Origin of the sequence: Kitasatospora sp. NPDC001603, assembly GCF_040298365.1 — a bacterium.
Classification (GTDB): Bacteria; Actinomycetota; Actinomycetes; order Streptomycetales; family Streptomycetaceae; genus Kitasatospora.
Genome location: NZ_JBEPAA010000010.1, coordinates 57672 through 167894, shown reverse-complemented (window position 1 = coordinate 167894; position 110223 = coordinate 57672). Strand labels below are relative to the sequence as shown.

General features: G+C 72.4%; 92 protein-coding genes and 1 riboswitch (1 of these 93 cut by a window edge). Of the genes, 42 read left to right on the top strand and 50 right to left on the bottom strand.

All coding sequences use genetic code 11. The annotated features are described in order from the left end of the window. Positions 1-138: 138 nt before the first annotated feature. The 4 genes from ABT263_RS10030 to ABT263_RS10015 form a co-directional block, all read right to left on the bottom strand. A complete protein-coding gene (locus ABT263_RS10030; protein ID WP_329489695.1) occupies positions 139-1908 on the bottom strand; it encodes an ABC transporter substrate-binding protein in 1770 nt (589 codons plus the stop codon). 55 nt (positions 1909-1963) lie between these two features. Then, entirely contained in the window at positions 1964-2953 is a 990-nt protein-coding gene (locus ABT263_RS10025) for an ABC transporter permease (protein ID WP_352289530.1), read from the bottom strand. Positions 2954-3691: 738 nt separating this feature from the next. Further along, positions 3692-4633, bottom strand: coding sequence for an enhanced serine sensitivity protein SseB C-terminal domain-containing protein (locus ABT263_RS10020; RefSeq protein WP_352289527.1), 942 nt, complete (start codon positions 4631-4633; stop codon positions 3692-3694). 146 nt (positions 4634-4779) lie between these two features. Beyond that, positions 4780-5574, bottom strand: a complete 795-nt coding sequence (locus ABT263_RS10015; RefSeq protein ID WP_352289524.1) for an enhanced serine sensitivity protein SseB C-terminal domain-containing protein — start codon at positions 5572-5574, stop codon at positions 4780-4782. A gap of 251 nt (positions 5575-5825) precedes the next feature. Next, positions 5826-5932, top strand: a riboswitch (glycine riboswitch). 229 nt (positions 5933-6161) lie between these two features. Between ABT263_RS10015 and gcvT the strand changes: the two genes are divergently transcribed. From gcvT to ABT263_RS09995, 4 genes are all read left to right on the top strand, one after another. Beyond that, positions 6162-7283 carry a glycine cleavage system aminomethyltransferase GcvT gene (gene gcvT, locus ABT263_RS10010; protein ID WP_329489691.1) on the top strand — a complete coding sequence of 374 codons (1122 nt, stop codon included), beginning with the start codon at positions 6162-6164 and terminating at the stop codon, positions 7281-7283. Between the two features lie 134 nt (positions 7284-7417). Beyond that, positions 7418-7795 carry a glycine cleavage system protein GcvH gene (gene gcvH / locus ABT263_RS10005; protein WP_329489690.1) on the top strand — a complete coding sequence of 126 codons (378 nt, stop codon included), beginning with the start codon at positions 7418-7420 and terminating at the stop codon, positions 7793-7795. Between the two features lie 140 nt (positions 7796-7935). Then, positions 7936-9204: a serine hydroxymethyltransferase gene (glyA, locus tag ABT263_RS10000; RefSeq protein ID WP_329489689.1), complete on the top strand. Its 1269-nt coding sequence runs from the start codon at positions 7936-7938 to the stop codon at positions 9202-9204. Positions 9205-9349: 145 nt separating this feature from the next. Next, the gene (locus tag ABT263_RS09995; RefSeq protein ID WP_352289521.1) at positions 9350-10717 is read left to right on the top strand and encodes an L-serine ammonia-lyase; all 1368 of its coding nucleotides are present in this window, start codon (positions 9350-9352) and stop codon (positions 10715-10717) included. 250 nt (positions 10718-10967) lie between these two features. Here ABT263_RS09995 and ABT263_RS09990 read toward each other — a convergent pair whose 3' ends face one another. The 3 genes from ABT263_RS09990 to ABT263_RS09980 form a co-directional block, all read right to left on the bottom strand. Beyond that, on the bottom strand, positions 10968-12299 hold the full coding sequence (locus tag ABT263_RS09990; RefSeq protein WP_352289518.1) for a cytochrome P450 family protein: 1332 nt from the start codon (positions 12297-12299) through the stop codon (positions 10968-10970). Between the two features lie 95 nt (positions 12300-12394). Beyond that, on the bottom strand, positions 12395-12565 hold the full coding sequence (locus ABT263_RS09985; RefSeq protein ID WP_329489686.1) for a hypothetical protein: 171 nt from the start codon (positions 12563-12565) through the stop codon (positions 12395-12397). Beyond that, positions 12562-14496, bottom strand: a complete 1935-nt coding sequence (locus tag ABT263_RS09980) for an alpha/beta hydrolase family protein (RefSeq protein ID WP_352289516.1) — start codon at positions 14494-14496, stop codon at positions 12562-12564. The genes ABT263_RS09985 and ABT263_RS09980 overlap by 4 nt, the downstream gene beginning before the upstream one ends. A gap of 231 nt (positions 14497-14727) precedes the next feature. Here ABT263_RS09980 and ABT263_RS09975 point away from each other — a divergent pair, with 231 nt between their 5' ends. Further along, complete coding sequence (locus ABT263_RS09975) at positions 14728-16005, top strand: MFS transporter (RefSeq protein ID WP_352289514.1); 1278 nt, start codon at positions 14728-14730, stop codon at positions 16003-16005. Positions 16006-16213: 208 nt separating this feature from the next. Here ABT263_RS09975 and ABT263_RS09970 read toward each other — a convergent pair whose 3' ends face one another. Further along, entirely contained in the window at positions 16214-16834 is a 621-nt protein-coding gene (locus tag ABT263_RS09970; RefSeq protein WP_352289512.1) for a MerR family transcriptional regulator, read from the bottom strand. Positions 16835-16919: 85 nt separating this feature from the next. Between ABT263_RS09970 and ABT263_RS09965 the strand changes: the two genes are divergently transcribed. Next, positions 16920-17327 carry a DUF3291 domain-containing protein gene (locus tag ABT263_RS09965; protein WP_352289511.1) on the top strand — a complete coding sequence of 136 codons (408 nt, stop codon included), beginning with the start codon at positions 16920-16922 and terminating at the stop codon, positions 17325-17327. 33 nt (positions 17328-17360) lie between these two features. Here the strand turns inward: ABT263_RS09965 and ABT263_RS09960 are convergent, their stop codons facing one another. Both ABT263_RS09960 and ABT263_RS09955 read right to left on the bottom strand, forming a co-directional pair. After that, on the bottom strand, positions 17361-18092 hold the full coding sequence (locus ABT263_RS09960) for a S1 family peptidase (protein WP_352289509.1): 732 nt from the start codon (positions 18090-18092) through the stop codon (positions 17361-17363). A gap of 318 nt (positions 18093-18410) precedes the next feature. After that, the gene (locus ABT263_RS09955) at positions 18411-18674 is read right to left on the bottom strand and encodes a hypothetical protein (protein WP_352289506.1); all 264 of its coding nucleotides are present in this window, start codon (positions 18672-18674) and stop codon (positions 18411-18413) included. Between the two features lie 209 nt (positions 18675-18883). Between ABT263_RS09955 and ABT263_RS09950 the strand changes: the two genes are divergently transcribed. After that, the gene (locus tag ABT263_RS09950; RefSeq protein WP_352289503.1) at positions 18884-20218 is read left to right on the top strand and encodes a helix-turn-helix domain-containing protein; all 1335 of its coding nucleotides are present in this window, start codon (positions 18884-18886) and stop codon (positions 20216-20218) included. 77 nt (positions 20219-20295) lie between these two features. Here the strand turns inward: ABT263_RS09950 and ABT263_RS09945 are convergent, their stop codons facing one another. Beyond that, the gene (locus tag ABT263_RS09945) at positions 20296-21795 is read right to left on the bottom strand and encodes an MFS transporter (RefSeq protein ID WP_352289500.1); all 1500 of its coding nucleotides are present in this window, start codon (positions 21793-21795) and stop codon (positions 20296-20298) included. A gap of 136 nt (positions 21796-21931) precedes the next feature. Here ABT263_RS09945 and ABT263_RS09940 point away from each other — a divergent pair, with 136 nt between their 5' ends. From ABT263_RS09940 to ABT263_RS09930, 3 genes are all read left to right on the top strand, one after another. Next, positions 21932-22657: a TetR/AcrR family transcriptional regulator C-terminal domain-containing protein gene (locus tag ABT263_RS09940; protein ID WP_352289497.1), complete on the top strand. Its 726-nt coding sequence runs from the start codon at positions 21932-21934 to the stop codon at positions 22655-22657. A gap of 93 nt (positions 22658-22750) precedes the next feature. Then, positions 22751-23020, top strand: a complete 270-nt coding sequence (locus ABT263_RS09935) for a type II toxin-antitoxin system Phd/YefM family antitoxin (protein WP_352289494.1) — start codon at positions 22751-22753, stop codon at positions 23018-23020. Beyond that, complete coding sequence (locus tag ABT263_RS09930; protein WP_352289491.1) at positions 23010-23468, top strand: type II toxin-antitoxin system VapC family toxin; 459 nt, start codon at positions 23010-23012, stop codon at positions 23466-23468. The genes ABT263_RS09935 and ABT263_RS09930 overlap by 11 nt, the downstream gene beginning before the upstream one ends. Before the next feature lie 94 nt (positions 23469-23562). Here the strand turns inward: ABT263_RS09930 and ABT263_RS09925 are convergent, their stop codons facing one another. Both ABT263_RS09925 and ABT263_RS09920 read right to left on the bottom strand, forming a co-directional pair. Continuing rightward, positions 23563-24861, bottom strand: a complete 1299-nt coding sequence (locus ABT263_RS09925) for a glycosyltransferase 87 family protein (RefSeq protein ID WP_352289488.1) — start codon at positions 24859-24861, stop codon at positions 23563-23565. Positions 24862-25056: 195 nt separating this feature from the next. Further along, positions 25057-25467: an ATP-binding protein gene (locus ABT263_RS09920; protein WP_352289485.1), complete on the bottom strand. Its 411-nt coding sequence runs from the start codon at positions 25465-25467 to the stop codon at positions 25057-25059. Positions 25468-25626: 159 nt separating this feature from the next. On the opposite strand from ABT263_RS09920, the gene ABT263_RS09915 reads away from it, so the two are divergent. From ABT263_RS09915 to ABT263_RS09890, 6 genes are all read left to right on the top strand, one after another. Then, a complete protein-coding gene (locus ABT263_RS09915; protein ID WP_352289482.1) occupies positions 25627-26439 on the top strand; it encodes a helix-turn-helix domain-containing protein in 813 nt (270 codons plus the stop codon). Continuing rightward, positions 26436-26636, top strand: coding sequence for a DUF397 domain-containing protein (locus tag ABT263_RS09910; RefSeq protein ID WP_352289479.1), 201 nt, complete (start codon positions 26436-26438; stop codon positions 26634-26636). The genes ABT263_RS09915 and ABT263_RS09910 overlap by 4 nt, the downstream gene beginning before the upstream one ends. Before the next feature lie 232 nt (positions 26637-26868). Further along, entirely contained in the window at positions 26869-27747 is an 879-nt protein-coding gene (locus ABT263_RS09905) for a hypothetical protein (RefSeq protein WP_352289476.1), read from the top strand. A 61-nt stretch (positions 27748-27808) separates the two neighbouring features. Next, entirely contained in the window at positions 27809-28168 is a 360-nt protein-coding gene (locus ABT263_RS09900; RefSeq protein ID WP_352289473.1) for a type II toxin-antitoxin system RelE/ParE family toxin, read from the top strand. A 62-nt stretch (positions 28169-28230) separates the two neighbouring features. Beyond that, positions 28231-28641, top strand: coding sequence for a helix-turn-helix domain-containing protein (locus tag ABT263_RS09895; protein WP_352289470.1), 411 nt, complete (start codon positions 28231-28233; stop codon positions 28639-28641). Next, positions 28641-29084: a hypothetical protein gene (locus ABT263_RS09890; RefSeq protein ID WP_352289468.1), complete on the top strand. Its 444-nt coding sequence runs from the start codon at positions 28641-28643 to the stop codon at positions 29082-29084. The genes ABT263_RS09895 and ABT263_RS09890 overlap by 1 nt, the downstream gene beginning before the upstream one ends. A gap of 451 nt (positions 29085-29535) precedes the next feature. On the opposite strand, the gene ABT263_RS09885 is transcribed toward ABT263_RS09890, so the two are convergent. The 4 genes from ABT263_RS09885 to ABT263_RS09870 all read right to left on the bottom strand — a co-directional run bounded on the left by ABT263_RS09885 (position 29536) and on the right by ABT263_RS09870 (position 34418). Next, positions 29536-30012 (bottom strand): ATP-binding protein, encoded by a 477-nt coding sequence (locus ABT263_RS09885; RefSeq protein ID WP_329489668.1) that lies wholly within the window; start codon positions 30010-30012, stop codon positions 29536-29538. 198 nt (positions 30013-30210) lie between these two features. Beyond that, positions 30211-31488 (bottom strand): L,D-transpeptidase, encoded by a 1278-nt coding sequence (locus ABT263_RS09880; protein ID WP_352289465.1) that lies wholly within the window; start codon positions 31486-31488, stop codon positions 30211-30213. A gap of 202 nt (positions 31489-31690) precedes the next feature. Then, positions 31691-32965 (bottom strand): L,D-transpeptidase, encoded by a 1275-nt coding sequence (locus ABT263_RS09875; RefSeq protein WP_352289462.1) that lies wholly within the window; start codon positions 32963-32965, stop codon positions 31691-31693. Positions 32966-33182: 217 nt separating this feature from the next. Further along, positions 33183-34418, bottom strand: a complete 1236-nt coding sequence (locus ABT263_RS09870) for a L,D-transpeptidase (RefSeq protein ID WP_352289459.1) — start codon at positions 34416-34418, stop codon at positions 33183-33185. 289 nt (positions 34419-34707) lie between these two features. Between ABT263_RS09870 and glgX the strand changes: the two genes are divergently transcribed. The 4 genes from glgX to ABT263_RS09850 all read left to right on the top strand — a co-directional run bounded on the left by glgX (position 34708) and on the right by ABT263_RS09850 (position 41604). Next, complete coding sequence (glgX, locus tag ABT263_RS09865) at positions 34708-36912, top strand: glycogen debranching protein GlgX (RefSeq protein ID WP_352289456.1); 2205 nt, start codon at positions 34708-34710, stop codon at positions 36910-36912. Between the two features lie 101 nt (positions 36913-37013). After that, entirely contained in the window at positions 37014-38849 is a 1836-nt protein-coding gene (locus ABT263_RS09860) for an ABC transporter ATP-binding protein (RefSeq protein WP_352289453.1), read from the top strand. Continuing rightward, entirely contained in the window at positions 38846-40723 is a 1878-nt protein-coding gene (locus ABT263_RS09855) for an ABC transporter ATP-binding protein (protein WP_352289450.1), read from the top strand. Before ABT263_RS09860 ends, ABT263_RS09855 begins: the two co-directional genes overlap by 4 nt. 128 nt (positions 40724-40851) lie before the next feature. Beyond that, a complete protein-coding gene (locus tag ABT263_RS09850; RefSeq protein WP_352289447.1) occupies positions 40852-41604 on the top strand; it encodes a class I SAM-dependent methyltransferase in 753 nt (250 codons plus the stop codon). Positions 41605-41661: 57 nt separating this feature from the next. On the opposite strand, the gene glgP is transcribed toward ABT263_RS09850, so the two are convergent. Continuing rightward, a complete protein-coding gene (gene glgP / locus ABT263_RS09845; protein ID WP_352289444.1) occupies positions 41662-44373 on the bottom strand; it encodes an alpha-glucan family phosphorylase in 2712 nt (903 codons plus the stop codon). A gap of 1098 nt (positions 44374-45471) precedes the next feature. On the opposite strand from glgP, the gene ABT263_RS09840 reads away from it, so the two are divergent. The 7 genes from ABT263_RS09840 to pyk all read left to right on the top strand — a co-directional run bounded on the left by ABT263_RS09840 (position 45472) and on the right by pyk (position 58642). Further along, positions 45472-47427 carry an alpha-1,4-glucan--maltose-1-phosphate maltosyltransferase gene (locus ABT263_RS09840; RefSeq protein WP_352289542.1) on the top strand — a complete coding sequence of 652 codons (1956 nt, stop codon included), beginning with the start codon at positions 45472-45474 and terminating at the stop codon, positions 47425-47427. After that, a complete protein-coding gene (treS, locus tag ABT263_RS09835) occupies positions 47424-49148 on the top strand; it encodes a maltose alpha-D-glucosyltransferase (protein WP_329489659.1) in 1725 nt (574 codons plus the stop codon). Before ABT263_RS09840 ends, treS begins: the two co-directional genes overlap by 4 nt. Before the next feature lie 239 nt (positions 49149-49387). Next, positions 49388-50875, top strand: a complete 1488-nt coding sequence (locus tag ABT263_RS09830; protein WP_329489658.1) for a maltokinase N-terminal cap-like domain-containing protein — start codon at positions 49388-49390, stop codon at positions 50873-50875. A 107-nt stretch (positions 50876-50982) separates the two neighbouring features. After that, positions 50983-53502 carry a 1,4-alpha-glucan branching protein GlgB gene (gene glgB, locus ABT263_RS09825; protein WP_352289441.1) on the top strand — a complete coding sequence of 840 codons (2520 nt, stop codon included), beginning with the start codon at positions 50983-50985 and terminating at the stop codon, positions 53500-53502. A gap of 235 nt (positions 53503-53737) precedes the next feature. Continuing rightward, positions 53738-55909: a phosphate acetyltransferase gene (pta, locus tag ABT263_RS09820; protein WP_352289438.1), complete on the top strand. Its 2172-nt coding sequence runs from the start codon at positions 53738-53740 to the stop codon at positions 55907-55909. Further along, positions 55906-57120 carry an acetate kinase gene (locus tag ABT263_RS09815; protein ID WP_352289435.1) on the top strand — a complete coding sequence of 405 codons (1215 nt, stop codon included), beginning with the start codon at positions 55906-55908 and terminating at the stop codon, positions 57118-57120. The genes pta and ABT263_RS09815 overlap by 4 nt, the downstream gene beginning before the upstream one ends. A gap of 94 nt (positions 57121-57214) precedes the next feature. Beyond that, on the top strand, positions 57215-58642 hold the full coding sequence (gene pyk, locus ABT263_RS09810) for a pyruvate kinase (protein WP_352289432.1): 1428 nt from the start codon (positions 57215-57217) through the stop codon (positions 58640-58642). A gap of 75 nt (positions 58643-58717) precedes the next feature. On the opposite strand, the gene ABT263_RS09805 is transcribed toward pyk, so the two are convergent. The 4 genes from ABT263_RS09805 to ABT263_RS09790 all read right to left on the bottom strand — a co-directional run bounded on the left by ABT263_RS09805 (position 58718) and on the right by ABT263_RS09790 (position 63226). Next, positions 58718-60112 (bottom strand): hypothetical protein, encoded by a 1395-nt coding sequence (locus ABT263_RS09805; protein ID WP_352289429.1) that lies wholly within the window; start codon positions 60110-60112, stop codon positions 58718-58720. Next, positions 60109-60735, bottom strand: coding sequence for a DUF6114 domain-containing protein (locus ABT263_RS09800; RefSeq protein ID WP_352289426.1), 627 nt, complete (start codon positions 60733-60735; stop codon positions 60109-60111). The genes ABT263_RS09805 and ABT263_RS09800 overlap by 4 nt, the downstream gene beginning before the upstream one ends. A gap of 131 nt (positions 60736-60866) precedes the next feature. Then, positions 60867-61532 (bottom strand): DUF6230 family protein, encoded by a 666-nt coding sequence (locus tag ABT263_RS09795; RefSeq protein ID WP_329489651.1) that lies wholly within the window; start codon positions 61530-61532, stop codon positions 60867-60869. Positions 61533-62230: 698 nt separating this feature from the next. Next, positions 62231-63226 (bottom strand): tetratricopeptide repeat protein, encoded by a 996-nt coding sequence (locus ABT263_RS09790; RefSeq protein WP_352289423.1) that lies wholly within the window; start codon positions 63224-63226, stop codon positions 62231-62233. 367 nt (positions 63227-63593) lie between these two features. Here ABT263_RS09790 and ABT263_RS09785 point away from each other — a divergent pair, with 367 nt between their 5' ends. Then, a complete protein-coding gene (locus tag ABT263_RS09785; RefSeq protein ID WP_502885777.1) occupies positions 63594-64289 on the top strand; it encodes a TetR/AcrR family transcriptional regulator in 696 nt (231 codons plus the stop codon). A 70-nt stretch (positions 64290-64359) separates the two neighbouring features. On the opposite strand, the gene icmA is transcribed toward ABT263_RS09785, so the two are convergent. The 3 genes from icmA to ABT263_RS09770 all read right to left on the bottom strand — a co-directional run bounded on the left by icmA (position 64360) and on the right by ABT263_RS09770 (position 67270). Next, positions 64360-66045 (bottom strand): coenzyme B12-dependent isobutyryl-CoA mutase large subunit, encoded by a 1686-nt coding sequence (icmA, locus tag ABT263_RS09780; protein ID WP_329489648.1) that lies wholly within the window; start codon positions 66043-66045, stop codon positions 64360-64362. Positions 66046-66299: 254 nt separating this feature from the next. Continuing rightward, entirely contained in the window at positions 66300-66641 is a 342-nt protein-coding gene (locus ABT263_RS09775; protein ID WP_329489647.1) for a DUF3817 domain-containing protein, read from the bottom strand. Positions 66642-66742: 101 nt separating this feature from the next. After that, entirely contained in the window at positions 66743-67270 is a 528-nt protein-coding gene (locus ABT263_RS09770) for a MarR family winged helix-turn-helix transcriptional regulator (protein ID WP_329489646.1), read from the bottom strand. A gap of 499 nt (positions 67271-67769) precedes the next feature. On the opposite strand from ABT263_RS09770, the gene ABT263_RS09765 reads away from it, so the two are divergent. Then, positions 67770-69410: a M4 family metallopeptidase gene (locus ABT263_RS09765; protein ID WP_352289420.1), complete on the top strand. Its 1641-nt coding sequence runs from the start codon at positions 67770-67772 to the stop codon at positions 69408-69410. Between the two features lie 442 nt (positions 69411-69852). Further along, on the top strand, positions 69853-71466 hold the full coding sequence (locus tag ABT263_RS09760) for a M4 family metallopeptidase (protein ID WP_352289417.1): 1614 nt from the start codon (positions 69853-69855) through the stop codon (positions 71464-71466). A 104-nt stretch (positions 71467-71570) separates the two neighbouring features. Here ABT263_RS09760 and ABT263_RS09755 read toward each other — a convergent pair whose 3' ends face one another. Next, positions 71571-71903, bottom strand: a complete 333-nt coding sequence (locus ABT263_RS09755; protein ID WP_352289415.1) for a DUF3817 domain-containing protein — start codon at positions 71901-71903, stop codon at positions 71571-71573. A 242-nt stretch (positions 71904-72145) separates the two neighbouring features. Here ABT263_RS09755 and ABT263_RS09750 point away from each other — a divergent pair, with 242 nt between their 5' ends. From ABT263_RS09750 to ABT263_RS09735, 4 genes are all read left to right on the top strand, one after another. Next, entirely contained in the window at positions 72146-72784 is a 639-nt protein-coding gene (locus ABT263_RS09750) for an AIM24 family protein (protein WP_329489642.1), read from the top strand. Then, complete coding sequence (locus ABT263_RS09745) at positions 72784-73434, top strand: AIM24 family protein (RefSeq protein WP_329489641.1); 651 nt, start codon at positions 72784-72786, stop codon at positions 73432-73434. The genes ABT263_RS09750 and ABT263_RS09745 overlap by 1 nt, the downstream gene beginning before the upstream one ends. Before the next feature lie 227 nt (positions 73435-73661). Then, the gene (locus ABT263_RS09740) at positions 73662-74471 is read left to right on the top strand and encodes an AIM24 family protein (protein WP_329492249.1); all 810 of its coding nucleotides are present in this window, start codon (positions 73662-73664) and stop codon (positions 74469-74471) included. A 39-nt stretch (positions 74472-74510) separates the two neighbouring features. Further along, positions 74511-75026 carry a MarR family winged helix-turn-helix transcriptional regulator gene (locus tag ABT263_RS09735; protein WP_329489640.1) on the top strand — a complete coding sequence of 172 codons (516 nt, stop codon included), beginning with the start codon at positions 74511-74513 and terminating at the stop codon, positions 75024-75026. Positions 75027-75325: 299 nt separating this feature from the next. On the opposite strand, the gene meaB is transcribed toward ABT263_RS09735, so the two are convergent. Beyond that, positions 75326-76282: a methylmalonyl Co-A mutase-associated GTPase MeaB gene (meaB, locus tag ABT263_RS09730; RefSeq protein WP_352289412.1), complete on the bottom strand. Its 957-nt coding sequence runs from the start codon at positions 76280-76282 to the stop codon at positions 75326-75328. A gap of 71 nt (positions 76283-76353) precedes the next feature. Beyond that, positions 76354-77562, bottom strand: coding sequence for an acetyl-CoA C-acetyltransferase (locus ABT263_RS09725; protein ID WP_352289409.1), 1209 nt, complete (start codon positions 77560-77562; stop codon positions 76354-76356). A 245-nt stretch (positions 77563-77807) separates the two neighbouring features. Between ABT263_RS09725 and mce the strand changes: the two genes are divergently transcribed. The 3 genes from mce to ABT263_RS09710 all read left to right on the top strand — a co-directional run bounded on the left by mce (position 77808) and on the right by ABT263_RS09710 (position 84266). Further along, entirely contained in the window at positions 77808-78251 is a 444-nt protein-coding gene (gene mce / locus ABT263_RS09720) for a methylmalonyl-CoA epimerase (protein WP_329489637.1), read from the top strand. Between the two features lie 526 nt (positions 78252-78777). Continuing rightward, entirely contained in the window at positions 78778-83229 is a 4452-nt protein-coding gene (locus ABT263_RS09715) for a polarized growth protein Scy-related protein (RefSeq protein ID WP_352289406.1), read from the top strand. A 107-nt stretch (positions 83230-83336) separates the two neighbouring features. Continuing rightward, positions 83337-84266, top strand: coding sequence for a coiled-coil domain-containing protein (locus tag ABT263_RS09710; RefSeq protein WP_218201876.1), 930 nt, complete (start codon positions 83337-83339; stop codon positions 84264-84266). A gap of 129 nt (positions 84267-84395) precedes the next feature. Here ABT263_RS09710 and ABT263_RS09705 read toward each other — a convergent pair whose 3' ends face one another. Further along, entirely contained in the window at positions 84396-84716 is a 321-nt protein-coding gene (locus ABT263_RS09705; RefSeq protein ID WP_329489635.1) for a hypothetical protein, read from the bottom strand. Beyond that, on the bottom strand, positions 84713-85507 hold the full coding sequence (locus ABT263_RS09700; protein ID WP_352289403.1) for an alpha/beta fold hydrolase: 795 nt from the start codon (positions 85505-85507) through the stop codon (positions 84713-84715). The genes ABT263_RS09705 and ABT263_RS09700 overlap by 4 nt, the downstream gene beginning before the upstream one ends. 92 nt (positions 85508-85599) lie before the next feature. On the opposite strand from ABT263_RS09700, the gene ABT263_RS09695 reads away from it, so the two are divergent. Both ABT263_RS09695 and ABT263_RS09690 read left to right on the top strand, forming a co-directional pair. After that, positions 85600-86607 (top strand): ABC transporter ATP-binding protein, encoded by a 1008-nt coding sequence (locus tag ABT263_RS09695; RefSeq protein WP_352289400.1) that lies wholly within the window; start codon positions 85600-85602, stop codon positions 86605-86607. Between the two features lies 1 nt (position 86608). Next, positions 86609-87376: an ABC transporter permease gene (locus ABT263_RS09690; protein ID WP_352289397.1), complete on the top strand. Its 768-nt coding sequence runs from the start codon at positions 86609-86611 to the stop codon at positions 87374-87376. Between the two features lie 28 nt (positions 87377-87404). Here the strand turns inward: ABT263_RS09690 and ABT263_RS09685 are convergent, their stop codons facing one another. After that, positions 87405-87728 (bottom strand): Rv1322 family protein, encoded by a 324-nt coding sequence (locus ABT263_RS09685; protein ID WP_329489631.1) that lies wholly within the window; start codon positions 87726-87728, stop codon positions 87405-87407. Positions 87729-87955: 227 nt separating this feature from the next. On the opposite strand from ABT263_RS09685, the gene ABT263_RS09680 reads away from it, so the two are divergent. Then, complete coding sequence (locus ABT263_RS09680) at positions 87956-89263, top strand: LLM class flavin-dependent oxidoreductase (RefSeq protein WP_352289394.1); 1308 nt, start codon at positions 87956-87958, stop codon at positions 89261-89263. Positions 89264-89380: 117 nt separating this feature from the next. Here ABT263_RS09680 and ABT263_RS09675 read toward each other — a convergent pair whose 3' ends face one another. Beyond that, positions 89381-89773, bottom strand: coding sequence for an SCO5389 family protein (locus ABT263_RS09675; protein WP_329489629.1), 393 nt, complete (start codon positions 89771-89773; stop codon positions 89381-89383). A 486-nt stretch (positions 89774-90259) separates the two neighbouring features. Here ABT263_RS09675 and nucS point away from each other — a divergent pair, with 486 nt between their 5' ends. After that, positions 90260-90919 (top strand): endonuclease NucS, encoded by a 660-nt coding sequence (nucS, locus tag ABT263_RS09670; protein WP_329489628.1) that lies wholly within the window; start codon positions 90260-90262, stop codon positions 90917-90919. 5 nt (positions 90920-90924) lie between these two features. On the opposite strand, the gene ABT263_RS09665 is transcribed toward nucS, so the two are convergent. The 5 genes from ABT263_RS09665 to ABT263_RS09645 all read right to left on the bottom strand — a co-directional run bounded on the left by ABT263_RS09665 (position 90925) and on the right by ABT263_RS09645 (position 97062). Further along, positions 90925-93234: an ATP-binding protein gene (locus tag ABT263_RS09665; protein WP_352289391.1), complete on the bottom strand. Its 2310-nt coding sequence runs from the start codon at positions 93232-93234 to the stop codon at positions 90925-90927. A 207-nt stretch (positions 93235-93441) separates the two neighbouring features. Continuing rightward, positions 93442-93786 (bottom strand): STAS domain-containing protein, encoded by a 345-nt coding sequence (locus tag ABT263_RS09660; protein WP_329489626.1) that lies wholly within the window; start codon positions 93784-93786, stop codon positions 93442-93444. Positions 93787-94150: 364 nt separating this feature from the next. After that, positions 94151-95020 carry a 3-hydroxyacyl-CoA dehydrogenase family protein gene (locus ABT263_RS09655; protein ID WP_352289388.1) on the bottom strand — a complete coding sequence of 290 codons (870 nt, stop codon included), beginning with the start codon at positions 95018-95020 and terminating at the stop codon, positions 94151-94153. A gap of 183 nt (positions 95021-95203) precedes the next feature. Continuing rightward, positions 95204-95854 carry a response regulator gene (locus tag ABT263_RS09650; protein ID WP_329489624.1) on the bottom strand — a complete coding sequence of 217 codons (651 nt, stop codon included), beginning with the start codon at positions 95852-95854 and terminating at the stop codon, positions 95204-95206. After that, positions 95851-97062: a sensor histidine kinase gene (locus ABT263_RS09645; protein WP_352289385.1), complete on the bottom strand. Its 1212-nt coding sequence runs from the start codon at positions 97060-97062 to the stop codon at positions 95851-95853. Before ABT263_RS09645 ends, ABT263_RS09650 begins: the two co-directional genes overlap by 4 nt. A 157-nt stretch (positions 97063-97219) precedes the next feature. Between ABT263_RS09645 and ABT263_RS09640 the strand changes: the two genes are divergently transcribed. After that, positions 97220-97810 (top strand): hypothetical protein, encoded by a 591-nt coding sequence (locus ABT263_RS09640; protein ID WP_352289382.1) that lies wholly within the window; start codon positions 97220-97222, stop codon positions 97808-97810. Positions 97811-97861: 51 nt separating this feature from the next. Here the strand turns inward: ABT263_RS09640 and ABT263_RS09635 are convergent, their stop codons facing one another. The 13 genes from ABT263_RS09635 to glyA (ABT263_RS09575) form a co-directional block, all read right to left on the bottom strand. Further along, on the bottom strand, positions 97862-98434 hold the full coding sequence (locus ABT263_RS09635) for a cob(I)yrinic acid a,c-diamide adenosyltransferase (RefSeq protein WP_352289379.1): 573 nt from the start codon (positions 98432-98434) through the stop codon (positions 97862-97864). 212 nt (positions 98435-98646) lie between these two features. Next, positions 98647-99147: a DUF2550 domain-containing protein gene (locus tag ABT263_RS09630; protein WP_329489620.1), complete on the bottom strand. Its 501-nt coding sequence runs from the start codon at positions 99145-99147 to the stop codon at positions 98647-98649. Positions 99148-99295: 148 nt separating this feature from the next. Further along, positions 99296-99679, bottom strand: a complete 384-nt coding sequence (locus tag ABT263_RS09625; protein WP_148642910.1) for a F0F1 ATP synthase subunit epsilon — start codon at positions 99677-99679, stop codon at positions 99296-99298. 186 nt (positions 99680-99865) lie between these two features. Beyond that, positions 99866-101311, bottom strand: a complete 1446-nt coding sequence (gene atpD / locus ABT263_RS09620; protein WP_329489619.1) for a F0F1 ATP synthase subunit beta — start codon at positions 101309-101311, stop codon at positions 99866-99868. A gap of 2 nt (positions 101312-101313) precedes the next feature. Further along, positions 101314-102228, bottom strand: a complete 915-nt coding sequence (locus ABT263_RS09615) for a F0F1 ATP synthase subunit gamma (protein ID WP_352289376.1) — start codon at positions 102226-102228, stop codon at positions 101314-101316. 32 nt (positions 102229-102260) lie between these two features. Beyond that, positions 102261-103835 (bottom strand): F0F1 ATP synthase subunit alpha, encoded by a 1575-nt coding sequence (gene atpA, locus ABT263_RS09610; protein WP_329489617.1) that lies wholly within the window; start codon positions 103833-103835, stop codon positions 102261-102263. A 151-nt stretch (positions 103836-103986) separates the two neighbouring features. Then, complete coding sequence (locus ABT263_RS09605) at positions 103987-104802, bottom strand: F0F1 ATP synthase subunit delta (protein WP_329489616.1); 816 nt, start codon at positions 104800-104802, stop codon at positions 103987-103989. After that, entirely contained in the window at positions 104799-105356 is a 558-nt protein-coding gene (locus ABT263_RS09600) for a F0F1 ATP synthase subunit B (RefSeq protein ID WP_329489615.1), read from the bottom strand. The genes ABT263_RS09605 and ABT263_RS09600 overlap by 4 nt, the downstream gene beginning before the upstream one ends. A 34-nt stretch (positions 105357-105390) precedes the next feature. Further along, positions 105391-105627, bottom strand: coding sequence for an ATP synthase F0 subunit C (gene atpE / locus ABT263_RS09595; protein WP_030235786.1), 237 nt, complete (start codon positions 105625-105627; stop codon positions 105391-105393). Between the two features lie 91 nt (positions 105628-105718). Continuing rightward, complete coding sequence (gene atpB / locus ABT263_RS09590) at positions 105719-106534, bottom strand: F0F1 ATP synthase subunit A (protein WP_329489614.1); 816 nt, start codon at positions 106532-106534, stop codon at positions 105719-105721. Between the two features lie 285 nt (positions 106535-106819). Then, positions 106820-107263 carry a Cg1360 family ATP-synthase-associated protein gene (locus ABT263_RS09585; protein ID WP_329489613.1) on the bottom strand — a complete coding sequence of 148 codons (444 nt, stop codon included), beginning with the start codon at positions 107261-107263 and terminating at the stop codon, positions 106820-106822. A gap of 309 nt (positions 107264-107572) precedes the next feature. Next, on the bottom strand, positions 107573-108916 hold the full coding sequence (locus ABT263_RS09580) for an MraY family glycosyltransferase (RefSeq protein ID WP_352289373.1): 1344 nt from the start codon (positions 108914-108916) through the stop codon (positions 107573-107575). 132 nt (positions 108917-109048) lie between these two features. Beyond that, positions 109049-110223, bottom strand: the 3' portion of a protein-coding gene (gene glyA, locus ABT263_RS09575; protein WP_352289370.1) for a serine hydroxymethyltransferase. It continues 130 nt past the right edge of the window; only the last 1175 of its 1305 coding nucleotides appear in the window; its start codon lies beyond the right edge, outside the window; its stop codon occupies positions 109049-109051.

Here is a 110223-nt window from a genome sequence, read left to right as displayed (position 1 = left end):
CCCCGGCCGCCCGCGCCCGGCGGTGGTTGTCCCAAAACCAAGTGGGTCGCCGCCGGCGGCCCGCCGCCGTCCGGGATCTTCCGGACGGCGGCGGGCGCCGCTGCCTTCACCTGCCTTCAGGGATACGGAGCCAGGCTCTTACTTGGTCGTACCGATGTTCAGGTAGTCGTACTCACCCGAGAAGGCCGAGGTGGAGACGACGTTGGTGGCGGTGTCCGAGCGGTACAGGAACACCTTGAAGTAGGTCAGCGGGACGTAGACCGCCTGCTCCATGACCTTCTTGTCGATCTCCGCGTAGATCTTCTCGCGGGCCGCCTTGTCGGTGTTGACGGCGGCGTCGTCGAGCAGCTTGTTGATCGCCGGGTCGTTCAGCGAGGCCAGGTTGCTGTTACCGGCCTCCTTGATGGCGCGGCCGTCGACGATCTGCTGCAGGAAGCCGTAGCCGGTCGGCCAGTCGGCGCCCCACTGCATCATCATCAGGCCGATGTTCTTCTCCTTGTTCTTCGCCGGCACGCCGACGTTGTCGGAGAGGTACTTGCCCTGCGGGTACTGCTGGATCTCGGCGTTGATGCCGACCTTCTTCAGCGCGGCCTGGATCGAGGTCGCGGCGGCGATCTCGGTGGCGCGCTCGGTCCGGGCGCTCAGGACGGTGTTGAAGCCGCCCTCCTTGCCGCAGGCCTTGAGGGCTTCCTTGGCCTTGGCCTCGTCGCCCTTGTTGTCCTTGGTCTCGTACAGGTTGATGTCCTGGTGACCGGGGATGTCCGCCGGCAGGACGGAGTTGGCGATCTGGCCGCGGATCGGGCCGCCGACCGCGGTCTGCACCGAGACCTTGTCGATCGCGTACTGCACGGCCTTGCGGCACTCGACGTTGTCGAACGGCGCGACCTGGCTGTCGATCGCGGTGTAGACCAGGCGGCCGCCGTAGGCGTTGTCCGTCTTGGCCTTCAGCTTCGGGTTCTGCAGGATCTGCGCCTGGGTCTGCGGGTCGACGCCGCCGCCGACGAGGTCCACCTGGGCGTTGCCGGCCAGCAGGTCCTTGTCGATGGTGGACTGCTCGATGTTCATCTTGAGCACGATCTTGTCCGCGAGCTGCTTGCGGATCGTGTCGGTGCTCGCGTCCCAGCTGGTGTTCGGCACCAGGGTGAGCTGCTTGCCGTCCTCGTAGGACTCGAACTTGTAGGAGCCCGAGGCCATCGGGTGCTTGACGTAGTCGGCGCCCTTGTCCTTGTCCTTGGGGACCGGGACGGTCTGCGGGGCCGAGACCAGGTAGTCGAAGTCCGCGAAGGCGTGCTTCAGGTGGAAGACGACGGTCAGGTCGTCCGGCGTCTCGATGGACTTGAGGTCGCCGGCCGCGTCCTTGTACGGGCCCGCGTACGGGGTCGGGTTGTCGACCAGGAGGTCCTTGAAGTACGTCGGACCGTTGGAGAACACGTCCGGCGCGAAGTTGGAGCGCTCCACCGCGTACTTCACGTCCTTGGACGTGATCGCGCTGCCGTCCTCGTACTTCAGGCCGGCGCGCAGCTTGTACGTCCAGGTCAGGCCGTCCGCGCTGGGCTGGCCCATGGACTCGGCGAGGTCCGGGACGAGCTTGTTGCCCTCGTCGCCGGGGCCCGGCGCGAAGGTGGTCAGCGGACGCCCGTACAGGCGCGAGAAGTTGTAGATGTAGGCGTAGTACGTGTTGCCGGGGTCGAGCGAGTCCGGCGTGCCCTTCATCTCGTAGGTGACCGTCCCGCCCTTCTTGTCCGAGGCGTTGACGATGCCCTTGGTGGCCGCGTCGGCGCCGCCGCCGGACGCGGCGGAGGACGACGAGTCGCCCCCGCTCTTGGATGAACCGGAGGTACACCCGGTGACGACCAGGACAGCGGCGGCGGCCACTGCGGTCAGTCCGACGGTACGGGACCTACGCATGGTGAGATCAACCCCTTGAGGAAGTGGTGGCGGATCGGAGGGTCCTGACGGAATGTCAGTTGCTCTTGGGATCGAGGGCGTCGCGCAGCCCGTCGCCGAGCAGGTTGAAGGCGAGCACCGTGAGGAAGATCGCCATACCGGGGACCACCATGTACTGGGGGTCCACCTGGTAGTACTTGATCGCGTCGTTGAGCATCCCGCCCCAGGAGGCCTGCGGGGCCTGGATGCCGACGCCGAGGAAGCTGAGGCCCGCCTCGAAGAGGATGTTGGTCGGGATCAGCAGGGTCGAGTAGACCAGGATCGGACCGACCAGGTTGGGCAGCAGCTCCTTGAACAGGATGAACGGCCCCCGGGCGCCCAGGCTGCGGGCCGCGTAGACGAACTCGCGCTCACGCAGTGAGAGGGTCTGGCCGCGCACGATCCGGCCCATGTAGGGCCAGTTGAAGAAGCCGATCACGAAGATCAGCACGCCGATGTGCAGCGGGAGGCCGTGCAGGCCGAACGCGCCGCCCTGGAGCGAGGCGGAGATCGCGATGGCGAAGAGCAGCAGCGGGAACGCCAGGAAGACGTCCATCACCCGGCTGATCAGGGCGTCCACCCAGCCGCCGTAGTAGCCGGCCATCACGCCGAGCACGGTGCCGAGGGTGTTGGAGAGCAGGGTCGCCCCGAAGGCGACGAGCAGCGAGACCCAGGAGCCCTCGATGACCCGGGAGAGCAGGTCACGGCCCTGCAGCGGGTCCACGCCGAGCGGGTGGTCGAGGCTCATGCCGCCCCAGTCGCCGAACGGCAGACCACCGAGGTTGGCGTCCAGGAGGTCCTGGTTGAGGGCGTCGGGGTCCAGGCCGAACATCGACTCGATCGGCTTGGCCAGCACGGCCAGCAGGACGAGCAGGATCACCACGACGGCGCCGGCGACGGCGGCCTTGTCCCGTTTGAAACGGGTCCAGGCGATCCGGCCGAGCGAGCGGCCCTCGATCTTCGTGGCCGGGCTCGCGGCGGCGGCTGCCTCCGGCGTGTTCCCGGCGGTCTTGATGGGTGCGGTCATGGTCAGTTCGGTCCCCTCGCCGACGGTGGCCGGCCCACGGGTGCCGGTCGCCGGTTCGGCGGTACGGCTGGTGCGGACGTGCGGAGGTTCAGGTGCGGGTGTTCAGCGGTGCGACGTGCTCGGGTACTGCGGCCGCGCGGGATGGGCGTCGCGAGGCTCAAGCGGTCCGCCAGCGCGTTCACCCTCGTGGGGCACCCAGTACGCGCGGTGCGTTGCGCAGAACTCTCTGCCATCCGAACTGGCTTGCGCCAGCCCTGACAACCGAGAGATGCCCAACTGTGATCTGTGGGCATGCACCTCTGGATCTTCGGCATATCCCTCTTCACACAGCTGTTACATGCATGTCAAGGGGCTGCACCGAACCAGCCGGAAATCCGACCGGAAATGCCAGGATCGACATGACGGATCGTCATGTCGGTCCTGGTGGAGGGCTTTGGGCGCATACACCCGGACTACCCGTTACCGCGCCGAGAACACCCGAACATCCGCGCTTGCGACAGGTGTCCGAAGTGCCCGTAGTTGGGACACGAACACCGGGTCTGCCCGGAGTTGCGGTCCGGGCGCCCGAATGCCCGGAGTTGCGGTCCGGGCGCCCGAATGCCCGGAGTTGCGGTCCGGGCGCCCGAATGCCCGGCGTGCGCTGCCGGCACCGCAATGCCCGGAGCCCCGGCACGGGCGGCGGAACGCCCGGCGTGCGGCGCGGGCACCGCGGCGCCCGCCGCGTCGACCGTGCGGGCGTCAGCGCCCCGGGTAGCCGGGCCAGGGCTGCTGCGGCGGCGGCTGCTGCCCCGGCCACACCGGGCCGGGCGCCTGGGTGCCGTAGCCGTACGCCGGGCCCGCCTGCGAGGCGTAGGGCGGCGGCGGCACCGGCGGGTACGGCGCGGCCTGCGAGCGGCCGTGGCCGCCCGCCTCGCGGTCGTAGAACGGCCGCGCGTTGGCCCGCATCCAGAGCGCCACCGGGTCGTACTCGTCCCCCATGGCGACGGTGGAGACCGCGAGCCCCTCCGGCGCGACCGCGATCGCGCGCTGCATCAGCGCCCGGACGGCCTCCACCGTGGGCGGTGAACTCTCGTACAGCTCAAGTCCGATGGCCAGGTACGGTTCGCCCACGGAGGGCTGCACCCAGGCCCGGCGCAACGCCTTGACCGCCCGCACCTCGACCGCCTGCCGCTCCAGCAGCGCGAAGAACTGCTGGGCCTGCACCTGCGGTTCGCTCAGCTTCAGCGGCCCGGCCGGCAGCCGGTCCAGGCCGGCCGCGATCCGGCGCAGGTCCGCCCAGGGCACCCCGACGCCGCCGCCGGGGGCGTGCGGGTTCAGCCAGAGGCCCCAGCGGGTGCGATAGAGCGAGGCGGCGATCTCACGCCCCGAGATCACTTCGTGCGCCCGCGCCCAGCCGGACGCCGCCAGCTGCTCGGGCGAGGTGACGGCCGGCGCGTAGCCGTGGCCGCTGATCTCCATGTTCCCGTACTGGGCGTCCGGACTGCCCGGCGTACCGTGCCAGAGCAGCATCCAGACCTGCCCCGCGGCGAGCGCGTGCAGCAGTGCCTCGTACGCCTCCCAGCGTTCCGGCGCGACCTCGCGCAGGGCGTGCTCCAGCGCTCTCGGATCCGCGCCGGGGCGCCCGGCGGGTGCCTGGCCCCAGGGCCCCGGTGCACCGCCCGCTACCGCTCCCGCACTCATGCGCCCACCTCGCTGCGCCTCTTCTTCTCTCACCTGCCGCCGGCCCGGCGGTCATCTGCAGGCACCCTATGGGGCGCCACCCGCCACCGCCACGCCGACGTGCCCGGCGGTGGCCTCCGGCCCGGTGCCGGGCGAGGAGGAACGCGTCACATCCGTGCGTAGAACGGCTGGACCCGGTTGAGCAGCCACTCGACCACGGGATCCTCCGCGAGGTCGAGCAGTACGAGGTGGACGCCGCCGGGCAGCGGCGCGGTTCCCAGCGCACGGCCCAGGGCCTCGTTCACCGCGGCAGGCTCGGCCGGGGCCGCCGGATCGAGCTGGACGCCGACGAACATCACCGTCGGCTCGCCCTCCACGCTGGCCAGCGCCCGCCTGGCGGTCAGGACGCCGGGCAGGCCCGAGAGCTCGTACCGGCAGGCGGCCAGGAAGGCCTCCGGGTCCTCGCCCGGCACCGGTTCGCGCAGTGCCACCCGGCCGCCGGTCGGCGCCTCCGGGGCGTCCCAGCGGTCCTCGCGCGGCCCGCGCCGCAGCTCGGCGACGCCCTGCGGCGGCACCGGGATGCCCACCGGCGCCTCCGGGTTCACCGCGATGCCCACGCCCAGCGGCAGCCCGCGGGCGAACTCCCAGACCGGCGCGATCGCGAAGGCCATCCCGGGCGCCTGCTGGAGGAGCACCTCCTGCGAGGAGAAGACCGGGACGTAGGGGTCGCCGGCCAGCTCGATGGTCGGCAGGTCCAGGGCCTGGCCCTGCGGGTCGCCGCCGGCCGGCAGCGGGATCCACACCTGGCTGCGGGCGAGCACCTCGAACACCCGGGGGGTCGCGCCGGGATCGCCGAGCGCGGCCGTGAGCACCTGCTCCAGCTCGTTCGCGGGCCATCCACCGCCGGGCGGCGCCGCCTTCGGGCCGCCCCACCCCTGCTGCTGCTCCACCGGGTACCCCATCCGCCGCTTTACCGTCCTCTGTCCGCCGACGCCGAGCAGCCTAGCGGGCCCGCGGCCGGGGCCGCGGGCCCGCCGGTGCCGGTCGGTACGGGGCCGGGGCGGTACCGGTGGGCTGGCGGTGGCGGGTGCGGGCCGGGCCCGCCGGGCGGGGCCGGGCCCGGGGCCCCTCTCCCGTCTTCCGCCGGGACGTGCCATGATGTCCGCGTCTGCGGGTGTTCCCCGCCGAGAACCTCAACTCCATACCGGCCGCTCGAACCCGCGCGGGAGAGTCCGGAGTACCCCCGAGAGGCGGTACAGCCGGCGCCGAAGGAGCAAGTCCTCCCCGGAATCTCTCAGGCCCCCCTACCGCACGGGTTAGGCACATCTGGAAAGCGGCGCACGGCCCTGTCGCGCGCCCACCCACGGTGCAAGCCGCCATGCTGTCCTGTTAGCTGTGAAGCGCTGCGGGCCCGCGTGCGGTGAAGCTCTCAGGTTCGACGACAGATGGGGAGACCCAGCCGCCGCATGCCCGCGCGCAGGCTCGGTCCCCGAGCGGGTCCGGTCCGGCGTGCGCACACCTGAGTGCCCAGACCGAGGAGTTCCAGGCCATGTCGTCCCTCCGCCTCACCGCGCTCGACGCGCTGCACCGCGCCCTCGGCGCGACCATGACCGACTTCGCCGGCTGGGACATGCCGCTGCGTTACGGCAGCGAGCGCGAGGAGCACCTCGCCGTCCGCACCAAGGCCGGTCTGTTCGACCTCTCCCACATGGGCGAGATCACCGTGACCGGCCCGCAGGCCGGCGCGATGCTGGACCACGCGCTGGTCGGCTTCGTCTCCGCGCTCGGCGAGCTGCGGGCCCGCTACACCATGATCTGCGCCGAGGACGGCGGCATCCTGGACGACCTGATCGTCTACCGCCTGCGCGAGGACGCCTTCCTGGTCGTCGCCAACGCCTCCAACGCCCAGCTGGTGCTGGACGAGCTGATCGCCCGCGCCAAGGGCTACGACGCCGTCGTCACCGACGACCGCGACACCTACTCGCTGATCGCCGTCCAGGGCCCGGAGTCCACCGCGATCCTGGCCGACACCACCGAGGCCGACCTGCCCGGCCTGAAGTACTACGCGATCCTCCCGGCCCAGGTGGCCGGCCGCGACGTGCTGCTCGCCCGCACCGGCTACACCGGCGAGGACGGCTTCGAGATCTTCTGCAACCCGGGCGACGCCGCGCACATCTGGACGGCGCTGACCGAGGCCGGCACCGGCCGCGGCCTCGTCCCCTGCGGCCTCTCCTGCCGCGACACGCTGCGCCTGGAGGCCGGCATGCCGCTCTACGGGCACGAGCTCTCCACCGACCTGACCCCCTTCGACGCCGGCCTCGGCCGGGTGGTCCGCTTCGACAAGACCACCAACGAGGGCGCGTTCGTCGGCCGCAAGGCCCTGGAGCAGGCCGCCGCCGCAGCCGAGGCCAACCCGCCGCGGGTGCTGGTCGGCCTGGTCTCCGAGGGCAAGCGCGTGCCGCGCGCCGAGTACACCGTGGTGACCGCCGACGGCGAGCCGATCGGCCGGATCACCTCGGGCGCGCCCTCCCCCACGCTGGGCAAGCCGATCGCGATCGCCTACGTGGACGCGGCGCACGCCGCCCCGGGCACCACCGTCGCGGTGGACGTGCGCGGCAAGCACGAGCCGGTGCAGGTCGTGGCGCTGCCGTTCTACAAGCGCGCCCGCTGACGCCCGTCGGGCGTGCCCGCCGAGGCCTCGCGAGCGCGCCCGCCCGGGCCTGACCACCCCGAAGATCCACGTCGAAGCCGTCCGTCCGGCGGCCCGCTTCGTCGTACCCGCTTCCCATCCTGGAGAATGACGCCATGAGCAACCCCCAGCACCTGCAGTACACCAAGGAGCACGAGTGGCTGACCGCCGTCGAGGACGGTGTCTCCACGGTCGGCATCACCGCCCACGCCGCCGACGCGCTCGGTGACATCGTCTACGTGCAGCTGCCCGAGGTCGGCGAGACCGTGACCGCCGGCGAGACCTGCGGCGAGCTGGAGTCCACCAAGTCGGTCAGCGACCTGTACTCGCCGGTCACCGGCGAGATCACCGAGGTCAACCAGGACGTCCTGGACGACAACTCCCTGGTCAACAGCGCCCCGTTCGAGGGCGGCTGGCTGTTCAAGGTGCGCGTCGAGTCGACCGACGAGCTGCTCAGCGCCGACGAGTACAACGCCCTGACCAACCCGGCCTGAGCCGGCCGTTCGGGGTGGCCGCAGTGCGGCGGCCGCCCCGGCCACCGGGCCTCCTCCGCCCTCCGGTCGCCCGCCGCCACCCTTCCGTGGGGCGTGCCAGGCGCGGCACCTCCTTCTCTCCTCCCTGGGAAGACCACACCATGACGGTTCTCAACCAGTCCCTGCACTCGCTCGACCCGGAGATCGCCGCCGCGGTCGACGCCGAGCTGCACCGCCAGCAGACCACCCTGGAAATGATCGCCTCCGAGAACTTCGCCCCGGTGGCGGTCATGGAGGCCCAGGGCTCGGTGCTGACCAACAAGTACGCCGAGGGCTACCCGGGCCGCCGCTACTACGGTGGCTGCGAGCACGTCGACGTGGTCGAGCAGATCGCGATCGACCGGATCAAGGCCCTGTTCGGCGCCGAGCACGCCAACGTCCAGCCGCACTCCGGCGCGCAGGCCAACGCCGCCGCGATGTTCGCGCTGATCCAGCCGGGCGACACCATCCTGGGTCTGAGCCTGGCCCACGGCGGTCACCTGACTCACGGCATGAAGATCAACTTCTCCGGCAAGCTCTACAACGTCGCCGCGTACCACGTGGACGACAAGACCGGCCAGGTCGACATGGCCGAGGTCGAGCGCCTCGCCAAGGAGCACCAGCCGAAGCTGATCATCGCCGGCTGGTCCGCCTACCCCCGTCAGCTGGACTTCGCCGCGTTCCGCCGGATCGCCGACGAGGTCGGCGCCCTGCTGATGGTCGACATGGCGCACTTCGCCGGTCTGGTCGCCGCGGGCCTGCACCCCAACCCGGTGCCGTACGCGGACGTGGTCACCACCACCACGCACAAGACCCTGGGCGGCCCGCGCGGCGGCGTCATCCTCTCCAAGGCCGAGTGGGCCAAGAAGATCAACTCCGCGGTCTTCCCCGGCCAGCAGGGCGGCCCGCTGGAGCACGTGATCGCCGGCAAGGCCGTCGCCTTCAAGGTCGCCGCCTCCGAGGAGTTCAAGGAGCGCCAGCAGCGCACCCTGGACGGTGCCCGGATCCTGGCCGAGCGCCTGCTGCAGGCCGACGTCGCCGAGGCCGGCGCCTCGGTGCTGTCCGGCGGCACCGACGTCCACCTGGTCCTGGTCGACCTGCGCAACAGCCAGCTCGACGGCCAGCAGGCCGAGGACCGGCTGCACGAGGTCGGCATCACGGTCAACCGCAACGCCATCCCGAACGACCCGCGCCCGCCGATGGTCACCTCCGGCCTGCGGATCGGCACCCCGGCCCTGGCCACCCGCGGCTTCCAGGCCGAGGACTTCCGCGAGGTCGCCGACATCATCGCCGAGGCGCTGAAGCCCGCCTTCGACGAGACCGTCGCCACCGCGCTGAAGGCCCGGGTCACCGCCCTCGCCGAGAAGTACCCGCTCTACCCGAACCTGTAGTTCGGACACGGGTGACCGGGCTCACCTCGCCTGGTCACCTGGGATTCCGGGGCACCGCGCACACTGGACAGTGCGCGCGGTGCCCCGTTCCGTGTCAGCACCCCGCCTGCAAGTCCTTCCACGAGACCAGACAAGGACGTCCTCCGTGGCCATCAGCGTCTTCGACCTCTTCTCCATCGGCATCGGCCCGTCGAGTTCCCACACCGTCGGCCCGATGCGCGCCGCCCGGATGTTCGCCCGCCGCCTGAAGTCCGAGGACCTGCTGACCGGGGTGGCGAGCGTCCGCGCCGAGCTCTTCGGCTCGCTGGGCGCCACCGGCCACGGCCACGGCACCCCGAAGGCCGTCCTGCTGGGCCTGGAGGGCAACTCCCCCCGCACGGTCGACGTCGACCAGGCCGACCGGGACGTCGAGCGGATCACCGCCGAGAAGCGGCTCGACCTGCTCGGCGCCCACCCGATCGACTTCGACCCCGGCACCCAGCTGATCCTGCACCGGCGCCGCTCGCTGCCGTACCACGCCAACGGGATGACCCTCTGGGCCTTCGACGCCGACGGCGGCCTGCTGCTGGAGAAGACCTACTACTCGGTCGGCGGCGGCTTCGTCGTCGACGAGGACGCGCTGGGCGCGGACCGCGTGAAGCCGGACGACACCGTGCTGAGGTACCCCTTCCGCACCGGCGACGAGCTGCTCCGCCTCAGCCGCGAGACCGGCCTGTCCATCTCCGGCCTGATGCTGGAGAACGAGAAGGCCTGGCGCAGCGAGGAGGAGATCCGGGCCGGGCTGCTGGAGATCTGGCGCGTCATGCAGGAGTGCGTGCGGGCCGGGATGTCCCGCGAGGGCATCCTCCCCGGCGGCCTCAAGGTGCGCCGCCGCGCCGCCTCGGGCGCCCGCGCCCTGCGCGCCGAGGGCATCGGCCCGGCCAACGCCATGGAGTGGGTGACCCTCTACGCGATGGCCGTCAACGAGGAGAACGCCTCCGGCCGCCGGGTCGTCACCGCGCCCACCAACGGCGCGGCCGGGATCATCCCCGCCGTGCTGCACTACTACCTGAACTTCATCCCGGGCGCGGACGAGGACGGCATCGTCCGCTTCCTGCTCGCGGCCGGTGCGATCGGCATGCTCTTCAAGGAGAACGCCTCGATCTCCGGCGCCGAGGTCGGCTGCCAGGGCGAGGTCGGCTCCGCCTGCTCGATGGCGGCCGGCGGCCTCGCCGAGGTCCTCGGCGGCTCCCCCGAGCAGGTCGAGAACGCCGCCGAGATCGGCATCGAGCACAACCTGGGCCTCACCTGCGACCCGGTCGGCGGCCTGGTCCAGATCCCCTGCATCGAGCGCAACGGCATGGCCTCGGTCAAGGCCGTCACCGCCGCCCGGATGGCCCTGCGCGGCGACGGCCGCCACCACGTCTCCCTCGACAAGGCGATCAAGACCATGAAGGAGACCGGCGCCGACATGAAGATCAAGTACAAGGAGACCTCGCGCGGCGGCCTCGCCGTCAACGTCATCGAGTGCTAGGCAAGCGTGCTGACCTGCATGATTTCTCCGTCAGAGCTGCCAGGCCCTTCTCCGCGCACACGGCCCGACGTGCCTGAAAGGCCCCTCGGACAGCTCTGAACCTCCCTGAGGACTCCCTGGCAGATCCCTGGTCCGCACCATGCCGACCAGGGATTTCCGGTCTCGCGGCGGACGGAGCCGGCGCCCGGCGTACCGCGGCCTCCCGCTTTCCCCGGTGGGCCTCCTTCCGCGCACCGGGTCGGGGCGGGGGTCAGCGGCGCAGGGTGAGGGGCAGCGCCTCCAAGCCGCGCAGCATCATCGTGTTGCGCCAGCGCAGGTCGCGCTCCTGGCAGGCCAGGGTCGTTCCGGGGAAGCGCGCGAGGAGCGCGGTGAGCGCGATCTCGGTCTCCAGCTTGCCGAGCAGGGCCCCTAGGCAGCGGTGGATGCCACCGCCGAAGGCGAGATGGCCGGCGTCCCGGCGGTCGAGGATGAGGCGGTCGGGGTCCTGGAAGCGCGCCGGGTCGCGGTTGGCCGCGCCGAGGGACAGCAGCACGAACTCGTCCTGCGGGATCTCCACCCCGCCGACGTCCACCGGCTCGGTGGTGAAGCGGGTGGTGGCCATGCAGATGGGGGAGTCGTAGCGCAGGAACTCCTCGACGGCCCCGGGCATCCGGGTGAGATCGGCGCGCAGCCAGGCGGCCTGGCCGGGATCGCGCAGCAGCGCGAGGCAGGAGGTGCCCAGCAGGTTCACGGTGGTCTCATGCCCGCCGATCAGCAGCAGGGCGACCATGCCCACGATCTCGTCGTCCGTCAGCTCCCCGCGCTCGCGGGCTTCCAGCAGCTCGGTGAGCAGATCGGCGGGACGGTCATTGCGGCGGATCCGCCGGTCGGCGATGGCCAGGACGTACGAGCCCATCTCCTGGACGGCTTGTTGGAACGCCGCGTGGTCGCCCTCCTGGGTGACGATGGCGGTCGACCATTTCCGGTAGAGGTCGCGGTCCTCGGGCGGGAAGCCGAGCAGTTCGCAGACGACGAGGATCGGCAGCGGGAAGGCGAAGTCCCGTACCAGGTCCACCGTGGCGGTGGTGGTGGTGCGGGTCGAGTGGCGCGCGGCTGCCGCGTCCAGCCCGTCGAGGAGTTCGAGGGTGACGCGCTCGACCATCGGCCGCATCGCCTCGACGCGCTTGCGGCTGAACGCCGCCTGGACCACGCGGCGGAGGCGGGTGTGGTCGGGCGGATCGCTGCTGAGCATATGGGTGATCTCGGTGCCCAGGTTGACGCCCTCGACCCGGCTGTCGGCCAGGGCCTGGGCGCGCCGCACATCCTGCGCGAAGCGGGGGTCGAAGAGCGCGGCGCGGACATCGTCGTAGCGCGGGATGATCCACAGTCGCAGGCCGCCGTCGCTGTGCAGCACGGAGACCGGGGCCGATTGCCGCATCCTGGCCAGGGTCGGGTACGGGTCGCTGAGGAACGTCGGCGGGTTCTGGCGCGGTGCTGTCGTCTCGGGCTTGTCCGGCTGGTGCTTGTCCGGCCGGTGCTTCTCCGGCCGGTGCTTCTCCGGCCGGGGACCGTTCGTCCGGGGCGCTGCCGTAGCTGTGGTCATGATGCTCTCCTGTCCTCACCGGCACGGCCGGCGCCGCGGCGGGGTGCCGGGCATGGCACCCCGCTACGGCGCTGCCCGGGCTCCTGCGGAGGCGACTACTTCTCCGCGTTCTTCTCCGTGCGGGTGGTGGTGCAGGTCCGCGCCTGGCCGTTCGGCCGGACCGGGACCGCCTTGTCCAGGGTGAGCTGGTGGTCCGGCGGAATGATGATCCCGCGCTCCCGCTCGGTGGCGCTGATGGGGTCGACGCGCAGTCCGTGACGCTTCATGGGGTTGACCTTTCTTCGGTGTGGTGGTGGACGGGGTGGTGCGAGCCGGTCCGCCCGATGGTGCGGCGGTCGGCGGTTCTGGGGGAGGCGCGCAGCGTGTCGTCGGCGTAGCGCACCATGGCGGCCCAGGCGGCGGCGTGTCCGGCTGGGTCACGGCCCACGTCGTGTCCGCCGCCGAGCCATCGGACGCGGTGCGGGACGTCGCGGCGCCGCAGCGCGGCGAGATAGCGCTCGATCTGTTCCGGAGGGCACTTCTCGTCGTCCGCCGAGGCGGCGAGGAAGAGCGGGCCGCGTACGCGGCCCGCATAGGTCATCGGGCAGGCCGCGCGATAGCGGTGCGGCACCTGCTCGGGGGTGCCGCCGAAGAGGCGGTCGTCGACCTCCCGCAGCGCCGGCGTCGTCGCCCGGTACGCCGCCGTGTAGTCGGCCACCGGGGCGACGGCCAGCCCGACGTCCCACAGCCGGGGCTGGACGCCCATCGCCAGCAGCGTCAGATAGCCGCCCCAGGAGTAGCCGCACAGGCCGGTACGGCCCGGCTCCGAGACTCCCGCGTCGATGAGGTGGCCGCGCACCGCGGCGAGGTCTTCGAGCTGGGCGAGGCCGACCCGGTGGCCGAAGTCGTCCCGCCAGCGGGGGCCGTAGCCCGTCGAGCCGCGGTAGTTGGTGCGCACCACGGCGAATCCGGCCCGGACCAGGGCCTCGGTCCGGGCGTCATAGGCGTCCCGGTCGTGGGTGTGGGGTCCGCCGTGGACGAGGAAGACCGTCGGCCAGGGGCGGCGGCCCGCCCTGCGGCCGGGCGGGGTGGCCACGAAGCTGTGGATCTGCCCGTACGGCCGGCGCGTCCAGAGCTCGCGGCGCCTGGATCCGGTCGTTCCGCCGGGCGCCGTGCCGCGTGACGCCGTCGTGGAGCGGCCGGCGTGGCCGGAGCGGTCGGGACGTTCCGGAGGTTCCGGGTGCTCCGCGCTCTCCGGGCTCTCCGGGTGGCAGATCAGTGGCCGGGGCGGTTCGCCGTCGCGGCTCCACAGGCAGTGGACCGTGCGGTCGGGTGCGCAGGAGAAGTCGATGATCGTGCCCTCGGGCGTGGGAAGCACCGTCGTCGTACCGCGGTCGAGGTCGGCGCGGAGCAGGCGGCTGCGTCCCGCCCGGTCCTGCTGGACCAGCGCCGTGCGGCCGGGCCCGTACCAGCAGGCGGTGATCTCCGTATCGAAGTCGAGGGCGGAGCCGGGACCGTGCGTACGGATCCCCTCGCCCTGACGCCAGAAGGCCAGGGTGTAGCGACCCGCGCGTTCGAGGACGAGCAGCAGTTCCGGCCGTGCGGTGGTGAGGTCCGGGCGGAAGCCCAGCGCCCACACCGCGCCGCCGTCGCCGTCCCCCGCTGGGCCGGGGATGGCGTCCACGAGAACGCCGGAGGCCGGTGACCACAGCCGGACCGCGGCCGGTCCGGCCGGGCACCCCGCGGTGGCCAGCAGTCCGCCGCCGGGGGCCAGGCCCACCACTGCCGCATAGCCGGGCTCCTCGGCCACCAGGCGGGCGCGCTCGCCCGGTCGGCCGAGGTAGTGCCGCGAGCGGTCCGCGACCCCGACGCCGACGGCGGCCAGGCCGCCGCGGGGGTCGAAGGCCAGGCCGTGCATCCGCCCGGCGGGTACGCCGTCGAGCGCCGGGCGCGGGTGCCCGCCCTCGAACGGCCCGCGCAGCCAGCGGCCTTGACCGCCGGGAGCGGCGTCGAACCACCACAGGCCGTGGCCGTCCGGCTCGATGGCGGCGGTCTCCACACCCAGCGGTGCGGTGGTCGCCTGCCGGCGCTGATCCGTCGTCAGGTCCCAGGCCACGATCTGCGGGAGACCGTCCACATACCGGGTCTCGACCGCTCGCCGTCCGTCGCGGGCGGCGAAGGTCGGGACGTGCACCGCCGTTCCGGTACCGCCGCTCATCGCCGTCCCTCCCTTCGTCGGTGTCCGCTTCCGCCGCCGGTGGCCTTGGCTGTGGTGGGCTCCGACGGCCATCACACTGCCGGTCGGGCGGGCTGCGTGGCAGGGAAGAAGGCGCAGCGGCACCGACAGCGAGTTGCTGCCGGTCCTTCCCTGGCACCGGACGGCGGGCGGGCGACAGGGTGCGGGGGCGACCAGATGGCCCGGACCCACCGAGGAGAGAGGGGCGACCCGATGACGATCGCGGCGACCCGGCCCGACGCAGCCCCCGTCCCACCCGGCGGAGCGCCGAACGGCACAGCGGGTGGCAGGCCGAGCCGTGCGCTGACGGCGGTCTACGTCGCGGGCGCGGTGACGGCGTTGGGCACCCAGATGACCATGCTCGCGCTGCCCTGGCTGGTGCTGGAGACCACCGGCTCGGCCACCCGGGCGGGCCTGGTCTTCGCGGCCCAGGTGCTGCCCATGGCGCTGCTCGGCTTCGCGGGCGGAGAGGTCATCCAGCGCCTGGGCGCCCGCCGGACCATGGTCGTCTCCGATCTCGCCCGCGCTCCGGTGGTGGCGCTGATCCCGCTGCTGCAGACCCTGGGCGCGCTCAATCTGGCCGTCATCGTGGCGATCGTCACGGCGCTCGGGGCGCTGGCCGTTCCGTACCACGCGGCCCAGCGGGTGCTGGCCCTGGAACTGCTGAGCCCGCACGCCCGCTCTCTGGCCCGCGCGAACAGCGCGCTGGCAGGTGTGCAGAACGGCTCGGCGTTCGCCGGACCGGCGCTCGCGGGCGCGCTGATCCCGCTGGTGGGGACCACATCGGTGGTGTGGCTGGACGCGGCCTCGTTCGCCTTCTCCGGGTTGCTGCTGCTGCGCCGCGTCCCGGCAGGGGGTGGCGGGGCCGGAGGGTCCGCAGCCGGGCCCCAAGGCCTGTGGGCGGGGGTGCGGCACCTGTGCGGCGACTGGTTCCTGAGCCGGGCGATGCTGTCCACCGTGGTGTTCGGGCTGATGCTGCGAACCCTGATGATCACCATGCCGGTGCTGGCGTTCGCCCGGTTCGAGGGGGACGCCAGGGTCGGCGGCCTGCTGGTCGCCGCTCATGGCGCCGGTGGCCTGGTCGGCTCGGTGGCCGCCTATGTGCTGGCGGCACGGGTGGCCCCCGTGCGACTCGCCTGTACGGCCCTGGTCTGCGTCGCGCTGCCCCTGTGGACGCTCCTGGTGCCCGTGCCGGCCGGCGTGCTCGTCGTCGCCGTCGGCCTGTCAGCGGCCGCCGCGCCCCTGGCGAACGCGCCGCTGATGGGACTGCTCTCCGCCCGGCTGCCGGACGGCTTCGGGCCCAAGGTGTTGCAGGCCGTGGTCACGATCAGCGCCCTGGCCGGGCCGCTGGGCTTCCTGGCCGCGGGCGCCGTGCTGGACCGGGCCGGTGTCGCGGCGACCCTGTGGGGCGTCGCCGCGCTCGCGACGTTCGGCAGCGGCAATCTGATCCTGGCCCTGCGCCGCCTCCGGGCCACCGGGGCCCCGGACTGACCTGGCCTTCCGAGAAGACCGCGGTGGACGAGGGTCACGCGGTGGCGGGGTTCACCGGAAGTCCTCCTCGCGGTACTCCGCGTCCGAGCCCGCCGCCTCGCGCAGCTCGATGCGGCGGATCCGGCGGCCGCTGGCGATGACCGGCGACAAGCTCGCCTCCGCCTGGGCTCGAACGCCCGCCCCCCTGCCTCGTCCGCGCCTGATCGGCTCAGGCGTTTCGGCGGGCGGACTCGTTCTCCTGGGCCAGCCGGCGCAGGGCGAGCAGGGCGGGCTCCAGCAGGACGGTCAGGAGCAGGGCGCGTTCGGCCTGTTCGAGGGGGTCGTCGCTGGTCCGGAGCTGGTCGAGGTCGAGGACGGCGGTGCGCGCGGCGAGTTCCGCGTAGGGGAGCAGGGTGTGCCGGTCGACGGGTTCGCCGAGCGAGCGGAGGGTTTCCAGGGTCTCCCCCAGCACTGCCCGGGCCGGCGCGTACGGCGAGACCTCCCAGCCCAGCTCCGCGATCAGCGCGTCGACCTCCGCCGCGCCCGGGGCGGTGGCCGGCCGGGCCGCGTCCTCGTCGGCCGGCCGGGCGCCGACCGCCAGGCCGAGCACCTGGTGCTGCTCGCCGCCGTGCGCGGCGATCGCGCCCAGCACCTCCTTGGTGGCGCTCACACTGAGCCCCCGCACCCCGATCAGCGCCCGGACCAGCCGCAGCCTGCGCAGATGGGCCTCGTCGTACTCGGCCTGGGTCGCGGAGGTGGAGCGGCCGGGCGGCAGCAGGCCCTCCCGCAGGTAGTACTTGATCGTCGCGATCGGGACCTCGCTACGACGGCTCAACTCCGAGATGCGCACGGTGCTCCGCTTTCCCCTAGCTATTGGATACCTCTACTGTCTAACATAGATAGTGCCACTACCCAATAACGGAGGCGCGTCAGCCATGCCCACGATTCCCTGGATCACCCCGCACCCGGCCACTCCCGGCACGCAGGCCGTCGTGATGGCCTCCCGGTTCGAGGTCCGCTCGCTCGCCGACGTCCCGCGCTTCCTCCTGAAGTCCTACGCCGTCTGGCGCCAGATCCAGTCCGCGCCCGGCGCCCTCGGCGCCTCGCTGATCGCCCGGCCGACCAAACGGACCTTCTACACGCTGTCGGCCTGGGAGAGCCAGCAGGCGCTCCAGGACTTCGCCCGCGCCGAGCCGCACCGCTCGATCATGACCGGCCTGCGCCCGACCATGCGGGAGTCCGTGTTCACCTACTGGCAGGCCCCGGTCGAGCAGCTCCCCGTCGGCTGGCCCGAGGCCCACCGCCGGCTGACCGAGCAGCAGGCCACCCGACCGGCCGGCTGACCTGCGGGGCAGCCGAAGGGGGCGCGGCCGGAGCTAGCGGAGGATCTGCGCCGGTACGTCGGTGGCGCGGGTGAAGACCGAGACGGGGTACTGGGTGTCGCAGTACTTGTTGCCCGTCGAGACGATGCCGATCACCACGCCGTCGACCACGAGCGGCCCGCCGGAGTCGCCCTTGCAGATGCTGTCGGCCGTCCCGGGCCGGGGGCTGCCGCAGACCTTCAGCCGCGGGGAGTCGCCGGGGCCGGTGTAGGGCTCGCAGCCGGACAGCGGCGAGAGCGTGAGCGCGGCCTTCTTCAGGTGGGTGCCCGGGCCGCCGTCGCCCGTCCGGCCGAAGCCGTAGACGGTCGCCGTGCGGCCGTACCGGTACAGCGCCTCGTCCCGGTTCGTCGCGACCCGGACGGTCCGCGCGTTCAGCGGCCGGTCCAGGGTGAGGACGGCCGAGTCGTGGTCCAGGGCGGAGGTGTACCGGGGGTCGACCGCGGCGCTCCGCACCCGCCGCACCTGCCCGCCGTGGCCGGTCAGGTCGGTCCGGCCGGCGATCACCCGCAGCGTGGTCGGGTCGTCGGCCTCGGCCACGCAGTGGCCGGCGGTGAGCACCTTGGTGGGGGCGATCAGGGCACCCGTGCACCACTGCTCGCCGCCGGCCGTCTCCAGGGCCACGACGAACGGGTTGGCGGCGGTGGTGGTGTCGGTGCCCCCGTGGACGGCGGCGGCCGGGGTGGCGGCGACGGCCACCAGGGCGGCGGAGGCCAGCAGGACGGTCAACGGGCGTCGGTACGGCTTGCGCATCGGGCGGGCTCGCATCTCTCTCGGGCGGATCGCTCAGGGCGGAGGTCGTCGGGACGACGGTGGTCAGGCCGACGGGGCGAAGGGGCGAAGGGGCAGAGGGTCGAAAGGGGCACCGGTGCTCGCGGTTCCGGTACCCACGATCGGGTCCCACCGCGGATCCCGGGCCGGCGGACCGGGCACCGGCGGCGGGTGGGCGGGCAGAAGCCCTGACGGGGGCGGCCGGCACGGCGCCCGGACCCGAAAGTGGCGCAGGGAGCCACCACGTTGACGCCCCGGCCGACGGGCGGTTGCCCGTCAGTGCCGCACGGCCCCCGGCCCGGTGAGCCGGCAGCGGCGGGGCACCGGACGGACCGGGCCGCCGCAGTTGCCCCCGGTGCGCGCCACCCGACCGGAGCAGCGCCGGGCGCCACCGCCCGGCTCCGGCCGATCGGCCACCGGGCGGCCCCCGTCCGCACCGGCCCGGCGCGGGCCCGGCCGCCGGAGCAGCACCCGGAGGGCGCCCGCCCCGAGCAGGAGCAGCGCGCAGGTGATCAGGATTCGGTGGAGGTGGACGGACACGTGGCTGCTCTTCTCCGCTGAGGACTCGGTCGGTACGGGCGGGCCCCCTCGGCCGAAGGGCGGACCGCCGCTGCACCGCACAGTGACCCGGAAGGCGTCCCGGCCGCCAGACCCCCCGGGGAGTTCGGGACGCTGGAACGGCGACAGGTACCGTGATCTGCGGATTCGGTGCCACCTGGAACGCCGGACCGGAACGAGGGGGGCGCCGGATGAGCGTGGAGACCGACGAGTTCGCGTCGATGCTGAGGGAGCTGAAGGACCGTTCGGGCCGCAGCTACGGCACGCTCGCCACCCGGCTGCACGTCAGCACGTCCACGCTGCACCGCTACTGCAACGGCGCCGCCGTCCCCAACGAGTACGCGCCGGTGGAGCGGTTCGCCCGGGTCTGCGGGGCGGGCGCGGACGAGCTCGTCGAACTGCACCGCCGCTGGATCCTGGCGGACGCGGCCCGGCGCCGGGAGCCCGCCCGCGAACCGGTCCGGCCGGAGCCCGCCGAGCCGCAGCCGACCCCTGTGGTCGCCGTGGCCCCTGAAGCCCCCGCCGCCCCGGCCCCGGCCCCGCTTCCGGCGACCGCCCCGGAGGCGACGCTGCCCCCCGTCGACGCGCTGCACTCCGCGCGCAGCCCCCAGGGCGACCCCGTCGACGGCGAGCCCCGGCGCCGCAGGCTCCCGTACCCGCGGATCCTGCTGAGCGCGGCGGCCGTGGCCCTCGTCGCCGCCGCGATCCCGCTCCTCGTCCCGAGCGGGCACGGCGGCACCCCGGCGGCGGCTCCCCCGTCCGCGACCGCCGCCGGCGCCCCCTCCACCCCGGCGGCCCCGGCCCCGGTCGCCGGGCAGCCGTCCGCTCCGGCGTCCGACACGACCCCTGCCGCGACCCCCGCCGCGACCACCGCCGCGACGAGCGCGGCCACCCCGGCCCCGTTCCAGGTCACCGTCCTGACCGACAACTGGGGCAGCCCCTGCGGCCAGTGGTTCCTGAGCGCCAAGGCGCCGCGCTCGGTGCCCGCGCCCCCGAGCCCCAAGCGGACGGACAGCTGGGCGGCCGCCCAGGAGGCCGTCCCCGCCGGGCACCTGCGGCTGCAGGTGACGGCGCAGGGCGACTCCGCCGTCCCGGTCGTCCTGCACGCCCTCTACGTGCACGTGGTCAGCACCCGCCCGGCCCCGAAGTGGAACGCGTACATGATGGGCTCCGGCTGCGGCGGCAGCATCACCCCGGCGGCCTTCTCGGTCGACCTCGACGCGGCGGCTCCCCGGCCGGTGGCCGTCCCGGCCCAGGAGGGCGAGGTGAAGGCCAAGACCGTCTCGGACTTCCCCTACCGGATCTCGGCCACCGACCCCCAGGTGCTGAACGTCGAGGCCGGGACCGCCGGGCAGGACGTCAGCTGGTACCTGGAGCTGGAGTGGAGCAGCGGCAGCAGCCACGGCACCCAGACCGTCAAGGACGCCAACGACAAGCCCTTCCGCACCATGGGCCTGAAGGGCGCGCCGGGCTACTTCTACCAGGACGACCGCACGGGCTGGACCCCCACCTCGACCGAGGACTGACCCCGGGGCGCGCCCCCACGCCGGGAAGGCCGGCCACCCGGAGCGGGTGGCCGGCCTTCCCGGCGGACGGGCCGGCGTCAGGCGGCCAGCGTGGCCTCCTCCGCCTGGGCGTCGGCCGGCGCGGCCTTCTTGTCCCGCATGACCAGGGTGGCGAGCAGGGCCGCGGCGAGGACGCCGACCGCGCTGATCGTGAAGGTGGTCGACATCGAGGAGGTGAAGGCCTCCCGGGCGGAGTGGACCAGTCCGGCGTCCCCGCCGGCGGCGGCCAGGGCGTCGCCGATCGAGCGCTTGGCCTGCTCGGAGCTGTCGGCGGGCATCTCCCGGGCGAACCGGCTGGAGAGCAGGGAGCCGAGGATGGCGATGCCGAGCGCGCTGCCGGCCTGCTGGATGGTGTCGTTCAGGGCGGAGCCGACGCCCGCCTTCTCGGCGGGGATGGTGCCCATCAGGGCGCCGATGGCGGCCGGCATCGCCAGCCCGGCACCGAGGCCGAGCAGGCCGAGGGCGACGGCCGGGAGGGTGAACCCGGCGTCGGCGGAGACCTTGCTCAGGAGGCCGAAGGCGGCGGCCATGAGCAGCATGCCGACCAGGACGAGCAGGCGGTTGCCGATCTTCGCGGCGAGCCCGGCGCCGGCGCCGTTGCCGATCAGCGCGGCCACGGCCAGCGGCACGAAGGCGAGGCCCGCCTTGACCGGGGAGTACCCGAGCACGAACTGCAGGTACTGGGTGAGGACGAGCAGCAGACCGCCGTTGCCGATCTGGACGAGGGTCAGCGAGAGCGAGCCGCCGCTGAAGTTGCGGTGCTTGAACAGGGCGAGCGGGACCATCGGCTCGGAGGTGACGTTCTCCCAGATCCCGAACCCGCCGAGGGCGACGACGGCGACGATCAGGGTGACGGCGGAGCGGCCGTCGAAGGCGCCGTGCTGCGGGATCTCGATGATCCACCAGATCATGGCGGTCATGCCGACGGCGGAGAGCACCGCGCCCAGCGGGTCGGCCTTCTGCCAGGGGCCCTTCGACTCCGGCATGAGGGTCAGGGCGGCGACGACGGCGAGGACGACGACCGGGACGTTGACGAAGAAGATCGAGTGCCAGGAGAAGTGGTCGATCAGGACGCCGCCGAGCACCGGGCTGCCGACCAGGCCGAGCATCGACACCGAGCCCCAGGCCGCCATCGCCTTGCCGCGCTCGTCCTCGTCGAAGACGGTGATCAGGATGGAGAGGGTGGACGGCATGATCAGCGCACCGCCGACACCCATCGCGACGCGGGCCGCGATGACCTCACCGGGGCTGGTGCAGTAGGTCGCGGCCAGTGAGGCGGCGCCGAACAGCAGCAGGCCGATGATCATCACCTTGCGGCGGCCGAACCGGTCGCCGAGGCTGCCCGAGGTGAGCAGCAGCCCGGCGAAGACCAGGATGTAGGAGTCGAGGATCCACTGGGTGTCCTGGGCGCTCGCCCCGATGGACTCCGTCATCGACGGCACCGCCACCGTGAGCGCCATGCCGTCGATCACCAGGACCAGCGTGCTGAGGCAGAGCACGACGAGGATCCACCAACGACGTGGGTTGCGGGTTTCCATGGTTGTCCCTCCGAGTTGCGCACGCTGTTCCTTCGCTGCGCACACTGTACGCAGCGCGGAACAGTGTGCGCAACCCACTGCACCTGTACGCTGGATGCGCACGGCGTACGCAGGAAGATGTGAAGAGGAGAACCTCATGGCCACCAAGGCGAACCCGGCCCCGTCGGTCTGGGCACGGCAGCAGCGGGAGGCGGAGCAGCCGGCGCTCAACCGGGCCGCCATCGTCCGTGAGGCGATCGCCGTGCTGGACGCCGACGGCATCGACGCGCTCAGCATGCGCAAGCTCGGCGCCCGGCTGAACGCGGGCGCGACGTCCCTCTACCGGCACGTGGCCACCAAGGACGAGCTGATGGAGCTCGCGGTGGACGAGGTCTTCGGCGAGAGCACCGTCCCGCCCGCCGACAGCCCCGACTGGCGGGAGGCCGTCGCCGAGGCCGCCGAGTCCTTCCGAGCGACCGCGCTGCGGCACCCGTGGCTCGCCTCGGTCCTCGGCCAGGCGGGGCTCGCCTACCTCGGCCCCAACCTGAAGGCCTACTCCGAGCGCGTGGCCGCCCTGTTCGTCACCGCCGGGTTCCCCGAGCCGGAGCGCGCGATCGAGACCGTGATCACCTACGTGATCGGGATGAGCACGACGGAGACGGCCTGGCTGACCACCGTGGCCCGCTCCGGCCGGACCGAGGCCGACTTCATCGCCGACCTGATCCCCGCCGCCCAGCAGGCGGCGGCCGACACCGAGCACCTCTCGGCCGCGTACGCGGCGGCGATGGGCGCCGACCCGGTGGCCCTGCGCAACGAGAAGTTCACCTACGGCCTGAACGTCATCCTCGACGGCCTGGCCCTGCGCCTCCCCGGCCCCCGGTAACCGCCGGTGCGGCTGGGCCGCCTGCGCCAAGGGCGTTCCGAGTCCCGTGCCACGCGGTAGCACAGGGTGGCACAGCGGGATTATGCTGAACTCATGCCAGTGCAGCCCGAGATCACTCAAAGAGATCTACGAAGTCGGTCGAAGGAGATCATGGACGCCGTTCAGGCAGGCCACTCCTTCACGGTCACACGTGACGGGCACCGGATCGGCGAGCTGATCCCGCTACGAAGGCGGCGACGATTCGTCCCACGGAGCGAGTTCACAGCCATGTCACGTAGCGCCCCGGACATCTCCCTGGATTCCTTCCGCGCCGACCAGGACGCCTTGGCCGACCAGCAGACGGATGACCCCTATGGCCGGTGACATCCAACAAGGCATCCTGGACACCAACATCATGATCCTGCGCAAGTGGGTGGACCCGGACGAGCTACCCGCAGAGATGGCCATCACGGCGATCACGCTGGCCGAGCTCTCTTCGGGACCGCATGAGGTCCGCAGGAACGAGGAGCAGAACGACTACGACGAGCACGCCGAACGTGCCCGACGACTCGACGTGCTCCAACGTGCGGAGAACGAGTTCGACCCCATTCCGTTCGACACGGAGGCGGCCCGCATCTACGGCCGCGTCTGCGCTGCCGTCATCAGCAGCGGCCGCAAGCCTCGCCGACGCGTGGCGGATCTGATGATCGCCGCCATCGCCATTGCCGAGGGCCTTCCTCTGTTCACGACGAATCCCGACGACTTCAAGGGCCTCGACGGGCTACTGACCGTCGTCCCGGTCACCCGACCGCAGGTGCTGCACGACCGCTAGGCGGACCGTCACCTGAGCCACTGGCCGAGGGCCTTCAGCCGCCAGGAATGCCCTAGTGGCGTTCGAGAAGCTCGACCGACTACGGGGCGGGTGGTCAAGTGGCCGGGGTGGCTCGGGGGATCGGCGCCGGGGTCGGCGGGGTCTCGCCACCATCGGCCTGGTGCGGCAGCGTGACGGTGGGCCGGTGGCAGAGGTCGGCGACCGTGGCCCGGAGGACGGCGATCAGGGCGAACAGCATCAGGACGCCGTGGGCCGGCATCGACAGGTACGGGTCCACGTCGCGGTTGATGAACTTGAGGTAGCTGCCGAACGAGGACAGCTGCACCAGCACCGGCAGGTACCAGAGCTGCCGGGGCAGTTGGAAGGCCACGATCACGCTGAGCACGTCGGCTATGTAGAAGTAGCGCTCGTGCATCGACGGCAGCAGGAAGGGCACCGCGATCGCGGAGGCGGTGGCCAGCAGCAGGATCCGGGTGTCCGTGAGCACCCGCCGCCCCGCCTGGCCGGCCGCGGCGGCGCCGGCCTGCCGCAGGGCCCACACCGCGAGCCCCACCAGCGCCAGGACCACCACGCCGGCGACCACGACGCCGATGCCCCGCGCGGTGTCCCGGGCGTCCTGCGGGACGGAGACGAACTGGTACACCGACGGCGCGTAGAGCGTGAGGTCCTTGTACGTGTCCGGCTGCCGGGTGTAGACGGTCAGCAGCTGCCACGGGTCCGCGCCGAGCAGGAAGGCGGGGATGTCGAGGGCCACGTACGCGGCCACGGCGGCGAACAGGCTCCGCCAGGGGATCCGGTTCGCCAGGACGAGCACCAGCAGGGCGGGGAACAGGAAGACGGCCTGGAGCTTGAACGCGAGCGCGATCCCGAAGAACGCGCACGCCCAGGTGGGCCGGTCCCGGAGCAGGTGGTAGACGCCGCCCACCAGGAAGGTCGTGAAGATCGCGTCGGCCTGGCCCCACCAGCCGCTGTTGGTGACGACCGTGGGCAGGAAGAGCACGACCACCGCGGCACCGAGGGCGCGCCACGGCCGCTGCGGCCACCGCAGCTCCACGATGCGGAACACGTAGGACGCCAGGGCGAGGTCGAAGAGGATCGAGACCCACTTGATCCCGGCGAGCGCCGTCACCGGGAGGTAGGTGAGCGCGGCCATGAGGTAGAGGTACGGGACGTTGTAGTCCGAGAAGTCGGCGTGGCTGAGAGCGTTGAAGCCGCCGTTCTCGGCGATGTACCGGTACCACGGACCGAGGAAGTAGTAGTAGTCCGACGACTCGCTGTCCAGCAGGAGGATCCTGACAGTCAGCGCGGCCAGCACCGCCGCTGCCGCGGCCAGCGCCAGGACGATCGGATCGACGCCGTCACGGCGCGACTCCTCGGTGGTGATGTCGGACATCGCACTCCGTTCGGTTGTCCACGGCGCCCCCGAAGCCGTGCACCGAAAATCATATATACAGACACAAGTGCGCTGAGCGAAGGGCTATCAGGGCACGAACCAGGGCAGGTCGCAGCGCTGAAGTGGCCGAAGTGAGGGTAGTGACGGGAGTCGCGGAAGGGGCCGGAGCAGGAAGTCGGACCGGTCGACCTCCCACTACTCCGGCTTGAGCTCGAACCAGACGATCTTGCCCACCCGGCCCGGACCCCGGGGCCGGGCGCCCCAGGAGGCGGCGAGGGCCCCGACGAGTTCGAGCCCGCGACCGCCCTCGTCCTCGGGCCCGGCCTGACGGGGCTCGGGCAGGTCCGGGTTGGCGTCGGCGACCTCGACCCGGAGCGCACCGCATTCCGTGACGGCGAACCGGACGCCGATGAGGCGGTCACGCGGGCCACGGGCGTGGCGGCAGGCGTTGGTGACCAGTTCACTGAGGAGGAGCAGGGCGGTCTCGGTCGTCTCGTCGGGCACCCGCCAGGCGTAGGCCTGCCGGAGGAGCTGCACGCGGGCATGGCCGACACTGCGGGGGTGGCGAGGGAACATCCACTCGATGTCGACGGGCTGAGTGATCATCAGTGTCCTTGGTGAGACGAGTCCTTGGCGTCACCCATGGGGGCGGAATCGGCCATTTCACGCCCCAGGATTCGGTCTCTCCGCATAGCCTCAGAAGTGACGCCAGGGGTACATCGAACCGTGACTCGCTGGTTGACCATGAAGAATGGGGGTCCGGCGATGAGCGCACCCACGCAGCCGCCGATGGCGTGGAAGTACTGCGGGGATCAGATCAAGCGATGGCGCGCTCAAGCGGGCGTGACGAGAGAGCGGTTGAGCACCGCGGCCAGCTACGACATCGAGAGCGTTCGGTCGATGGAGGCGGGACGACGGAAACCCTCGTTCAAACTGCTCGCAACAGCCGATGAGCTGTGCAACGCACGAGGGATCCTCCTCGGGGCCTACGAGTTCTTGATTCCGGAACGACCTCCCACGCGAACGGAGGCCTACCGAACCGTCGAGAACGAGGCCATCGCCCTGTACTCGTACGAACCCCTCTACATCCCGGGCCTCCTGCAGACCGAGGAGTATGCGCGAGCCACTCTGAGCTACACGATCCCGCCGGTGGACGATCAGACCATCGAGGACCGTGTCGCCGCCCGACTGGAACGACAGGGCAAGCTCGCCCTCCGGCCGACTGTGCTGTTCAGCTTCGTGATCTACGAGGCGGCTCTCAACACCCTCATGGGCGGCAACGGCACCATGAAGCGGCAGTTCCACCACCTGCTGGACGTAGGACAGCTGCGCAACGTCCGCATCCAGATCCTGACCGTCGAACACGGGCCACCGTCATGCCTGTCCGGATCACTGATCCTCATGGAGACGGTCAATCATGAGCACTTCGCATATGTGGAGACGCACGAGACGAACGCGCTTCACTCCGATCCGAAAATCGTCAGCATGCTCACTCAGCGGCAGGCGATGATCCGCGCGCAAGCCCTCAGTGTCGAGGATTCTGCAGAGTTCATCAGAAAGGCAGCGGAGCAGCTATGAGCGACACCAGCACCTGGTACCGGTCGAGTTACAGCGACTACGAGGGCGGCAACTGCGTCGAGGTCGCCTCCTCCAGTCTCACCGTCCACGTCCGGGACTCCAAGGACAAGGCCGGGCCCCAGCTCTCCTTCTCGCCGGCCGCCTGGGGGGACTTCCTCGTCTTCGCGGCCGAAGCTCAGGTGTCGGGGGTCGAGTGACTTCCTAGTGGAACGGGTGGGTGAACACCCCCCACCCACCCTCCCAACCACCGCCGTAGCCAGCCCGTATGACTAATCGTCACCGGTCGCCACGGGCTGCGCACGCCGTGTAGCGTGCGCACCAACGAATCAACCCCCGCCGGTGCACCAACACCGAACGGGGGTCTGACCGACACGATCGAAAGCAGTCGATCCTGTGGCTACCCACGACTTTAGCGCTGCCCTGCCCCCGATGGCGTCCCCCGGCTACGGAAAGCGTTCCGCGCCGGGCCAAAATCCCCCTCGCGCCGACGACTTCGCGCACCTGCCCGCCCGTGAGGCCTACCTGGCGCGGCTGGTCGACCGGCTGCCCGAGGGCGCCGCGATGGACACCAAGACCCTCGCCCGCGAGCAGCCGCACTACGGCCAGCAGGCCGTCCGCAGCGCGCTCAACCGGCTCTCCGTCGCCGGTCACCTGCGTCGTGTCCGCGAGCGGGTCGACGGCGACCGTACGCAGTGGGTGTTCCGCACCTACTTCTCCCGGACGCCCCGGGACGACGCCTGGTGGTCCCGCTTCCTGACCGTCGGCGACACGGACGGCAGTGCCGACACCGGCCCCGACGGCACCACCGGCCCCGCGCAGGTTCACCCGGACGAGCGGCCCCACCCCCGCGTGAACCGGTCACCCGCTTACCGGGCCCTCGCCGCCCTCGGGCTCGCCGACCCCCGGCTCGCGCTCTCGGCGCGCGACTGCGACTCCCTCGAACCGCTCGCCGCCCAGTGGCTCGCGCGCGGGGCCGGTACGGCGTACCTCACCACCGCGCTGACCGCCGGGCTCCCGCCGGCCGTCCACAGCCCGGCCGCCTTCGTCCACCGCCGCCTGGCCGACAAGATGCCGCCCGAACGCACCGGGGAGCCGACGGCGCCGGTCACCCGCATCGTGGAGTGCACCGACTGCCGCACCCCGAGCCGGCCGCAGGCCCTCCTCGGCGGCCTCTGCCGGGCCTGCCGGGCGGGCGCCTCCGACGCCCCGCCACCGCGGGCCCGGCTCTCGCCCCAGGCCGTGCACCGGCACGCCGCCCGGGTGCGCGCCTCGGTCCGCCCCAACCCGTCCGCACGGCAGCCGCATTGATCTCCCCTTCACCCCCTCCCCCCTAGACTGCCGACCGGCGCACGGGCCGAGGGGGTGGGCGTTGAACACACGGGAGTGGTCCTTCTACGAGGGCGCGGACGGTTCGACGCCCCTGGTCAAGGACCTGCAGAAGGCCCGGCTGGCCACCCACGAGCGGGCCCGGCTGTTCGTCCTGATGAACCGGGTCAGGGAGCGGCAGACCCTGCCGGGGGACGTCAAGGACCTCGGCAACGACCTCCTGGAGGTGCGGCTCACCGGCGATCACCGCACCTTCCGGCTGCTTTTCGCGGAGGAGGGCGAGGGCCTGGTCCTGCTCGCCCTGTCGTTCTTCCAGAAGAAGTCCCAGAAGACCCCGCCGAACGAGCGCGGCGCCGCGGAGCGGCGGCTCAGGGAGTGGCGGAACCGGCCGTCGGCGGGCTGAGTTCCCGGTTCTCGATATCGGCTTCGGGCGATAATGTTGAAGCACTCTGAGGGGAGGCGGCCATGGCACCCACGCTGCACGATCTACTCGACCTCGACCCGGACGATCCCCGCGTCGCCGCGAGCCTGGCCGACGCGCAGGCCTACGCCGAACTCGTGGAGACCCTGGTGGTGGCCCGCAAGAAGCGCGGTCTGACCCAGCGCGACGTGGCGGACCTGATGGGGACGTCGCAGTCGACGATCTCCGAGTTCGAGCGGGTGGGCGGCGACGCCCGCTACTCCACGCTCCAGCGGTACGCCCGCGCGGTCGACGCCCGGCTGTACAGCCTGGTCGACCACACCGCCGCGGATCTGGCCCCCGCCTGGAAGCCCGCGCCCGTCGAGGTGCAGGTCCGGGTGGCCGTCCGCGAGCGCGGGGCGCGGTCCCGGCCGACCGCCTGGGGCGACGACGCGCAGCGGTCGGTGACCGTCTGATGGCCGGTTCGCCCGCCCGCCGGGGGGTCCGGCGCTTCGCCACCCTCGACGAGCTCTCCGCCGCCACCGAGCTGGAGGACGTCACCTTCCTGGAGGTCTCCGGCCGGCGCCTCTTCGACCAGCAGGAGCCGCGCAGCGAGGCGGAGAACCGGACCACGCTCGCGGTCTGGCTCCGCGAGGGCGACGACGGGACCACCCTGGAGGTCCGCTGCCGGCTGGAACTGGGGAGCGCCCAGGCCGACTTCGTGGTGGACGCGGCGGCGGCCTTCTCGCTGGGGGCGCCGTTCGAGCTTCCCGCCGAACTGCAGCAGCTGTTCGTCGACCGGATCGGCGTGACGGTGCTCTACCCGTACCTGCGGGAGGCCCTCCAGGGCAGCGCCACCAAGCTCGGCGTCGACACCCCGCTGCTCTCGCTGCGCGGCCCGGGGCAGGGCGTCCGCTAGCGCTCGGACCGCCGGCCCCGACAAGACCGCCGGCCCCGACAAGGCCTCGTCACAGAGCCTCGTCACAGCGCCTCGTCACAGGGTCTACACGGCTCGCTCATGAATAATCTCAGGCGACAGCGTTAACCTATGCAAAATCCAAAGGTGAACTAGGTTACAAACCTTGAAATCAAAGCCAGCCGGTTTGCCCACATGCTGAGATCCGTGCGATAGTCGAGATGTCCGGCGGCGGACGACGACGACCCGCCGAGGACACCGAGACTACGGCCCGCCCGACCTGGCACGGCCGTCGCCCATCGTGTCGGCACGCACCCCCTTGGCCGCGCGATGACTTGCAGGGGCCCCCACGCACCGGAACACGGTGGATCGGGGGCCCTGCGCGTTTTCCGGGCACGGCTGCGGCGCGACCATGGCTGCGGCGCGGCCACGGCGGTGAGTCGCCGCGACGGCCTCAGTGCCGCTCGCGCACCTTGAGCTCGAACCAGACGCCCTTGCCGCGCGGCAGCAGATCGGCGCCCCAGCGGTCGGCGAGGTCGTCGACGACCTTGAGCCCGCGCCCGTACTCGTTGATCGGCAGCGGCTCGGCCATGATCAGACAGGGCAGCGCCCGCGAGGAGTCCCGCACCTCGACCCGCAGCCAGCCGGGCTTGCGCGACACCTGGACGCCGATGGTCCGCCCGGCCGCGTGCCGCACCGCGTTGGCCACCAGCTCGCTGGTGAGCAGCTCACCGACCTCCAACTGCTGGTGCAGCTCCCAGGACTCCAGCACCGAGAGCACCAGCCGGCGGGCCAGCGGCCCGGACTCCGGCCTCGACGGCAACCGCATCTCGCCCGGTGCCGACTGGTCGCACAGCCTGCCGAAGTACATCCGCTCCAGCTCCTCGGAGCTGAGCCGCTCCAGGGCCGCCAGCGCGTCCTGGAAGCACATCCACGATGCCTCAGCGACCAAGCTCGACCCAGGAAGTGATGACTGATCTGTTTCGCCCCAACCCGCCATGCGGTCCATCATTGCGGAACGCAAGCGGCCGCGTACGGACAATGAGCAAACGATCACTACCCGCTCGGCATATGCCGGGTGCAACCCGGGCCGGGTGCGCGTCAAGCCCGGGTTGCCGCAAACCGCCTCCTACCAGGCACTCCAGGCCAGGTTCCAGCCGCTGAGACCGTTGTCCGGAGCCACCGTGCCGCGCGAGGAATTCTGCACCGTCACGATGTCGCCGATCAGCGAGCCGTCGTAGAAGGTGCCCGCCGAGGTGCCGTCGCCGCCGCCCTTGACGTCCTTGAGGCCGACGCAGCCGTGGCTGACGTTGTCCTTGCCGAAGGCGCTGCTCCAGTAGTTGCCGTGTACGTACGTGCCGGACGTGGTCAGCCGCATCGAGTGCGGCACCTGGAGGTCGTACGGGTCCCCGGTCATCCCGGGCATGCTGCTGGACTGCATCCGCACCACGCCTTCCTTGGACATCACCACCATGGTGCCGTTCCAGGTGGGGTGTTCCGAGGAGCCGGAGGTGATGTCGACGACAGAGCTCTTGCCGTCGTTGACCACCGTCATCTTGTGCGTCTTCGCGTCAACCGTCGAGACCTGCGATCGCCCGATCGTGAAGGGCTCGTCCCGGTCCACGCCGCCGTAGACGCCGGGGGCGAGCTCCACGTTCTTCAGCCGGTAGTGGACGGTGACCTTGGTCCCCGGCTTCCAGTACGCCTCGGGGCGGAAGTCCAGCCGGCGGTTGCCGAACCAGTGGCCCTTCACCACGGTGCCGTTGTCGGACTCGAAGGTGATGCCCCTGGCGACCGCCTCCTTGTTCTTCACGTCCTTGTCGAAGTCGACCGAGACGATCATGCCGACCCCGTAGGTGGCGTTGTCCTCGACGTTGTCGCTCGCCTTCGCCTCGCGCTCGGGCGTCAGCGTGGTGAAGCCGCTGTCCGCCGAGGCGACCACGCCGTTGGCGTCCGCCGCCATCGCGCTCACCTGGTAGGCGGTGCCGACCGCCAGGCCGGCCGTCGGCGTCCAGCTGCCGCCGTCGGCGGCGATCGTCCCGGCGACCTCCTTGCCGGTCCGGTCGCTCACCTTGACCGTGGTGAGCTTGCCGCCCGCCACCGCGACCTTGAGCGCGCCGCTCGGGGCCACGTCCACCGCGCCGTTCTTCGGCTGGATGTCCAGCACCGCCGCCGACACCTTCGGCGCCGCCGGGGTCGACGCGGGGGCCTCGGCCGGCGCCGCCCCGGAGGCCGGTGCCGCTCCGGACGCCGGCCCGGAGGCGGTCGCCGCGACGCCCGCCGCGCCCCCCAGGTCCGCCTTGGCCGCGCTCCCGCCGGCCGCGCCGTCGCCCCCGCCGCACGCGCTGGTCAGCACCAGCGCGCCGCCCATCAGACCGGCGGCCACCACTGTCCGTATCGACCTCATGCCGACTCCTCCCGTTCATCCCGCTCGACCACGAGGGGACTCGACAGATACACGCGCCATCCACCGGAAAGGTTGCGCCATCCGGGCGACGATCACGCCACGAACGACGACCGGCCCGACCCCAACGAGTGAGGATCGGGCCGGTCGTCGTCGAACCGGGACTACCGGGGCTGCCGCCGGGGTAGAGCGTGTGTCGCCGGACCTACCAGTTGGCCCAGCCGATGTTCCAGCCGCCGAGGCCGTTGTCGGGCGCGACGGTCTTCTCCTTGGTGTTCACGATCTTCACCACGTCGCCGACCAGCGAGTCGTTGAAGAACTTGCCCGCCACCGAGGTGTCGCTGCCGCCCTTCTCGTCGGCCATCGAGACGCAGCCGTGGCTCGCGTTGGACTTGCCGAAGGGGTTCGCCCAGTAGTTGCCGTGCACGAAGGTGCCGGAGGTGGTGAGCCGCATCGCGTGCGGGACGTCCTGGATGTCGTACTCGCCGCCGAGACCGACGGTCTGCGAGTTCATCCGGGTGACCTTCTCCTTGGACATGATCACCATGGTGCCGCCCCACGAGGGGGTCGCGTCGGCGCCGAGGGTGACCGGCACCGTGGTGCTCTTGCCGTCCCGGACGGTCGTCATCGTGTGGGCGGCCGCGTCGGCCGTCGAGACCTGGGAGCGGCCGATGGTGAACGGCTCGTCCTTGTCCACGTCGCCGTAGATGCCGGGGGCGACCTCGACGTTCTTCAGCCGGTAGTGGATGGTGACCTTCGTCCCCGGCTTCCAGTACTCGGCCGGGCGGAAGTCCAGCCGCTTGGTGCCGAACCAGTGGCCCTTCACCTCGGTGGCGGCGCCGTCGCTGGTCTCGAAGGTGATCCCCTTCGCCACGGCCTCCTTGTTCTTCACGTCCTTGTTGAAGACCACCGAGACGATCATGCCGACGCCGTAGGTGGCGTTGTCGGCGATGTTGTCGTTCGTGGAGATCGTCTTCGCCGGGGTCAGCGTGGTGAACGAGGTCGTCGACGCCGTCACCAGGCCCTCGGCGTCCTGGGCCTGCGCGCTCACCTTGTAGACCATGCCGACGGCCAGGGGCGCGCTGGGCTTCCAGCCGGAGCCGTCCGGCGTGATCGCCCCGGCGACCGGCTTGCCCTCCTTGTCGGTCACCTCGACGGTGGTGAGCTTGCCGCTCGCGACCGAGACGGCCAGCGCGTTGGTCGGCGAGACGTCCTGGGCACCGTCCTTCGGCTCGACGGTCAGCACCGCGGCCGAGGTCTTCGGCGCCGCCGAGCTCTGGCCGGGCGCCGGAGCGCCCCCACCGTTGGCACCCGCCGTGGCGGCCGCGTCACCCCCGCCGCTGCCCCCGTCACTGCCCTTGTCGTCCCCACATGCCGCGGTGAGCAGCAGTACCCCGCCCATCGCGAGCGCCACTGCGCCACGACGCATCCGACGGCTGGTGGTCCCTATCGCGGCGTCGTCCGCCAAAACCGGCTTCACGGTTTCTCCCCTCCCGGTGTCCATCCAGATGGACGCGTGTTCGCCCGGACGGGTTGCACCGGACCGGCGATCTTCCGCGCCGGTCTTCGGCGCGGCAAGCAGGATAGCTGGGCCGAATGAGTGAACCCCGGGGGGAGTGCGGTGAATCACAGGTGGAACAGCGGTGAAGACCGGCGGGAGGGTCACCGCCCCGCAGCCGGGACCAGGGGCCGGTGGCTCAGCGCTCGATCGCGCTGCCCGCGACCCACTGGGCCCAGGGCAGGTTCCAGCCGTTGAGCCCGTTGCTCGGCGGGACGGCGTCCCCGGTGGCCGCCCTCACCTCGATCACGTCCCCGGGGATGGTGTGCTCGAACAGCCAGCCCGCCGGGGTGTCCGTGCTCGTCCCGCCCTTGGCGTCGGCCAGGCCGATGCAGCCGTGGCTGGTGTTGGCCGTGCCGAACACCGCCGGGTCGGCCCAGTAGTTGCCGTGGATGAAGGTGCCGGAGGTGGTCAGCCGCATCGCGTGCGGGACGTCCTTGATGTCGTACTCGTCGCCCATCCCGACGGTCTGCGAGTTCATCCTGGTCGTGCGGTACTTCTCGGAGACCACCAGCACGCCCCGGTAGGTGGTGTGCTTCGGGTCCCCGCCGGACACCTTGAGCGTGCGCACCACCTTGCCGCCCGCCCCGGCCCGCACGGTCAGGGTGTGGGCGTCCAGGTCCACCGTGGAGACCTGGGCCCGGCCGACGGTGAACCGGACGTCCTTGGTCTGGGTGCCGAACGCGCCCGGCGCCCCCTGCACGTCCTTGAGCCGCAGCGCCACCGCGACCTTGGTGCCGGCCGCCCAGTAGGCCTTCGGCCGGACGTCCAGCCGCTGGGTGCCGAACCAGTGCGCGGCCAGCTCCACCGGCGGGTCGGCCGTCACCGTCACCGCCCGCTCGACGGCCGCCCGGTCGGTGATCGGGCGGCTGAAGCGCAGCGAGACGGGCATGCCGACGCCGACCGTGGAGCCGTCCTCCGGGGTGAAGAAGGCGACGAAGGTGTGCGCCCGGGCCACCGTCGAGAAGTCCGTGTGCTGGTTCGCCTTCTGGCCCTGGTCGTCCTCGGCCACCGAGTCCAGGGTGTACGCGGTGCCGAGCGGCAGCGGGCCGTTCGGCGCCCAGCTCGCACCGTCCGGGGAGAGCGTCCCGGCCACCTCGGTGCCCTTCGCGTCGGCCAGCCGGACGGAGACCAGCCGGCCCTGGGCCACCGAGACCCGGACCGCGCCGTCCGGCGGGACGTCCTCGGCGCCGTCGGCGGGCAGCGCGGTGATCGCCGCCCGGGAGGGGGCCGGCGGGGCCGCGTGCCCCGGGGCCGCCGCGTCCTGGGCCGGGCCAGCCGCCGGACCGCCCCCGCCGGCGCACCCCGTCAGCACCGCCAGGCTCCACCCCAGCGCCGCCGCACGGCGCGCCCACACCAGTACTCGGGGCCGCATTCCGGGGCCTCCCGCCGTTTCCGTCCGATACCCCGGACAACGAGGGCAATCCCGGCAGGACACGCGGACGGCCGGGTGAACCTCACTCCGGCGGCCCACCACCGGGCGGACGGCGACCCGGTGGTGGCCGCGGCGCGGGCCCGGGCGGCGTGCCCGAACCGCCCCCGCGGCGCGCGGCCCCCGGCCGCCATCCGCCGGTAAGCCACCGTTCAGCGGCTTCCGATCAGCAGGATCAGGGAAAGAGAAGGTGAACGGGGTCCGGGACACCCCGCCCAGGGAGGGTAGGGCCATGGCGTCAGGGCAGGAGCTGGAAGCCGGAGTGCGGCCGCGCGGCGGTACCGGCACCGAGCCACCGTGGCCCGGCAGCTGGCAGCCGCTCGGCGCCCGCTTCCGCACCGATGCCCAGGGTCGCCAGGGCACCAACTTCGCGCTCTGGGCGGCCGGCGCCGAGGCGGTCGACCTCTGCCTCTTCGACGAGGACGGCCAGGAGAGCAGACACCGCCTCACCGAGCAGAACTTCCAGACCTGGCACGGCTTCCTGCCCGGCGTCCGCCCGGGCACCCGGTACGGCTTCCGGGTCCACGGCCGCTGGGACCCGTGGACCGGCGCCCGGTGGAACCCGGCCAAGCTGCTGCTCGACCCGTACGCCCGGGCCGTCGACGGCTGTTACACCTCCCACGACGCGGTCTGCTCCGCCGTCCGCAACTGGCCCGAGGCCGACGTCGCCGACACCGTCCGGGACAACCGCGACTCGGCCCGCTACGTGCCCAGGTCCGTCGTGGTCCACGACGACGACGACTGGTACGACGACCACCGCCCGAAGACCCCCTGGGCCGAGACCGTGCTGTACGAGCTGCACGTGCGCGGCTTCACCATGCGCCACCCCGAGGTGCCGCCGGAGCTGCGCGGCACCTACGCGGGCCTCGCCCACCCCGCCGCGATCGCCCACCTCACCGGGCTCGGCGTCACCGCCGTCGAGCTGCTGCCGGTGCACCAGTACGCCAGCGAGGACCACCTCCAGGCCCGCGGCCTGGGCAACTACTGGGGGTACAACACCGTCGGCTTCTTCGCCCCGCACGCCGGCTACTCCTCCTCCGGCAGCCGCGGCGGCCAAGTGGGCGAGTTCAAGCGGATGGTGCGCGCGCTGCACGCCGCCGGCATCGAGGTCGTCCTCGACGTGGTCTACAACCACACCGCCGAGGGCGCCGAGCTGGGCCCCGCCCTCTCGCTGCGGGGCATCGACAACGCCGGGTACTACCGGCTGCCGCTGAACCGCCCGCGCGGCTACGCCGACTACACCGGCTGCGGCAACACCCTGGACACCCGGCGGCCGCAGGTGATCCGGCTGATCACCGACTCGCTGCGGTACTGGGTGACCGAGATGGGCGTGGACGGCTTCCGCTTCGACCTCGCCGCCGCGCTCGCCCGCGGCAGCGACGGCGTCGAGATGGACCACCCCTTCCTCGCCGCCGTCTCCCAGGACCCGGTGCTGAGCCGGGTCAAGCTGATCGCCGAGCCGTGGGACGTCGGCGCGGGCGGCTACCAGGTCGGCGGCTTCCCCCCGCTGTGGGCCGAGTGGAACGACAAGTACCGGGACACCGTGCGGGACTTCTGGCGCGGCGCCCGCCCGGACGTCCGCGAGCTCGGCTACCGGCTCTCCGGCTCCTCCGACCTCTACCAGCGCGGCGGCCGACGCCCCTACGCCTCGGTCAACTTCGTCACCGCGCACGACGGCTTCACCCTGCGCGACCTGGTCTCCTACGACCGCAAGCACAACGAGGCCAACGGCGAGGCCAACCGGGACGGCACCGACGACAACCGGTCCTGGAACCACGGCGCCGAGGGGGAGACCGCCGATCCGGCCGTCCACGCCCTGCGCCTGCGCCAGTTGCGCAACCTGATGGCCACCCTGCTGCTCTCCACCGGCGTCCCGATGATCACCGCCGGGGACGAGTTCGGCCGCACCCAGCGCGGCAACAACAACGCCTACTGCCAGGACAACGAGATCAGCTGGCTGGACTGGTCCCTGCTGGCGGACCGCGACTGGGCCGGGCTGCGCGACCTCACCGCCCGCCTCGTCCGCCTGCGCCGCGCCCACCCGGTGCTGCGGCAGCGGGCGTTCTTCTCCGGCCGGGCCGCCACCCCCGGCGGCCAGCCGGACCTGGCCTGGTTCACCCCGCGCGGCAAGGAGATGACCGAGGCCGACTGGTTCGCCCCCACGGCCTGCCTCGGGATGCTGCTCTCCGGCACCGCGATGTCCGAACGCGACCAGCACGGACGCCCGTTGCGCGACGACAGCTTCCTGCTGCTGCTCAACACCGGCCCCGACCCGGTGGCCTTCACGCTGCCCGGCGAACCCTGGGCCGCGCCGGACGCGCGGTACGAGACGGTGCTGGACACCGCGAGCGAGGAGAACGGCCCGCTCCCCTCCCCGGACACCGCCCTGCTCGGCGGGCACTCGCTGCGCCTGCTGCGCGCACCCGCCCCTCGCTGACCCCCGCACCCCACGCGTCCCGGCCACCGGTGGCCGGTTCTCGACGACAGGTGCGAAAAACCTGATGAGAAATGACGCGGGCCCGACCTACGCTCACGGCGATGGCCGAGAACCAAGCCCCCGCCCCCACGTCCGCCCGCCGGTCGACGGTCCGCTCGCTGCTGCGCCTGTGGCCCTACGCCCGCGTGATCCGCTGGCGGCTGACCGCCTCGGTCGCCGCCGCGCTGTTCGCCGCGCTCAGCGTGCTGCTCGTCCCGATCGTTCTCGGCCGAATCGTCGACGGACCGATCACCGACCACGACGTCGGCGCGCTCTGGCCGCTGATCGGCCTGCTCCTGGCGCTCGGGCTCTTCGAGGCGGCCCTGTTCTACGCCCGCCGCGTCATCCTCGCCAAACCCCTGGCCGGGGTGGAGACGGCGATGCGCGGCGACCTCTTCGCCCGGCTGCAGCGGCTGCCGATCTCCTTCCACGACCGCTGGGGCTCCGGCCAGCTGCTCTCCCGGGCGACCTCCGACATGTACACCATGCGGCTGTTCCTGGCCTTCCCGCTGGTCTTCCTGATCGTCAACACCGCGACCTTCCTCGCGGGCACCGCCCTGATGTTCACCCAGGACTGGCGGCTGGCCCTGATCGTCCTGGCGCCCGCCGTCCCGCTGATGGTGCTGACCCGGCGGTTCGAGGCCGGCTACTCCGGCGCCGCCCGGCTCGCCCAGGACCAGAACGGCGACCTCGCCACCGTGATCGAGGAGTCCATCCTCGGCATCCGCATCCTCAAGGCCTTCGGCCGCCACCGGTCGATGGCCGACCGCTTCCGGGCCCGGACGCGCGACCTGCGCCGGACCGAGCTGCGCAAGGCCGGCCTGCTCGCCAACCTCTGGGCGGTCATCGTCGGCCTGCCCGAGGTGGCGCTCGGCTGCGCCCTCGCGGTCGGCTGCTACCTGGTCGCGCACGACGAGCTGAGCACCGGCACCCTGGTCGCCTTCCTCTCCACCGCGCTCGCGCTGCGCTGGCCGGTCGAGTCGCTGGGCTGGCTGCTCGCCTACGCCAACGAGGCCGCCACCGCCGCCGACCGCTTCTTCGAGGTGCTGGACGAGCCGCTGCCGGACGACGACACCGAGCCGGCCCCGGCCGACGCCGCCGACACCACGGCCACCGCCACGACGCCGGGCGCCGCCCCCGACGGCATCCGGCTCACCGGCGTCCGCTTCCGCTACCCGGACGCCCCGCCCGACACCCCCGACCTGCTCCGGGGCATCGACCTGCACATCCGCAGCGGCGAGACGATGGCCCTGGTCGGTGCCACCGGCAGCGGCAAGACCACACTCACCGCGCTGCTCCCCCGGCTGTACGACGCCACCGCCGGCACCATCACGCTGGACGGCCGCCCGATCCGCGAGCTGTCCCGCGAGCGGCTGCGCGAGCTGGTCTCGGTCGCCTTCGAGGAGCCGACCCTGTTCTCCGCCACCGTCCGGGAGAACGTGCTGATGGGCGCGCCCGGCGCCGGCCCCGAGCAGCTCGCCGCAGCGCTGGCCACCGCCCAGGCCGGCTTCGTCGAGAAGCTGCCCGACGGCGCCGGGACGGAGGTCGGCGAGCAGGGCCTCAGCCTCTCCGGCGGCCAGCGCCAGCGGCTGGCGCTGGCCCGCGCGGTGGTCGGCGCCCCGGCCTTCCTCGTCCTGGACGACCCGCTCTCCGCGCTGGACGTGCACACCGAGGCGCTCGTCGAGCGGGCCCTGCGGCAGGTGCTCGGCTCCACCACCGCGCTGGTGGTGGCCCACCGGCCGAGCACCGTGCTGCTCGCCGACCGGGTCGCGGTGCTCTCGGACGGCCGGATCGAGGCCGTCGGCACCCACCAGGAGCTGCTGCGCAGCTCGGCTCGCTACCGCGAACTGATGTCGGGCGACGCCGCCCTGGTACCGGAGAGGGGCGCCGCCCGATGACCACCACGCTCGAACCCGCCGAGAAGTCGGCGAAGTCCACGGAGGCGGCGAAGGCCGCGCCGGAGGAGGAGCTGCCCGCGCCCCCGGCCGACGAGGAGGACATCCCCGTCCCGCCCGGCGCGCCCCGGGCGCTGCTGCGCGCGCTGCTCGGCCCGCACCGGGCCCGGATCACCGTCGCGATGGTGGTGATCCTGCTCCAGCAGGCGGCGCTGCAGTCCGGTCCGCTGCTCGTGGCGATCGCCATGGACCGGGGCATCCCGGCACTGCGCGACCACGACGCCGGCCCGCTGGTCGCGGTGATCACCGCCTACCTCTCCTGCGCGCTGATCAGCACCGTGCTGCAGTGGGCGTTCATCAAGATCAGCGCCCGGATCAACCAGGACATCCTGCTGGAGCTGCGCGGCCGGATCTTCCGGCACGCCCAGCGACTCAGCCTGGACTTCCACGAGCGGTACACCTCGGGCCGGATCATCTCCCGCGCCACCTCCGACGTGGACGCGCTGCGCGAGCTGCTCTCCGAGGGCCTCCAGGAGCTGCTGACCGTCTTCCTCTCGGTCCTCTACATCTCGGTGCTGCTGCTGGTGATGGACTGGCGGCTCGGCCTGGTCTCGCTGGCCTCGTTCGTCCCGCTGTTCCTGATCGCCCGCTCGTTCCGGAGCCGCTCGCGCCGGGTCTACCGCCGCTCGCGCACCTCGGCCGCCTCGCTGATCGTGCGCTTCACCGAGACCATGAACGGCATCCGCCCCGTCCAGGCCTTCCGCCGCGAGCGGGCCAACGACGCCGCGTTCTCCGTGGTCAACCGGCAGTCGGCCGCCGCCACGGCGGACGGCCTGCTGGAGATCGCCCGCTACGTCGGCCTCTCCCGCGCCACCGCGAACGTCTGGAGCGCCGGTGTGGTGCTGCTCGGCGCCTTCCTGGTCACCGACGGCGCGGTGGAGCTCGGTGTGCTCACCGGTTTCGTGCTCTACCTGCGCCGCCTGTTCGACCCGATCGACCAGCTCGCGATGTTCCTGAACAGCTACCAGTCGGCCGCCGCCGCACTGGAGAAGATCGCCGGCCTGCTCGCCCACGAGCCGACCGTCGCGGAGCCCGCCGAGCCGAAGGAGCTCCCGGCCCAGCGGTCCACCGCCGCGGCCAAGGGGCGCGAGGTGCACTTCGAGAAGACCGCCTTCGGCTACCGCTCCGGCAAGGAGGTGCTGCCCGCCTTCGACCTGGTGCTGCCGGCCGGCCAGACCGTGGCCGTGGTCGGGGCGACCGGCGCGGGCAAGTCGACGGTCGCCAAGCTGCTGGCCCGCTTCTACGACCCGACCGACGGCCGGATCAGCCTCGACGGGGTGGACCTGCGCGACCTCGCCACGCCGGAACTGCGGCGCGGGGTGGTCATGGTGACGCAGGAGTCGTTCCTGTTCTCCGGCACCGTCGCCGAGAACATCGCGATCGGCCGTCCCGGTGCCTCCCGCGCGGAGGTCGAGCAGGCCGCCCGGGACATCGGCGCGTACGAGTTCGTCGCCGCGCTGCCGGAGGGCTTCGACACCGACGTGCGCAAGCGCGGCGGCCGGATCTCGGCCGGCCAGCGCCAGCTGGTCGCCTTCGCCCGGGCCCTGCTGGCCGACCCGGCGGTGCTGATCCTGGACGAGGCGACCAGCTCGCTGGACGTGCCCGGCGAGCAGGCCGTCCAGCGCGCGATGCGCACCGTGCTGGCCGGGCGGACGGCCGTGATCATCGCCCACCGGCTCTCCACCGTCGAGATCGCCGACCGCGTCCTGGTGATGGACCAGGGCCGGATCGTCGAGGACGGCACCCCGCAGGAGCTGATCGACGGCTCCGGCCGCTTCGCCGAGCTGCATCAGGCCTGGCGGGACAGCCTGGTCTGACCGCGCGGCGTGGGTAATAGCCTCTAGGCCCTTTCATCCATTACCGAAAGGGCCTAGAGTCGTTCCCGGGACCGACCGGGCCACACCGGCCCGCACCGGTCCGCAGGCCGACGACCTAGGGAGCGGACGTGACCGACCGGACGCACTGGCAGGACTGGCAGCGCAGCTGGGACCGCCAGCAGGAGTGGTACCTGCCCGACCGCGAGGAGCGGTTCCGGGCCATGCTGGACGTCGTCGAGGCGGTCGCCGGCCCCGAGCCGCGCGTCCTCGACCTGGCCTGCGGCACCGGCAGCATCAGCGAACGACTGCTCGCCCGGCTGCCCGGCGCGGTCAGTGTCGGCGTCGACCAGGACCCGGCGCTGATGGCCATCGCCCGCGGCGTCTTCGCCGGCGAGCCCCGGTTCACCCTGGTGACCGCCGACCTCAAGGACCCGGACTGGGCCACCCGGCTCCCGCCCGGGCCGTTCGACGCCGTGGTGACCGCCACCGCCCTGCACTGGCTGCCCACCGACGACCTCGTCCGGCTGTACGGGGACCTCGCCGGGCTGGTCCGCCCCGGGGGCGTCTTCCTCAACGCCGACCACACCCCCGAGTCGACGATCCCGCTGCTCACCGCGGCCGACGAGGCCTTCCAGCAGCGGCGCCAGGAACGCGAGCGGGCCGACGGCGTGCTCGACTGGGCCGGCTGGTGGGCGGCGGCCGCGGCCGACCCGCTGCTCGCCGAGGAGGTCGCCGCCCGCGACGCGCTCTACGGCTCGCACGCCCAGGGCGCCGTGCACCCCGCCGACTGGCACACCGCCCGGCTCGTCGAGACCGGGTTCCGCGAGGCCGGGGTGGCCTGGCGCTCCGTCACCGACTCCCTGGTCGCCGCGGTCCGCTAGGCCCCGCCCGGCCGGGCGGGGTGGGGAGAGCCGGACCGACCGGCTCTCCCCACCCGTTCAGCGCAGCAGCCCCGCGTCCATTCCGGTGGATTCCGGCGGCAGCGCCACCAGGCCCAGCTCGGCCGGCGAGGCCAGCCGCGGATGGGCCGGCAGCACCCGGACGGTGTAGCCGAACGGGCCCGTCCGGCAGAGCTCCAGCGAGCCCTCGTAGCGGGTGCGCCCGTCGAGGTCCGGCCCGCCGACCGGCTTGAGGGCGAGCAGGCAGGCGTCCGAGATGCCGTCCGACTCGTCCACCCGGCCGGAGACCACCTGCACCTCCACGTCACCGGGCTCCAGCGCGCCGAGCGCGACCTGCACCCGCAGGGCCAGCGAGCTGCCCAGCTCCTGCGCCTCGTCCGGGCACTCCGCCTCGACGTGCTCGACCCGGACGGCCGGCCAGGCCTCCCGGACCTTGGCCTTCCAGCCGGCCAGCTCGCGGGCCCCCGCGTACGGGCCGGTCACCGGCCCGCCGGGCACCGCCGCCGCCAGCTCCCGCTGGGCCAGCGCCGCCGGGGTGTACAGCCGCTCGACGTACTCACGGACCATCCGCCCCGCCAGCACCTTGGGCCCGAGGGTGACCAGGGTGTGCCGGACCATGGCGATCCAGCGGTGCGGCAGCCCGTCCGCGCCCCGGTCGTAGAACCGGGCGGCCACCTGGTGCTCGATCAGGTCGTACAGGGCGGCGGCCTCGATGTCGTCCCGCCGCTCGGCCTCGCCGCTCTCCGGGTCGAGGACGCCGGCGCTCTCGTCGGCGGTGGGGATCGCCCAGCCGTTCTGGCCGTCGTACCACTCGTCCCACCAGCCGTCCAGGACGGACAGGTTGAGGCAGCCGTTCAGCGCGGCCTTCATCCCCGAGGTGCCGCAGGCCTCCAGCGGGCGCAGCGGGTTGTTCAGCCAGACGTCGCACCCCGGGTAGAGGTGGCGGGCCATCGCCATGTCGTAGTCCGGCAGGAAGACGATCCGGTGCCGGACGGCCGGGTCGTCGGCGAAGGCGACCATCTGCTGGATCAGCCGCTTGCCGCCGTCGTCGGCCGGGTGGGCCTTGCCGGCGACCACGATCTGCACCGGCCTGGTCGGGCTCAGCAGCAGGGCGCGCAGCCGCTCCTGGTCGCGCAGCATCAGGGTGAGCCGCTTGTAGGAGGGCACCCGGCGGGCGAACCCGATGGTGAGCACGTCCGGGTCGAGCACCGAGGAGACCCAGCCGAGCTCGGCCTCGCCGGCGCCGCGCTGGCGCCAGGAGGCGCGCAGCCGGTGGCGGGCCTCGTCGACGAGCTGGGCGCGCAGGCCGCGGCGCAGCTCCCAGATCTCGCTGTTGCCGATCCGCTCCAGGCCCGTCCAGCGCTTGGCGTCCCCGGTGGTCATGGCGTCCTCGGCGCGGTCGGCGCCGATCTCGGCGGCGCCGAGCCGGACGACCGCCGGGTCGATCCAGGTCGCCGCGTGGACGCCGTTGGTGACCGAGGTGATCGGGACGTCCGCGGCGTCGAATCCCGGCCAGAGTCCGTTGAACATGGACCGGCTGACCTCGCCGTGCAGGGTCGAGACGCCGTTGGCGCGCTGGGCGAGCCGCAGGCCCATCGCCGCCATGTTGAACAGCTTCGGGTCCCCGCCGCGCCAGGTCTCGGCGCCGAGCGCGAGCACCTGGTCGGCCGGGACGCCGGGCAGTGCCGCGTCGCCGCCGAAGTGGCGGGCGACCAGGTCCCGGTCGAAGCGGTCGATGCCGGCCGGGACGGGCGTGTGGGTGGTGAACAGGGTGCCGGCCCGGACGGCCTCCAGGGCGGCGGCGAAGTCCAGACCGGGCTCGGCCGGACCGTCGGTGATCAGCTCGCGGATCCGCTCGATCCCGAGGAAGCCGGCGTGGCCCTCGTTGGTGTGGAAGACCTCGGGCGCGGGGTGGCCGGTGAGCCGGCAGTAGGCGCGCACCGCACGGACGCCGCCGATGCCGAGCAGCATCTCCTGGAGCAGCCGGTGCTCGCTGCCGCCGCCGTACAGGCGGTCGGTGACGTCGCGCTCGGCGGCCGAGTTGGCCTCGATGTCGGAGTCGAGCAGCAGCAGCGGCACCCGCCCGACCTGGGCCCGCCAGACGTGCGCGGCGAGGGTGCGGCCGCCGGGCAGCGCGAGGTCGATCCGGCAGGGGGTGCCGTCACTCTCCCGGAGCAGCGTGACGGCGAGTTCGTCCGGGTCGAGGAGCGGGTAGCGCTCCTGCTGCCAGCCGTCCCGGTTGAGGGACTGCCGGAAGTAGCCGTGCCGGTAGAACAGCCCGACGCCGATGATCGGCACGCCGAGGTCGCTGGCCGCCTTGAGGTGGTCGCCGGCCAGGATGCCGAGGCCGCCGGAGTACTGGGGCAGCGCCGCGGCGATGCCGTACTCGGGCGAGAAGTAGGCGATGGCGGTGGGCTGCGCGGCATCGGCGACCGGTTGGTCGAGGCCGTGCTGGGCGGCCTGGTACCAGCGCGGTCCGGCCAGGTACTCCCGCAGGTCGTCGGCGAGGTCGCCGAGTCTGCGCAGGAACCGGCGGTCGGTGGCCAGCGCGGCGAGCCGCGCGGCCGGGACCTCGCCCAGCAGGCGCACCGGGTCCTCCCCCGTGGCCGCCCAGACCTCCGGGTCCACGGACCGGAAGAGGTCCCTGGTCTCGGGGTGCCAGGACCAGCGCAGGTTGAGGGCCAGCTCGTGCAACGGCTGGAGTTGTTCGGGCAGGACAGTGCGGACGGTGAATCTGCGGATTGCCTTCACGGCGTGAAGCGTAGCCCCGGCGGCTGTCATGAGGGTGCGTCAAGTGGGCTATTGAGCCTCCGTTCGGGCTATTGATGAGATCGCATTCGGCGCATTGGGCTGCACAGGGGGCGCGCGCGGCGCACGTTCCGTCGGATCGCGCTACCAATGCGTGAACATTGCGGAACAGATCCATTTCCACCGGCGGAGCCGCCCCGGACAAAGCCCGAAACTACTGTCGTACCGCTGCAAAAGTCCGGTCGCCGGTGCGACTATGAACCAAGGTCGTGGATGCTGCGGGGAGTGCGGCGACGGGTGGCGCCCTCCTTGAAGCAGCACGTCCGAATCCTTTTCGCGTTGATCGATTCCCAACCTCCTTAGCCCATTCGGCGCTCACCGCGCGCCGCCGCGTGTCCTGGGACTCGGCCTGCTCGTTCACGGGTGGGTTGGGTCGCCCAGGGGCGTGCCCCGAGAGGCGTGCGCCGGGACGCGCGCGGGCTCTCGGGCGCCCCGCCAGGGGCTCGGCGGGAGCGGGGCAGGTTGCCGGGGACGGCGGCGCGGGCAGGCTTCCGGTCGCACGTCCTCCCCACCCAGCAGTCCTCCCGGTACTCCCCCCGGCCGGCCCGGCCCGCGGGAGCTGCCGCCGATCTCGGGCAGGAGTTTGGCATGCACGGCGACACGCGGGACCAGTCCACACCGGTGGCCGAAAGCCACGACGCAGCGGTCGCGGAATCCGCCGGACGGATGGATTCTGACACTCGGACAGACGCGGCGATGCCGGGACCCCGGGGCGCCGCGGCCGACCGTCCGGAGCAGCCGTCCGAACCGGCCCGACAACCCGGGACCGAGGAGAGCCGGCCGGCGGCACCCCGCAGGCGCACCACCACGCGCCGCACCGCCGCCACCGGCGCCGAGGTCACCACCGCCGGCACCGGGACGATCGCCGGCTCCGGAACGGGCGCCGCCGCGAAGGCTGGCCCGGCGCCCCGGCGGGCACCCGCCCGCACCACGGCCGCCGGCGGGTCCGCGACCGGACCCGCCGCCAAGCCGGCCGCCAAGACCGCCGCCAAGACCCCAGCCCGCAAGCCAGCCGCCCGCAAGACGACAGAGAGCGACACCGTGATCGGCCGCATCCCCGTCCTGGACGTCAGCCCCCTCGTCGACGCCGGCCGTCGCCCGGCCAAGGCGGTGGTCGGCGAGACCTTCGCGGTCACCGCCACCGTGTTCCGCGAGGGCCACGACGCGGTGAACGCCAACGTCGTCCTGCGCGACCCGCGCGGCCGCAGCGGCCCGTGGACGCCGATGCGCGAACTCGCCGAGGGCACCGACCGCTGGGGCGCGCAGGTCACCCCGACCGCGCCCGGCCGCTGGTCCTACCTGGTGGAGGCGTGGAGCGACCCGCTGGCCACCTGGCGCAAGGTGGCCGCGGTGAAGCTGCCCGCCGGGATCGACACCGCGCTGGTGCTGGAGGAGGGCGCGCTGCTGCTGGAGCGGGCCGCAGGCGGCGTGCCGAAGAAGGAGGGCCGGGCGCACATCCTGGCCGCGGTGGACGCCCTGCGCGACGCCGGTCTGCCGCCGCTGTCCCGGCTGGCCGCGGCGCTCGCCCCCGAGGTGCTCGACCTGCTGGCCCGCTACCCGCTGCGCGAACTGGTGAGCGCCTCCCGCCCGCTGCCGCTCCAGGTGGACCGCGAGCGCGCGCTGTACGGCTCCTGGTACGAGTTCTTCCCCCGCTCGGAGGGCGCGGTGGTCGACCCCTCCGGCGTCGAGCCGCCGCGCTCGGGCACCCTGCGCACCGCCGCCGAGCGGCTGCCCGCCGTCGCCGCGATGGGCTTCGACGTGGTCTACCTGCCGCCGGTCCACCCGATCGGGCGAGCCTTCCGCAAGGGGCCGGACAACAGCCTGACGGCCGGTCCGCACGACGTCGGCTCACCCTGGGCGATCGGCTCGCCGGAGGGCGGCCACGACGCCGTCCACCCGGACCTCGGCACCATCGAGGACTTCGACCACTTCGTCGCCGAGGCGGCGGCGCTGCACCTGGAGGTGGCCCTGGACTTCGCACTGCAGTGCTCGCCGGACCACCCCTGGGTCAACAAGCACCCGGAGTGGTTCAGCCACCGCGCCGACGGCACCATCGCCTATGCCGAAAACCCCCCGAAGAAGTACCAGGACATTTATCCGATCAACTTCGATCAGGACATGGACGGAATCGTCAAGGAAACCCTCCGGGTCCTGCGGTTCTGGATGAGCCACGGCGTGCGGATCTTCCGGGTCGACAACCCGCACACCAAGCCGGTGCTGTTCTGGGAGAAGGTGCTCGCCGACATCGCCCGCACCGATCCGGACGTGATCTTCCTGGCCGAGGCCTTCACCCGGCCGGCGATGATGCACACCCTCGGGAAGATCGGCTTCCACCAGTCGTACACGTACTTCACCTGGCGCACCACCAAACAGGAGCTCACCGAATACCTCACCGAGCTCGCCGGCGACGCCGCCTCCTACATGCGGCCCAACTTCTTCGCCAACACCCCGGACATCCTGCACGAGTACCTGCAGACCGGCGGCCGGGCGGCGTTCGCGATCCGTGCCGTACTGGCCGCCACCCTCTCCCCCAGCTACGGCGTCTACGCCGGCTTCGAGCTGTACGAGAACGAGCCGGCCCACCCGGGCTCGGAGGAGTACCTGCACTCCGAGAAGTACGAACTGCGACCCCGTGACTGGACCCGCGCCGACTCCCTGGCCCCGCTGCTCACCGTGCTGAACCGGCTGCGCCGCCGGCACCCCTCGCTCCAGCAGCTGCGCGGCCTGCGCTTCCACCCGACCGACAACGACCAGGTACTCGCCTTCTCCAAGACCGCCACCACGACCGAGGGCCTGACCGACCACGTCATCACGGTCGTCAACCTCGACCCGCACCACGCCCAGGAGGCCACCGTCACCCTCGACGGGGACGGCCCGTTCGCGGTGCACGACGAGCTCACCGGCGCCGCCTACACCTGGGGCCGGCACAACTACGTCCGGCTCGATCCCTCAGCCGAGCCGGCTCACCTCCTCACGGTTCGGAGGAACCCAGCGTGACAGTGAACGAGCCCGTCCCCGACACCTTCCCCGAGACCTCGAAGAAGAACCTGGACCCCGAGTGGTTCAAACGTGCGGTCTTCTACGAGGTGCTGGTGCGGTCCTTCCAGGACAGCAACGGCGACGGGATCGGGGACCTCAGGGGGCTCACGTCCAAGCTCGACTACCTCCAGTGGCTCGGGGTCGACTGCCTCTGGCTGCCGCCGTTCTTCGCCTCGCCGCTGCGCGACGGCGGGTACGACGTCGCGGACTACAAGTCGGTCCTGCCGGAGTTCGGCGACCTCGCCGACTTCATGGAGTTCGTCGACGCCGCGCACCTGCGCGGCATGCGCGTGGTCATCGACTTCGTGATGAACCACACCAGCGACCAGCACCCCTGGTTCCAGGCCTCCCGGGAGGACCCGGACGGCCCGTACGGCGACTTCTACATGTGGGCCGACGACGACAAGCAGTACCCGGACGCCCGGATCATCTTCGTCGACACCGAGACCTCCAACTGGACCTACGACCCGGTTCGCAAGCAGTACTTCTGGCACCGGTTCTTCTCCCACCAGCCGGACCTCAACTACGACAACCCCCGCGTCCAGGACGAGATGATCGCCGGGCTGCGGTTCTGGCTCGACCTCGGCATCGACGGCTTCCGGCTGGACGCCGTGCCGTACCTGTTCGCCCGCGAGGGCACCAACTGCGAGAACCTGCCGGAGACGCACGAGTTCCTCCAGCGGGTCCGCAAGGAGATCGACGCCGACTACCCCGACACCGTGCTGCTCGCCGAGGCCAACCAGTGGCCGGAGGACGTCGTCGACTACTTCGGCGACTTCGCCTCCGGCGGCGACGAGTGCCACATGGCGTTCCACTTCCCGGTGATGCCGCGCATCTTCATGGCGGTCCGCCGGGAGTCCCGCTACCCGGTGTCGGAGATCCTCGCCAAGACCCCGCGCATCCCGCACGGCTGCCAGTGGGGCATCTTCCTGCGCAACCACGACGAGCTGACCCTGGAGATGGTCACCGACGAGGAGCGCGACTACATGTACGCGGAGTACGCCAAGGACCCCCGGATGCGCGCCAACGTGGGCATCCGCCGCCGGCTCGCCCCGCTGCTGGAGAACGACCGCAACCAGATCGAACTGTTCACCGCCCTGCTGCTCTCCCTGCCGGGCTCCCCGGTGCTCTACTACGGGGACGAGATCGGCATGGGCGACAACATCTGGCTGGGCGACCGGGACGGCGTGCGCACGCCGATGCAGTGGACCCCGGACCGCAACGCGGGTTTCTCGTCCGCCGACCCGGGCAGGCTCAGTCTGCCGCCCATCATGGATCCGGTGTACGGCTACCAGGTGACCAACGTCGAGGCGCAGCAGAGCAGTTCGAGTTCACTGCTGCACTGGACGCGTCGCATGATCGAGATCCGCAAGCTCAACTCGGCGTTCGGCCTCGGCACCTACACCGAGCTGCCCTCCAGCAATCCCGCGGTCCTGGCCTTCGTGCGGGAACACGAGGGCGACCTGGTCATGTGCGTGAACAACTTCTCGCGGTTCGCGCAGCCGACCGAACTCGACCTGCGGCAGTTCGGAGGGCGGTACCCGGTCGAGCTGATCGGCGGGGTGCGCTTCCCCTCGATCGGCGAGTGGCCGTACCTGCTCACCCTCGCCGGGCACGGCTTCTACTGGTTCCAGCTCCGGCAGCCCCCGCGCCTCAGCAGCGCCAGGCGATCGAAGTAACGATCCGTCAGGAGCACCCGTTCCACCAAACCCTCCGGGGGCGCGAGAGTTGAACACCCCGCGCCCCCGGAGGTCTCTGCACCACCGCGTACGGAGAACAGCCCAACGGCCACTTACACGAAGGCGTGACACCTGAGCACCGCTCGCGTGCCGTCGCCGCCGCGCCGCCGAAATCCGGAAGACTGACGGACCCGGCCAGACCCGTCGGGCAGTCCGCCCGCTTCCGGGGAAAGGGAGTCATGTCCGAAACCTCCCGTTCTCAAGCCGATCTGCACCGCGACACCCCCACCGGCCCCGCGCCGGTGGGCTCCCGCGGCGCCGCGGCCCGGAGAACCGCTCTGGGGGTCAGCGAACTCGTCCAGGCGGCCCTGCCCCTGATCGCCGAGTGGCTCCCCACCCAGCGCTGGTACGCCGGCAAGGGACGGCCCATCACCGGCCTCACCCCCGTGGTCGGCACCCCGCTCCAGGTCGGCGATCCGGCCCTGCTGCACCTGCTGCTGCGGGTCGAGCACGCCACCACCGCGGGCGCACCGCACGGGGACATCTACCAGCTGCTGCTCGGCATCCGCTCCGCGGGGACGGCCGACATCGAGCCGAGCGCCGTCCTCGGCCGGCTCAACCAGGGCCCGTACGACGGCGCGGCGCTCTACGACGCGGTGCACGATCCCGAGCTGACCGGGCGGCTGCTGGAGCACCTGGCCACCGGCGACCGGTTCGGCTCGCTGTCGTTCCGCCGCACCCCCGGCTCCGGGCTGCCCACCAACCTGCCCGGTCGCGCCTCCACCGCGGAGCAGTCCAACAGCTCGGTCATCTACGGCACCGCGTACATCCTCAAGCTCTTCCGCCGCATCCACCCCGGCACCAACCCCGACCTGGAGCTGTCGCTGGCGCTCTCGCGGGCCGGCTCCACCCGGATCCCCCGGGTCGCGGCCTGGTTCGAGAGCCGGCTGGAGCGCGCGGAACCGGCCACTCTCGGCCTGCTCCAGCGCTACCTGCCGGAGGCCGAGGACGGCTGGGAGCTGGCCCTGGACCAGGTCGGGCGGCTCAAGGGCGACCCGTCCCCCGGCAACTTCGCGATCGAGGCGCACCGGCTCGGCCGGGCCACCGCCGAGGTCCACCGGGTCCTGGCGCGCTCGATGCCGGTCGCCCGGCTGGACCGCACCCAGACCCGGCAGCTGGCGACCGCGATGGCCGACCGGCTGGACAGCGCGGTGGCCGCCGTGCCCGGGCTGCTCCGCTACCGGTCCGCCCTGCGCGCCGCCTTCCAGCAGCTCGCCGACGCCCACCCGGACGGCATGCCGGTCCAGCGGATCCACGGCGACCTCCACCTCGGACAGGCCATGCGGACCCCGCACGGCTGGGTGCTGCTGGACTTCGAGGGCGAGCCGGCCAAGTCCGTCGCCGAGCGGCGCGAACCGCAGACCGCGCTGCGCGACGTCGCCGCGATGCTCCGCTCCTTCGACTACGCGGCCGCCCACCTGCTGGCCGGCGCGCCGCCCGACCCGGAGCTGGCCCACCTCGCCGCCGCCTGGGCCCAGCGCAACCGCACCGCCTTCTGCGCCGGCTACACCGCCGGCGGCGGCACCGACCCGGCCGCCTCGCCCGAGCTGATGCGCGCCCTGGAGATCGACAAGGCGGTGTACGAGGTGGTCTACGAGGCCCGCCACCGGCCCGGCTGGCTGCCGATCCCGCTGGCCGCGATCAACCGGCTGGCCCTGACCGTCTGAGGGCCCCGCCAGACCGGCTCCGCACCCGCACCCGCCACCGCCCCCGCCACCGAGAACGCCCGCCACCGACGCCCCCGGCCACCCCGATTCCGCAGGAGGACCACGCCGTGACGCCGCTCGACCCGCCCGGCCGCACCCCCCGTACCGTGCCTGCCACCTTCCTGGCGGGCCCGGACTCCGCCCAGCGCGAGCCCTCGGCGGCCCGGCGGGCCGAACCGCGCCGCCCGGCGCCCGACGGCGGCCCGGACGGTGCCGCCGCCCGCGCGGCCACGAACGCGGCCACGGACCCGGCCCGCAACACCGCCGGCCACGCGGCCGGAGACGCCGCGGGGAGCGCCCCTGACGGAACCCCCGCCGCCCCTGCCGCCCCCATCGCCCCCGTCGCCACCCCGGAGGGCCTCCCCGACGGACCGGCCGGCCCGCCCGGGGCGCTGCGGCTGCCCGAGGCACCGCTGCCGCCGAGCGAGGTGGACCGGCTGGTCGGCGGCATGCACCACGACCCGCACGGCCTGCTCGGCGCCCACCCGGTGCACGGCGGCACCGCGATCCGGGTGCTGCGCCCGTTCGCCGAGCGGGTGGTGGTGGAGACCGCGCACGGCCCCGCCGAACTCACCCACCAGCAGAACGGCCTCTTCACCGGCCTGCTGGCCGGCACCGAGGTGCCCGACTACCGGCTGCTGGTCAGCTACCCCGGCAGCGAGCCGCTCAGCCAGCACGACGGCTACCGCATCGCGCCCACCCTCGGCGAGCTGGACCTGCACCTGATCTCCGAGGGCCGGCACGAGCAGCTCTGGCGGGCCCTCGGCTCGCACGTGCGCACCGTCGGCGGGGTGCCCGGCACCGCCTTCGCGGTCTGGGCGCCGAACGCGGCGGGCGTCCGGCTGATCGGGGACTTCAACCACTGGGACGGCACCGCGCACCCGATGCGCTCGCTCGGCTCCTCCGGCGTCTGGGAGCTGTTCGTCCCGGGCCTGGCCGAGGGCACCCAGTACAAGTACGAGATCCACACCCGGCAGGGCTGGGTGCTCGACAAGGCCGACCCGCTGGCCCGGGCCGCGCAGTGCCCGCCGGGCACCGCCTCGGTCGTCACCTCCTCCTCCTACCGCTGGCAGGACGACGAGTGGATGGAGCGCCGGGCCCGCGCCGCGCACCACCGGGCGCCGATGTCGGTCTACGAGCTGCACCTGCCGTCCTGGCGGCCCGACCTCACCAGCTACCGGGCGATCGCCGAGGAACTGCCCGGCTACCTCAAGGAGTTGAACTTCACCCACGTGGAGTTCATGCCGGTGATGGAACACCCCTTCGGCGGCTCCTGGGGCTACCAGGTCTCCGGCTACTACGCCCCCACCGCCCGGCTCGGCAGCCCCGACGACTTCCGCCACCTGGTCGACACCCTGCACCGGCACGGCATCGGCGTGATCGTCGACTGGGTTCCCGCGCACTTCCCCAAGGACGACTTCGCCCTCGCCCGCTTCGACGGCGAGCCGCTGTACGAGCCGGCCGACCCGCTGCGCGCGGAGCACCCCGACTGGGGCACCCTGGAGTTCGACTACGGCCGCACCGAGGTGCGCAACTTCCTGGTCGCCAACGCGGTGTACTGGTGCGAGGAGTTCCACATCGACGGCCTGCGGGTGGACGCCGTCGCCTCGATGCTCTACCTCGACTACTCCCGCGAGGGCGGCGCCTGGACGCCCAACCAGTACGGCGGCCGGGAGAACCTGGACGCGGCCGCCTTCCTCCAGGAGATGAACGCCACCGTCTACCGGCGCTGCCCCGGCGTGCTCACCATCGCCGAGGAGTCGACCGCCTGGGAGGGCGTCACCCGGCCCACCGACAGCGGCGGCCTGGGCTTCGGCCTGAAGTGGAACATGGGCTGGATGCACGACTCGCTGGTCTACATGTCCAAGGAGCCGGTGCACCGCAAGTACCACCACAACGAGATCACCTTCTCGATGGTGTACGCCTACTCCGAGAACTACGTGCTGCCGATCTCGCACGACGAGGTGGTGCACGGCAAGCAGGCGCTGGTCTCCAAGATGCCCGGCGACTGGTGGCAGCAGCGCGCCAACCAGCGCGCCTACCTGGGCTTCATGTGGGCCCACCCGGGCAAGCAACTCCTCTTCATGGGGCAGGAGTTCGCCCAGGGGTCGGAGTGGGACCACGAGCAGGGCCCGCAGTGGTGGGTGCTCGACGAGCAGTCCTGGCCGGCCGCCGGGGAGCACCTCGGGATGCGCCGGCTGGTCCGCGACCTCAACCGCCGCTACCTCGACGCCCCGGCGCTCTGGGAGCAGGACACCACGCCGGACGGCTTCCGCTGGCTGGACGGCGGCGCGGCCGAGGACAACCTGCTCTCCTTCGTCCGGTACGCCGCCGACGGCTCCCCGCTCGTCGCGGTCTGCAACTTCTCCCCCGTCGTGCGGCACGGCCACCGGGTCGGCCTGCCCGCCCTCGACGGCCGCGAGCAGCTCTGGGAGGAGGTGCTGAACACCGACGCCGAGACGTACGGCGGCGCCGGCGTCGGCAACTCCCACCCGGTGAAGACCGAGTCCGTCCCCTGGAACGACCAGCCCCGCAGCGCCGAACTCGTCCTGCCGCCCCTCGCCACCGTCTGGCTCCGCCCGGCCTGAGCACGCCCGGTCGGTGCCGGGCCGTCGTGCCCGGCACCGACCGGCCCCCGGGCTCCCCGCCGGAGGCCGGGGGCCACCGCGGCTCCAACCCGTCGGCGGGCTGGCCCCCGGCCCGCCCCGACGTGACCTTCGCCCCTTGCCCCGGCCGGGGCCCTCTGCTCGCGGACGTCCGTTCCCGGTGCGAAGGTATGGTCGATATGACCATCCTCTGAGACGACGGGACGGAGAGACCCACGTGGCGCGCAGCGTGTACGTGACCGGGATCGACCGAGGGGACGGCCGGCAGGCCGTCGAACTCGGGGTCATGGAACTGCTCACCCGCCAGGTGGACCGGGTCGGGGTGTTCCGGCCGCTGGTGCACGCGCACGCGCCCGGCGAGCGGGGCTCCGACCACGTCGTCGAGCTGCTGCGCACCCGCTACCGGGTCGACCTGCCCACCGCCGAGCTGTACGGGCTCACCTACGAGGAGGCGGCCGCCCTGCAGGCCGCCCAGGGCCAGGACGAGCTGGTCTCCACCCTCGTCGACCGGTTCCGGGCGCTGGAGCGGCGCTGCCAGGCGGTGCTGGTGCTGGGCACCGACTTCGCGGACACCAACATCCCCGACGAGCTGGCCTTCAACGCCCGCCTCGCCAACGAGTTCGGCGCCGCCGTGCTGCCGGTGGTCGGCGGCCACTCCGAGGACCCGGCGGCGGTGATCGCCGAGGTCCGCAACGCCCACCGCGCCTACACCGACCTCGGCTGCGAGACCCTCGCGATGGTCGCCAACCGGGTCGCGCCCGGCGCCAAGCAGCGGATCCAGCGCACCCTCGGCGAGAAGCTGCCGATCCCCGCGTACGTCATCCCCGAGGAGCCGGCGCTGGCCGCGCCGACCGTCGCCCAGCTGGTCGAGGCCACCGGCGCCGAGGTCCTGACCGGGGACGCGGCCGGGCTGGCCCGGGACGTCCGCGGCTTCGTCTTCGGCGGCGCCATGCTGCCGACCTTCCTGGACGCGCTGACCGAGGGCGCCCTGGTGGTCACCCCCGGGGACCGCGCCGACCTGCTGATCGGCTCGCTGGCCGCGCACGCCGCCGGCGCCCCGCCGATCGCCGGCGTGCTGCTGACGCTCGGCCAGCACCCCGGCCCGAACGTGATGGCGCTGGCCGCCCGGCTGGCCCCCGGCACTCCGGTCGCGGTCGTCCCCGAGGGCAGCTGGATCACCGCCGCCGCCCTGACCCATCTGGAGGGCAAGCTCACCTCGGCCAGCCCGCGGAAGGCCGAGATCGCCCTGGGCCTCTTCGAACTCCACGTGGACACGGCCGAGTTGACCAACCGGATCGAGGTCGGCCGGTCCGAGCGGGTCACCCCGATGATGTTCGAGCACGCGCTGCTGGAGCGGGCCCGGGGCGCCCGCCGGCACGTGGTCCTCCCGGAGGGCGCCGAGGAACGGGTGCTGCGCGCCGCCGAGGTGCTGCTCCGCCGCAACATCTGCGACCTCACCCTCCTCGGCGACCCCGACACCGTCCGCCGCAAGGCCGCCGCCCTCGGCATCGACCTCCCCCCGGAGGACCCGGCGGCCGACCGCGCCCAGGTCCGGATCGTCGACCCGGCGACCAGCCCGCTGCGCCGCCAGTTCGCCGAGCTGTACGCCCGGCTGCGCGCCCACAAGGGCATGACCGTGGAGCTGGCGCTGGACGTCGTCACGGACGTCAGCTACTTCGGCACCCTGATGGTCCAGGAGGGCATCGCCGACGGCATGGTCTCCGGCGCGGTGCACTCCACCGCCGCCACCATCCGGCCCGCCTTCGAGGTGATCAAGACCGCGCCGGGCGCCGCGATCGTCTCCTCGGTCTTCTTCATGTGCCTCGCCGACAAGGTGCTGGTCTACGGCGACTGCGCGGTCAATCCCGACCCGGACGCCCAGCAGCTGGCCGACATCGCCATCCAGTCCGCCGCCACCGCCGCCCAGTTCGGCGTGGAGCCCCGGGTCGCGATGCTCTCCTACTCCACCGGCACCTCCGGCTCCGGCGCCGACGTCGACAAGGTCCGCAAGGCGACCGAGCTGGTCCGCGCGCTGCGGCCGGACATCCTGGTCGAGGGCCCGATCCAGTACGACGCGGCGGTGGACGCCCATGTCGCGGCCACCAAGCTGCCCGGCTCGCCGGTGGCCGGCCGGGCCACCGTGCTGATCTTCCCGGACCTCAACACCGGCAACAACACCTACAAGGCGGTCCAGCGCTCGGCCGGCGCGGTGGCGGTCGGCCCGGTCCTCCAGGGGCTGCGCAAGCCGGTCAACGACCTCTCGCGCGGCGCGCTGGTCGAGGACATCGTCAACACCGTCGCGATCACCGCCATCCAGTCGCAGGAGCACGGCGGGCCGCAGGGCCCGGCCACCCCCTCGCAGGACCGCACCGAAGGAGTCCGGGCATGAGTGAAGGCACCCGCGTCCTGGTCCTGAACGCCGGCTCCTCGTCGGTCAAGTACCAGCTGATCGACATGCTGGACGGCGCCCGGCTGGCCTCCGGCCTGGTCGAGCGGATCGGCGAGGCGAACGGCCGGCTGGTGCACGCCCCGCGCTCCGGCGAGCGGCGCGAGGCGCTCCAGGTCTTCCCCGACCACTCCGCCGCCCTGAAGGCCGTCGCCGAGGAGCTGGCCGCCGACGGCACCGGGCTGGACTCCCCCGAGCTCGCCGCGATCGGCCACCGGGTGGTCCACGGCGGGCTGCGGTTCACCGAGCCGACGGTGATCACCGAGGAGGTGCTGACCGAGATCCGCCGGCTGATCCCGGTCGCGCCGCTGCACAACCCGGCCAACATCACCGGCATCGAGGTGGCCCGGACGCTGCGCCCGGACCTGCCGCAGGTCGCCGTCTTCGACACCGCCTTCCACGCCTCGATGCCCGAGTACGCGGCCCGGTACGCGGTGGACAGGGCCGTCGCGGACGAGCACCGGGTGCGCCGCTACGGCTTCCACGGCACCTCGCACCAGTACGTCTCGCGGGCCACCGCCCGGCTGCTCGGCAGGGACCCGGCCGAGGTGAACGTGATCGTCCTGCACCTGGGCAACGGCGCCTCCGCCTCGGCCGTCTCCGGGGGCCGCTGCGTGGACACCTCGATGGGGCTGACCCCCCTGGAGGGCCTGGTGATGGGCACTCGTTCGGGTGATATCGACGCGGGCGTGGTGTTCCACCTGCACCGGGTCGGCGGTCTCTCGATCGACGAGATCGACGACCTGCTGAACCGCCGCAGCGGCCTGCTGGGGCTGTGCGGCGACAACGACATGCGCGAGATCATGCGGCGGGCCGAGGGCGGGGACGCCGACGCCGAGCTGGCGTTCCGGGCCTACGTCCACCGGCTGCGCAAGTACATCGGCGGCTACTACGCGGTGCTCGGCCGGGTGGACGCGATCGCGTTCACGGCCGGGGTCGGCGAGAATGCGGCTCCGGTGCGGGCCGCGGCCACCGCCGGCCTGGAGGAGCTGGGCATCGCGGTGGACCCCGAGCTGAACTCGGTGCGCTCCGGCGAGGCCCGGATCATCTCGCCCGCGTACGGCCGGGTCGCGGTCGCCGTGGTCCCCACCGACGAGGAACTGGAGATCGCGCGTCAGGCCTTCGCCCTGGTGCACCGGCGGTCCGGGGGCTGAGCCGTCGTCGTCTCGCCCCTCGGGATCCTTCGTCGACGATTCCTCACGTTTCGTGCCGAATGCACCTATAACACGAACGGATAGACTGATCCATATGCGCCGAGCGAAAATTGTCTGCACCCTGGGTCCGGCGACGGACTCCTACGAACAGCTGAAGGCCATCGTCGAGGCGGGCATGAACGTCGCCCGACTGAACATGAGCCACGGCACCCACGCGGACCACGAGGAGCGGTACCACAAGGTCCGCCAGGTCTCGGAGGACACCGGCAAGGCCATCGGCGTCCTTGCCGACCTCCAGGGCCCCAAGATCCGTCTGGCCACCTTCGCCAACGGTCCGGTGACCGTCGACAACGGTGACGAGTTCATCATCACCACCGAGGACGTCCCCGGTGACCAGCACATCTGCGGGACCACCTACAAGGGCCTGCCGGGCGACGTGAAGCCCGGCGACCCGATCCTGATCAACGACGGCGTCATCGCCCTGGAGGTCGTCAGCGTCGACGGCCCGCGGGTGAAGACCGTCGTCGTCGAGGGCGGTGTGCTCTCGAACAACAAGGGCATCAACCTGCCCGGCACGGCCGTGAACGTGCCCGCGCTGTCCGAGAAGGACAAGGACGACCTGCGCTTCGCCCTGGAGCTGGGCGTCGACATGGTCGCCCTCTCCTTCGTCCGCAACGCGGACGACATCAAGGACGTCCACGAGGTCATGGACGCGGTCGGCATCCGGGTGCCGGTCATCGCCAAGATCGAGAAGCCGCAGGCCGTCGAGGCCATGGAGGAGATCGTCCTCGCCTTCGACGCCATCATGGTCGCCCGTGGCGACCTGGCCGTCGAGTACCCGCTGGAGCGGGTGCCGCTGGTCCAGAAGCGGCTCATCACGCTGGCCCGCCGCAACGCCAAGCCGGTGATCGTCGCGACCCAGATGATGGAGTCGATGATCCACGCCTCGCGGCCGACCCGCGCCGAGGTCTCCGACGTCGCCAACGCGATCCTGGACGGCACCGACGCGGTCATGCTCTCCGCCGAGTCCAGCGTCGGCAAGTACCCGGTCGAGACGGTCCGCACCATGAGCCGGATCGCCGAGAAGGCCGAGGAGGAGCTGCTCTCGCAGGGCCTCCAGCCGCTGAACCCGGGCCGCAAGCCGCGCACCCAGGGCGGTTCGATCGCCCGCGCCGCGTGCGAGCTGGGCGACTTCCTCAACGGCAAGGCGCTGGTCGCGTTCACCAAGTCCGGTGACACCGCGCGCCGGCTCTCCCGCTACCGCTCGCCGATCCCGGTGATCGCGTTCACCCCGGACAACGCCACCCGCAACCAGCTCTCGCTGAGCTGGGGCGTCGAGGCGCACGTCACCGAGCAGGTCGGCTCCACCGACGAGATGGTGGCCCAGGTCGACCGCGAGATGCTCAAGATCGGCCAGCTGGACGAGGGCGACACCGTCATCGTCACCGCCGGCTCGCCCCCCGGCGTCCCCGGCAACACCAACATGGTCCAGGTGCACCACCTGGGCACCCGGAGCGCGTAGCACCCGCCCGGAAACACGCCCGTGGGGCGGTCCCTCCTCGTCGGAGGGGCCGCCCCACGGGCGTTCTCGCCGCCGCTACTGGTTGCCGACGTACGGCTTGTCGTCGTTGTAGAGCTGCATGCCGGGGATCTTCAGCGTGCCGCCGAACTGGCCGGACTGGACCGCGGTGACACCGGTCATCTCCAGCCAGAGCGGCAGTTCGAGCTTGCCGATCAGGTCGTACAGCCACTGCGGCAGCGGCCCGTCCGGGGTCAGCGTGAGCTCGCCCAGGTCGATCGGGATCGGCAGGCCGAGCACCTTGGACAGGTGGCCGGAGAGCTTCTCCACGTACATGGTGACCGGGCCCTTGCGCATCGTGGAGACCGAGCCGGGGGCGCCCTTGACGTGGAAGGTCTTGCCGTTGCCCTCAAGGGTCGACATGTCGAGGTTCTCGATGTCCACGCTGTCGACCACGAACTTCAGCACCCGCTTGGTGCCGGTCGGCGTCTGGACCTTGACCACGCCCATCAGGACGGCGTGGTTGAGGGTCAGCCGGCTGGTCTGCAGGGTCCAGTTCTGGTCCGGGACGAGGATCGCGTTGTCCGTCTTCTCCCCGGCGGCCAGGCCCTTCATCGGGACCAGGCAGTTCGGGTCCTTGGTCGGCGTGCCCGAGGCGGACGGCGTGGCCGGGCCCGACGGCGTGGCCGACCCGGTGCCCTTCGCACCCGCGGACGGCTTGCCGCTCGCCTTGGCACCCGGCGTGCTCGCCTTGGCGCCCGGCGTGGTGGCCGCCGGGCTCGGCGTCCCCGACCCGGCGGCCGGGGGCGTCGTGGCGCCGGACGGCGCGGGCGCGGCGGGCGCCTGGGTGGCGGCGGCCGGGGCCACCGCGCGGTTGCCCGCGGCGGGCGCGGTCACCGGGGCCTGGGTCGGCGCCGGGGCGGCCGTGGTGGCGGAGGCGGACGGGCTCGCCGACGCGCTCGGGTGGATCAGGTTGGTGATCCCGCCGACGATGTCGTCGATCAGCCCGGCCTGGACGACGCCGCCGCCGGACCCGCCGGTGGTCGCCGACCGGACCGGGGCCGAGGCCGGCGAGGACGAGGGGGCCGGGGCGCCGGGCACCGTGGTGGGCGTGCTCGTCGGAGCACCGGTCGGCGCGCTGGTCGGCGCACCGGTCGGCGCGCCCGCCGGGGTGGTCGCCGGGCTCTCCGGGAGCGGCACCGACGGACCGGGCAGCGGCGGGGGCAGCTCGCTCTTGGGCACCGGGGTCTCCGCCACCACCGGCGGCGCGGTGTCCGGCGCGGTGGCGCAGGGCTTGCCCGCCGAGGTCTCGGCGATCGCGGCGTTCGGCGTGTAGGCGGCGGCCATCAGCAGCGCGGTCGGCACCGCGGCCATCGCCAGCGCGCGGCCTCTGAGCCGGACCCGGACGGGCGTGCGGGGCGCCGCGTGCCGCCCGGAGCGCTGCTCCGCCCGCGGCTCCTGGGACCCGCTCACCGTGCCTCCTTCTGGTCACCGGTGTGCTGCGACGGGACGCCGGCCCCGGCGGTACCGCCGTCGGCCGGGGCGGCCTGCGCGGGGACGGCCGGCAGCGGCGCGGTGGCGGGCTCCTCGGCGGCGAACTCCGCGGTGCCGGGCTCCTCGGACGCCGTCGACGGCAGGGTCCTGGCGCCGTCGGCGCCGGCGGCGACCGCCTCGGTCGTCGGCGCGGCCGGGTTCGGCGCCCAGGAGAGCATCAGCCCGCCGCCGATCAGACCGGGCAGCAGCGCCATGCCGAAACCGGAGAGGTTGGAGACCGGGATCGAGATCAGGGTCAGCAGCGTGGTGGCGATGCCGGCGAAGAACCGGACGGCCGGCTGGAACCAGGCGGTCAGGCCCAGCACGATCAGCAGGACCCCGATGATCAATGACCCGGCACCGGCCGTGGTCGCCATGGTGACGGTCATGCCGTTCAACGCCAGCTTGGCGTACGGGAAGTACATGATCGGGACGCCGGCGATCATGGCCAGCAAGCCGCCGTAGAACGGCCGGGACCGGCGGAAGTTACGGAACACCCGACGCACCCACTGGGCGGGGTTCTCGTGCTCGGCGGGCCGGAACTCGGCAAGGGCGCTGGACACGATGCAGCTCCTCGATGGTGTGAACGAGGCGAAAAACGGGAGGGGGAGGGCCCGGGACGGCGCACGCACCGCCCCCGACCCCCCGGGTACCGCGGTCGGCGGCGGGCCGGGGCCCGCCGCCGGTCAACGGCCTAGTAGCACTCGTGCCCGCCGTCGGTGTGCAGGTTGAGCTTCAGGCCCTGGAGCTTGAAGGTGCCGGCCGAGGTGGCCCAGGCGGTCTGCTGCACGTTGGACAGGTCGGCCTTGTCGGCGGCCTGGGCGAAGCCCGTGGCGCCGGAGGGCAGGCCGGTACCGAGCTTGGACTTCCAGCCCTGGGTGGCGGTGCCCTTCAGGGTGGACGCGTCCTGGCCGATGTTGATGTTGGTGAACTCGGCGTCCGCGTTCAGCTGCTCCAGGTCGATCAGCAGGTTCTTGGCAGTGACCTGCTTCGCCGGGTCGTCACTCTGGCCGGCCTCCAGGCGCAGGGTGATCTTCGGCAGCTTCCACGGCAGGCCGGGGATGACGTTGGGGTCGGTCACCACGGACTGGCAGAGGCTCTTGATGGTGGCCGAGTCGAACGCCGAGATGGCGACCGGGTGCGGCGTGCCGTTGGTCTCCGCGTCGATCGAGCCGAACTGCGCGAAGTTGGAGCCGTGCAGCTCGGCCGTGGTGACCTTGAAGCTCTGGCCGGAGACGCTGAACGAAGCCGCAAGCGCGTTGTTCGCCAGTGCGACGCCCACCGCGGCGGTGGCCGCGAGGCTGGGCACCATCACCAGGGCGAAGCGCTTCCAGCGGGTCTTGCCGTAGGTCTGGGACATGCGAGTCCTCCTTCTAGGACGTACATCTCCGGCTCCCCGGCGGTGCGTCGCGCACCGGTGGGGGCCTGGGATGGGAGAGAGCTACGTCCTCGGTAGCGGAGAGCGCCGTTGGCGTCGTCGGACGCGGGAGCGGCCGGCACACAGCGGCACTCCCGTCCCTTCACCGACCGCCCTTGCGGGGCGGCGGGCAGGACCGACGACATCGGCGATCACCCCCGAGCGACAACCAGCGACCGCGCGGGCCGCGCGGCCGGTTCGAAGGACAGGAACCGCCGTGGGACCGCGGATACCCCCCTGCCCTCCCACCGCCGGCCTCGGCCGGCGGCTCACCCGGTGGGGATCCCTGGCTCCGCCCACCGACCGGCTGTCGGGGGGCTGAACGCTGGGACCGGGCGTCGCCGATGCTGCTTGAATCCCGGGCGAAGCACAAGGGGTTCATTACTGACGGGTAATCCAACATCGGACGCCGGCGATCATGGAAATGGCCGCCCGCACACCCAGAGTGATGAATTGAAGGAACGGTGAGGACGAAATCCGCCGGAAACACCAGCGAAACACCCGTGGGCGGTCACCTGAAGTGACCGCCCACGGGTGTTGTCAAGATTTGGTAAACCTCTGGACCGATGACCGGATTGTCGCCAAATCGTCAGCGACACCGCAGGTCATCCGCCGTGCCAGAACCGGCCGTTGGACCGTCCTCAGAACAGCACGCGGGCCAGCGCGCCGCGCGCCGCCGTCACTCTCGGGTCGTCGGTGCCGATCACCTCGAAGAGCTCCAGCAGCCGGAGCCGTACGGTGTCCCGGTCCTCGCCGAAGGTCCGCCCGACGGTGGCCACCAGGCGCCCGAAGGCGTCCTCGACGTGACCGCCCACCAGGTCCAGGTCGGCCGCGTCCAGCTGGGCCGCGACGTCCTTCGGGTCGGCCGCGGCCGCCGCGCGGACGCCCGCCAGGTCCAGACCCTCCACCCGGCGCAGCAGCTCCGCCTGGGCCAGGCCGAGCCGGGCCTCGGTGTTGCCCGGCTCGTCGGCCAGCACGTTCCGGTACGCCTGGACGGCGCCGCCGAGGTCCCCCCGGTCCAGCGCCTCGTGCGCGGCCGCCAGGGCCGGATCCTCCGGCAGGTACGCCTCGGCCTCGCCCGACGCCTCGGCGGGTGCCCCGGCTCCGCCGACCACGCCGAAGCGCTGCTCGGCCACCAGGATCAGCTGGTCCAGCACCTTGCGGACGTTGGCCTCGCTCTCGGCGCCCTGGAACAGCGGCACCAGCTGGCCGGCCACCACGGCCATCACGGCCGGGACGCCCTGGATGCCGAACTGCTGGGTGAGCAGCTGGTTGGCCTCGACGTCGATCTTGGCGAGCACGATCCGGCCGGCGTACTCCTCGGCCAGCCGCTCCAGCATCGGGCTGAGCTGCTTGCACGGACCGCACCACTCGGCCCAGAAGTCGATGACCACCGGCACTTCGGTGGAGCGCTGGACGACCTCGGTCTCGAAGGTGTCCTCGGTGACATCGATGACGAGCGGGTACGCGGGCTGGGCCGGGGCGATCCCGGCCGCCTCGGCGGCCGCCGCCTGGCGGGCCCGCTCGGCCCTGGCCTGCTCGGCCTTCTGGGCGGCCTCGCCGGCTGCCTTCACTGCGGCGAGGTCGACCGCACCGCGCAGAGCGGAGCTGTTGAGACGCGAATTCCGTGGCTGCATGGCACTATCCTCCCCCGTCCGCGCCGCTGACGGGCACCAACCTCCGGAAAGTCGCACCGCGCGGGCTGCGCGGCGGCGATTCCCGAGGTGGACGGCCCGTCCCCCGGTAACCTGAACCGTTCGGCGCGGATCCCCATCCGCGCCCGCGCCGTCCCCGTCCCACGGGGTCACGGCGCCTGGTCGTCACTGCTTTCGCTACGAGTCGTAGCGTAACTGGACCGAGGCCCCCCGCCGCAACCCCATCCCCGCGTCCCGGGACGTGAGCTGCCCCACTTTCCCGCCCGCATCCGCTGACCCCGACGGGGAACAGTCGCTACCGTTACCTGCCCCACCCATGTTACTTACCAGTACATCGCAAGGAGGCCCGGTGCCGGCCCCCCAGCCCCCCGCGACCCCGGCGTGCCCGGCGGGCCGTGAAGACCCCCCGCAGGCCCCGGACGGCGCCGAGAGCGCCACCACCCGGGCCAAGGGCCGCCCGCGCAGCGCGGCCGCCGACACCGCCATCCTCGACGCCACCCGCGAGGCACTGGCCGAACTCGGCTGGGGCGGGCTGACCATGGGCCACGTGGCCACCCGCGCCAAGGTCGCCAAGACCACCCTGTACCGCCGCTGGCCCTCCAAGAACGAGCTGGTGGTGGACGCCGTCGCGAGCCTCTTCGACGAGCTGGTGATGCACGACCTCGGCAGCCTGCGGGCCGACATCGAGGCCGTGGTGGCCCAGTTCGCCGGTCTGCTGGTCCGCCCGGAGACGCAGGCCGCGCTGCTCGCGCTGTTCGCCGAGGGCACCCGGGACCGGCAGCTGCGGCGGCGGATCCGGGAGGCGATCGTGGACCCGCAGAAGCGCCTGGTCCGCCAGGGCCGGGCCGCCGCCCAGGCGCGCGGCGAACTCGCCCCGGACGGCGACCCGGCGGCGGCCGCCGAGGAAATCGACATCATCTTCGACATCATCGCCGGGACGGTCGAGCACCGGGTGCTGGTCAGCGGCGAGCCGATCACCGCCGAGTGGATCCGCCGCTTCACCGAGTTGCTGCTCGGACCGTTCCCGCGGCTCCTCGCCGGCTGAGCGGATGCCGAGAACCGCCCCGCGCGACTGCGCGGGGCGGTTCTCGGCATCCAGGGGGCTGCCCCGTTCGTCAGAAGGAGGCGGTCTCCCGGTAGATGCCCCACTCGTCGCGCAGCGCGTTGCAGATCTCGCCCAGGGTCGCCTCGGCCCGGACGGCGTCCAGCATCGGCGGGATCATCGACGCGCCCGAGCGGGCCGCCGCCAGCATCGCGTCCAGCCCGGCCCGCACCGCCGCCTCGTCCCGGCCGGCCTTGCGCGCGGCCAGCACGCGCACCTGCTCGCGCTCGACCTCGTGGCTGACCCGGAGGATCTCCAGCTCGGGGGTGACGCTGCGCGGGTGGCAGTTGACGCCGACGACCCGCTTCTCGCCCTTCTCGACGCCCTGCTGGTACTGGAAGGCCGCCTCGGCGATCTCGCCGGTGAAGAAGCCGTCCTCGATCCCGCGCAGGATGCCGGAGGTGATCGGGCCGATCTCGTGGTCCTCGCGGCCCTTGTCCAGGATCCGCTGGAAGATCGCCTCGGCCTGCTCCTCGATCCGGTCGGTGAGCGCCTCGACGTACCAGGAACCGCCCAGCGGGTCGGCCACGTTGGTGATGCCGGTCTCCTCCATCAGCACCTGCTGGGTGCGCAGGGCGATCTCGGCGGCCTGCTCCGAGGGCAGCGCCAGCGTCTCGTCCAGCGCGTTGGTGTGCAGCGAGTTGGTGCCGCCGAGCACCGCCGAGAGGGCCTCGACCGCGGTGCGGACCACGTTGTTGTACGGCTGCTGGGCGGTCAGCGAGACCCCGGCGGTCTGGGTGTGGAAGCGCAGCCACTGCGCCTTGTCCGTCCGGGCGCCGAAGCGGTCGCGCATCCAGCGGGCCCAGATCCGGCGCGCGGCGCGGAACTTGGCGATCTCCTCGAAGAAGTCGAGGTGCGCGTCGAAGAAGAAGGAGAGGCCGGGCGCGAAGACGTCCACGTCCAGGCCCCGGGAGAGGCCGAGTTCGACGTAGGCGAAGCCGTCCGCCAGCGTGTACGCCAGCTCCTGCGCGGCCGTCGAGCCGGCCTCGCGGATGTGGTAGCCGGAGACCGAGAGCGGCTTGTACGCCGGGATGCCCTCGGCGCAGTAGGCCATCAGGTCGCCGATCAGGCGCAGGTGCGGCTCGGGCGCGAAGAGCCACTCCTTCTGCGCGATGTACTCCTTGAAGATGTCCGTCTGCAGGGTGCCGTTGAGCACCGCCGGGTCGACGCCCTGGCGCTCGGCGGCGACCAGGTACATGCAGAAGACCGGGACGGCCGGGCCGCTGATGGTCATCGAGGTGGTGACGTCACCGAGCGGGATCCCCTTGAAGAGGACCTCCATGTCGGCGGCCGAGTCGATCGCCACGCCGCAGTGGCCGACCTCGCCGAGCGACTTGGGGTCGTCCGAGTCGTACCCCATCAGGGTGGGCATGTCGAAGGCGACCGAGAGGCCGCCGCCGCCCGAGTCCAGGATCATCCGGTAGCGCTCGTTGGTCTGCTCGGCGTTGCCGAAGCCGGCGAACTGGCGGATGGTCCACGTCCGCCCCCGGTAGCCGGTGGCGTGCAGCCCCCGGGTGTACGGGTACTCGCCGGGCCAGCCGATCCGCTCGAAGCCCTCGACCGGCTGGCCCGCGGGCGGGCCGTAGACCGGCTCGACCTCGTCACCGGAGAGGGTGGTGAAGTCCGCGTCCCGCTTGCGGGAGCTGTCGTACCGCTGCTGCCAGCGCTGCCGTCCGCGCTCGATCTCCTCGGCGTCCATGACCCCGAACTCCGCTCCGTACGGCCGCCACGGCACGTGGACGGCACAACTGTTAGGACGTCCTATCAATTTACTCGGACGTCCTAGTAATTGTCGATGGAGCCGGGGCCCGGCCGGGGGCGAACGCGCCGGAAAACGCCGAAAAGGGCCGGTTCGGGCACGAGAAGGGCCGGTTCGCGGCCCCGGAAAGCGAAGGGCGCCCCTCCCCGGTGCGGGGAGGGGCGCCCTCGAAGGCGCGGTGGACGGCGCGTGGCTCAGACGCCGGCGGCCTGCCGGGCGGCGCCGGCGGCGGGGAGCCGCTCGCCGGCCTCGCGGACCACCCGGCGCTCGGCGACGAAGGAGGCGAACGGGATGCAGCCGGCGGCCAGGGTGAGGAGCATCCGGCCCAGCGGCCACTTGAGCTTCTGGCCGAGCAGGAAGGTCACCACGAAGTACCCGACGTAGAGGTAGCCGTGCAGCATCGCGACGTAGGTGGTCAGGTCCTCGGCCGTGTCGAAGCCGTACTTCGCGACCATGAAGCCGCAGAACACGAGCAGGGCCACACCGGTCGCAATGGCCAGGGCCCGGTACCAGCCCAGCAGGGGGTTCGCCTTCATACTCTTCCTCGCCTCGCTCGCCGGAATGGGCCGGTACGCCCGGATCCGCGCACCGCTCCCCACGAGGGTAGCCGCCGCTTACGGGTGGGCCGTGCAGCGCCCTACTCCGCGGGCTCCGCGCCCGGCTCGGTGAAGTCCCCGGCGGCCACCCGCAGCGGCCTCAGCAGGTCGAACACCTGACGGCACTGGTCGGGGCCGTACTCCTCCAGGCCGAACTCCATCGCCATCAGCTCCCGGGTGGCCTCCTCCACGACCTCGCGGCCGCGGGCGGTGATCGCCGCGAGTACCCCGCGGCCGTCCAGCGGGTTGGGCCGGCGGCCGACCAGACCGGCCCGCTCCAGGCGGTCGACGGTGTTGGTCACGCTGGTCGGGTGGACCATCAGCCGCTCGCCGATCTTGGACAGCGAGAGCTCGCCGGTCCGGCTGAAGGTGAGCAGCACCAGCGCCTCGTACCGGGCGAACGTCAGCCCGTACGGCTTGAGCACGGCGTCCACCCGCGCGAGCAGGATCTGGTGGGCGCGCATGATCGAGGTGATCGCCGCCATCGAGGGGACTCCGCCCCAGCGGCGGGTCCAGAGCTCGTCGGCGCGGGCGATCGGGTCGAAGTCGAGTGCGAGGGGCTTGGCCACGCCCCTTACCGTACCGGCGGGCGGCCGGGGTGTTACCAGGCGTCCTGATGGTGGACAAGCGCGACACGTGGCGGGATCACGCCAGTGGGACGCACAGGTCCGTACCAGCACATTGCGGGGGTGTGAACCACCGCCAATCGCCCGCCGCCGGCCGCCCGTTGGCCGCCGATCCGGCGCTCGGCCCGTAGTCAGGCCTCGGTTCGGGCGGTAACCCGCTGCAAGGCGGGGTGGTTCGACCGGATTTGTCGCCCCGTTTACCTTCCGCCGGGCTGGCGAGACCTGGCCAATCGATGAACCAGACCTGTCATTTCACTTGTTGGATTGTCATGCTTTCGCCCAGCCCCGTTCGGCAGCCACCGCCCCACTCACCGGTGGCACCGCCGCTCGACCGCACGGAGCAGTAGCACGTCAGCGCCCGTCCCGCCCCTCAGGTGCCAACCCCGGCACCCCGGGACGCGGCGCAACCGCACATCCGCGGTTTCCCTGGAAGGACCTGTACGTGAAGCGAAAGCTCGCAGCCGGCGCCGTACTCTCCGCCACCGCCCTCCTCACCGGCGTCATCCAGGTGGGCACCACCGCCGCCCAGGCCGCCCCGACCCCCGCCGCGCAGGCGCAGGCCGCGCAGCAGCGCGAGGCGGCGATCGCCCTGGCGAGCGGTCAGACCGGCCCGCTGGCGCAGGCCCTGGCCCTGGGCGGCCAGGAGCAACTGGTCGCCAAGGACGCCGTGGTGGACGCCGACGGCACCCGCCACCTCCGCTTCGAGCGCACCTTCGCCGGCCTGCCCGTCCTCGGCGGCGACCTGGTGGTCCACGAGGCCGCGAACGGCGCGGTCGAGGCCGTGGACAAGGCCGTCGCCGCGACCATCGACCTGCCGAGCCTCACCCCGCGGATCCCGGCCGACAAGGCCGCCGCGCAGGCCTCCGGCGCGGTCCAGTCGACCGTCGGCATCGCCGCCGACAAGGACGAGTCGCCGCTGCGGGAGGTGCGCCAGGCCGGCGCCGCCAAGCTCGTGGTCTGGGCCGCCGACGGCAACCCGCGACTCGCGTACCAGACGGTCGTCCAGGGCCTGCGCGCCGACTCCACCCCGAGCAGCCAGCTGCTGGTCACCGACGCGGCCACCGGCGAGGTGCTCTCCACCCACGAGCAGGTGCAGACCGCGACCGGCACCGGCAAGGGCGTCTTCGTCGGCAGCGTCCCGCTGACCACCACCCAGAGCGGCTCGACCTACCAGCTCAAGGACGCCTCCCGCGGCAACCAGTCCACCAGCGACCTCAAGGGCCGCACCTCCGGCTCGGGCACGCTGTACACCGACGCGGACAACGCCTGGGGCACCGGCCTCGCCTCCAACACCCAGTCGGCGGCGGTGGACGCGCAGTTCGGCGCGGCGGCCACCTGGGACTTCTACAAGAACGCGTTCGGCCGCAACGGCATCAAGAACAACGGCGTCGGCGCCACCAGCCGGGTCCACTACGGCAAGAACTACGTCAACGCGTTCTGGGACGACTCCTGCTTCTGCATGACGTACGGCGACGGTGACGCCAACACCCACCCGCTGACCGAGATCGACGTGGCCGGCCACGAGATGACGCACGGCGTCACCTCCGCCACCGCGGGCCTCAACTACTCGGGCGAGTCCGGCGGCCTCAACGAGGCCACCTCGGACATCTTCGGCACCATGGTCGAGTTCTCCGCCAACCTCGCGACCGACAAGCCGGACTACCTGATCGGCGAGGAGATCGACATCAACGGCGACGGGACGCCGCTGCGCTACATGGACAAGCCCTCCAAGGACGGCGGCTCGGCCGACTCCTGGTCCTCCGGCGTGGGCAACCTGGACGTCCACTACTCCTCGGGCGTGGCCAACCACTTCTTCTACCTGCTGGCCGAGGGCAGCGGCGCCAAGACCATCAACGGCGTCAGCTACAACAGCCCCACCTCCAACGGCTCCACCGTCACCGGCATCGGCCGGGACAAGGCCGCCGCGATCTGGTACCGCGCGCTGACCGTCTACTTCACCTCCACCACCAACTACAAGGCCGCCCGCACCGCGACCCTGAAGGCGGCCGGTGACCTCTACGGCACCACCAGCACCCAGTACGCGGCGGTGGCCGCGGCCTGGAGCGGCGTCAACGTCAGCTGACGTCCGCTCGACAGCGCCCGGGGCCTCACTGGGAGGGGAGGCCCCGGGCGTTCGCGCGTCCGCGCCGGGCCGGGGAGGGCCGGAGCGGCGCCCGGCCCGGCGCCGTAGCAAGGGCCGCGGCGGGCGACAAGGGCGGCCGCTGGCGGGATCCCGCCAGCGGGACGAAGCACCCCGAACCGGTCACCCGGCACACCGGAACCACCCGTACCCGACGACTGGCGAGACCTGGCCAATCGCCGGCGGCGCCCTGTCCTTTCACGACCTGCGCTTGTCATGCTTCTGACCAAAGCCCCGTTCGACGGCTGTCGCCCCACCCACCGACCGGCCGTCGGAACCGCACGGGAGCAGCACGTCAGCGCCCTACCGCCCCACGGCGCCAACCCCGGCGCCCCGGTACGCGGCGTGACCGCGCACACGCGGTTTCGTGGAAGGAACCCCGTACGTGAAGCGAAAGCTGACAGCCGGAGCCGTACTCTCCGCCACCGCCCTGCTCGCCGGCGCGATCCAGGTCGCCGCCGCCCCCGCCCAGGCCGCCGCGCCCTCGGTGGTGCAGCAGCACGACGCGCTGATCTCGCTGGCCGGCAGCGAGGCCGCGCCGGTGGCGCAGGCGCTCGCCCTCGGCGGCCAGGAGCGGCTGGTCGCCAAGGACGCCGTGGTGGACGCCAACGGCACCCGCCACCTGCGCTACGAGCGGACCCTGGGCGGCCTGCCGGTCCTCGGCGGCGACCTGGTGGTGCACCAGAAGGCCAACGGCGCGATCACCTCGGTGGACCGGGCGTTCGGCGGGCAGCTCTCGCTGCCGAGCCTCACCCCGGCGCTCTCCGCCGACAAGGCCGGCGCCCAGGCGCTCGGCGCCGTCCGGGCCACCGTCGGCATCGCCGCGGACAAGGACGAGTCGGCGATCAGCCGGGTCGACGGCGCGGGCACGGCCACCCTGGTGGTCTGGGCCGCCGACGGCAACCCGCGACTGGCGTACCAGACCGTCGTCAAGGGCGAGCGGGCCGACGGCACGCCGAGCAGCCAGCGGCTGGTCACCGACGCGGCCACCGGCGAGGTGCTCTCCACGCACGAGGAGTTCCAGACCGCGAACGGCAGCGGCAAGGGCGTCTTCGTCGGCAGCGTCCCGCTGACCACCACCCAGAGCGGCTCGACCTACCAGCTCAAGGACGCCTCCCGCGGCAACCAGTGGACGGGCAACGCCGCCAGCGGGAACGCGCTCTACACCGACGCGGACAACGTCTGGGGCAACGGGCTCGCCTCCAACACCCAGTCCGCCGCGGTGGACGCCCAGTACGGCGCCGGCGCGACCTGGGACTACTACAAGAACACCTTCGGCCGCAGCGGCATCAAGAACAACGGCGTCGGCGCCAGCAGCCGGGTGCACTACGGCTCCAACTACGTCAACGCGTTCTGGAACGACTCCTGCTTCTGCATGACGTACGGCGACGGCTCGGGCAACACCCACCCGCTGACCGCCATCGACGTGGCCGGCCACGAGATGACCCACGGCGTCACCTCCGCCACCGCCGGGCTGGTCTACTCCGGCGAGTCCGGCGGCCTCAACGAGGCCACCTCGGACATCTTCGGCACCATGGTCGAGTGGTACGCCAACCTGCCCTCGGACGTGCCGGACTACCTGATCGGCGAGCGGCTCAACCTGAACGGCAACGGCACCCCGCTGCGCTACATGGACAAGCCCTCGAAGGACGGCGCGTCCAAGGACTCCTGGTACTCCGGGGTCGGCAACGTGGACGTCCACTACTCCTCCGGCGTGGCCAACCACTTCTTCTACCTGCTGGCCGAGGGCAGCGGCGCCAAGACCATCAACGGCGTCAGCTACAACAGCCCCACCTCCAACGGCTCCACCGTCACCGGCATCGGCCGGGACAAGGCCGCCGCGATCTGGTACCGCGCGCTGACCGTCTACTTCACCTCCACCACCAACTACAAGGCCGCCCGCACCGCGACCCTGAAGGCGGCCGGTGACCTCTACGGCACCACCAGCACCCAGTACGCGGCGGTGGCCGCGGCCTGGAGCGCGGTGAACGTCAACTAGTCACCACCGGAACCACACCTGGAAACGGCGACAGGCTGCCGGGGCCCACTGGGAGAGGAGGCCCCGGCAGCCTGTCGGCCTGCCCGCGGTCGTTCGGGCGGCGATCAGGCGGTGGCGGGCTCGCGGGCGGGTGCGAGCTCGCCGCGCTCCTCCTTGGCGAGGGTCCGCTCGGCGAAGAAGCCGCCGGTGGGCAGCACCGAGAGGACGAACAGCAGGATGCCGCGCTTGGCGTCCCACTTCTGCGCCTGCCAGGCCATGATCCAGAACACCACGTACAGGACGAACAGGATCCCGTGGACCATGCCCATCACCGGCACCGCGTCGAAGCTGGTGGTGCGCTTGAGCACCGAGCAGACCAGCAGCAGGAGGAACGAGAGGCCCTCGGGGCCGGAGACCAGACGCAGGCGGTGGACGGCACTGCTGTTCACGATGGGCACCTCAGTCAGGAGTCGAAGATCGCTTGTGAACCGGCTCACAAGCATCCCCGCCATTATCACCGAGCACATGTCCGACCCCGCTCCCGGGGTGCGGCGCCGGCGGGCCCGGGGTCCGGCGGCGGACACGCAGGGGATACGGAGCCGGTACAGCCGGTGTCCGACGGGCCGGTTTTGTCGCAGACAGGTACCAGAACGACCCCGCCCCCTCCCCCCGAGCTGCCGGATCCCGCTACATTGCGGCGGTGGCACAGTTTCGACTCCAAGGGTCCAAGACGCTCGCCGTCGACATGACGGGCGATGGCGTGAAAGCCAGAAACGGCTCGATGGTCGCGTACACCGGCCAGATGAACTTCAAGAAGCTCAGCGGCGGCGGTGACGGGCTGCGCGGCGTCGTGACCCGACGGCTGACCGGTGAGCAGATGACGGTCATGGAGGTGAAGGGGCAGGGCACCTGCTACTTCGCCGACCGAGCCACCGAAATCAACCTGGTCCGGCTGAACGGCGAGACGCTCTACGTCGAGTCGGACAACCTCCTCTGCACCGAGGGCACGCTGAAGACCGGCACCAGCTTCACCGGGCTCAACGGCATCTCCTCCGGGAACGGCCTGTTCACCACCAAGGTGGAGGGCCACGGCTGGGCCGCCCTCACCTCCAAGGGGCCGGCGATCATCCTGCGGGTCTCCCAGGGCATGCCGCTGCGGGTGGACCCGGGGGCGTACGTCGCGCACACCGGCAACCTCAGCCGCAGCCTCAAGTCGGGCGCCGGCTGGTCGACCTTCATCGGCGAGGGCGGCGGCGAGGCGGTCCAGGTGGAGTTCTCCGGCGAGGGCCTGGTCTACGTTCAGCCGTCCGAGAAGATCACCATCGGGGGCGACGTCTGATGCCGTTCACCAGGATCAACAACAAGATGATCGAGGCCCGGGTCGTCCCCGGGCAGCGGATGTTCAGCCAGCGCGGCGCGATGCTCGCGTACACCGGCGAGGTCCGGTTCACGCCGAACCTCACCGGCGGCCAGGGCGGCGTCATGTCGATGATCGGCCGCCGGGTGGCCAACGAGGACACCCCGCTGATGACCGTCGAGGGCCAGGGCACCGTGATGTTCGGCCACGGCGGCCACCACGTGCACGTGATCGACCTGGCCGGCGACACCCTGTACGTCGAGGCGGACCGGCTGCTGGCCTTCGAGGGCTCGCTGCAGCAGTCCACGATGTTCATGGGGTCGCAGGGCGGCGTGATGGGCATGGTCCGCGGCCAGGTGACCGGGCAGGGCCTGTTCACCACCAAGCTGGACGGCCACGGCGCGGTGGCGGTGATGGCGCACGGCGGCGTCTTCGAACTGCCGATCACCCCGCACCAGCCGGTCCACGTCGACCCCCAGGCCTACGTCGCGCACCGCGGCCAGGTCCAGAACAAGCTGTCCACCGCGCTGGGGTGGCGCGACATGATCGGACGCGGCTCCGGCGAGGCCTTCCAGCTGGAGCTGTCCGGGAACGGCACGGTGTTCGTGCAGGCGAGCGAGGAGAAGCTCTGATGTCCTACCCGCCGCAGCCCCCCTACGGGCAGCCGCACGACCCGTACGGCCAGCCGTCGCCGTACAACCAGCCCACCCAGCCCGGCTACCCGGCCGCCCCGCCGCCGCCCGGCTACGGCCCGCCGCCCGGGCAGGGCTACCCGCAGCAGGGCTACCCGCCGCCTCCGCAGCAGCAGGGTTACCCGCAGCAGTACGCCCAGGAGCAGTACGGCGGCGCCCAGGCCCCGCTGCCGAAGGCACCGGACGGCTCCGGCCCGGTGGTGCACGACGTGCACAGCCTGCCGGCGAACGACAACGTCAACCCGTACGCCTTCTCGGTCGACCTGAACGGGTCGTACTTCCTGCAGAAGGGCAAGATGATCGCCTACTACGGCGACATCTCCTTCAAGGGCGTCGGCGCCGGGGCGATCGACCGGATGCTCGGCCAGCACTTCAACTCGCCGATGCACGCGGCGGACTGGGTGGTCGCCGAGGGCCGGGGCAAGCTGCTGCTGGCCGACCGCGCCTTCGACCTCAACTCCTACGACCTGGAGGAGGGGAACCTGACCGTCCGCTCGGGCAACCTCCTGGCGTACGAGCCCACGCTGCGCCTCAAGCAGTCGATCATCCCCGGGTTCCTCACGCTGATCGGCAGCGGCAAGTTCGTGGCCGCGTCCAACGGGCCGGTGCACTTCGTCGAGCCGCCGATCCGGGTGGACCCGCAGGCGCTGGTCGGCTGGGCGGACTGCCCGGCGCCGTGCCACCACTACGACCACGACTACATGCACGGGGTGATCGGCGGGATCCGCCGGCTGACCGGCCTGGGCGGGGCGTCCGGCGAGGAGCACCAGTTCGAGTTCATCGGCGCCGGTCAGGTGCTGCTGCAGTCGACCGAGGTGCTGATGGCCGACCGCAACGTCGGCCAGGTGCACGCCGAGGCGGGCGTGCCGATGGGCGGGGTGCCGTCGCAGCCCGCGGCCGCGGGCCACGGCGGGGGCAACCTCAACGTGCCCGGACTCGGTAACCTGGGCGACCTCGGGCGGCGCTTCGGTCTGTAAAGTCGTACAAGATTGAACTAAATGCGGTATGCTCGCACCATGGATACGCGCACGATCGACGCCGCCGACGTCCCCCCCTCGCAGCCGGAGGAGGGGACTCCGTGGCTCAGCGCCCGGGAGCAGCGGCTGTGGCGCGCCCACCTGGAGGTCTCCAAGCTGCTGGACTACCAGCTCAGCCGCGAACTCCAGCCGCACAACCTCGCGATCAACGACTACGAGATCCTGGTCGTGCTCTCCGAGGCACCCGAGCGGCGGATGCGGATGACCGACCTGGCCACCGCGACCCTGCAGTCCAAGAGCCGGCTCTCGCACCAGATCACGCGGATGGAGACGGCCGGGCTGGTCCTGCGGCAGGAGTGTCCGGGTGACCGGCGCGGCCTCTACGCCCACCTCACCGAGCAGGGCTGGGAGACCATGCAGAAGGTCGCCCCGGACCACGTGCGCAGCGTCCGGACGCACTTCATCGACCGCTTCAGCCCCGAGCAGCTGGACGCGATGTACCAGGCCCTGGCCCCGGTCGCCGAACACCTGCGGGACCTCCGCGGCCGGGCGTAACTTCGCCCGCTCGCTGTACTTTCGCCCGCTCGCCTCCGGGGCGCTTCGACCCGGCGCCGACACTCGTCGCTCCAACGCCCTCGTACCTCGGTCGTCCTCGCTCCTCCCTTTCGGCACCGGCGCGCCCCTTCGGCTCGGGGCGGGTCGGGTGGGTGGCAGGACTACGGAAGGCCGGCACCGGCGCGCCCCTTCGGCTCGGGGCGGGTCGGGTGGGTGGCAGGGCGGGTTCGGAACGGGCCGGTTGTGCCGGGGCCCGGTCGGCCGTCGGGTGCGGCGGGTGACCGGGCCCCTCGTCGTGTTCAGCCCTGGGTGAGTCCGGCGACCAGCTCGTCGGCGGCGCCGTAGGGGTCCAGCTCGCCGGCCACCACCCGCTCGGCCAGGGTGGCCAGGTGGCGGTCGCCGTGCAGGTCGCCGATCCGGGAGCGCAGCGCGGCCAGCGCGATCGCCTCGATCTCGTCACCGGCCCGGCGGCGGCGGCGCACGGCCAGCTCGCCGTGCTCCTCCAGCCAGGCGCGGTGCTTCTCCAGCGCCTCGACCACCTCGTCGACGCCCTCGCCGCGGGCCGCAACGGTCTTCACGATCGGGGGCCGCCAGTCCCCCGGCTCGCGGGTCTCGCCGAGGCCGAGCATGTGGTTCAGCTCCCGGGCGGTCGCGTCGGCGCCGTCCCGGTCGGCCTTGTTCACCACGAAGACGTCGCCGATCTCCAGGATCCCGGCCTTGGCGGCCTGGATCCCGTCGCCCATCCCGGGGGCGAGCAGCACCACGGTGGTGTCCGCCTGGGCGGCGATCTCCACCTCGGACTGGCCGACGCCGACGGTCTCCACCAGGATCACGTCGCAGCCGGCCCCGTCCAGCACCCGCAGCGCCTGCGGGGCCGACCAGGAGAGGCCGCCGAGGTGGCCGCGGGTGGCCATCGAGCGGATGAACACCTCGGGGTCGGTGGCGTGGTCCTGCATCCGGACCCGGTCGCCGAGCAGCGCGCCGCCGGAGAACGGCGAGGACGGGTCCACCGCCAGCACCCCGACCCTCTTGCCGAGCCGCCGGTAGGCGGTGACCAGGGCGGAGGTCGAGGTGGACTTGCCCACGCCGGGCGAGCCGGTCAGCCCGACGGTGTAGGCCCGGCCGGTGTAGGGGGCCAGCGCCGCCATCGCCTCGCGCAGCTGCGGGGCGGCGTTCTCGACCAGCGAGATCAGCCGGGCCACCGCACGCGGCCGGCCCGCGCGGGCCTGCTCGACCAGGGTCGCGACATCGATCATCAGGAGCTCCTAGCGCCGAAGGGCCGCGGACCGCTGGTGGCGGTCCGCAGCCCCTGAGGTAAGTCGGATGATCAGGCCTTCGCGGCCTGCTCCTTCGGGACGCGGACGATCAGCGCGTCGCCCTGGCCGCCGCCGCCGCAGAGCGCGGCCGCGCCGACGCCGCCGCCGCGCCGCTGGAGCTCCAGCGCCAGGTGCAGCACCACGCGGGCACCGGACATGCCGATCGGGTGGCCGAGCGCGATCGCGCCGCCGTTGACGTTGACGATGTCGGAGGAGACGCCCAGGTCCTTGGTCGACTGGTGGGCGACGGCCGCGAACGCCTCGTTGATCTCGATCAGGTCGAGGTCGCCGACCTCCAGGCCCTCCTTGGCCAGCGCGTGCTTGATCGCGTTGGACGGCTGCGACTGCAGCGAGTTGTCCGGGCCCGCGACGTTGCCGTGCGCGCCGATCTCGGCGATCCAGCTCAGGCCCAGCTCCTCGGCCTTGGCCTTGCTCATCACGACCACCGCGGCGGCGCCGTCGGAGATCTGCGAGGAGGTGCCGGCGGTGATCGTGCCGTCCTTGGTGAAGGCCGGGCGCAGCTTGGCCAGGCCCTCGACGGTGGTGTCCGCCCGGATGCCCTCGTCCTGGCTGAAGACCACCGGCTCGCCCCTGCGCTGCGGGATCTCCACCGGGGCGATCTCGGCCTCGAAGACGCCGTTCTGCTGGGCCTTGGCCGCCCGCTGGTGGGACGCGGCGGCGATCTCGTCCTGGACGTCGCGCGGGATGCCCAGGCGGGTGTTGTGCTTCTCGGTGGACTCGCCCATCGGGATGTTCTCGTAGGCGTCCGTGAGGCCGTCGTGCGCCATCGCGTCCAGCAGCTCGATCGCGCCGTACTTGTAGCCCTCGCGGGACTTCGGCAGCAGGTGCGGGGCGTTGGTCATGGACTCCTGGCCGCCGGCCACCACGATGTCGAACTCGCCGGCCCGGATCAGCTGGTCGGCCAGCGCGATGGCGTCCAGGCCGGAGAGGCAGACCTTGTTGATGGTGAGCGCCGGGACGTTCATCGGGATGCCCGCCTTGACGGCGGCCTGGCGGGCCGGGATCTGGCCGGCGCCGGCCTGCAGCACCTGGCCCATGATCACGTACTGGACCTGGTCCCCCGCGACGCCGGCCCGCTCCAGGGCGGCCTTGATCGCGACGGCCCCGAGGTCGGCGCCGGAGAAGCCCTTGAGCGAACCGAGCAGGCGACCCATCGGGGTCCGCGCACCGGCAACGATCACAGAGGTGGTGTTGGTCATGGGACGAGCCCCTTCGCACGTCGTGGCCAGGTGAGGATTCCGCTCAATGTACTGACCTGCTACCCGTCCGTCACCGGACCGACGGTGTGATCGAGCGCACTGGCACGATCCAGTCAACACCGTGTCAACCCGGTCCGGGTGAACCCCGCCCGTGTGAGCAGGCTCGCACCCGGATCGCTGGCGCACCCCGCCCGCATGCGCTGCACTGTTGCCGTCCCGTAGCCCGCCCAGACCCGGAGGCCACCGTGCTCACCCGCATCGACCACATCGGCATCGCCTGCCGAGACCTCGACAAGACGGTCGAGTTCTACCGCGCCACCTACGGCTTCGAGGTGTTCCACAGCGAGGTCAACGAGGAGCAGGGGGTGCGCGAGGCCATGCTCAAGATCAACGACACCGGTGACGGCGGCGCCTCCTACCTGCAGCTGCTGGAGCCCACCCGGCCCGACTCCGCCGTCGGCAAGTGGATGGAGAAGAACGGCGAGGGCGTCCACCACATCGCGTTCGGCACCGCCGACGTGGACGGCGACTCCGAGTCCATCCGCGCCAAGGGCATCCGGGTCCTCTACGAGCAGCCCCGGATCGGCTCGATGGGCTCCCGGATCACCTTCCTGCACCCCAAGGACTGCGGCGGTGTGCTGACCGAGCTGGTCACCGCCGCCGAGCCCGGCGAGCACGACGAGCACTGACCCGCACCCGGGTGCCGTCGGGCTCCGACGGCACCCGCCGGGGGTCCGCCCAGGGCCTGCCGAGGGGCCCGCGGCCCTCATGACCCGTCAGTAATGTCGCCCGATGCCCGGAAAACCCCTACGCGGCCATTCCCCCGCGGGACGCTCCCACTACAATGCCCAGGTGCGCGAAGACTCCGGGGGACGGAGGCGACGGGCACGGCCGATGACAGGCCTGTCCGCCCAGCGGTGGACCGGCCCGTCGCAGGGGAGTCCATTACGCGGGCACGGCTGAACAGTCGCAGTTCGGATCTGTCACCATTCTCCACAAGGCAAGAGTTCGCCCAGGAGTCCACCCGGACGGGGGAACGCGGCACGACCGCGCTCCGACGCCCAGGACTTCGACAACCGCGGCGGACGCCCCCGACCAGAACAGGGGCCGTCCACCGGCTGCGGATGCAAGGACCAGTCGGACCGGGGCCCCGGACACGGGAGCCGGGGTGCGGCCGGGTCGAGGACGCGACCAGGAGATGGATGGGACCGCGGAGTGCGGGGCTACGACCGCTACGAGGTTGACGATCACCTCTCCCAGTTCGAGGCCGAGATGGATCGGACTCGCAAGGAGCGGGACAAGACCGTCGAGCATGCCGAGGACCTCGCCTACCAGGTGGAGGTGCTCCGGGCCAAGCTGCACGAGTCCCGTCGCATGCTCGCCCAGCCGCGTGCTTTCGACGCCGTCTCCGGCCAGGCCGAGCAGCTGCTCCGCACCGCCGAGATGCAGGCCCAGCAGCTGCGTGCCGACGCCGAGCGGCAGCTGCGCGACTCCCAGCAGGCCACCCAGCGCCTGATGGCCGAGGCCGCCGAGCGCACCGCCCGGCTGGAGGCCGAGCTGGCCGCCCGCCGCCGCCAGCTGGAGGACGAGCTCGCCGAGCTGCGGCGCAGCGCCGAACAGCACGTCAACGAGAACGTCAACTGGGCCGAGCAGACCCGGGCCGGCACCGAGCAGGAGGCCCAGCGCCTGCTCCAGGAGGCCCGCGCCGAGGCCGAGCGGATGATGGCCGCGGCCCGCGCCGAGGCCGCCGCGCTGTCCGACCACGCCCGCGCCCAGACCGCCGCCGACGTCGACGCCGCCCGCGGTGAGGCCCAGGCCGCCGCCGAGGCCGCCCTCCACCGCGCCCAGACCGACGCCGAGCGCCTGCTGCGCGCCGCCTCCGAGCAGGCCCAGCAGGCCGGCGCCCAGGCCGCCGCCGACGTGAACGCCGCCCGCGGCGAGGCCCAGCAGCAGCTGGCCGCCGCGCACGCCGCCGCCGAACAGCAGCTCGCCGCCGCGCAGGCCGAGATCGGCCGGCTCAAGGAGCACGCCAGCGCCGAGCAGGCCCGCGCCGAGGAGGCGCTCGCGCACGCCCAGGCCGAGATCGAGCGGCTGCGCGCCGAGGCGATCGCCGAGGCCGAGCGCACCCGTCGGGAGTCCGCCGAGCTGCGCGCCCAGGCCGAGGCCGCCGCCGAGCAGCTCCAGGCCGATGCCGAGGCCGCCGCCGTCCGCAAGGTCGCCGACGGCGAGGCCGCCAGCGAGCAGCGCTCGCAGACCGCCCGCGCCGAGGTCGCCCGGATGGTCGCCCAGGCGACCAAGCAGGCCGAGACCATCCGGGCCGAGGCCGCCACCAAGCAGGCCGAGGCGGAGGCCGCCAGGGCGGCCGCCGCCGAGGAGAGCGAACGGCTGCGCGCCACCGCCGAGTCGGTCGCCGGCCAGCTGCGGTCCGAGGCCGAGGCCGCCATCGCGGAGCTGCGCTCGCAGGCCGAGCGCGACGTCGCCGAGCTGCGGGCCCAGGCCGAGGCCGCCGCCGAGCAGCTGCGCAGCGAGGCCGAGGAGGCCGGCCGGGCGGCCGGCGCCAAGGACGCCACCGTCCACCTCGCCAAGGCCGCCAAGACGGCCGAGGAGATGCTGGGCCGGGCCAACCAGGACGCCGAGACCGCCAGGGCCGAGGCCACCACGGAGGCCGAGCGGATCCGCGCCGAGGCCGCCGCCGAGGCGGAGCGGCTGCGCGAGCAGGCGCAGGCCGCCGTCGAGCAGGCCCAGAACGCCGCCCTGGACGACGCGGCCGGCATCCGCGAGCGGGTCCGGCAGATGCAGGACGAGGCCGCCAGGCTGCGGGCCGAGGCCGAGGAGCTGCGCGCCCAGGCCGCCGCCGAGGCCGACCGGGTCCGCGGCGAGGCCCGCCGGCAGGCCGTCCTGCAGATCGAGGAGTCGGCGAAGAACGCCGAGGAGCTGCTGACCAGGGCCAAGACGGACGCGGACGAGCTGCGCGCCGGCGCGGCCGCCGAGATCGAGCGGCTGCGCGAGCAGACCAAGCAGCAGGCCGCCGAGACCCAGGGCCGCGCCGAGCAGACCCTCGACCGGGCCCGCGCCGAGGCCGAGAAGATCGTCGCCGGTGCCGAGCAGCAGGGCCAGGACGCGCTCGCCGCGGCCAAGGCCGCGGCCGCCGAGAACCGCTCCGCCGCCGAGCGTGAGACCGCCGAACTGCGCCGCGAGGCAACCGAGTTCGACCAGCGGGTGCGGGCCGGGGCGAACGCCGACGCGCAGGCCGTCCGGGCCGACGCGCAGGCCGAGGCCACCGCCGTGCTGGACGCCGCGGTCGCCGACGCCGAGCGGCTGCGCGCCGAGGCCGACGCCGAGCTGGCCCGGACCCGGGCCGAGGCCGACGCCGCCGCCGAGGCGCTGCGCGAGGAGAGCCGGCGCGAGCGCGAGAAGGCCGCCGCCGGTCTGCTCCGCGAGCGCGAGGAGACCGCCGAGCAGCTGGCCGCCGCCCGAACCGCCCGCGAGCAGGCCGAGACGGCCGCCGCCGAACTCACCGAGCGCACCGCCGCCGAGACCACCGCGCTCCGCGAAGCCGCCGAGGCCCACGCCGACCGGCTCCGCACCGAAGCCGAACGGACCGCCGCCGAACTCACCGAGTACACCGCCGCCGAGACGGCCCGTCTGCGGGCGGAGGCCGAGGAGGCGCTGGAGGCCGCCCGGGCCGCCGCCGAGCAGCGGACGGCCGAGGCCGAGGCCGCCGCTTCGGCGCTGCGCGAGCGGGCCGAGGCCGATCTGGCCCTGGCCTCCGAGCAGGCCGAGACCGTCCGGGCCGAGGCCGGCCGGGAGCTGTCCGAGGCGCGTGCCACCGCCGAGTCGATCCGCGCCGAGGCGCGGGCGGTGCTGGAGCGGGCCGGCGTCGAGGGCGAGGAGCTGACGGCCGCGGCCAGGGCCGAGGCCGCCGAGCTGGTCGCCAACGCCGAGGACGAGGCCGCCGAGGTCCGCCAGTCGGTGGCCGGGATGCACGAGGCCGCGTCCCTGCAGATCGCCGAGCTTCGGGCCACCGCCGAGCGCGAGGCCGCCGAGGTCCGCCGGGAGGCCGAGCAGGCCGCCGCCGAACTGCGCGACACCGCCGAGCGGGAGACCACCGAGCAGCGCGCGCTGGCCGACCGGGAGACCGCCGAGCTGCGCGAGCGCACCGCCCGCGCGATCGCCGAGCAGCACGAGACCGCCGACCGGGAGACCACCGAACAGCGGGCCCTGGCCGACCGGGAGACCGCGGACCTGCGGGCCCGGACCGCCGCCGAGACGACCGCGCTGCGCGAGCAGACCGAGCTGGAGCTGGCCGGCGAGCGCCAGGCCGCCGAGGCCGAGCTGGCCCGCCGCCGCGCCGAGGCGCAGGCCTACGACGAGCAGCTGCGCGCCGAGGCCGAGGCCGAACTGCACGCCGCCCGGGAGAACGCCGAGCAGCAGCGCGCCGCCGGCGAGGAGCGGGCCGCCGCCACGATCGCCGAGGCCGAGGAGTTCGCCGCCGCGCTGCGGGCCGAGGCCGAGGAGTACGCGCTGGCCACCCGGTCCCTCGCGGACGACTACGACGCGGACACCCACGCCCGCGCCGACGCCTTCGACGCGGAGATCCGCGAGGCCGCCGAGCATTTCGACAAGGCCACCCGCGAGCAGGCCAAGTCCGTCCTGGAGCGGGCCTTCGCCGACGCCGAGGCGCTCGGCGAGGACGCCCAGACCACCGCGCTGGCCACCACCGCCGCCGCCGAGGAGCAGGCGGACGCGATGGTCGCGGCCGCCCGCAAGGAGGCCGACCGGCTGGTCGCGGCCGGCGAGGCGGCCGGGCAGGCCGCGGTCGAGAAGGCCCGGGCCGACGCCGACGCGCTGCTCTCCGAGGCCCGCCGGGACGCCACCGCGATCCGCGAGCGCGCCGAGGAGCTGCGCGAGCGCACCGACGCCGAGGTGGAGGCCCTGCACGAGCGCGCCCGCAAGGAGAACGCGCAGGCGATGAAGTCGGCCGGCGAGCGGGTGGACGCGCTGGTGACGGCCGCCCAGGAGCAGCTGACCGAGGCCGAGGAGCAGGCGGTGGCCGCCGTCGCCGAGGCCGAGGAGCGGGCGGCGGCGCTGATCGCGGCCGCCGAGGAGCACGCCAACGAGCTGAACTCGCGGGCGTCCGCCGAGGCCAGCAAGGTCCGGATCTCGGCCGTCCGCAAGGCCGAGGGCCTGCTGAAGGAGGCCGAGACCAAGCTGGCCGACTCGACCGACCGCGCCGAGGCCCTGATCATCAAGGCCGAGGCCAAGCTGAAGTCCGCCCAGGAGGAGTCCGAGGAGCGGATCGAGACGGCGGCGGCCGAGGCGGAGAAGCGCCTGCGGACCGCCGACGAGGCCGCCGACGAGCAGATCGAGCTGGCGAAGGCGGAGGCCGAGCGGGTGCTCGCCGAGGCACGGACCGAGGCGAAGCGGGTCACCGACGAGGGCCGGCGCGAGCTGGACGAGCTGGTGCGCCGCCGCAAGGACATCAACACCGAGATCTCCAGGGTGCAGGACGTGCTGTCCGCGCTGGAGGCGTTCGAAGCACCGTCACCGGTCGTGCAGGCAAACGGGGGAAGTACGAGCAAGAAAGACGGGGGGGCCAAGGCGGGTGCCGGAGTCGGCTCCCCCCGGTCGGGTGGCAATCGTTCCGGCAGCGCACCACCCGATTGAGCGGACATTCTCCGCGAGACAACGGCATTTCGCCGACGACACTCCGGTACCGTGTCAGGATTCCCTCAACCACCTCAGCGGTTTGACGACAGGAAGCCCAGAACCCCATGAGCGACAGTCACTCCCCTCACGGCTTCGACCTGGTGCGCCGTGGGTACGAGCGCGCCCAGGTCGACGAGCGGATCACCAAGCTGGTGGCCGACCGTGACAGTGCCCTGACCCGGATCAGCGCGCTGGAGAAGCGCATCGAGGAGCTCCACCTGGAGACCCAGACCGCGCAGGCGGCGGTCACCGAGGCGGAGCCCTCCTACGCCGGTCTCGGCGCCCGGGTCGAGAAGATCCTGCGACTCGCCGAGGAGGAGGCCAAGGACCTGCGCGACGAGGCGCACCGCGCCGCCGAGCAGCACCGCGAGCTCGCCGAGGCCGCCGCCCAGCAGGTCCGCACCGAGGCCGAGAACTACGCCAAGGACCGCAAGGCCAAGGCCGAGGACGAGGGTCTGCGGATCGTCGACAAGGCCAAGAGCGACAGCGCCCAGCTGCGCGCCGAGGCCAACAAGGACGCCCAGAACAAGCGCGAGGAGGCGGACGCCCTCTTCGAGGAGACCCGCACCAAGGCCGCCCAGGCCGCGCTGGAGTTCGAGACCAACCTGGCCAAGCGCCGCGAGCAGTCCGAGCGCGACCTGGCCGCCCGTCAGGCCAAGGCCGAGAAGCGCCTGGCCGAGATCGAGCACCGGGCCGAGCAGCTGCGCCTGGAGGCCGAGAAGCTGCGCACCGACGCCGAGCGCCGCGCCCGCCAGACGGTGGAGACGGCCCAGCGCCAGTCCGAGGACATCGTGGCCGACGCCAACGCCAAGGCCGACCGGATCCGCAGCGAGTCCGAGCGCGAGCTGGCGGCGCTCACCAACCGCCGCGACAGCATCAACGCCCAGCTGACCAACGTCCGCGAGATGCTGGCGACGCTGACCGGCGCGGCCGTGGCCGCCGCCTCGCTGCCGAACGACGACACCATGGGCGTGCCCGCCCAGCAGTCGCGCTGACGCCGCGGCAGGACGGGCCCCCACCCTTGCGGGTGGGGGCCCGTCCTGCTGTCCCCCGGGGCGGCTCCCTGGCGGCCCCTGGCGGCCCGGAGCGGGAAGTCGGCCGGCCCGACTCCCCACTCCCCGGGTTCACCGCGGATAGGCCCCGTCGGGCCGCTGGTGGCCACAGCTCAGCTGGTTGCCGTCGTCGTCCGAGACGGTGCCGAACCACGAGGTGCACCAGACCGAGACCGAGTCCCGCCAGTACTGCACCTCGAAGGGGTGTCCGGAGCCGTAGTCGCCGTACGAGGTGACGATGAAGGTCTCCCCCGGGCGCATCCAGTAGTCCTCGCCGAGCGGCTCCAGGGTCAGTTCGAGCAGCCCCTCCCCGCGGTTGGTGACCGGTACCCGGCCGGTCACCTCCAGCGCCGAGAAGTCCCAGCCGCCGGTCTCCGCCCGCTCCTCCTTCATCGCGTCACCCGTGCCAGCAGCCCGCGCACCGCCGCGTCGAACGCCTCCGGCGCCTCCAGCGCGCTCAGGTGCCCCACGCCGGGGATGACGGTCAACTCGGCGTCGGGCCGCGCCCGCACCATCAGCTCGGCCTCTTCGAGCGGCATCAGGCCGTCCAGCTCCCCCGCCACGACGGCGGTCGGCACCCGTACCCCGGCGAGCACGTCCAGGGTCTGCGGCCGGGCCGCCATCGCCCGCTGCGCCCAGGCCACCGCCGCCGGCGACGCGGCGGCGATCATGCCCTGGACCCGATCGACCAGGTGCCCGGAGTCCGGCCCGAGCTGGCCCGCCGCCATCCGCTCGTCGAGCAGCAGCTGGACGCTGTCCCGGGCCAGGACGGCGGCGGCGATCCGCTCGCGGTTGGCCCGGGCGGCGTCCGTGTCGGCGGTCGCCTTGGTGTTGGCCAGCAGCAGACCGGCCATCCGCCGCGGGTGGCGGCGGGCGAAGGCGAGCGCCACGTACCCGCCCATCGAGAGACCGCCGATCACCGCCCGGTCGATCCCGGCCGCGTCCAGCAGCAGGGCGACGTCGTCGGCCACCGCGTCCAGCGAGGGCTCGTCCGTGCCCAGCTCGGTACTGCCGAAGCCGCGCTGGTCGGGCGCGAGCACCCGGGCCTCGTGGCCGGTCGTCCCGGGCAGCCCGTCCAGTTGGGCGGACCACATCGAGGCATCGAGCGGGAAGGCGTGCAGGAGCACGAGGGGCATTCCGGTACCACTCTCGCGGACCGACAATGCGGAGGGGAGCTGGGTCATGCGCCCACCGTAGTTCGGTGCGCCCGGCGGGCCCACTCAGCGGGCCACCCTGTCCGGTTTGTCATAGCCTGACGGAGAGTGAGGGAGCGCGAATGATCGAGTTGCACGAACTGACCAAGCGTTACGGCAAGACGCTCGCGGTGGACCGGCTCAGCTTCCAGGTGCCGCAGGGTGTGGTCACCGGGTTCCTCGGCCCCAACGGCGCCGGCAAGTCCACCACCATGCGGATGATCCTGGACCTCGACCGGCCCTCCGGCGGCCGCGTCACCATCGACGGCAAGAGATACGGGCAGCTCAGCGAGCCGCTGAAGTACATCGGGGCACTGCTGGAGGCCAAGGCCGTCCACCCCGGCCGGACCGCCCGCGACCACTTGCTCTGGCTCGCCCAGAGCAACCGCATCCCCACCGGGCGGGTGGACGAGGTGCTCGCCCTGGTCGGCCTCACCCCGGTCGCCCGCAAGCGCGCCCGCGGCTTCTCGCTCGGCATGGGCCAGCGGCTCGGCATCGCCTCCGCCCTGCTCGGGGACCCGGAGATCGTGATGTTCGACGAGCCGGTCAACGGGCTCGACCCGGAGGGCATCCTCTGGATCCGCAACCTGATGAAGCGCCTCGCCGCCGAGGGCCGGACCGTCTTCGTCTCCTCCCACCTGATGAGCGAGATGGCCGTCACCGCCGACCACCTGGTCGTCATCGGCCGGGGCCGGCTCCTCGCCGACCTGCCGATGGCCGAGTTCATCCGGCGCAACTCCCGCACCGCCGTCCGCCTGCGCAGCCCCCAGCCCGAGCGGCTGCTGGACGTCCTGGCCGGTGCCGGGCTGCGCGGCGAACCGGGCCCGGACGGCTCCTACGAGGTGGTCGACGGCGAGCTCGCCGCGCTCGGCGACCTGGCCGCCGCCCACGGGGTGGTGCTGCACGAGCTGAGCCCCCAGCAGGCCTCGCTGGAGGAGGCCTTCATGCAGATGACCGCCGACTCGGTGGAGTACCACGCCGGGAGCGGCGAGGGCCGCGACGCGGCCGGGGCGCCCGGCACCTGGGGCGCGAACTGGCAGGGCGCGGCGGCGCAGCAGGAGCCGGCGGCCGTACAGCAGAAGGAGAACTGAGATGGCGTCCTTCCCCGCGGTGCTGCGCTCCGAGTGGACGAAGATCCGCAGTGTCCGGTCGACGGTCTGGACGCTCGCGCTGGCCTTCGTGGTCACCCTCGGTATCGGCGCCCTGCTGTCGCTGCTCACCAACAACAACTTCGAGGAGTTCCGGGGCGACGCGGACAGCCCGTTCGACGCCACCGGGACGGCCTTCTCCGGCATCATCCTCGGCGAACTGGCCATCATCGTCTTCGGCGTGCTGGCGGTGGGCAACGAGTACAGCAGCGGAATGATCAGGGTCACCCTGGCGGCCGTCCCGCAGCGCGGGACCCTGCTCACCGGCAAGATGGTGGTGCTCGGCGCGCTGGCCTTCGCGGTCTCCCTGGTCACCGCGTTCATCACGTTCTTCGTCGGCCAGGCGCTGCTCGGCGACCACTCCACCAGCCTCGGCGAGCCGCACGTGCTGCGCGCGGTGTTCGGCGCGGCGATGTACCTGACGCTGCTCTGCCTCTTCTCGGCCGGCGTCACCGCGATGCTGCACAACCAGACGCTGGCGCTGGGCGTGCTGGTGCCGTTCTTCTTCCTGCTCTCGCCGATCCTCTCGGCGGTGCCGAAGGTCAAGACGCTGGCGCACTACTTCCCCGACTACGCGGGCTCGCGGATGATGCTCGTCTACGAGCAGCACAACCAGCCGTACGGGCCGTGGGCCGGCTTCGCGATCTGCCTGGCCTGGACGGTGGCCGCGCTGGTCGGCGGCGCGCTGGTGCTGAAGAACCGCGACGCCTGACCGGCTCGCCGACGCGGCCGCGGCGCCCTCAGTACCGGGGTGCGCCGCGGCCGCGCTGGATGTTCGAGGCCCGGCGGTCGCGGGCGCCCCAGCAGGCCCGGTGCCAGTGCCGGCGGTCGTCCACCCCGGCCCCGTACATCGGCCACGCCACCACGTGGCCCACGCCCGGCGGGATCTCCTGGTCGCAGCCCGGGCAGCGGTAGTGCCGGCCAGCGGTGCCGGCCACCGTCTGCACCACCCACTCGTCCCCCCGGTAGCTCTCGGTGCGGCGCAGCGCGCCGCCGAGCGGGGCGGCCGGCGCCGAGTCCTCGTGATCGGCTGCGCTCTTGATCCGGTTGCGGCGGGGCGACACGTCTGGCTACCTCTCTACGGGGGCTCGTGACCGTTCCAGGTTACGGCCGGCGCGCACCCCTCGAAGCCACTATCACGGCGCCGCCCGGCGCTTCGGTGTTTCCCGTGATATCCACCCGTTCTTCTGTGAAATTCGTGGTTCGGCGTGCCATTGGCACATGACATCGGTTACTCACAAGGGGAGAGGCGGGGCCCGCAGACCCTGCGCGCACCCGAGGAGGCCCAAGGATGACCAAGACCAGCGCCCGCGCCGAGACCCGCCGACCCGTCGGAGTCCGGCCGCCCACCGTCGGCCCGGCACCCACGACCGCCGGCCCGGCCACCGCCACCGGCACCCCCCTGCCGGCGCCCCAGCGCTCCGCCGCACGCCCCGCGGACACCGCACCGGTCAAGGTCGGTGCCTTCCTGCTCTCCGCCCAGTTCCCCGGACAGACCCACGGCGAGGCGCTGGACCGGACGGTCCGGGCCACCGTCGAGGCCGAACGGGCCGGCCTGGACAGCGTCTGGCTCGCCGAGCACCACTTCGTCCCCTACGGCGTCTGCCCGAACGCGGCCACGCTCGCCGCGATGCTGCTCGGCCGCACCCGCCGGATCGGGATCGGCACGGCGGTCAGCGTGCTCTCCACCGCGCACCCGGTGGCCCTCGGCGAGCAGGCCGCGATGCTGCACCTGGTCTCCGGCGGGCGCTTCACGCTCGGGGTGGGGCGCGGCGGTCCGTGGATCGACCTCGATGTCTTCGGCGGCGGGGTGGAGGCCTTCGAGCAGGGCTTCCCGGAGCGGCTCGACCTGCTGCTGCGCTGGCTGCGCGGCTCCCGGGTGGGCGCGGACGGCCCGCAGTTCAGCTTCCCCGAGGTGGCCGTGGTGCCGCGTGCCACCGAACCGCCCCGCCGGCCCGACCTCGGCGCCTGGCTCGGGCTCGGCGACCAGTCCGGACTGCTGCGCTTCCCCCGCCAGCGGGTGGAGGCGGACGCGCCCGTCGACGAACTCACCGCCTCGGGGCGCCCGGTGGCCGGCCCGCCGCTGGTGGTGGCCTGCACCTCACCCGGCGGGGTCCGGCTCGCCGCCGAACGCGGCCTGCCGATGCTGCTCGGCATGCACTCCGGGGACGACGACAAGCTGCGGATGCTGGAGCTCTACCGCACCGCCTGGCTGGCCGCCGGGCGCGGCGAGGAGCAGCTGCGCCGGATCGGCCGCCAACACGTCGCGGCCGGGGTGGCGCAGGTCGACGACCGGACCTCGACGGCCCGGGCCACGCTGCTGCGCGCGATGCCCGGCTGGTTCGAGTACGGGCTCGGCGCCCACCGCACGGTGGACGGCCGGGAGCGCAAGATGCGCGACCCGCACGCGTACACCGAACTGCTCTGCGACCTGCACGCGGTGGGAACGCCGAAGCAGTGTGCCGACCGGCTGCTGGCCACCGCCGAGCGCACCGGCATCCGGCGCTTCGCCCTCCTCGCCGAGGGCAGCGGCGACCGTGAGGCCACCCTGCGGAACATCGCCCGGCTCGGCTCCGAGGTGCTGCCGCAGCTGGGCTGACGTCGCCGGGCCGCCCCTCCCCTGAGCGGAGTGGGGCGGCCCGGTGGCGGTTCCGGTGCCGCGGCGGCGGCACCGGCGTTCCCCGCGCCGTCGAACCGGCACGGTCGGCCCGCGCGATCAGCAGTCCCGGAGTTCCTCGGACTGGTTGAGCAGCTGCTCCCGGACGGACGTGAAGCGATCGAACCGCGCCTCGTTGGAGTCCGACGGCAGGAACACCGCCACCCGGTGACAGTTCTGGAAGGCCAGCCGGACGCCGAAGTGGCGCTGCAGCGCACCCCGGATGGCGTCGCTGGCGAGGGCCCGGAGGAGCTGGCCGCGGGCCTGCTCGCTGGGCGGCGGAACGTGGTTGTCGGCGAAGTCGGTGCCGTCGACCTTCGCCTGGGCGACCAGCGAGCTGATCAGCTCCCAGGCGTACGGCAGGGAGACGCGGACGCAGTCGACGAATTCCCGCTCGTCGACCTCGCCCCGCTCGGCCTTTTCCAGCAGGGCCGGTGAGACGTCGAGCGACATGGATTCTCCTCTCGCGGTCCACCCGCGCGGCGCCCGGGTGGTGATGCGTAGTCCAAGCTGAGGGTGAGGGTGGGCGAAACGCGCGTGATGTCCGGAACGCCGTCGGACGGCTGTTTCCGGCACCGCGCGGAGGCGGCGGCGCCGAGGCCGCGTCGGAGGACGCGTCGGGGGCACCGGCCGCTCAGGACAGCGTGGCAGCCGATCGGGGGCGAGGCCGGGGATTCCTGTGGATTGCTCCGTAAATACGCCTTGCTGCACCAGATTGGCCGGATCCTGCTGGATCGTTCATCTGAAGTCTCCGTCCCCGTTGACAGCTCCGCTGCAAGCAAGCCGTCACACACCGTAGCTGCCCGTGGGAATGGGCGCCAGAGTGCCGACAGGCATTCGCGGGATCGCCGAACTTCCATGTTCGCGGGGTTCGCGGATTCTTCACCCGGCCGTCGCGGAATCGCATCAACTGGCCCCGGTGGGCTAGCGTGGTCGACCGTGCGTCTCGTAATTGCCCGCTGCTCAGTCGACTATGCCGGTCGGCTCTCCGCCCATCTGCCCTCCGCCACCAGGCTCATCCTGGTCAAGGCCGACGGCAGCGTCAGCATCCACGCCGACGACCGCGCCTACAAGCCGCTCAACTGGATGTCCCCGCCGTGCACCCTCAAGGTGGGCGACGGGGTCTGGACAGTGATCAACAAGGCCGGCGAGAAGCTCATCATCACGCTGGAGGAGGTGCTCCACGACTCCTCCCACGAACTCGGGGTGGACCCCGGCCTGATCAAGGACGGTGTCGAAGCACACCTCCAGGAGCTGCTGGCCGACCGGATGGAGGTGCTCGGCGCCGGCTGGTCGCTCATCCGCCGCGAGTACCCGACCGCGATCGGCCCGGTCGACATCCTCTGCCGCGACTCCGACGGCACGACCGTCGCCGTCGAGATCAAGCGCCGCGGCGAGATCGACGGCGTCGAGCAGCTCACCCGCTACCTGGAGCTGCTCAACCGCGACCCGCTGCTCGCCCCGGTGAAGGGCGTGTTCGCCGCGCAGGAGATCAAGCCGCAGGCCCGCGTCCTCGCCACCGACCGCGGCATCGGCTGCGTGGTGCTCGACTACGACGGGCTGCGCGGCATCGACGACGACAAGCTCAAGCTGTTCTGACCGAATCAGCCTGACGTGGCCGTGCCGGTCGCCGTCGGCGAAGGCGTCCCCGGCGTGCTCGGTGCGGTGGTCGGGGAACTCGGGGTCGACGGAGCGGTCGTCGGGGGCGTCGTGCCCGGACCGGAACTGGTCGGCACCGAGGGCGGCACGGTCGGCTGAACCGGCGGCGGCACGGACGGGAGCACCGGCGGTTGCGGCTGGCCCGGGGAGGGCGACTGCGAGCCGGTCGCGGTGGGCGACCTGCTCGGCCTCTTCGACGCCGACCCGGACGCCGAGGGCGAGTGCGAAGTCCCGCCGCCCGCCGACGACTCCGGGCCCGCCGGCTCCTGCGCGGGCGAGGTCTCCGGGCCCTGCGAGCCCGACGCGTCGTCGGACGGCGTCGGTTCGGGGCTCAGGCTCGGCCGGGGCGCCGGCCGCCCCGCCGGCAGGCCGGTGCCGTCGTCCGTGCTGCTGAGCGGGTCGTTGCCGCGGTGCTCGTCCGGCCCGGTGACGCTCAGCCCGACCGCCGTCCCCAGCACGCCGAGCGCGAGGACGGCCGCCGAGGCGGCGATCACCGTGCGCCGGGTGCCGCCGGCCGTGCCGGGGGTGGTCTTGAACCGCCACGGCACCTGCGCGATGGCCCGGATGACGGGACGTCGGACGGGCGCCGGGGCGGTCGTCGCCGCGGCGGGCAGCTGCCGGCCGTCGGCGCGCAGCAGATCGAGCATCCGGCGGGCGCCGGCTGCCCCGCGCGGCTCGCCGAGCGCGGCCCGCAGGGTGAGGGCGGACTCCAGTTCGGCGACGGCCCGCCCGGGCTCCCGGACGCAGATCGCGTAGACGCCCAACTCGTGGTGGAACCAGGCCTCGTCGGCCCGGGAGCCGGTGTTGCGGGCGGCCTCCAGGCCGAGCAGCAGGGCGCGCTCCCAGGCGCCCCAGCGCAGCGCCAGGGCCAGCGCGGGGCCGGCCGCCCGGGCCAGCCGCAGGACGGCCGCGTGCCGGCCGGCGGCCCGGTCGGCCAGCAGCACCCCGATCACCACCTCCGCCTCGGCGGCGATCTGCTCCGTGGAGACCGAGCTGTGCCCGACCCACCAGGCGAAGTGCTGGGCGGCGCCGTCGATGCTGCGGCGGGCCGGCCAGTGCGGGGCGAGCAGGTCCAGCGCGCCCGCGGTGAGCCGGTGGTGGCCGCCGATGGACACCGCCAGCCCGGCGTCGGCGAGTTCGTGCAGCGCGCTCTCGCCCTGGCCGACGTCGATCAGCGCGGGCAGGTGCGGCGCGGTCGGGCACTCGCCGCCGAGCGCCACCGCGAGCCTCAGCACGGCCTGGGCCGGCTCGCTGAGGCCCCCGGCGAGCCGGACGGCGGGCGAGGCGCTCTCGGCCACCGACGGCAGCGGGACGGCCCCGCGCAGCTCGCTCTCACGGACCGCCGGGTCGGGGTGCCGGTCGGGCTCCTCGACCGCGCCGAAGACGTCCAGCCGGTCCTCCTCGGCGGCGACCAGCGCGTCCACGGCGACGTCCCGCTGGCGCAGCAGCGCGGCGGCCTGGACGAAGCGCAGCGGCAGCCCCTCGGACTCGAACCAGAGGTCGACCGCCCAGGCCTTCTCGGCCGCGTCCAGGGGCCGGCCGGCCAGCCGGGCGGCGAGCGCGAGGCAGGCGGACCGGGAGAGCCCGGCCACCAGGTGGTCCCGCAGCCGGGAGTCGGCGGACAGCGGCGGGCTGTCGGGCGCGACGGAGATCAGGAAGGCGCAGTCGGGGGCGGCGGCGAGCACCCGCTCCAGCTCCGCGCCGACCGGTTCGACCTCGTCGACGACCACGACCGCGCCGACCTGCGCGAGGTGCTCGGCGAGCTGCCCCGGGTCGGGCCGGAAGCCGGGGGCCTGGTGGGTGGCGGCGAAGAGGTCCTGGAGCAGGTCGTCGCCGGTGCGGCGGTGACCGCAGAGCTGGACGACGCCGCCGGGCGCGAGGTCGCCCGCCGCCTCGGCGACCGCCGAGAGCAGGGCGCTGCGACCCGAGCCGGCCTGCCCGACCAGGCGTATCGAACGCCCCTCGGCGAGCAGGCCGAGCAGGTGGGCGATGTCGGCCTCGCGGTCGAGCAGCGGCAGGTCGGCCGGGCCGGCGCCGAGGGCGAGCGGACCGACCGCGCGGCCGGGGCCGCCGACCGGTCCGCGGGCGGGTTCGGTGCGCCCGATCCGGCGCGGGCGGGGCCGCCACTCCTCGGGGCAGGGCCGGACCTCGGACCCCTCCGGGGTGCCGACGGTCACCAGCAGGGCCCCGGAGACCAGCTCACCGCCCCGGGTGCGGACGGCTTCCTGCCGGAACTCACCGGATGGCTGTCCCACGATCTGCTCCGCCCCTGGTCGGCCGACGACTCGGTACGGCCGTTCCGGACCGGGGGTGCGCCCCTGCCTCCGGCCGGGGGGACCCCCACCCCGCCGGGGCGGGAAGGAGCCGGTCCTGTCCCCGGCGGCCGTCTTCTGACGGCAGACTCTTGCACATCCGGTCCGGACCGCGCAGGGCGGTCCCTCCCCGGAGGGCGCGCGGGAGCGCTAGAGCACCGGGCCGAGGGCGGGCAGCGTGGCGCCGTAGGGCTCGGGGACGACGCCCTCGACGGCGAGGATGCGGTGCAGCCGGGTGGCCACCAGCAGGCGCTGGAGCTGGGCCGGGACGGAGCGCAGCACCAGCCGGCGGCCGATCCGGCCGGCCCGGCGGTGGGTCCCCATGATCACACCGAGGCCGGTGGCGTCCCAGAACTCCAGCCGGGTGAGGTCCAGTACGAGGTCGCCCCGACCGCCGTCGACGGCCTGGTGCAGCCGGACCCGCGCGTCGGCGGCGGTGCGCACGTCGAGGCGGCCCTCGATGGCCAGCGCCGTCTGGTCGCCCGTGATGCGCATGGTCTCCTCCTCCGCCTGGCGGTCACTGGTACGGGTCGTTCCGCCCCGGCCGCGCGGGCCCGGATCGGGTGTCCACCGGGCGGGCGTGGAGCCCCGCGCCCGGGCCGGCCGCAGCATCGTCGGCGTGGGCCGGGTCCCCCTCATCTGACGGTGAACCAGGTCCGCAGGTTGCTGGTTCCGGCCAGATCTGAAGCAACTTCACTCGTCCGAGGGAATATACGCAGGAAGTCTCCACACCTACGCTCGATTACCGCCCAAATCACCCGTCTGCGGCACCCGGCGTGAGGAAACTCACCCATCCCCGGCGAGGTGGGCCGTACGGTGCTGTGACCGCACGGCCCGGTCGGTCAGCGGCCCCGGCGGGTCACTTGGCCGGGTACGGGTAGAAGCCCTGCCCGCTCTTGCGGCCCAGGTCACCGGCGGTGACCATGCGGGCCATGATCTCCGGCGCGGCGAACTTCTCGTCCTTGGTCTCGGCGTAGATGTTCCGGGCGGCGTGCAGCAGGATGTCGACGCCGGTCAGGTCGGCGGTCTCCAGTGGGCCCATGGCGTGTCCGAAACCGAGTCGGCAGGCGGTGTCGATGTCCTCGGCGCTGGCGACGCCCGACTCGTACAGCTTGGCGGCCTCGACCACCAGCGCCATGATCAGGCGGGTGGTGACGAAGCCGGCCACGTCGCGGTTGACCACCACGACCTCCTTGCCGACCCCCTCGGCGAAGGCGCGCGCGGTGGCGAGCGTCTCGTCGCTGGTCTTGTAGCCGCGCACCAGCTCCACCAGGCGCATCAGCGGCACCGGCGAGAAGAAGTGCACGCCGACGACCGACTCGGGGCGCCCGGTGGCGGCGGCGATCCGGGTGATCGGGATGGCCGAGGTGTTGGAGGCCAGCACCGCGCCGTCCTTGGCGATCTTGTCGAGCTCCTTGAAGACGGCTTCCTTGACGTCCAGCTGCTCGAAGACCGCCTCGACCACGATGTCGGCCTCGGCCACCGCGCCCAGGTCCGTCGTGGTGGTGATCCGGCCGAGCGCCGCCTCGGCGTCCTCGGCGGTCAGCCGGCCCTTGGCGACGAACTTCTCGTACGAGGCCCGGATACCGGCCACACCGCGCTGCAGCGCGGCCTCGGTGACGTCCCGCAGCACCACCGGGTGTCCGGCCTGGGCGGAGACCTGGGCGATACCGGCACCCATCAGGCCGGCACCGATCACGGCGATCTGCTTGCTGGACGCGTTGCTCATGGCTGGGTCTCCCGGATGCCGTCGCCGCCCTGCGGGCGGGCCCTGAAGGCGGCTCAGCGCAGGGGTCACCCGCTCATGAGCCGCGCCGCTCATGCGCCGGACTCTAATGCCCTTCCGCCCGCCGTGGTGTCATCCGGGAGTGTGATCTGCGACTGACCTGGCCCGATACCGGAAGGCCGTTGTTCAGATCGTCAGACCGAGGTCCTGCGCGAGGATCGCCGCCTGCACCCGGCTGCGCATCCGCAGCTTGGCGAGGATCCGGCTGACGTGCGTCTTGGTGGTCGCCTCGGCCATCTCCAGCCGCTCGGCGATCTCGCCGTTCGACATCCCCGCGCCGATGCAGGCCAGCACCTCCCGCTCGCGCGGGGTGAGCCCCGACACCGACTCCCGCGTCTCGGGTCCGACCGCGCGGCCGGGGCGGGCGAAGGTGCCGATCAGCCGCCTGGTCACCGAGGGCGCCAGCATGCCGTCCCCGCGCGCCACCGTGCGGATGCCCTCGACCAGGGTGTCCGCCTCCAGGTCCTTCAGCAGGAAGCCGGCCGCGCCGGCCCGCAGCGCGCCGTAGACGTACTCGTCCAGGTCGAAGGTGGTCAGCACCAGCACCTGGGCGGCCCCCGCGGCCACCACCCGGCCGGTCGCCGAGACGCCGTCCAGCCGGGGCATCTGCACGTCCATCAGGACGACGTCGGGCCGCAGTTCCAGGGCCAGCCGTACCGCCTCCTCGCCGTCCGCGGCCTCCCCGACCACCTCCAGGTCCGGCTCCGCCCGCAGGATCATCACCAGCGCCGCCCGGACGGCCGCCTGGTCCTCGGCCACCAGCACCCGAATCGTCATGCCCGCCGCTCCCCTTCCGCCGCCACCGGCTCCCGCGGCAGCACCGCCCGTACGGTCCAGCGGTCCCCGACCGGACCGGCCTCGAAGCTGCCGCCGAGCAGCCCGGCCCGTTCCCGCATGCCCACCATCCCCGCCCGGGCGCCGGGCAGCTCCCGGCCCACGTCGGTGCGGTACGGGCTGTCCACGGTGATCCGCAGCTCCTGCGGGAGGTACTCCAGCAGGACGTGCACCCGGCCCGGGCCGGCGTGCTTGAGCGCGTTGGTGAGCGACTCCTGCACGATCCGGTACGCCGCCAGCCCGACCGGCACCGCCGGCTCCCCGCGCTCGCCGTGCTCCGCGAGCTCGAACTCCAGCCCCACGGCCCGCCCGGCGTCCCCGGCCTTGGCCAGCAGCGCGTCCACCGCGCCCAGGTCGGGCGCGGCGTACGACGCGTCGGCCTCGCCGCCGCCGCTGTCGCGCAGCAGCCCGATCATGCGGCGCATTTCGGCCAATCCCTGCACGCTGTTCTCCCGGATCACTCCCAGCGCCGCCACCAGCGGATCCTCCGCCGTCCGGTGCTGGCGTCGGGCCACCGACTGGGCGCCGGTGGCGTGGATCGCGATGGCCGACAGGTGGTTGGCCACCACGTCGTGCAACTCCCTCGCCATCCGCGCCCGTTCGGCGACCACCGCCTCGCGCCGGTCCATCTCGGAGAGCAGCGCGGTCTGCTCGGCGCGCAGCCGCTGGCTCTCCGCCTCCTCGCGGTGCCTGCGCACCAGGTCCCCGGTCCACACCGGTCCGAGGAAGATCAGCGAGGTGAGCACCACGACGGCCAGCGCCGTCGGGGCGTCGCTGTACAGGAACGACAGGCTGCTCAGGACGAGCACCGAGGCGGCGCCGGACAGGTGCAGGACGCGGGACATCCGCGGGCGGCCGTAGACCACCGCCGCGTAGAGCAGGTCGGTGTACATGATGGTGGTCGCGATCAGCGCACCGCTGAAGATGCTCGCCGCGAAGACCGCCCCGCCGAGCGTCACCGTCAGGATCGGGCGGGTGCGCCGGAACAGCTCCAGCGCGGCCGTGACCAGCAGCGGCGGCAGCACCAGCCAGCGCGGCACGGCCGAGGAGTGGTCGTAGACCTTGGACGCGATCAGCACCAGCCCGCCGACCAGCCCGAAGAGGGCGATCGCCCGGTCCTCCTGCCGCGGGGTGAGTGTCGGTCTGCGCACTCCCCCATCAGATCATCCCCGGCCGGCCCCCGGCTCCGGTCCAGGGAGGAGCCGCCGTACATCGAAAGGTGCAGGCAAGGCTCGGCGTCGGCGACGACGACGGGGGCGCCCCGGGCGGCAAGGCTGGGGGGTACCGCCGAGAAGTCCGGGAGTCACCATGATCGTCACCCTCGTCATCGGGGCCGAGGTCGCCTTCTGGGTGCTCCTCGCCCTCGGGCTCGCCACCCGCTACCTGCTGCGGCTGCGCGGGGTGAGCACCGCGCTGCTGGTCGGCCTGCCGGTGGTGGACCTCACGCTCTTCGTGCTCACCGTGCTCGACCTGCGCGGCGGCGCCACCGCGAGCTGGACGCACGCGCTGGCCGCGAGCTACGCGGGCTTCTCGATCGGCTTCGGGCCGTCCCTGGTCCGCTGGGCCGACCGGCACTTCCAGTACCGCTTCGCCGGCGGCCCCAAGCCCAAGGGCGCCCCCAAGTACGGGCCCGCGCGGACCCGCCACGAGTGGGAGTTCTGCCGCCGCACCGTGGTCTCGGCCGCCATCACCCTGGCGCTGATCACCGCGCTCGTCCCGCTCTCCGACGGCGCCGCCGGCTTCGGCACCTTCACCGGCTGGTACCTGCGGCTGGGCATGGCGGCCGGGATCAACGTGATCGTGGCCGGCTGCTACTCGCTCTGGCCCAAGGAGGCGCCGGCCGGCGCGATCGTCGAGGACGGGCACGTGGTCGGCTGGAGGATCCCCCAGCAGCAGTAGCGGCCCGCCGCCGGACGCCCCACCGTCCCGCCGACCGGCGGGGCGGTCGGCTCAGCGGTTCTCGCCCGGCACCCAGAGCACGTCGCCGCGCTCCTTGTTGGCCGCCCGGGCCAGGATGAACAGCAGGTCGGACAGCCGGTTGAGGTACTTGGCGGTCAGCGGGTTCACGGTGTCCCCGTGCTCCTCGATCGCCGCCCAGGTGGCCCGCTCGGCCCGCCGCACCACCGTGCAGGCCAGGTGCAGGTGGGCCGCGCCGACGGTGCCGCCGGGGAGGATGAAGCTGCGCAGCTTCTCCAGCGACTCCAGGTAGTGGTCGCAGTCCGTCTCCAGCTTGTCGATGTAGGACTGCAGCACCCGCAGCGGCGGGTACTTCGGGTCCTCCACCACCGGGGTGGCCAGGTCCGCGCCGACGTCGAAGAGGTCGTTCTGCACCCGGACGAGCACCGCGGTGACGTCCTCGGCGAGGCCTCCGGCGGCGATCGCCACGCCGATCGCGGCGTTGGCCTCGTTGGTGTCGGCGTACGCGATCAGGCGCGGGTCGGTCTTGGTGGTACGGCTCATGTCACCGAGCGCGGTGGTGCCGTCGTCGCCGGTACGGGTGTAGATGCGCGTCAGATTGACCATGCCGCCCAGCCTAGCGAGCCGGGTTAGGCCGCGTTAACCCCCGGCCCCAGGGTCTCGTCGCTACGCGACGTTCACCCTCCCCCAGCCTCCGGCCGGGAGGTACCCCCACCCCAGCCTCCGGCCGGGAGGTACCCCCACCCCAGCCTCCGGCCGGGAGGTACCCCCACCCCAGCCTCCGGCCGGGAGGTACCCCCACCCCGAGCGTCTCGTCGCTACGCGACGTTCACCCTCTGCCCGGGCGGGGCGGCTTCGAGCCAGGCGAGGAAGCCGGTCAGGGCGTCGTCGCTCATCGCCAGCTCCAGCGGGGCGCCGTTGTGCAGGCAGCGGAGCACGACCGAGCCGGAGAGCAGCGCCAGCTCCTCCTGGCCCTCGGGGTAGCGCCGGCCGAGCACCTCGATCTCCCGGCGCGGGAGCACCCGGCGCGGGCGCGGGGCGTACGAGAAGACCCGGAACCACTCGATCGAGTCACCGCTGTAGCGCCCGATACCAAAAACCCACCCCTTGCCATCGGTCTGGGGAACCGGGGCCGAGGTGGGTTTGCCGTTCTCGTCGAGGTCGGGCTGCGTCGAGGCGTCGGCGGGCATTTTGAGCCGGTAACTGCAGTCGAACGTTCCGCCGACCCGCTGGATCACACGGCGCCGCACCGCGAACGCCACCAGGCCGATCACACCCAGCGCAACGACCGCCGCGCACACCACAAGGGCGAGGACCATGCTCACCTACCTCCTCGCTACCCGCGTTCCCCGTATCGGTCGTATCAGGCGACCGCGTTGACCTACCAACTGAGACGACAGTCCCGGGGTCACGCTCACGCGTCCCCGGGACCGTCGGTCGACCCCGCCAAGCGAGGGTCCGGCGCACTCAGGCGTGGGCCTTGAGACCGCGCGCCGCGAACAGACGCACCTCGGCGCGTCGCTCGGCGTGCTCGTCCAGGTCCGACTGTGCCTTCTCCAGTGCACGCTCGGCGCGCGCGACATCGATCTCGTCCGCCAGCTCGGCGATCTCCGCGAGCAGAGACAGCTTGTTGTCGGCGAAGGAGATGAAGCCGCCGTGCACAGCGGCGATCACGGTGCCGCCGTCCACGGTGCGGATGGTGACCGGACCGGTCTCCAGCACGCTCAGCACCGGGGTGTGACCCGGCATGATGCCGGTGTCACCGGAGGCCGTACGGGCGACGACGATGGTGGCCGCACCGGACCACACCTTGCGGTCGGCTGCGACCAGCTCGACGTGCAGCTCAGCCAACGTGGGCTCCTAGGCTCATGCAACCCCCGATTGCTCGGGAGTTTCGGTAAGAATAACGGGCCCGCGCCCCCGGCATGAAACCGGCGGCACGGATTTGACCGGAATCACAGCCGGTGCGACGTGAGGGGTGGGTCCCAGGGCTGGGGCCCACCCCTCACGATCACACTCGGCTGCTACCGGACGCGACTACTTCTTCGCGAGCTCGGCGGCGTTCTTCTCGAGGTCCTCGATGCCACCGCACATGAAGAAGGCCTGCTCGGGGACGGAGTCGTACTTGCCGTCCGCGATCGCGTTGAAGGCCTCGATGGTCTCCGACAGCGGCACGGTCGAACCGTCGACGCCGGTGAACTGCTTCGCCACGTAGGTGTTCTGCGAGAGGAAGCGCTCGATGCGACGGGCACGGTGGACCGTGATCTTGTCCTCCTCCGACAGCTCGTCCATACCGAGGATGGCGATGATGTCCTGGAGGTCCTTGTACTTCTGCAGGATCCCCTTGATACGGATGGCCGTCTCGTAGTGGGTCTGCGCGATGTAACGCGGGTCGAGGATGCGGGACGTGGAGTCCAGCGGGTCGACGGCCGGGTAGATGCCCTTCTCCGAGATCGGGCGCGACAGAACGGTCGTCGCGTCCAGGTGGGCGAAGGTGGTGGCCGGGGCCGGGTCGGTCAGGTCGTCCGCGGGGACGTAGATCGCCTGCATCGAGGTGATCGAGTGACCGCGGGTCGAGGTGATGCGCTCCTGGAGGAGGCCCATCTCGTCGGCCAGGTTCGGCTGGTAACCCACCGCGGAGGGCATCCGGCCGAGCAGGGTCGACACCTCGGAACCGGCCTGGGTGAACCGGAAGATGTTGTCGATGAAGAGGAGCACGTCCTGCTTCTCGACGTCACGGAAGTACTCCGCCATGGTCAGCGCGGAGAGCGCGACGCGAAGACGGGTGCCCGGCGGCTCGTCCATCTGGCCGAAGACCAGCGCGGTCTTGTCCAGAACGCCCGAGTCCACCATCTCGTGGATGAGGTCGTTGCCCTCACGAGTGCGCTCGCCGACGCCGGCGAAGACCGACACACCACCGAAGTTCTCGGCGACGCGGTAGATCATCTCCTGGATCAGAACGGTCTTGCCGACACCGGCACCACCGAACAGACCGATCTTGCCACCGGTGACGTACGGGGTGAGCAGGTCGATGACCTTGATGCCGGTCTCGAACATCTCGGTCTTGGACTCGAGGTCCTTGAAGGCCGGCGCCTTGCGGTGGATCGGCCAGCGGACCTTGACCTCGGCCTCGAACTCGGCCTTGTCGACGTTCAGCACCTCACCGAGGGCGTTGAAGACCTTGCCCTTGGTGATCTGGCCGACCGGCACCGAGATGGCGGAGCCGGTGTCGGAGACCTGCGCGCCACGGACCAGGCCGTCGGTCGGCTGCATCGAGATGCCGCGGACCATGCCGTCGCCGAGGTGCTGCGCGACCTCGAGGGTCAGGACCTTCTTGCCCGAGCCGTCGGGGTTGTCCACCTCGACGTGCAGGGCGTTGAACATCTCCGGAATCGCGTCGACGGGGAACTCCACGTCGACGACCGGGCCGATGACCCGCGCGACGCGGCCCGTCGCCGTGGTCGGCTCAACAGTGGTGGTCATTCTCATTCGCTCCCGCGGCTAGCGTCGGCGAGGGCGTTGGCACCGCCGACGATCTCGCTGATTTCCTGGGTGATCTCGGCCTGACGGGCCGAGTTGGCAAGCCGCGTAAGCGACTTGATGAGCTCTCCGGCGTTGTCCGTCGCGCTCTTCATCGCGCGCCGGCGAGCGGCGTGCTCCGATGCGGCGGACTGCAGCAGCGCGTTGTAGATCCGGCTCTCGACGTACCGCGGCAGCAGTGCGTCGAGGACGCCCTCCGCCGACGGCTCGAAGTCGTACAGCGGGAAGATCTCGTGCGTGGCCTTCGACTCGTCGCTGAGCTCGACCTCGTCGAGCTTCAGCGGCAGCAGCCGGGCGTCCACCGCGGTCTGGGTCAGCATGGACTCGAACCGCGTCGAGATCACGTGGACCTCGTCGACACCGTCCGTCTCGGCCGTGAAGGCCGAGATCAGAGCGGCCGAGACCGCCTTGGCGTCGCCGTACGTCGGCTTGTCCGAGAAGCCCGTCCACGACTCCGCGACCGCGAGGTCACGGAAGGTGTAGTACGAGACGCCCTTGCGGCCGACGACGTACGTCACCACGTCCTTGCCCTCGCCGCGCAGGCGCTCGGCGAGCACCAGCGAGGCCTTGATGGCGTTGGACGAGTAGCCGCCCGCCAGACCGCGGTCCGCCGTGATCAGCAGTACCGCGGCGCGCGTGGCGGCCGGGTTCTCGCTGGTGAGCGGGTGCTTGGCGTTGGACCGGGTGGCCACCGCCGTCACCGCCCGGGTGAGCTCATCGGCGTACGGAGTGGAGGCGGCCACCGCGCGCTGCGCCTTACCGATGCGCGCCGCGGAGATCATCTCCATCGCCTTGGTGATCTTCTTCGTCGCGGTGACAGAGCGGATCCGGCGCTTGTAGACCCGAAGCTGTGCTCCCATGGGTCGTTACGTCCTTTCCCTCGCTACCGGACTCAGGCCTGCTCGGAGAGCAGCTTGCCGTCAGCCGTGGTGTAGCCCTGCTTGAAGGCCTCGATCGCGGAGGTCAGCGCGTCGATGGTGCCGTCCTCCAGCTTGGAGGTCTCGACGATGCCGGCCAGCAGGTTCTTGTGCTGAAGGCGCAGGTGGTCCAGGAACTCGCGCTCGAAGCGGCGGATCTCCGCGACCGGGACGTCGTCCAGCTTGCCGGTGGTGCCGGCCCAGATGGAGACGACCTGCTCCTCGACCGGGAACGGCTGGTACTGGCCCTGCTTGAGCAGCTCGACCATGCGCGCACCGCGCTCCAGCTGGGCCTTGGAGGCCGCGTCCAGGTCGGAACCGAAGCCGGCGAAGGCCTCCAGCTCACGGTACTGGGCGAGGTCCAGACGCAGACGGCCGGCGACCGACTTCATGGCCTTGATCTGGGCCGAACCACCGACGCGGGAGACCGAGATACCGACGTTCACGGCCGGGCGGATGCCGGCGTTGAACAGGTCGGACTCCAGGAAGCACTGGCCGTCGGTGATCGAGATGACGTTGGTCGGGATGTACGCCGAGACGTCGTTGGCCTTGGTCTCGATGATCGGCAGACCGGTCATCGAGCCGGCGCCCAGCTCGTCGGAGAGCTTCGCGCAGCGCTCCAGCAGGCGGGAGTGCAGGTAGAAGACGTCACCCGGGTAGGCCTCGCGGCCCGGCGGACGACGGAGCAGCAGCGACACGGAGCGGTACGCCTCGGCCTGCTTCGACAGGTCGTCGAAGATGATGAGGACGTGCTTGCCGTCGTACATCCACTCCTGGCCGATGGCCGAACCGGTGTACGGGGCGAGGTACTTGAAGCCGGCCGGGTCGGAGGCGGGAGCAGCCACGATCGTGGTGTACTCCAGCGCGCCGGCCTCCTCCAGGGCGCCACGCACGGACGCGATGGTGGAGCCCTTCTGGCCCACGGCGACGTAGATGCAGCGGACCTGCTTCTTCGGGTCGCCCGAGCGCCAGTTGTCGCGCTGGTTGATGATCGTGTCGATCGCCACCGCGGTCTTGCCGGTCTGGCGGTCGCCGATGATCAGCTGACGCTGGCCGCGGCCGATCGGGGTCATCGCGTCGATGGCCTTGATACCGGTCTGCATCGGCTCGTGGACCGACTTGCGGACCATGACGCCGGGGGCCTGCAGCTCCAGGGCGCGACGGCCGGTGGAGGCGATGTCGCCCAGACCGTCGATCGCGTTGCCCAGCGGGTCCACGACGCGGCCGAGGTAGCCGTCGCCGACCGGCACGGAGAGGACTTCGCCGGTGCGGCGCACCGTCTGGCCCTCCTCGATGCCGCCGAACTCACCGAGGATGACGACACCGATCTCACGGGTGTCGAGGTTCAGCGCGAGGCCGAGCGTGCCGTCCTCGAACTTCAGCAGCTCGTTCGCCATGACCGAGGGCAGACCCTCGACATGGGCGATGCCGTCCGCCGCGTCAGTGACCGTGCCGACCTCTTCACGCGAGGCGGCGTCCGGCTGGTACGACTGGACAAAGTCGGCCAGCGCGTCCCGGATTTCCTCCGGACGGATCGTAAGCTCCGCCATCAGGCTTCCCTGCTCTCCTAGTTTGCGATCCTCGGCCCGCCATTGAGGGCCGCAAGTATTCGACTCTCGGCCGGGTCTCTCGAACCGGCCGTACGATTTGCCGGCTCCGGTGGAGCCGGTTCCCGACCGAGGGTCGGATGTTCTTCGGTGCTCAGCCTTCGAGCGACTGGCGAGCGCCTTCGAGGCGGCTCGACACGGTGCCGTCGATGATCTCGTCGCCGATCTGGACCCGGACACCGCCGACGACCTCGGGGTCGACGTCGATGTTCAGGTGGACCCGGCGGCTGTACAGCCGGCCGAGAGCGCCTTCCAGGCGATCCTTCTGGCTGTCGGACAGCGGCACCGCGGTGGTGACCAGGGCCACCACGCGCCCGCGCCGTGCGGCGGCGAGCCTCGAGTAGGACTCGAGGCCCTGCTCCAGGCTACGGCCACGCGGGTTGTTCACCAGGGCGGTGACCAGCCGGACGGTGCCCGCGTTGGCGCGGCCACCGAGCAGCTTCTTGATCAGCTCGGCCTTGGCGACGGCGCCGGCCTTGGGCTCGGTCAGCGCGGAGCGCAGCTCGGTGGAGCCGTTCACCACCCGGCCGAACCGGAACAGCTCGTCCTCGACGTCGTCCAGGACACCGGCCTTGTCGGCGGCGATGACCTCGGCGTACGCGGCCAGCTCCTCGACCGAGTCGACCAGGTCGCGCGACCCCGACCAGCGGGAGCGGACCAGGCCGGAGACCAGGTCGATGGTCTCGCCGGAGACCTGCCCGGTCAGCAGCGAGGAGACCAGCTGGGCCTTGTCCTGGCCGGACCGGGACGGGTCGGTCAGGACGCGGCGCAGCGACACCTCACGGTCCAGGAGGACCGTGACGGCGGTGAGCTCCTCGGCGACCTTGACCGCGTCCACCGAGGTGGAGTCGGTCAGGGCTTCGAGGTTCTGCCGCCCGGCGGCGAGGGCCTCGCGGCTAGCGCCGATCACTTGGCCGCACCCGGAGCAACGGTGGCCTTGGCCTCCAGCTCGTCCAGGAACCGGTCGATCACGCCGCTCTGCCGCGTGTGGTCCTCAAGGGACTCGCCCACGATGCGGGAGGCCAGCTGCGAAGCGAGCGAACCCACGTCCTGGCGCAGGGCGGTGGTCGCCTGCTTCTTGTCGGCCTCGATCTGCGCGTGGCCGGCGGCGACGATGGCCTCGCGCTGACGCTGGCCCTCCTCGCGCATCTCGGTGAGCTGGGCAGCGCCCTGCTCGCGAGCCTGCTCGACGATGCGGGCAGCCTCGTGACGCGCCTCGGCGAGCTCGGCGCGGTACTGCTCAAGCAGGGCCTGGGCCTCGGCCTGAGCGGCCTCGGCGCGCTCCATGCCGCCCTCGATGGCGTCCCGACGCTCCGACAGCACCTTCTCGATGCTGGGGAGGAGCTTCTTGCCGAGCAGCCCGAAGACGATGAAGAAGCAGAGCAGGCCGATGATGATCTCGGGCCACGCGGGGAGGAGCGGATTCATCTGCTCCTCGGCCGCGAGCGAAGCCGCGATGCTCATATCTGGACCTTCCTCAGAAAGGGCTACGCCGGAATTACTTGCCGGTGCCGAAGACGAACGGCATGACGATGCCGATCAGGGCGAGCGCCTCGGTCAGCGCGAAGCCGATGAACATGTTGGAACGGATCAGGCCGGCAGCCTCGGGCTGACGGGCCATGGCCTGGACACCGTTACCGAAGATGAGACCAACGCCGATGCCGGGGCCGATGGCCGCGAGACCGTAGCCGACGGAGGCGATGGAACCGACGACGCCCTCAGCGAGCATGCTCATTGCAATTGTCCTTTGCAGGGGTGGTGAACCGGTGGTGATTGGCCACCGGGCGATCCGGGAGGTTGGTTCGTGAGGGGCCGGGGCCCCAGGCTCAGTGCGCCTCTTCGAGGGCACCGGCGATGTAGCTGCTGGCCAGCATCACAAAGATGTAGGCCTGCAGGAACTGGACCAGCAGCTCGAAGGCGGTCAGGCCGATGGCGACGATGAACGACGCCGAGCCGTAGAGCGCGCCCAGGGTCGGGCTGAGCAGGTACCAGGAGGCGATGGAGAACATCACGATCAGCAGGTGGCCGGCGAACATGTTCGCGAAGGCTCGGACCGCGAGCGTGAACGGGCGCACGAAGATGTTCGAGAAGAACTCGATCGGCACCAGGATGAACATGACCCAGCCGGGGATGCCCGAGGGCCAGCAGAGGTTCTTCAGACCGCCGACGAAGCCGTGCTTCTTGAAGGTCAGGGTCATGTAGGTGATCCACACGACCCCCGCCAGGCCCGCCGGGAAGGCGATGGCCGCCGTCACCGGGAACTGGGCGAACGGGATGACCGACATGATGTTCATCAGCCAGACGAAGAAGAACATCGAGACGAGCATCGGGACGAACTTCTCGCCCTTCTTGCCGATCGTCTCCAGCACGATGGACCGCTTGACGAAGTCGTAGCCGATCTCACCGACCAGCTGCAGCTTGCCGGGCACCAGGCGCGGCTTGGCGAACGCGGCCCAGAAGAAGACGACCACCAGCACTGCGACGATCATCGACAGCAGCATCGGCTTGTTGAATTCGAAGCTGCCGATCGAGAAGATCGGCTTGAAGTCGAACTCGTTCAGGCCGGGGGCCGGGAAGCCGCAGCCAGCGTCCCCGAAGTGGCAACTGCCTGAGGCGAGCGAAGACGTGAGTTCAGCACTCACCACGGACTCCTTCGTCGTGACGCATGGTTACGGCAACCTCGGTGTGTCGGCGTGGCCCGAGGCCACGGTGCGGCACTGGAACTTGATGGGTTTCTCGCCGATCCCGCACGGCGGTGCGCTGCACCACAGCGGGATCATCGAAGACTGCAAGGATCCGGGGGGCGATCCGTCCATCGTGCGGACAGACCTGGCCTCTTCCCGTACTCCGTTGTTGCGACGGACGATAGCAGTCCGTCAGTGCGGCATAAACACTGCCCCCCTCGTTGGGGGGACAGCCGGGCCTCGTCACTGTTGACGCCCCGAGTCCGAGGGCTTGTCGCCCTTGTTTTCGGAGGCGTCGGCCTCGACGTAGAAGGTCTTGGCCTTGAGCGCACCGCGCACCTGGAAGCCCGTCCAGATCAGGGCGCAGCCCAGCAGGGTGAAGGCGAACGCCTGCCGGTTGAAGAGTTCGGTGTTCTTGAAGACCGCGAGGACGATGCCGACCAGCAGGATCTGCGTGGTGTAGACGAGCAACCCCGCAGCCATCATCATCTGCGGGTTCGACCTGGTCAGCCGGTCGAGGGCGACCTGGCCGAAGCTGAAGAACGCCACCACCAGCAGCGCGCCGAAGAAGGCGCCGAGCAGTCCCTTGCCACCTGCGACGGCGAACGAGATCGCCATGGCGATGACTCCGGCGACCGCAGTGGGGATCGCGGCGCCTCGGAGGATCCGGGCGTCGTTGGACGGCATGTCGGCAGCTCCGGCGGCATGTCGATGTGGCAGGGGGACGGGCACAGAACGTGGTGGTGGTACCGACCAAGGGACCGCCGTGGACCGGCCGCTCTGCGGCGAGTCCGTCGAGGGAGACCGACCGGGGACGGAAGTCCTCCACCTGTCAGGTCTTTCGGCGTGTTCTCGGTACTCGTGAACGGTATCACAAACTATTTGATGAGAGCTTTACCATGATTGTGTGGCACCTGTCACACTGACGGCCCAAGGGTGCCTCCGTACGGGTGAACCACCTTGACGGCGTGTCAGGTGTCGGACCCGCCGTTCGGCCTAGTGGCCGCGACCGCTGCCGTGACCCCGGCCGCCGACCGCCGACGAGCCCCCCTTGCCCAGGCCGCCGAGCAGCTCCTTGTCCTTCGCGGAGAGCTCGGCCATCGGCTCCGAGGCGGCCGCGGCGGCGGCCGGGGCCTCGCCCTCGGCGACCGGTGCGGCGGCGCGGACCGGCTTGCGGCGCCGGTAGCGCGGCGGCACGAAGGCCTGCACGGCCCGCGGCGCGCGCGGGCGGAAGCGCGGGGTGAGCAGCACCACCAGGCCGACCAGGCAGAGCCCGGCCAGCGTGAGGGCGACCGTGCGGCCGGTGTTGGTGACCGAGAAGGCCACGGTGCCGAAGGCGATCAGCGCGGCCCAGAAGTACATGATCAGGACGGCCCGGCTGTGCGAGTGGCCGACCTGGAGGAGCCGGTGGTGCAGGTGCCGCTTGTCCGCGGCGAACGGCGACTGGCCGGCCCAGGTGCGGCGCACCACGGCGAGCAGCAGGTCGGCCAGCGGCAGCGCGATGACGGTCAGCGGCAGCAGCAGCGGGATGTAGATCGGGACCAGGGCGTGCACGGTGGCGGTCTGCGAACCGGTCTCGCTGGTGATGAGGTCGGGGTCGACCCGGCCGGTGATGGAGATCGCGGCGACGGCCAGCATCAGGCCGAGCATCATCGAGCCGGAGTCGCCCATGAAGATCCGCGCCGGGTGCAGGTTGTGCGCCAGGAAACCCAGGCACATCCCGATCAGCAGCACGCTGAACAGGACGGCGGGCGCCGCGTCGGTGATCGTGTAGCCGTACCAGAGCCGGTACGAGTAGAGGAAGAACGCCATCGCGGCGATGCAGACCATGCCGCCGGCCAGACCGTCCAGGCCGTCGATGAAGTTCACCGCGTTGACCATGACGACGACCATGGTGACCGAGATGACCATGCCCTGGGTGGGGCTGACCGCGACCGCGCCGACGCCGGGCACCGGCAGGGTGATCACGGTGACGCCCTGCCAGACCATCACACCGGCGGCGATCATCTGACCGCCCAGCTTGACCAGGGCGTCCACGCCCCACTTGTCGTCGAGCACGCCGAGCAGCCACATGATCCCGGCGCCGGAGAGCAGCGCGCGGATGTCGGTGCCCTGCGAGAACACCTTGCTGAGGTTGTCCAGTTGGGAGGCGACCAGGATGCCCGCGCAGAGCCCGCCGAACATGGCGATGCCGCCCAGCCGGGGCGTGGGCTCGCGGTGCACGTCACGGGCGCGGACCGGCGGCATCGCGCCGGCCGCGATCGCGAACTTCCGGACCGGGCCGGTCAGCAGATAGGTGACGGCCGCCGTGCAGAACAGCACCAGCAGATACTCACGCACCACTGGCCTCCTGCGTCACTGTCCGACGGGTCGGTACCGAAGGTACTCCCGTGCCTGTCCGGGGTTCGAGGTGCGTCGCCACGGCACACACCTTATTGAGTCGGACGCCCGGCGCGTGCATCGCGGTTCGCCCTACCGGGTAGGAGAGTGCGAAGCCCCCCGGCCCGGGGCGGCGAAGGCGCCCGCCAGCTCACGGACCCGGGCCCCGATCCGGACGTCCGTGCCCTCGACGAGCAGGCGACCGACCAGTGCGGCGATCTCGGCCAGCTCGGCCTCCCCCATGCCCTGGGTGGTGACGGTCCCGCTGCCGAGCCGGATCCCGGAGGCCTCGGACGGCGGCGCGGAGTCGTACGGCAGCGCGCACTTGCCGAGCAGCAGACCGGCGGCGGCGCACCGGCGCTCGGCCTCGGCTCCGCTGACCCCGAGCGGTCGGACGTCGGCCGTCACCAGATGGGTGTCGGTACCGCCGGTCAACGGGCGCATCCCGGCCTCCGCGAGCCCCGCCGCCAGCACCCGCGCCCCCGCGACCGTGCGGTGGGCGTAGGCGCGGTACTCGGGGGTGCCCGCCCGGGCGAACGCGACGGCCTTGCCGGCCACCTCGTTCATCGCGGCGCCGCCCTGGCTGAACGGGAAGACCGCCCGGTCGATCCGATCGGCCAGCTCGGCGGTGGAGAGCAGCAGGCCGCCGCGCGGGCCGCGGAGCAGCTTGTGGGTGGCGGCCACGGTGACGTCCGCGTACGGCAGCGGGGACGGCGCCACACCGGCCGCGACCAGGCCGGTGGTCTGGGCGACCGAGGCGATCAGATAGGCGTCCACCTCTTCGGCGATCGCCCGGAAGGCCGCCCAGTCCGGGTGCCGGGGGTGGGAGATCGAGCCGGCCACGATGGCCTTCGGCCGGTGCCGGCGGGCGAGCTCGCGGACCTGGTCGAGGTCGATCAGGCCGTCGTCCTCGCGCACCCCGTAGCCGATGAACTCGAACCAGCGGCCCGAGAAGTTGGCGCGCGAGCCGCAGCTCAGGTGGCCGCCGTGCTCCAGCGACATCGCCAGCACCACGTCACCGGGGCGCAGCAGCGCGGCGTACGCCGCCAGCATCGCCGAAGTGGCCGAGCGGGGCTGGACGTTGGCGTGCGGGGCGGCGAACAGCTGACGGGCCCGGTCGATCGCCAGCAGCTCGGCGGCGTCCGCCAGGGCGCAGCCGGTGTGGTGGCGCCGTCCGGGGTAGCCCTCGGCGTACTTGTCGATCAGCGGGCCGCCCAGGGCGGCCAGGACGGCCGGATCGGTGAGGTTCTCCCCCGCCAGCAGCTGGA

Excerpts from the sequence above, each read along its gene's own strand:
- ABT263_RS10030 (WP_329489695.1), bottom strand. The coding sequence starts at position 1,908 with ATGCGTAGGTCCCGTACCGTCGGACTGACCGCAGTGGCCGCCGCCGCT.
- ABT263_RS10025 (WP_352289530.1), bottom strand. The coding sequence starts at position 2,953 with ATGACCGCACCCATCAAGACCGCCGGGAACACGCCGGAGGCAGCCGCC.
- ABT263_RS10020 (WP_352289527.1), bottom strand. The coding sequence starts at position 4,633 with ATGAGTGCGGGAGCGGTAGCGGGCGGTGCACCGGGGCCCTGGGGCCAG.
- ABT263_RS10015 (WP_352289524.1), bottom strand. The coding sequence starts at position 5,574 with ATGGGGTACCCGGTGGAGCAGCAGCAGGGGTGGGGCGGCCCGAAGGCG.
- gcvT (WP_329489691.1), top strand. The coding sequence starts at position 6,162 with ATGTCGTCCCTCCGCCTCACCGCGCTCGACGCGCTGCACCGCGCCCTC.
- gcvH (WP_329489690.1), top strand. The coding sequence starts at position 7,418 with ATGAGCAACCCCCAGCACCTGCAGTACACCAAGGAGCACGAGTGGCTG.
- glyA (WP_329489689.1), top strand. The coding sequence starts at position 7,936 with ATGACGGTTCTCAACCAGTCCCTGCACTCGCTCGACCCGGAGATCGCC.
- ABT263_RS09990 (WP_352289518.1), bottom strand. The coding sequence starts at position 12,299 with ATGACCACAGCTACGGCAGCGCCCCGGACGAACGGTCCCCGGCCGGAG.
- ABT263_RS09985 (WP_329489686.1), bottom strand. The coding sequence starts at position 12,565 with ATGAAGCGTCACGGACTGCGCGTCGACCCCATCAGCGCCACCGAGCGG.
- ABT263_RS09980 (WP_352289516.1), bottom strand. The coding sequence starts at position 14,496 with ATGAGCGGCGGTACCGGAACGGCGGTGCACGTCCCGACCTTCGCCGCC.
- ABT263_RS09975 (WP_352289514.1), top strand. The coding sequence starts at position 14,728 with ATGACGATCGCGGCGACCCGGCCCGACGCAGCCCCCGTCCCACCCGGC.
- ABT263_RS09965 (WP_352289511.1), top strand. The coding sequence starts at position 16,920 with ATGCCCACGATTCCCTGGATCACCCCGCACCCGGCCACTCCCGGCACG.
- ABT263_RS09950 (WP_352289503.1), top strand. The coding sequence starts at position 18,884 with ATGAGCGTGGAGACCGACGAGTTCGCGTCGATGCTGAGGGAGCTGAAG.
- ABT263_RS09945 (WP_352289500.1), bottom strand. The coding sequence starts at position 21,795 with ATGGAAACCCGCAACCCACGTCGTTGGTGGATCCTCGTCGTGCTCTGC.
- ABT263_RS09940 (WP_352289497.1), top strand. The coding sequence starts at position 21,932 with ATGGCCACCAAGGCGAACCCGGCCCCGTCGGTCTGGGCACGGCAGCAG.
- ABT263_RS09935 (WP_352289494.1), top strand. The coding sequence starts at position 22,751 with ATGCCAGTGCAGCCCGAGATCACTCAAAGAGATCTACGAAGTCGGTCG.
- ABT263_RS09930 (WP_352289491.1), top strand. The coding sequence starts at position 23,010 with ATGGCCGGTGACATCCAACAAGGCATCCTGGACACCAACATCATGATC.
- ABT263_RS09925 (WP_352289488.1), bottom strand. The coding sequence starts at position 24,861 with ATGTCCGACATCACCACCGAGGAGTCGCGCCGTGACGGCGTCGATCCG.
- ABT263_RS09920 (WP_352289485.1), bottom strand. The coding sequence starts at position 25,467 with ATGATCACTCAGCCCGTCGACATCGAGTGGATGTTCCCTCGCCACCCC.
- ABT263_RS09915 (WP_352289482.1), top strand. The coding sequence starts at position 25,627 with ATGAGCGCACCCACGCAGCCGCCGATGGCGTGGAAGTACTGCGGGGAT.
- ABT263_RS09910 (WP_352289479.1), top strand. The coding sequence starts at position 26,436 with ATGAGCGACACCAGCACCTGGTACCGGTCGAGTTACAGCGACTACGAG.
- ABT263_RS09905 (WP_352289476.1), top strand. The coding sequence starts at position 26,869 with ATGGCGTCCCCCGGCTACGGAAAGCGTTCCGCGCCGGGCCAAAATCCC.
- ABT263_RS09895 (WP_352289470.1), top strand. The coding sequence starts at position 28,231 with ATGGCACCCACGCTGCACGATCTACTCGACCTCGACCCGGACGATCCC.
- ABT263_RS09890 (WP_352289468.1), top strand. The coding sequence starts at position 28,641 with ATGGCCGGTTCGCCCGCCCGCCGGGGGGTCCGGCGCTTCGCCACCCTC.
- ABT263_RS09885 (WP_329489668.1), bottom strand. The coding sequence starts at position 30,012 with ATGTGCTTCCAGGACGCGCTGGCGGCCCTGGAGCGGCTCAGCTCCGAG.
- ABT263_RS09880 (WP_352289465.1), bottom strand. The coding sequence starts at position 31,488 with ATGAGGTCGATACGGACAGTGGTGGCCGCCGGTCTGATGGGCGGCGCG.
- ABT263_RS09870 (WP_352289459.1), bottom strand. The coding sequence starts at position 34,418 with ATGCGGCCCCGAGTACTGGTGTGGGCGCGCCGTGCGGCGGCGCTGGGG.
- glgX (WP_352289456.1), top strand. The coding sequence starts at position 34,708 with ATGGCGTCAGGGCAGGAGCTGGAAGCCGGAGTGCGGCCGCGCGGCGGT.
- ABT263_RS09860 (WP_352289453.1), top strand. The coding sequence starts at position 37,014 with ATGGCCGAGAACCAAGCCCCCGCCCCCACGTCCGCCCGCCGGTCGACG.
- ABT263_RS09855 (WP_352289450.1), top strand. The coding sequence starts at position 38,846 with ATGACCACCACGCTCGAACCCGCCGAGAAGTCGGCGAAGTCCACGGAG.
- ABT263_RS09830 (WP_329489658.1), top strand. The coding sequence starts at position 49,388 with ATGTCCGAAACCTCCCGTTCTCAAGCCGATCTGCACCGCGACACCCCC.
- ABT263_RS09815 (WP_352289435.1), top strand. The coding sequence starts at position 55,906 with ATGAGTGAAGGCACCCGCGTCCTGGTCCTGAACGCCGGCTCCTCGTCG.
- pyk (WP_352289432.1), top strand. The coding sequence starts at position 57,215 with ATGCGCCGAGCGAAAATTGTCTGCACCCTGGGTCCGGCGACGGACTCC.
- ABT263_RS09795 (WP_329489651.1), bottom strand. The coding sequence starts at position 61,532 with ATGTCCCAGACCTACGGCAAGACCCGCTGGAAGCGCTTCGCCCTGGTG.
- ABT263_RS09790 (WP_352289423.1), bottom strand. The coding sequence starts at position 63,226 with ATGCAGCCACGGAATTCGCGTCTCAACAGCTCCGCTCTGCGCGGTGCG.
- icmA (WP_329489648.1), bottom strand. The coding sequence starts at position 66,045 with ATGGACGCCGAGGAGATCGAGCGCGGACGGCAGCGCTGGCAGCAGCGG.
- ABT263_RS09775 (WP_329489647.1), bottom strand. The coding sequence starts at position 66,641 with ATGAAGGCGAACCCCCTGCTGGGCTGGTACCGGGCCCTGGCCATTGCG.
- ABT263_RS09745 (WP_329489641.1), top strand. The coding sequence starts at position 72,784 with ATGCCGTTCACCAGGATCAACAACAAGATGATCGAGGCCCGGGTCGTC.
- ABT263_RS09735 (WP_329489640.1), top strand. The coding sequence starts at position 74,511 with ATGGATACGCGCACGATCGACGCCGCCGACGTCCCCCCCTCGCAGCCG.
- meaB (WP_352289412.1), bottom strand. The coding sequence starts at position 76,282 with ATGATCGATGTCGCGACCCTGGTCGAGCAGGCCCGCGCGGGCCGGCCG.
- ABT263_RS09725 (WP_352289409.1), bottom strand. The coding sequence starts at position 77,562 with ATGACCAACACCACCTCTGTGATCGTTGCCGGTGCGCGGACCCCGATG.
- ABT263_RS09710 (WP_218201876.1), top strand. The coding sequence starts at position 83,337 with ATGAGCGACAGTCACTCCCCTCACGGCTTCGACCTGGTGCGCCGTGGG.
- ABT263_RS09705 (WP_329489635.1), bottom strand. The coding sequence starts at position 84,716 with ATGAAGGAGGAGCGGGCGGAGACCGGCGGCTGGGACTTCTCGGCGCTG.
- ABT263_RS09700 (WP_352289403.1), bottom strand. The coding sequence starts at position 85,507 with ATGACCCAGCTCCCCTCCGCATTGTCGGTCCGCGAGAGTGGTACCGGA.
- ABT263_RS09695 (WP_352289400.1), top strand. The coding sequence starts at position 85,600 with ATGATCGAGTTGCACGAACTGACCAAGCGTTACGGCAAGACGCTCGCG.
- ABT263_RS09690 (WP_352289397.1), top strand. The coding sequence starts at position 86,609 with ATGGCGTCCTTCCCCGCGGTGCTGCGCTCCGAGTGGACGAAGATCCGC.
- ABT263_RS09680 (WP_352289394.1), top strand. The coding sequence starts at position 87,956 with ATGACCAAGACCAGCGCCCGCGCCGAGACCCGCCGACCCGTCGGAGTC.
- ABT263_RS09675 (WP_329489629.1), bottom strand. The coding sequence starts at position 89,773 with ATGTCGCTCGACGTCTCACCGGCCCTGCTGGAAAAGGCCGAGCGGGGC.
- ABT263_RS09660 (WP_329489626.1), bottom strand. The coding sequence starts at position 93,786 with ATGCGCATCACGGGCGACCAGACGGCGCTGGCCATCGAGGGCCGCCTC.
- ABT263_RS09655 (WP_352289388.1), bottom strand. The coding sequence starts at position 95,020 with ATGAGCAACGCGTCCAGCAAGCAGATCGCCGTGATCGGTGCCGGCCTG.
- ABT263_RS09650 (WP_329489624.1), bottom strand. The coding sequence starts at position 95,854 with ATGACGATTCGGGTGCTGGTGGCCGAGGACCAGGCGGCCGTCCGGGCG.
- ABT263_RS09640 (WP_352289382.1), top strand. The coding sequence starts at position 97,220 with ATGATCGTCACCCTCGTCATCGGGGCCGAGGTCGCCTTCTGGGTGCTC.
- ABT263_RS09635 (WP_352289379.1), bottom strand. The coding sequence starts at position 98,434 with ATGGTCAATCTGACGCGCATCTACACCCGTACCGGCGACGACGGCACC.
- ABT263_RS09630 (WP_329489620.1), bottom strand. The coding sequence starts at position 99,147 with ATGGTCCTCGCCCTTGTGGTGTGCGCGGCGGTCGTTGCGCTGGGTGTG.
- atpD (WP_329489619.1), bottom strand. The coding sequence starts at position 101,311 with ATGACCACCACTGTTGAGCCGACCACGGCGACGGGCCGCGTCGCGCGG.
- ABT263_RS09615 (WP_352289376.1), bottom strand. The coding sequence starts at position 102,228 with ATGGGAGCACAGCTTCGGGTCTACAAGCGCCGGATCCGCTCTGTCACC.
- atpA (WP_329489617.1), bottom strand. The coding sequence starts at position 103,835 with ATGGCGGAGCTTACGATCCGTCCGGAGGAAATCCGGGACGCGCTGGCC.
- ABT263_RS09600 (WP_329489615.1), bottom strand. The coding sequence starts at position 105,356 with ATGAGCATCGCGGCTTCGCTCGCGGCCGAGGAGCAGATGAATCCGCTC.
- atpE (WP_030235786.1), bottom strand. The coding sequence starts at position 105,627 with ATGAGCATGCTCGCTGAGGGCGTCGTCGGTTCCATCGCCTCCGTCGGC.
- ABT263_RS09585 (WP_329489613.1), bottom strand. The coding sequence starts at position 107,263 with ATGCCGTCCAACGACGCCCGGATCCTCCGAGGCGCCGCGATCCCCACT.